The sequence below is a fragment of the Pseudoalteromonas lipolytica genome (assembly GCF_900116435.1).
GTDB lineage: Bacteria > Pseudomonadota > Gammaproteobacteria > Enterobacterales > Alteromonadaceae > Pseudoalteromonas > Pseudoalteromonas lipolytica.
Window position 1 is genome coordinate 1 of sequence record NZ_FPAZ01000011.1, and the last position, 115,343, is coordinate 115,343.

General features: G+C 42.0%; 101 protein-coding genes and 1 tRNA gene. 73 read left to right on the plus strand and 29 right to left on the minus strand.

The window, feature by feature from the left end:
• Positions 1-128: 128 nt before the first annotated feature.
• Complete coding sequence (gene yjgA / locus BM378_RS12530; protein WP_036973236.1) at positions 129-650, minus strand: ribosome biogenesis factor YjgA; 522 nt, start codon at positions 648-650, stop codon at positions 129-131.
• Between the two features lie 137 nt (positions 651-787).
• Between yjgA and pmbA the strand changes: the two genes are divergently transcribed.
• Both pmbA and BM378_RS12540 read left to right on the plus strand, forming a co-directional pair.
• Positions 788-2,125, plus strand: a complete 1,338-nt coding sequence (pmbA, locus tag BM378_RS12535; RefSeq protein WP_036973235.1) for a metalloprotease PmbA — start codon at positions 788-790, stop codon at positions 2,123-2,125.
• Positions 2,126-2,251: 126 nt separating this feature from the next.
• Entirely contained in the window at positions 2,252-2,668 is a 417-nt protein-coding gene (locus BM378_RS12540; RefSeq protein WP_036973234.1) for a VOC family protein, read from the plus strand.
• Between the two features lie 1,167 nt (positions 2,669-3,835).
• Here BM378_RS12540 and BM378_RS12545 read toward each other — a convergent pair.
• Entirely contained in the window at positions 3,836-4,495 is a 660-nt protein-coding gene (locus tag BM378_RS12545) for a LiaF domain-containing protein (protein ID WP_074989329.1), read from the minus strand.
• Positions 4,496-4,815: 320 nt separating this feature from the next.
• Between BM378_RS12545 and BM378_RS12550 the strand changes: the two genes are divergently transcribed.
• From BM378_RS12550 to BM378_RS12560, 3 genes are all read left to right on the plus strand, one after another.
• Entirely contained in the window at positions 4,816-5,382 is a 567-nt protein-coding gene (locus BM378_RS12550; RefSeq protein ID WP_036973231.1) for a BON domain-containing protein, read from the plus strand.
• A gap of 55 nt (positions 5,383-5,437) precedes the next feature.
• Positions 5,438-5,596 (plus strand): YqaE/Pmp3 family membrane protein, encoded by a 159-nt coding sequence (locus tag BM378_RS12555; RefSeq protein ID WP_036973230.1) that lies wholly within the window; start codon positions 5,438-5,440, stop codon positions 5,594-5,596.
• 248 nt (positions 5,597-5,844) lie between these two features.
• Positions 5,845-6,066, plus strand: a complete 222-nt coding sequence (locus BM378_RS12560; RefSeq protein WP_036973229.1) for a hypothetical protein — start codon at positions 5,845-5,847, stop codon at positions 6,064-6,066.
• Positions 6,067-6,179: 113 nt separating this feature from the next.
• Here BM378_RS12560 and BM378_RS12565 read toward each other — a convergent pair whose 3' ends face one another.
• Positions 6,180-8,207 carry a methyl-accepting chemotaxis protein gene (locus BM378_RS12565; RefSeq protein WP_074989330.1) on the minus strand — a complete coding sequence of 676 codons (2,028 nt, stop codon included), beginning with the start codon at positions 8,205-8,207 and terminating at the stop codon, positions 6,180-6,182.
• A 123-nt stretch (positions 8,208-8,330) separates the two neighbouring features.
• On the opposite strand from BM378_RS12565, the gene BM378_RS12570 reads away from it, so the two are divergent.
• A complete protein-coding gene (locus tag BM378_RS12570) occupies positions 8,331-9,101 on the plus strand; it encodes a Rossmann-fold NAD(P)-binding domain-containing protein (RefSeq protein WP_074989331.1) in 771 nt (256 codons plus the stop codon).
• Here BM378_RS12570 and hutC read toward each other — a convergent pair whose 3' ends face one another.
• Positions 9,102-9,809 carry a histidine utilization transcriptional repressor HutC gene (gene hutC, locus BM378_RS12575; protein WP_036973226.1) on the minus strand — a complete coding sequence of 236 codons (708 nt, stop codon included), beginning with the start codon at positions 9,807-9,809 and terminating at the stop codon, positions 9,102-9,104.
• A gap of 143 nt (positions 9,810-9,952) precedes the next feature.
• Here hutC and hutI point away from each other — a divergent pair, with 143 nt between their 5' ends.
• Positions 9,953-11,194: an imidazolonepropionase gene (gene hutI, locus BM378_RS12580; protein WP_036973224.1), complete on the plus strand. Its 1,242-nt coding sequence runs from the start codon at positions 9,953-9,955 to the stop codon at positions 11,192-11,194.
• Positions 11,195-11,314: 120 nt separating this feature from the next.
• Positions 11,315-12,988, plus strand: coding sequence for a GGDEF domain-containing phosphodiesterase (locus BM378_RS12585; protein WP_227006798.1), 1,674 nt, complete (start codon positions 11,315-11,317; stop codon positions 12,986-12,988).
• Positions 12,989-13,795: 807 nt separating this feature from the next.
• On the opposite strand, the gene BM378_RS12590 is transcribed toward BM378_RS12585, so the two are convergent.
• Together BM378_RS12590 and rraA are read right to left on the minus strand one after the other, a co-directional pair.
• On the minus strand, positions 13,796-14,845 hold the full coding sequence (locus tag BM378_RS12590) for a formimidoylglutamase (protein WP_074989333.1): 1,050 nt from the start codon (positions 14,843-14,845) through the stop codon (positions 13,796-13,798).
• 5 nt (positions 14,846-14,850) lie between these two features.
• Positions 14,851-15,351, minus strand: a complete 501-nt coding sequence (gene rraA, locus BM378_RS12595) for a ribonuclease E activity regulator RraA (protein WP_036973221.1) — start codon at positions 15,349-15,351, stop codon at positions 14,851-14,853.
• A gap of 241 nt (positions 15,352-15,592) precedes the next feature.
• On the opposite strand from rraA, the gene BM378_RS12600 reads away from it, so the two are divergent.
• The 3 genes from BM378_RS12600 (at position 15,593) to BM378_RS12610 (ending at position 19,161) form a co-directional block, all read left to right on the plus strand.
• On the plus strand, positions 15,593-16,129 hold the full coding sequence (locus tag BM378_RS12600) for a phosphatase PAP2 family protein (RefSeq protein ID WP_065978289.1): 537 nt from the start codon (positions 15,593-15,595) through the stop codon (positions 16,127-16,129).
• The gene (locus BM378_RS12605) at positions 16,126-17,175 is read left to right on the plus strand and encodes an MJ1255/VC2487 family glycosyltransferase (RefSeq protein ID WP_036973219.1); all 1,050 of its coding nucleotides are present in this window, start codon (positions 16,126-16,128) and stop codon (positions 17,173-17,175) included. Before BM378_RS12600 ends, BM378_RS12605 begins: the two co-directional genes overlap by 4 nt.
• A 105-nt stretch (positions 17,176-17,280) precedes the next feature.
• On the plus strand, positions 17,281-19,161 hold the full coding sequence (locus BM378_RS12610; protein ID WP_074989334.1) for a methyl-accepting chemotaxis protein: 1,881 nt from the start codon (positions 17,281-17,283) through the stop codon (positions 19,159-19,161).
• Positions 19,162-19,234: 73 nt separating this feature from the next.
• Here BM378_RS12610 and BM378_RS12615 read toward each other — a convergent pair whose 3' ends face one another.
• The 5 genes from BM378_RS12615 to priA all read right to left on the minus strand — a co-directional run bounded on the left by BM378_RS12615 (position 19,235) and on the right by priA (position 24,356).
• Positions 19,235-19,609 (minus strand): gamma-butyrobetaine hydroxylase family protein, encoded by a 375-nt coding sequence (locus BM378_RS12615; RefSeq protein WP_074989335.1) that lies wholly within the window; start codon positions 19,607-19,609, stop codon positions 19,235-19,237.
• A gap of 79 nt (positions 19,610-19,688) precedes the next feature.
• Entirely contained in the window at positions 19,689-21,017 is a 1,329-nt protein-coding gene (gene hslU / locus BM378_RS12620) for an ATP-dependent protease ATPase subunit HslU (RefSeq protein WP_036973213.1), read from the minus strand.
• Between the two features lie 11 nt (positions 21,018-21,028).
• Positions 21,029-21,547 carry an ATP-dependent protease subunit HslV gene (gene hslV, locus BM378_RS12625; RefSeq protein WP_008115012.1) on the minus strand — a complete coding sequence of 173 codons (519 nt, stop codon included), beginning with the start codon at positions 21,545-21,547 and terminating at the stop codon, positions 21,029-21,031.
• Positions 21,548-21,627: 80 nt separating this feature from the next.
• Positions 21,628-22,158 (minus strand): SPOR domain-containing protein, encoded by a 531-nt coding sequence (locus BM378_RS12630; RefSeq protein WP_065978292.1) that lies wholly within the window; start codon positions 22,156-22,158, stop codon positions 21,628-21,630.
• 17 nt (positions 22,159-22,175) lie between these two features.
• Positions 22,176-24,356 (minus strand): primosomal protein N', encoded by a 2,181-nt coding sequence (gene priA, locus BM378_RS12635; protein ID WP_074989336.1) that lies wholly within the window; start codon positions 24,354-24,356, stop codon positions 22,176-22,178.
• A gap of 246 nt (positions 24,357-24,602) precedes the next feature.
• Between priA and rpmE the strand changes: the two genes are divergently transcribed.
• Together rpmE and BM378_RS12645 are read left to right on the plus strand one after the other, a co-directional pair.
• The gene (rpmE, locus tag BM378_RS12640) at positions 24,603-24,818 is read left to right on the plus strand and encodes a 50S ribosomal protein L31 (protein ID WP_036973208.1); all 216 of its coding nucleotides are present in this window, start codon (positions 24,603-24,605) and stop codon (positions 24,816-24,818) included.
• Between the two features lie 524 nt (positions 24,819-25,342).
• Complete coding sequence (locus tag BM378_RS12645) at positions 25,343-26,584, plus strand: malic enzyme-like NAD(P)-binding protein (RefSeq protein WP_065978294.1); 1,242 nt, start codon at positions 25,343-25,345, stop codon at positions 26,582-26,584.
• Between the two features lie 122 nt (positions 26,585-26,706).
• On the opposite strand, the gene metJ is transcribed toward BM378_RS12645, so the two are convergent.
• Positions 26,707-27,027: a met regulon transcriptional regulator MetJ gene (metJ, locus tag BM378_RS12650; RefSeq protein WP_036973203.1), complete on the minus strand. Its 321-nt coding sequence runs from the start codon at positions 27,025-27,027 to the stop codon at positions 26,707-26,709.
• Between the two features lie 223 nt (positions 27,028-27,250).
• On the opposite strand from metJ, the gene metB reads away from it, so the two are divergent.
• Positions 27,251-28,516, plus strand: a complete 1,266-nt coding sequence (gene metB, locus BM378_RS12655; RefSeq protein ID WP_074989337.1) for a cystathionine gamma-synthase — start codon at positions 27,251-27,253, stop codon at positions 28,514-28,516.
• 4 nt (positions 28,517-28,520) lie between these two features.
• Entirely contained in the window at positions 28,521-30,866 is a 2,346-nt protein-coding gene (gene metL / locus BM378_RS12660; RefSeq protein WP_074989338.1) for a bifunctional aspartate kinase/homoserine dehydrogenase II, read from the plus strand.
• 85 nt (positions 30,867-30,951) lie between these two features.
• Here metL and BM378_RS12665 read toward each other — a convergent pair whose 3' ends face one another.
• Positions 30,952-33,462, minus strand: a complete 2,511-nt coding sequence (locus BM378_RS12665; RefSeq protein ID WP_074989339.1) for a penicillin-binding protein 1A — start codon at positions 33,460-33,462, stop codon at positions 30,952-30,954.
• Positions 33,463-33,594: 132 nt separating this feature from the next.
• On the opposite strand from BM378_RS12665, the gene BM378_RS12670 reads away from it, so the two are divergent.
• The 9 genes from BM378_RS12670 (at position 33,595) to BM378_RS12710 (ending at position 42,516) form a co-directional block, all read left to right on the plus strand.
• Positions 33,595-34,674: a pilus assembly protein PilM gene (locus tag BM378_RS12670; RefSeq protein ID WP_074989340.1), complete on the plus strand. Its 1,080-nt coding sequence runs from the start codon at positions 33,595-33,597 to the stop codon at positions 34,672-34,674.
• Positions 34,662-35,234, plus strand: coding sequence for a PilN domain-containing protein (locus tag BM378_RS12675; protein ID WP_074989341.1), 573 nt, complete (start codon positions 34,662-34,664; stop codon positions 35,232-35,234). The genes BM378_RS12670 and BM378_RS12675 overlap by 13 nt, the downstream gene beginning before the upstream one ends.
• Positions 35,224-35,829, plus strand: a complete 606-nt coding sequence (locus BM378_RS12680; RefSeq protein ID WP_036973195.1) for a type IV pilus inner membrane component PilO — start codon at positions 35,224-35,226, stop codon at positions 35,827-35,829. Before BM378_RS12675 ends, BM378_RS12680 begins: the two co-directional genes overlap by 11 nt.
• Positions 35,826-36,362 carry a pilus assembly protein PilP gene (locus BM378_RS12685; protein WP_036973194.1) on the plus strand — a complete coding sequence of 179 codons (537 nt, stop codon included), beginning with the start codon at positions 35,826-35,828 and terminating at the stop codon, positions 36,360-36,362. Before BM378_RS12680 ends, BM378_RS12685 begins: the two co-directional genes overlap by 4 nt.
• Complete coding sequence (locus tag BM378_RS12690) at positions 36,349-38,430, plus strand: type IV pilus secretin PilQ (protein ID WP_065978298.1); 2,082 nt, start codon at positions 36,349-36,351, stop codon at positions 38,428-38,430. The genes BM378_RS12685 and BM378_RS12690 overlap by 14 nt, the downstream gene beginning before the upstream one ends.
• Before the next feature lie 179 nt (positions 38,431-38,609).
• Complete coding sequence (aroK, locus tag BM378_RS12695) at positions 38,610-39,128, plus strand: shikimate kinase AroK (RefSeq protein ID WP_036973192.1); 519 nt, start codon at positions 38,610-38,612, stop codon at positions 39,126-39,128.
• A gap of 27 nt (positions 39,129-39,155) precedes the next feature.
• Positions 39,156-40,226 carry a 3-dehydroquinate synthase gene (gene aroB, locus BM378_RS12700; protein ID WP_036973191.1) on the plus strand — a complete coding sequence of 357 codons (1,071 nt, stop codon included), beginning with the start codon at positions 39,156-39,158 and terminating at the stop codon, positions 40,224-40,226.
• On the plus strand, positions 40,226-41,620 hold the full coding sequence (locus BM378_RS12705; RefSeq protein WP_074989342.1) for an AAA family ATPase: 1,395 nt from the start codon (positions 40,226-40,228) through the stop codon (positions 41,618-41,620). The genes aroB and BM378_RS12705 overlap by 1 nt, the downstream gene beginning before the upstream one ends.
• A gap of 53 nt (positions 41,621-41,673) precedes the next feature.
• The gene (locus BM378_RS12710) at positions 41,674-42,516 is read left to right on the plus strand and encodes a Dam family site-specific DNA-(adenine-N6)-methyltransferase (RefSeq protein WP_065978301.1); all 843 of its coding nucleotides are present in this window, start codon (positions 41,674-41,676) and stop codon (positions 42,514-42,516) included.
• Here the strand turns inward: BM378_RS12710 and BM378_RS12715 are convergent.
• Together BM378_RS12715 and BM378_RS12720 are read right to left on the minus strand one after the other, a co-directional pair.
• Complete coding sequence (locus tag BM378_RS12715) at positions 42,488-42,673, minus strand: DUF2970 domain-containing protein (RefSeq protein WP_074989343.1); 186 nt, start codon at positions 42,671-42,673, stop codon at positions 42,488-42,490. The genes BM378_RS12710 and BM378_RS12715 overlap by 29 nt on opposite strands.
• A gap of 5 nt (positions 42,674-42,678) precedes the next feature.
• On the minus strand, positions 42,679-42,975 hold the full coding sequence (locus BM378_RS12720; RefSeq protein ID WP_074989344.1) for a hypothetical protein: 297 nt from the start codon (positions 42,973-42,975) through the stop codon (positions 42,679-42,681).
• A 327-nt stretch (positions 42,976-43,302) separates the two neighbouring features.
• On the opposite strand from BM378_RS12720, the gene rpe reads away from it, so the two are divergent.
• Genes rpe through trpS form a run of 3 tightly spaced genes read left to right on the plus strand, consistent with a single transcriptional unit; the run spans position 43,303 to position 45,704 of the window.
• Positions 43,303-43,989 (plus strand): ribulose-phosphate 3-epimerase, encoded by a 687-nt coding sequence (gene rpe, locus BM378_RS12725; protein ID WP_036973185.1) that lies wholly within the window; start codon positions 43,303-43,305, stop codon positions 43,987-43,989.
• A complete protein-coding gene (locus tag BM378_RS12730; protein WP_036973184.1) occupies positions 43,986-44,651 on the plus strand; it encodes an HAD-IA family hydrolase in 666 nt (221 codons plus the stop codon). Before rpe ends, BM378_RS12730 begins: the two co-directional genes overlap by 4 nt.
• Before the next feature lie 48 nt (positions 44,652-44,699).
• The gene (gene trpS, locus BM378_RS12735) at positions 44,700-45,704 is read left to right on the plus strand and encodes a tryptophan--tRNA ligase (RefSeq protein ID WP_036973183.1); all 1,005 of its coding nucleotides are present in this window, start codon (positions 44,700-44,702) and stop codon (positions 45,702-45,704) included.
• A gap of 482 nt (positions 45,705-46,186) precedes the next feature.
• Here the strand turns inward: trpS and BM378_RS12740 are convergent, their stop codons facing one another.
• Both BM378_RS12740 and uvrA read right to left on the minus strand, forming a co-directional pair.
• Positions 46,187-47,263 carry a hypothetical protein gene (locus BM378_RS12740; RefSeq protein ID WP_074989345.1) on the minus strand — a complete coding sequence of 359 codons (1,077 nt, stop codon included), beginning with the start codon at positions 47,261-47,263 and terminating at the stop codon, positions 46,187-46,189.
• Positions 47,264-47,276: 13 nt separating this feature from the next.
• The gene (gene uvrA / locus BM378_RS12745) at positions 47,277-50,096 is read right to left on the minus strand and encodes an excinuclease ABC subunit UvrA (RefSeq protein ID WP_074989346.1); all 2,820 of its coding nucleotides are present in this window, start codon (positions 50,094-50,096) and stop codon (positions 47,277-47,279) included.
• 163 nt (positions 50,097-50,259) lie between these two features.
• Between uvrA and BM378_RS12750 the strand changes: the two genes are divergently transcribed.
• The 3 genes from BM378_RS12750 (at position 50,260) to BM378_RS12760 (ending at position 54,361) form a co-directional block, all read left to right on the plus strand.
• A complete protein-coding gene (locus tag BM378_RS12750) occupies positions 50,260-51,627 on the plus strand; it encodes an MFS transporter (RefSeq protein WP_036973178.1) in 1,368 nt (455 codons plus the stop codon).
• 19 nt (positions 51,628-51,646) lie between these two features.
• Positions 51,647-52,339 carry a single-stranded DNA-binding protein gene (ssb, locus tag BM378_RS12755; RefSeq protein WP_065978307.1) on the plus strand — a complete coding sequence of 231 codons (693 nt, stop codon included), beginning with the start codon at positions 51,647-51,649 and terminating at the stop codon, positions 52,337-52,339.
• A 324-nt stretch (positions 52,340-52,663) separates the two neighbouring features.
• A complete protein-coding gene (locus BM378_RS12760) occupies positions 52,664-54,361 on the plus strand; it encodes an EAL domain-containing protein (protein ID WP_051501929.1) in 1,698 nt (565 codons plus the stop codon).
• Here the strand turns inward: BM378_RS12760 and BM378_RS12765 are convergent.
• Positions 54,358-55,254, minus strand: coding sequence for a 1-aminocyclopropane-1-carboxylate deaminase/D-cysteine desulfhydrase (locus BM378_RS12765; RefSeq protein ID WP_036973175.1), 897 nt, complete (start codon positions 55,252-55,254; stop codon positions 54,358-54,360). The two genes, BM378_RS12760 and BM378_RS12765, sit on opposite strands and share 4 nt — an antisense overlap.
• A 236-nt stretch (positions 55,255-55,490) precedes the next feature.
• Between BM378_RS12765 and BM378_RS12770 the strand changes: the two genes are divergently transcribed.
• The 10 genes from BM378_RS12770 to BM378_RS12815 all read left to right on the plus strand — a co-directional run bounded on the left by BM378_RS12770 (position 55,491) and on the right by BM378_RS12815 (position 68,572).
• Positions 55,491-57,515 (plus strand): SUMF1/EgtB/PvdO family nonheme iron enzyme, encoded by a 2,025-nt coding sequence (locus BM378_RS12770; RefSeq protein ID WP_036973173.1) that lies wholly within the window; start codon positions 55,491-55,493, stop codon positions 57,513-57,515.
• A gap of 132 nt (positions 57,516-57,647) precedes the next feature.
• Entirely contained in the window at positions 57,648-58,691 is a 1,044-nt protein-coding gene (locus tag BM378_RS12775) for a rod shape-determining protein (RefSeq protein ID WP_036973172.1), read from the plus strand.
• The gene (gene mreC, locus BM378_RS12780; protein WP_174403892.1) at positions 58,691-59,533 is read left to right on the plus strand and encodes a rod shape-determining protein MreC; all 843 of its coding nucleotides are present in this window, start codon (positions 58,691-58,693) and stop codon (positions 59,531-59,533) included. The genes BM378_RS12775 and mreC overlap by 1 nt, the downstream gene beginning before the upstream one ends.
• Positions 59,526-60,005: a rod shape-determining protein MreD gene (gene mreD, locus BM378_RS12785; protein ID WP_036973169.1), complete on the plus strand. Its 480-nt coding sequence runs from the start codon at positions 59,526-59,528 to the stop codon at positions 60,003-60,005. The genes mreC and mreD overlap by 8 nt, the downstream gene beginning before the upstream one ends.
• Complete coding sequence (locus BM378_RS12790; RefSeq protein ID WP_036973166.1) at positions 60,005-60,574, plus strand: Maf family protein; 570 nt, start codon at positions 60,005-60,007, stop codon at positions 60,572-60,574. Before mreD ends, BM378_RS12790 begins: the two co-directional genes overlap by 1 nt.
• Before the next feature lies 1 nt (position 60,575).
• Complete coding sequence (gene rng / locus BM378_RS12795; RefSeq protein WP_036973165.1) at positions 60,576-62,048, plus strand: ribonuclease G; 1,473 nt, start codon at positions 60,576-60,578, stop codon at positions 62,046-62,048.
• On the plus strand, positions 62,048-65,908 hold the full coding sequence (locus tag BM378_RS12800; RefSeq protein WP_074989347.1) for a YhdP family protein: 3,861 nt from the start codon (positions 62,048-62,050) through the stop codon (positions 65,906-65,908). Before rng ends, BM378_RS12800 begins: the two co-directional genes overlap by 1 nt.
• Entirely contained in the window at positions 65,898-66,728 is an 831-nt protein-coding gene (locus tag BM378_RS12805) for a carbon-nitrogen hydrolase family protein (RefSeq protein WP_074989348.1), read from the plus strand. The genes BM378_RS12800 and BM378_RS12805 overlap by 11 nt, the downstream gene beginning before the upstream one ends.
• Positions 66,725-68,164 (plus strand): metalloprotease TldD, encoded by a 1,440-nt coding sequence (tldD, locus tag BM378_RS12810; RefSeq protein ID WP_036973157.1) that lies wholly within the window; start codon positions 66,725-66,727, stop codon positions 68,162-68,164. Before BM378_RS12805 ends, tldD begins: the two co-directional genes overlap by 4 nt.
• A 159-nt stretch (positions 68,165-68,323) precedes the next feature.
• Entirely contained in the window at positions 68,324-68,572 is a 249-nt protein-coding gene (locus tag BM378_RS12815) for a hypothetical protein (RefSeq protein ID WP_051501928.1), read from the plus strand.
• 72 nt (positions 68,573-68,644) lie between these two features.
• Here the strand turns inward: BM378_RS12815 and BM378_RS12820 are convergent, their stop codons facing one another.
• Together BM378_RS12820 and gorA are read right to left on the minus strand one after the other, a co-directional pair.
• Positions 68,645-69,379, minus strand: coding sequence for a glutaredoxin family protein (locus BM378_RS12820; protein WP_036973154.1), 735 nt, complete (start codon positions 69,377-69,379; stop codon positions 68,645-68,647).
• A gap of 178 nt (positions 69,380-69,557) precedes the next feature.
• Positions 69,558-70,919: a glutathione-disulfide reductase gene (gene gorA, locus BM378_RS12825; protein ID WP_036973152.1), complete on the minus strand. Its 1,362-nt coding sequence runs from the start codon at positions 70,917-70,919 to the stop codon at positions 69,558-69,560.
• 151 nt (positions 70,920-71,070) lie between these two features.
• Here gorA and prlC point away from each other — a divergent pair, with 151 nt between their 5' ends.
• From prlC to BM378_RS12850, 5 genes are all read left to right on the plus strand, one after another.
• Positions 71,071-73,122, plus strand: a complete 2,052-nt coding sequence (gene prlC / locus BM378_RS12830) for an oligopeptidase A (RefSeq protein ID WP_036973149.1) — start codon at positions 71,071-71,073, stop codon at positions 73,120-73,122.
• A 107-nt stretch (positions 73,123-73,229) separates the two neighbouring features.
• Positions 73,230-74,408 carry a response regulator gene (locus tag BM378_RS12835; protein ID WP_036973146.1) on the plus strand — a complete coding sequence of 393 codons (1,179 nt, stop codon included), beginning with the start codon at positions 73,230-73,232 and terminating at the stop codon, positions 74,406-74,408.
• 104 nt (positions 74,409-74,512) lie between these two features.
• Entirely contained in the window at positions 74,513-75,268 is a 756-nt protein-coding gene (locus BM378_RS12840) for a class I SAM-dependent methyltransferase (RefSeq protein ID WP_036973144.1), read from the plus strand.
• Between the two features lie 116 nt (positions 75,269-75,384).
• Positions 75,385-77,310 (plus strand): methyl-accepting chemotaxis protein, encoded by a 1,926-nt coding sequence (locus BM378_RS12845; protein WP_036973142.1) that lies wholly within the window; start codon positions 75,385-75,387, stop codon positions 77,308-77,310.
• 120 nt (positions 77,311-77,430) lie between these two features.
• Positions 77,431-77,904, plus strand: coding sequence for a peroxiredoxin (locus tag BM378_RS12850; RefSeq protein WP_036973141.1), 474 nt, complete (start codon positions 77,431-77,433; stop codon positions 77,902-77,904).
• Between the two features lie 61 nt (positions 77,905-77,965).
• Here BM378_RS12850 and BM378_RS12855 read toward each other — a convergent pair whose 3' ends face one another.
• Positions 77,966-80,092, minus strand: coding sequence for a S8 family peptidase (locus BM378_RS12855; protein WP_065978316.1), 2,127 nt, complete (start codon positions 80,090-80,092; stop codon positions 77,966-77,968).
• Positions 80,093-80,414: 322 nt separating this feature from the next.
• On the opposite strand from BM378_RS12855, the gene BM378_RS12860 reads away from it, so the two are divergent.
• From BM378_RS12860 to BM378_RS20425, 5 genes are all read left to right on the plus strand, one after another.
• A complete protein-coding gene (locus BM378_RS12860; protein WP_036973136.1) occupies positions 80,415-81,599 on the plus strand; it encodes a BaiN/RdsA family NAD(P)/FAD-dependent oxidoreductase in 1,185 nt (394 codons plus the stop codon).
• Between the two features lie 632 nt (positions 81,600-82,231).
• On the plus strand, positions 82,232-83,326 hold the full coding sequence (locus tag BM378_RS12865) for a nucleoid-associated protein (RefSeq protein WP_227006799.1): 1,095 nt from the start codon (positions 82,232-82,234) through the stop codon (positions 83,324-83,326).
• Positions 83,327-83,328: 2 nt separating this feature from the next.
• A complete protein-coding gene (locus BM378_RS12870) occupies positions 83,329-84,657 on the plus strand; it encodes a hypothetical protein (protein WP_036973133.1) in 1,329 nt (442 codons plus the stop codon).
• Between the two features lie 8 nt (positions 84,658-84,665).
• Positions 84,666-85,682: a ComEC/Rec2 family competence protein gene (locus BM378_RS12875; protein ID WP_036973131.1), complete on the plus strand. Its 1,017-nt coding sequence runs from the start codon at positions 84,666-84,668 to the stop codon at positions 85,680-85,682.
• Positions 85,679-89,761 (plus strand): hypothetical protein, encoded by a 4,083-nt coding sequence (locus tag BM378_RS20425; RefSeq protein WP_074989349.1) that lies wholly within the window; start codon positions 85,679-85,681, stop codon positions 89,759-89,761. Before BM378_RS12875 ends, BM378_RS20425 begins: the two co-directional genes overlap by 4 nt.
• Before the next feature lie 248 nt (positions 89,762-90,009).
• On the opposite strand, the gene BM378_RS12885 is transcribed toward BM378_RS20425, so the two are convergent.
• The 5 genes from BM378_RS12885 to coaBC form a co-directional block, all read right to left on the minus strand.
• Positions 90,010-91,710 carry a sensor domain-containing diguanylate cyclase gene (locus BM378_RS12885; protein WP_074989350.1) on the minus strand — a complete coding sequence of 567 codons (1,701 nt, stop codon included), beginning with the start codon at positions 91,708-91,710 and terminating at the stop codon, positions 90,010-90,012.
• A gap of 177 nt (positions 91,711-91,887) precedes the next feature.
• Complete coding sequence (gene katG / locus BM378_RS12890) at positions 91,888-94,101, minus strand: catalase/peroxidase HPI (RefSeq protein WP_036973125.1); 2,214 nt, start codon at positions 94,099-94,101, stop codon at positions 91,888-91,890.
• 188 nt (positions 94,102-94,289) lie between these two features.
• Positions 94,290-97,052, minus strand: a complete 2,763-nt coding sequence (locus tag BM378_RS12895) for an alpha/beta hydrolase family protein (RefSeq protein ID WP_074989351.1) — start codon at positions 97,050-97,052, stop codon at positions 94,290-94,292.
• 216 nt (positions 97,053-97,268) lie between these two features.
• Positions 97,269-97,856, minus strand: coding sequence for a nucleoid occlusion factor SlmA (gene slmA, locus BM378_RS12900; protein WP_036973120.1), 588 nt, complete (start codon positions 97,854-97,856; stop codon positions 97,269-97,271).
• Between the two features lie 112 nt (positions 97,857-97,968).
• Positions 97,969-99,162 (minus strand): bifunctional phosphopantothenoylcysteine decarboxylase/phosphopantothenate--cysteine ligase CoaBC, encoded by a 1,194-nt coding sequence (gene coaBC, locus BM378_RS12905; RefSeq protein WP_036973118.1) that lies wholly within the window; start codon positions 99,160-99,162, stop codon positions 97,969-97,971.
• A gap of 143 nt (positions 99,163-99,305) precedes the next feature.
• Here coaBC and radC point away from each other — a divergent pair, with 143 nt between their 5' ends.
• From radC to alr, 17 genes are all read left to right on the plus strand, one after another.
• A complete protein-coding gene (gene radC, locus BM378_RS12910) occupies positions 99,306-99,980 on the plus strand; it encodes a RadC family protein (RefSeq protein WP_036973117.1) in 675 nt (224 codons plus the stop codon).
• 274 nt (positions 99,981-100,254) lie between these two features.
• Positions 100,255-100,491: a 50S ribosomal protein L28 gene (gene rpmB, locus BM378_RS12915; protein ID WP_036973115.1), complete on the plus strand. Its 237-nt coding sequence runs from the start codon at positions 100,255-100,257 to the stop codon at positions 100,489-100,491.
• A gap of 11 nt (positions 100,492-100,502) precedes the next feature.
• Positions 100,503-100,658 (plus strand): 50S ribosomal protein L33, encoded by a 156-nt coding sequence (gene rpmG, locus BM378_RS12920; protein WP_022946036.1) that lies wholly within the window; start codon positions 100,503-100,505, stop codon positions 100,656-100,658.
• A gap of 244 nt (positions 100,659-100,902) precedes the next feature.
• Positions 100,903-101,244 carry a 30S ribosomal protein S6 gene (gene rpsF, locus BM378_RS12925; RefSeq protein WP_036973113.1) on the plus strand — a complete coding sequence of 114 codons (342 nt, stop codon included), beginning with the start codon at positions 100,903-100,905 and terminating at the stop codon, positions 101,242-101,244.
• A 67-nt stretch (positions 101,245-101,311) separates the two neighbouring features.
• Positions 101,312-101,614 (plus strand): primosomal replication protein N, encoded by a 303-nt coding sequence (gene priB / locus BM378_RS12930; RefSeq protein WP_036973732.1) that lies wholly within the window; start codon positions 101,312-101,314, stop codon positions 101,612-101,614.
• A gap of 12 nt (positions 101,615-101,626) precedes the next feature.
• Positions 101,627-101,854 carry a 30S ribosomal protein S18 gene (rpsR, locus tag BM378_RS12935; protein ID WP_002962753.1) on the plus strand — a complete coding sequence of 76 codons (228 nt, stop codon included), beginning with the start codon at positions 101,627-101,629 and terminating at the stop codon, positions 101,852-101,854.
• A 35-nt stretch (positions 101,855-101,889) separates the two neighbouring features.
• Positions 101,890-102,342 carry a 50S ribosomal protein L9 gene (gene rplI / locus BM378_RS12940; RefSeq protein ID WP_036973111.1) on the plus strand — a complete coding sequence of 151 codons (453 nt, stop codon included), beginning with the start codon at positions 101,890-101,892 and terminating at the stop codon, positions 102,340-102,342.
• 357 nt (positions 102,343-102,699) lie between these two features.
• The gene (locus BM378_RS12945) at positions 102,700-103,122 is read left to right on the plus strand and encodes a type IV pilin protein (RefSeq protein WP_036973110.1); all 423 of its coding nucleotides are present in this window, start codon (positions 102,700-102,702) and stop codon (positions 103,120-103,122) included.
• A 5-nt stretch (positions 103,123-103,127) separates the two neighbouring features.
• Complete coding sequence (locus BM378_RS12950) at positions 103,128-103,580, plus strand: GspH/FimT family pseudopilin (RefSeq protein ID WP_074989368.1); 453 nt, start codon at positions 103,128-103,130, stop codon at positions 103,578-103,580.
• Entirely contained in the window at positions 103,577-103,975 is a 399-nt protein-coding gene (locus BM378_RS12955; protein ID WP_036973106.1) for a type IV pilus modification PilV family protein, read from the plus strand. The genes BM378_RS12950 and BM378_RS12955 overlap by 4 nt, the downstream gene beginning before the upstream one ends.
• Positions 103,975-104,499 carry a prepilin-type N-terminal cleavage/methylation domain-containing protein gene (locus BM378_RS12960; RefSeq protein ID WP_118844648.1) on the plus strand — a complete coding sequence of 175 codons (525 nt, stop codon included), beginning with the start codon at positions 103,975-103,977 and terminating at the stop codon, positions 104,497-104,499. Before BM378_RS12955 ends, BM378_RS12960 begins: the two co-directional genes overlap by 1 nt.
• Positions 104,492-106,228 carry a DUF7305 domain-containing protein gene (locus BM378_RS12965; RefSeq protein WP_227006796.1) on the plus strand — a complete coding sequence of 579 codons (1,737 nt, stop codon included), beginning with the start codon at positions 104,492-104,494 and terminating at the stop codon, positions 106,226-106,228. Before BM378_RS12960 ends, BM378_RS12965 begins: the two co-directional genes overlap by 8 nt.
• A 125-nt stretch (positions 106,229-106,353) precedes the next feature.
• Positions 106,354-106,905: an RNA polymerase sigma factor gene (locus BM378_RS12970; RefSeq protein ID WP_036973104.1), complete on the plus strand. Its 552-nt coding sequence runs from the start codon at positions 106,354-106,356 to the stop codon at positions 106,903-106,905.
• On the plus strand, positions 106,892-107,380 hold the full coding sequence (locus tag BM378_RS12975) for a hypothetical protein (protein WP_083202712.1): 489 nt from the start codon (positions 106,892-106,894) through the stop codon (positions 107,378-107,380). Before BM378_RS12970 ends, BM378_RS12975 begins: the two co-directional genes overlap by 14 nt.
• An 11-nt stretch (positions 107,381-107,391) precedes the next feature.
• Positions 107,392-108,333, plus strand: coding sequence for a DUF4097 family beta strand repeat-containing protein (locus tag BM378_RS12980; RefSeq protein ID WP_074989352.1), 942 nt, complete (start codon positions 107,392-107,394; stop codon positions 108,331-108,333).
• A 159-nt stretch (positions 108,334-108,492) separates the two neighbouring features.
• Positions 108,493-109,872, plus strand: coding sequence for a replicative DNA helicase (dnaB, locus tag BM378_RS12985; protein WP_036973100.1), 1,380 nt, complete (start codon positions 108,493-108,495; stop codon positions 109,870-109,872).
• Positions 109,872-110,951, plus strand: a complete 1,080-nt coding sequence (gene alr, locus BM378_RS12990; protein ID WP_074989353.1) for an alanine racemase — start codon at positions 109,872-109,874, stop codon at positions 110,949-110,951. Before dnaB ends, alr begins: the two co-directional genes overlap by 1 nt.
• Positions 110,952-110,960: 9 nt before the next feature.
• Here the strand turns inward: alr and BM378_RS12995 are convergent, their stop codons facing one another.
• Positions 110,961-111,200, minus strand: coding sequence for a DUF2960 domain-containing protein (locus tag BM378_RS12995; RefSeq protein WP_036973096.1), 240 nt, complete (start codon positions 111,198-111,200; stop codon positions 110,961-110,963).
• A gap of 114 nt (positions 111,201-111,314) precedes the next feature.
• On the opposite strand from BM378_RS12995, the gene BM378_RS13000 reads away from it, so the two are divergent.
• Genes BM378_RS13000 through BM378_RS13010 form a run of 3 tightly spaced genes read left to right on the plus strand, consistent with a single transcriptional unit; the run spans position 111,315 to position 113,026 of the window.
• The gene (locus BM378_RS13000) at positions 111,315-111,572 is read left to right on the plus strand and encodes a YkoF family thiamine/hydroxymethylpyrimidine-binding protein (protein WP_036973093.1); all 258 of its coding nucleotides are present in this window, start codon (positions 111,315-111,317) and stop codon (positions 111,570-111,572) included.
• Between the two features lie 23 nt (positions 111,573-111,595).
• Positions 111,596-112,219: a nicotinamide riboside transporter PnuC gene (gene pnuC, locus BM378_RS13005; RefSeq protein WP_036973092.1), complete on the plus strand. Its 624-nt coding sequence runs from the start codon at positions 111,596-111,598 to the stop codon at positions 112,217-112,219.
• The gene (locus tag BM378_RS13010) at positions 112,220-113,026 is read left to right on the plus strand and encodes a phosphotransferase family protein (protein WP_036973090.1); all 807 of its coding nucleotides are present in this window, start codon (positions 112,220-112,222) and stop codon (positions 113,024-113,026) included.
• Here BM378_RS13010 and BM378_RS13015 read toward each other — a convergent pair.
• The gene (locus BM378_RS13015; protein WP_036973088.1) at positions 113,023-113,205 is read right to left on the minus strand and encodes a hypothetical protein; all 183 of its coding nucleotides are present in this window, start codon (positions 113,203-113,205) and stop codon (positions 113,023-113,025) included. The two genes, BM378_RS13010 and BM378_RS13015, sit on opposite strands and share 4 nt — an antisense overlap.
• A 199-nt stretch (positions 113,206-113,404) precedes the next feature.
• Between BM378_RS13015 and BM378_RS13020 the strand changes: the two genes are divergently transcribed.
• Together BM378_RS13020 and BM378_RS13025 are read left to right on the plus strand one after the other, a co-directional pair.
• Positions 113,405-113,479 (plus strand) — tRNA-Arg (locus BM378_RS13020).
• Between the two features lie 64 nt (positions 113,480-113,543).
• Positions 113,544-113,765 carry a Rho-binding antiterminator gene (locus BM378_RS13025; protein WP_036973086.1) on the plus strand — a complete coding sequence of 74 codons (222 nt, stop codon included), beginning with the start codon at positions 113,544-113,546 and terminating at the stop codon, positions 113,763-113,765.
• A 7-nt stretch (positions 113,766-113,772) separates the two neighbouring features.
• Here BM378_RS13025 and BM378_RS13030 read toward each other — a convergent pair whose 3' ends face one another.
• The gene (locus tag BM378_RS13030) at positions 113,773-114,744 is read right to left on the minus strand and encodes a zinc transporter ZntB (protein WP_074989354.1); all 972 of its coding nucleotides are present in this window, start codon (positions 114,742-114,744) and stop codon (positions 113,773-113,775) included.
• A gap of 160 nt (positions 114,745-114,904) precedes the next feature.
• On the opposite strand from BM378_RS13030, the gene BM378_RS13035 reads away from it, so the two are divergent.
• On the plus strand, positions 114,905-115,327 hold the full coding sequence (locus BM378_RS13035) for an ATP-dependent zinc protease family protein (RefSeq protein ID WP_036973081.1): 423 nt from the start codon (positions 114,905-114,907) through the stop codon (positions 115,325-115,327).
• The last annotated feature ends 16 nt before the right edge of the window (positions 115,328-115,343 follow it).

Genomic DNA, 115,343 nt, shown 5'->3' on the forward strand with positions numbered 1-115,343 from the left:
ATGGTTATTGTGTTTTGTTCACGGCTAAAGCCGTTCCTACAGGAATTGTAGGAGGCGTTTTAACGCCGAAATGGCTATAAAAAAAGCCGCATAATTTACATTAAGCGGCTTTTTATATTAAAAGTGACTTAAACCATAATCGCATCTTTTAGATACTGGAATAACTCTTTGTAACTCTTTGCCGGTTTTTCGGCTTTAACTTCCTTGGTTGCATTACGCACTAGTTGACGCATTTTTTGACGCTCAAGCGATGGATACTGCTCAATAGTCGGGTTGATTAAGTCATCACCTTGCTTGATCAAGTCATCACGAAGCTTTTCTATTTTATTCATTAATACGTCAGCTTGGTTATTCTTGTTCAGCATGATGTCAATCATGGCTTGAATTTCATCAACGTTTTCAGTGGTACGTAGTACTTTTGCAATATAGTTTAAGTTACGGCGGTAAGCATCGCTTTTATCGCTAACTTTATCTGCAACGACGAGGGCTTCTTTAAGCTCGTCGTTTAATGGTAAGCGGTCGCGTTGCTTTTTAGCCATCCCTGCGATTTCAGCGCCAAGATCGTGATATTGCATTGCCTCACGCTTTAATTCGCTTTTTGATACGTAAATAATTTCTTCTTCAATTGCAGGCTTTTTCTTCTTCGCCATAAGGATGCTCATCCGGTAAACTTAACTATTCACTATTATACGCCATTTAGTTAATGATTAATATTAGCTGATGCACGTCTCGCAGTGTGTTAGCATTCGCTACACTATAAAAAATATCATAGCCTAGGACACCGAAGATGAAAGATCCTATTTATCAACATATTTCACAAGTGAAAGATGCCGTAAGCGAAGTTCTTGAGCATGCTAAAAAGCTCGGAGCAACCGCTGCAGAAGCTGCAATGTCGAGCACGTCAGGTTTGTCTGTTAGCACGCGAATGGGAGAAGTTGAAACAATAGAGTTTAACCAAGATGGTGGCTTAGGTATCAGTGTGTATGTGGGTAATAATAAAGGCTCGGCATCAACCGCCGACTTAAACCCAAAAACGTTACGTACTGTGGTCGAAAAAGCGATTGATATTGCTAAGTTTACATCTGACGATCCATTCAACGGTATTGCCGACAAAGAACTACTTGAATTTGCACCACAAGATTTAGATTTATATCACCCGTGGGATGTCAGCCCAGAGCAAGGTATTGAGTTGTGTCATCAAGCAGAGCAGGCCGCATTAAATGCTGATGAGCGTATTGTAAATTCTGATGGTGCGAGCTTTTCGTCTCACCAAGGGCTTCGCGTATATGGTAACAGCCATGGCATGATTGCTGGTTACCCGCGTACTCGCCACAGTATAAGCACCATGGTGATTGGCAAAGAAGGTGAGCAAATGCAGCGTGATTCTGCATACACTGTTGCTCGCCATAAAGACGATTTAAACGATGCTGCAAAAGTGGGTCTTGAAGCGGCTACAGAAACACTCGCTAAACTCAATAGTCAAAAACTCGGTACCATGAAAGTGCCTGTTATTTTTAGAGCAGATATTGCCAACTCGTTATTTGGCCATTTAGTGTCGGCGATTGGCGGTGGTGCACTTTATCGTAAATCGAGCTTTTTACTCGATAGTTTAGGCACCAAAGTGTTCAGCGATTGTGTGAATATTTCTGAGCGTCCGCATTTATTAAAAGGCCTTGCTTCATCACCGTTTGATGCGGAAGGCTTAAAAACAGTCGACCGTGAAATTATTCAAGGCGGTGAGCTGCAAACTTACCTATTAGCAAGCTATGCGGCTCGTAAATTATCAATGGCACCAACCGGTCATGCGGGCGGGATCCACAACTGGTTAGTTGAGCAAACGCACGCTGATTTAAAAGCGCTGTTAAACACCATGGGCACCGGCTTATTAGTCACAGAACTCATGGGACAGGGGGTCAACACGGTAACAGGTGATTACTCGCGTGGCGCAGCGGGCTTTTGGGTAGAAAACGGCGAGATTCAATACCCTGTCAGCGAGATAACAATCGCAGGCAACCTTAAAGATATGTTTAAAGCGGTTGTCGGGCTGGGTGGCGATATTGAGCGTCGTGGCGGGATTCAAACGGGCTCAGTGCTAATTGAACAAATGCAGATAGCAGGAAGCTAACACGCAACGAAGCATCATAAAGCCTCACTTAATAAAGTGGGGCTTTTTTATTAAAAAATGCTTTACCTCAACTAAACTTTAGGTTTTATCGTACTGGCAGTTTCATAATTTAAAAGGAAATTCGCTATGCATTTAGAACACATAAACCTAGTCGTAAGTAATGTTGACACCATGCTGCATTTTTATAAAGCCGCGTTCCCTCATTGGCGAGTAAGAAGCCAAGGCGACAGCACCTGGTCTGGAAAGCCGCGTAAATGGCTGCACTTTGGTGATGATTACCAGTACATTGCATTCAGCGATAATGGTGAAGATGAAAATCGCGATTTATCGGGCCATCAAGTGGGCCTTGCTCACTTTGCTTATGTGACACACGATATTAATGCCGTGATTGAACGCCTTGTAGATGCAGGCTACGAAGTGGATAAATTAGGCCCTGAAAACCCTTACCGAAAAAACGTGTATTTTATTGACCCCGCAGGCTTTGAAGTCGAGTTTGTCGAATATTTCAGTGACATCCCAAGTGAAAGAAATAATGATCTTTAGTGATGAAAAAACGAGCAGCGAAGTACGAGCGAAATAAGTAACGAGAAGCGAGTGACGAATTACGAGATGCGAGCTAAACCGTGAAGGGTGTTTAATGTCGCTGAAAAGGTTCGCTTTTTCGGCGTTAAAACGCCTCCCACGAGTGTAGTGTGTATCTTTTGTAGGAGGGGCTTTAGCCGTGAAAGGGTGTAAGCAACGAGTTACGAAAAGCGAGATGCGAGCTAGTACAGCTAAATCGAGATGGTTGTTAATACCGCTGAAAAGGTTTGCTTTTTCGGCATTAAAACACCTCCCTCGTGTGTGATGTGTGTCACTTGTAGGAGGGGCTTTAGCCGTGAAAAGGTTATAAGCAACGAGTTACGAAAAGCGAGATGCGAGCTAGTACAGCTATACCGAGCTGGTTATTTAATATCGCTGAATGGGTTTGCTTTTTCGGCGTTAAAACGCCTCCCACGAGTGTAGTGTGTATCTTTTGTAGGAGGCTTTAGCCGTGAAAGGGTGTAAGCAACGAGTGACGAAAAGCGAGATGCGAGCTAGTACAGCTAAATCGAGATGGTTGTTAATGTCGCTGAAAAGGTTCGCTTTTTCGGCGTTAAAACGCCTCCCACGTGTGAAATGTGTATCACTTGTAGGAGGGGCTTTAGCCGTGAAAGGGTTGTAAGCAACGAAGTACGAAAAGCGAGATGCGAGCTTGTACAGCTAAATCGAGATGGTTGTTAATACCGCTTAAAAGGTTTGCTTTTTCGACATTAAAACGCCTCCCTCGTGTGTGATGTGTGTCACTTGTAGGAGGGGCTTTAGCCGTGAAAGGGTGTAAGCAACGAGTTACGAAAGGCGAGATACGAGCTAAACCGTGAAGGTTGTTAAATGTCGCTGAACAGGTCTGCTTTTTCGGCGTTAAAACGCCTCCCACGAGTGTAGTGTGTATCTTTTGTAGGAGGCTTTAGCCGTGAAAGGTTATAGGCAACGAGTTACGAAAAGCGAGATGCGAGCTTGTATAGTTAAAACGCCTCCCACATGTAGTGTATATCACTTGTAGGAGGGGCTTTAGCCGTGAATTTTATAAAAGACGTTGCTGTGCAAACGTGCCATGTAAACATAACGCCTACGGTTTAATGTAGGCGTGAAATTTATTGTGCGCGAAGGGGTTTCGCAACTCGCATTTCGTTATTGCACTCTATTCATTTCTTTCCAGCTGGCTTTTAGGCTGTTGGCAAAGCTGATGAACTTTTCTTTCATGGTGCGTTTGACTTTAATCTCTACTGAGCCTAGCCAAACATTACCTTCAATCGTAATTGTGGGGCCTTGCCCTTTATTGAGTGCAACCGATTTATTTTCAACGCTACCTACCACACTAAACAACTTTGACACTACATTTACATGTTCTGGCACGTAGATTTCGTCGCTGCCTAAAATACAGTTTACGTAGATGGTGACATGCTGGTGCTGAAAAACGGCTTCACTAAAGTCTAATTCAATTGAGCCTAAACAGTTCGTTAGGTGAATTTCTTTCGGGACTAGCCATTGGCCGCTGCGCTCGTTGGAACCTAAAATACTGCGTAGTTGCAGGCTTTCTGCATCGCTACCATGTGCATAGTGAGGTTTAAACTGCGCGTGTTTATGTGACTTGTAGTCAATATCTGCTGTTAACTCTAAGTCAGAAACCAGCTCAATTAACACTTCATTGCTGGTGGCTTCCATTGCTTGGTCTAGTCTTCGTTCAAATGCTTCTGCTGAAATAACTGCATGACTGTAGTTATAGATAAGTTGATCGATTACTTCTTCTCTTACTTGCTCGATGGGGCGATCTTCGAGTTTGACGGCCATGATAATTCCCTGTTGAGTTTTAAAGTTATGTTAATCACAAAGCAAAGTGTAGGCCAAAAATTATTTTATTAATATTCATTGGTTTATGTTTTTTGGTGTGGGCTTTCATTCGTTAAATTAACCATAGATTAATAAGATTGACAATTAATTAGTCATTTTTATAACAGAGTGAACTTCTTACCGAATTGTCTGTAAATAATTACCGAAACGAATATAAATCATGGCTGAATATCGATTTAACTTATTGAATAATATAAAAATAAAAAGTTGGCATCGTAGTCGCATTAGTTATCTCGTCTTTAATCAAAAGGAGAAAGATTATGAATACATTCAACAAGACTATGATTGCTGCGTTAGTAATTGGTGCAACAAGTATGAGTGCTCAGGCAAGCAACTGGGAAAATGAAAGTAAAGATGCTTGGATTGATGGTAAGGCAGAAACTGTGCTTCTTATGAACACTAACCTAAATAATTTTGATATCAACACAGACGTAAAAAACGGCAAAGTTGTATTAACCGGTAAAGTTGATAGTGAATTAGACAAAGAGTTAGCCGAAGAGCTTGTACTTAGTCTAGACGGTGTAACTGCTGTTGATAACAAATTAACGGTTGTGAAAAACATGAAGTCTAAGGCAGCGAGTGCAGATAAAGGTGACTCAGTAGAAAGTGACTTAACTGATGCGAAGATCAGTACAGTGATCACCACACGTTATTTATTTAACTCTGAAGTAGGCGGCACTGATATTGATGTCGATACAGATAAAGGCGTTGTTACATTAAAAGGTACGGTTAAGTCAGATGCAGAAAAGCAATTAGCAGTGAGCATTGCTGAAAATGCTGAAGATGTGCGTAAAGTCATCGATGAACTTAAGATTGTTGCTGAATAATAGCACGCCCTATAGCCCAGCTTTGGCTGGGCTTATCTTTTTCAAGGAGTGAGTTATGGATTTAATACGCATTATTTTCTCGGTTTTAATTCCGCCTCTTGGCGTATTTTTACAGGTAGGTTTAGGGGCACAATTCTGGATTAATATTATTTTAACCTTATTAGGGTACATTCCAGGTTTGATTCATGCTGTGTATATTATCGGTAAGCGATAATAATCACGGTTCAAAGGAATGAGTGTACGGCAAGGAAATGCACACGTAATAATGGATGACAACACTGCAAGGAGATTTACAGTATGGAAAATGTAACACAGCACAAAGGACAGCAAGGAAGTAACAAGGCGTTATGGACAACCGCACAATGGCAACGCTTTATGGATAAAGTGAAAGGATAAACACCAAGGATTTTGGTTTAGGCTAGGAGCCAAATATGGATGAAGCTAGCGTAAGGAGGTGACAAAATGGAACAAGTACAAGCGCAATTATTACACGGACTGAACAACAAGGGAGTTGCTACATGGAATGAGCAACAGTGGCAACTATTTATGGAACTTACTAAAGCGGTTACGCCACAGGTAACAAGGAAGGCTGACGATAAAAACCCGATGTCATCTTCAGGTGACATCGGGTTTTTAATTACATCTGCAATCTATCTCAATACCAATTCAAATCAGTGTGAATGATTTAGACCTGTCGTTTGCAGCGTTAAAAATTTCTTATTAACGACTGCATGGTGCCTGATTTGTTACTTATAATAAGTAGCAAGAACACACACCTAGAACAATTCAATGACTAATCACAACTTAAATTGATTAACTGTTTTATTAAGTGAAATAGCTAGCTCATTGAGATCGCGTGCTTCGTCTGCTAACTCATGTGCATGATCTGCTGTACTATTAACTAAATGGTTAATTGCCGCGAGGCTATTGTTAATGTCCTCAGCAACCACCGTTTGTTGCTCAGTTGAGGTCGCAATTTGATGACTCTGGTCTTGTACATTCGTCACTGAGCCTGCAATATCTTGCAGAGCTTGCAGTACAATTTGAGTTTGCTCTACAGAGCCTTCTGCACGCTCTTGACCCTGCTGCATCATGGTGGATGCTTTTTGAGCTATTTGCTGTAAACGCGTGATCATATTACGAATATCATCGGTCGACTCTTGTGTACGACTTGCCAGTGAGCGTACCTCATCAGCAACCACCGCAAAGCCTCGCCCTTGCTCACCTGCACGCGCCGCTTCAATGGCTGCATTGAGTGCCAGTAAATTGGTTTGTTCTGCAATTGAGTTGATTACATCGACAACAGCGCCAATATTGCCGCTTTCTTGCTCAAGCCCAGCAACAACTTTAGATGCCTCACCGATGTGGCTGGCAAGTGCGGTCATCACCGATTGCGCCTGCGTTGAACGCTTGGTGCCATCGGCTGTAATGCTTTGCACTTCTTCGGCTGCATTGTTGGTGTGTTGCGCATTTCGCGAAATTTCGAGTACCGTAGAGGCCATTTCTGTTACTGCGGCGCTAACACTGTCAACTTGTTGTTTTTCTTGCTGAATTTCGTCGTTGGTTTTTTTGGAGACGATTTTAAGCTGTGAAGCCGCTTGGCTTAACTGCTCAGCTTGGGCTGCTGTATTAAGCATCATGGCGCGTAATTTATCGATAAAGGTATTCATGTGGTGAGCGAGCTGACCAACTTCATCTTGACTCTTTATTTCGATTTTTTGGGTTAAATCACCATCACCTGAAGCAATATCACGCATGATATAAGTAAGTTTTGTCAGTGGTTTAGTGATCATTTGCGTAGCCCAGAAGATCATCGCAATAATAATCGCTAAAATGATGATCACAGAGGTCGTTGTTGTCATGACTGCATCATCTACTGGCTCTTCGATCATGCTGGTTGGTATTAAAATACCCACATACCAATCAAGGTATGGGCTTTCTAATTCAAGGCGGTTGTATACAACGTAATATTGCTCGCCTTTTAGGGTGACAAAACCACTGCCGTCTTTGTTGCTTTTCATGGTGCGGTTTAATTCGCTGAAGCCTGATGTGTCACTAAATTGTTTTTCGAGGGCATCAAGACCTTCTTTGCCGTTTGGACCTTCGTCTGTCACAGACAGTTTATGGCCGGTGCGCTTAGATAAGTGAACCACCTTTTGGTTGCCATCAAGTAAAAAGCCAAACCCTTGTCCGTTAAAGCGAATATCTTCAACCATGTCGTTGATATTGTTAAGTTGTAAATCAACCCCCCCAAAACCAACCAGTTTGTTTTGTTTATTATAAACAGGTTGCTGTACTACAGCTGAGGCGTTGCCTGTGGTTAAATCAACAGAAATAGGACCAACATACAATTTGTTGATCTTTAAGGCATCTTGCCACCAGCCACGTTTATAAGCGTAATAAGGCTGGCCATTGTAGTGGGTGGTGCGTTCGTTTTCTTTAAAGTACTCACCAGTTGTCGCCGATGCGAAGAAGGCAGATAAAATATTGTCGTCGTTGCCACTAATACGCACAAAGTCTTGGTTAACGCTGTCGTATCCGGGTTGGTTCTCAAGGCTTTGATCGCGCTTGTTCCAATTATCAAACCAATTTACTAAGTGCGGGTTGGTCACAAAGGTTTCAACTACTTTACCGTATTTGGCAAAGTAACTTTGCATTGAAAGCCGCTCACTTTGTAAGTAGCTATCCGCTTCGCGTTGGATAGCCTGACGTGATAGGTCAGCAATATGGCTCACAAAAAAACTAGACGCGATGATAAGTAATACACTTATCGTTCCGCCGATGAGTAATAATATTTTTTTACGTAAAGAAAGGTTATTTAACATAGGTGCACGTGTTTTTATTATCGGGTAGAGTTAGTTATCTAATCATATTTGCACCTAAATCGCTACATTGCATAGTGAAGCTTATTAATAAAATATTACATATAGATAAGGCGATATTATTAAATGGTTAATTTTGATAATAAAATAGTTGTACTTGGTGCTGGGTGGCTTGGTCAGGCACTTTGCTTTGAAGCCAAAAAATTACAGTGGGATGTGCAAGGCACACATCGAAGTAGTGAACATCAATTTGATTTTCATAGACAATTCTTACTTGAACAGGGAAAAGTTAAGCATGATGTTAGCCTTGAAAATGCATGGTGGGTATGTGCTATTCCTCCACGTAGTAGGCAACAGCAAAGTAATTATTTAGAGACCTTAAATGCAGGACTGGCTCTTGCCGATTCATTGCATTGCAAAGGCTTTATTTTGTGCTCGTCAACAGGGGTTTATGCTAATGATAATGGGCTTTACAACGAAGCAAGTATTATTGAGTGTCAAACAGACCGTCAGCAACAGCTATACGATGCAGAGCAAGCCGTATTAAAAGCAGGTGGAAAAGTATTACGTTTGGCTGGTTTAGTTGGTCCACAACGGGAGCCGGGACAATTTGTGGCAGGTAAAGAGTTGTCTAGCTCAAGTGAGCAAATCGTTAATATGGTTCATCAGCAAGATGTAATTAACGCAATATTTAGTGTTATTACGCATTGGCCTGTGGCACAAAGTGTTTATAACGTCGTTAATCCTGATCACCCAACTAAAGCTGATTACTATCGAGAAAAGTGCCGTGAGAAGGGTAATCCAGCGCCTACTTTTACCAGCAATGAGGTGGGGGAGCGAATTATTAATGGTGAAGCCATTAAAGCGCTCAACTTTAGTTACCAACACGCTATTTAGCTATTTTTTAAAGGTTAAATGCCCGCCTAATCGGTATTTACTGCCGGGTGAAACAAGACGTGCAAAGCTCACAATACCTTGTGATGACCATGTTCGGCGGATTACTTGCAAACAAGGCTCTTCGTTATATAAGTTGAGCCATTCACACATTTCAGGGTTGGGCATAACGGCTTCAACCGTGTGGCGTGCCTCGGTGAGTGGGGCGACGCGCGATAAATATTCATGCGGTGTTTGGTTGTGAAAATCTTGCTGTAAGTAGTCTTTGGCAAGTAAAGGGTTCACGAAACGCTCTTCAACTTGCAGTGGTTGCTCGTTTTCATTGTGCACAATAACACTGCGATACACATGGCTGTCTACTTCAACACTCAGTGCAATGGCAATAGGGGCGATAGCACGTATCGATTCCATAACCAAAATAGTGCAACTGTAGTGACTATTTCGTGCTTTTACCTCGTCGGCAATGTTTTTTATTTCTAGCAATGAAGATTGCGATTTGAAGCTTGCTACAAATGTGCCTAACCCTTGATTGCGCGTTAAAATACCGGCTTCGGTGAGTTCTGATAAAGCGCGTCTTGCTGTCATTCTACTCACTTGAAATTGATTAGTGAGCTCATTTTCTGACGGTACACGGTCATTTTCTTGCCAGTGACCAGCGCGGATATTTTCAAGAATAAATTGTTTTATTTGCGCAAACTTAGGAACACTCATGCTGAGAACGTTATTGGTAACTTTTTAGTGTGTTTCAAGGTGGCATAATTTTCTTGTATATACAAGGTGAGTTGTTAAACTTTAAACAATTTCAAGTTACAGGGTTCAAACGACCAAACCCGACGCATCAGTATAGGTGAAAAATGCACACAACGAATAATGATCACGCACACTGGGATTTATTGATCACAGATGCCAATATCGCGACGATGGACCCTGCAATTGATGCACCATATGGTGCGCTTGAACACGCTGCAATTGCTGTAAAAGACGGCAAAATAGCATGGCTAGGATCACAGGCTGACTTGCCACAATTTGATGTGTTAGCAACCCCAACAGTATCTGCAAAAGGGCAATGGTTAACACCAGGGTTAATTGATTGTCACACTCACCTTGTATTTGCTGGTAGCCGTGCAGAGGAGTTTGAACAACGTTTGCAAGGTGTGAGCTATGAGCAAATTGCAGCAAACGGTGGCGGCATTGCCAGTACGGTTCGCGCCACACGCGAAGCCGACCATGAAACACTATTTGTTGCAGCGAAAGAGCGCTTAAATGCGTTGTATGGCGAAGGGGTGACTACCGTAGAAATTAAGTCTGGTTATGGTTTAGATTGTGAAAACGAAATTAAATTACTTGAAGTTGCTCGCTTATTAGGTGAAAACCACCCTGTCGATGTGAAGACAACATTCTTAGGTGCTCATGCGTTACCGCCAGAATACAAAGGCCGAAGCGATGAGTACATTGAGCTTGTCTGCGGCGAGATGTTAGAACAAGTGGTTGCAGGAAACCTTGCTGACGCCGTTGATGCTTTTTGTGAAAATGTAGGTTTCAGTAACGAGCAAACTCGACGCGTTTTTGAAGCGGCTAAAAAGCATAACCTGCCAGTGAAGCTTCATGCTGAGCAGTTATCTAATCAACATGGTGCTGCGTTAGTCGCCGAGTTTAATGGCTTATCCGCTGATCATATTGAACACCTTGATGAAGCGGGTATTAAAGCAATGGCTAGCGCTGGCACGACGGCAGTGCTCTTGCCGGGTGCCTTTTACTTTTTACGTGAAACAAAATACCCGCCGATTGAATTACTACAGCAATACCACGTGCCTATCGCAATTTCTACTGACTTTAACCCAGGTACTTCACCTTTGTGTTCATTGCACTTAATGATGAATATGGCATGTACTATTTTCCGTATGACACCAGAGCAAGCATTAGCTGGGGTAACACGTAATGCAGCGGGGGCATTAGGTCTCAGTGATCGTGGTGTGCTTAAAGTCGGTGCGCGTGCCGATATTGCCCATTGGCAAATATCCCATCCTGCGCAATTAAGTTACCAATTTGGCGTAAATAAACTGTTAAATCTGTGGATTTTGGGTAGACTAAGTTAGAGAGAGTTTTTACGCATTTTGGATTACATGTCATTAATTGCCAGTTTAGCGAGCAGTACTGCGAGCCTCGTAAATTTAAGTAGTGATGTTGTACCAGTTTTTTTAGCTGGTGCCGTTTTTATGGCAATGATATGTGCCTTGTGTGTAACCCATCATCCCGTATTAAGGTTAAGCCTAGTCGTTAATGGCGTATTAGGCTTAGCAATCCTGAGTGTAGGGTCACCTTGGCTTATTTTATTACTGGCCATAAGTCTGTGCTTTCATCTGTGGCAAGCATTTAGAACGACAAACTGGTTAGCAATCACACTCAGTGTGTCGGCAGCACTCTGTTTTGCCGTGTTATTTTCTGCGCATTTTTTACTTGATATTGCCTTTTATTGGTTAGTATTGTCGGTGGTTATACTCAGTGTGTCAGGCTTTTTTAATTACGAAGAGCCCGCAGAAGACGAAGAGGTTCCCGTTGAGCCTAGCCGCCACGACGATTTAGATAAAACCCCGCTAAAAGAGCTTCCCGATCGCAAAGGATTAGAAAAAAGCTTCGCAGTATACAGTGAAGCGCATTCAAAAAACTGTGTGCTGGTTGTGATTCGCCTCGAAGGATTCGAAACCGTTAACCAGCACATAGGCCGTGACTTTGGTGATTTATTACTGGCTCAATCGGCCAATCGTATCAAACAGCAGCTCACCTCAGATGCAGTTCTGAATATGAAAGGGCGCTCAGGGGGCGTCGATAAGCTGGCTCATTTAGGAGGCTTAAACTTTGCGTTTATTTGCGCGGTTGAAGAGCAAAAGCACCTTCATGAACAATTAATTAGCCAAATAAGGCAAGTGACATTAAAGCCGTTCAATGTGGCCAATTGCACCATTGAAGTTAAAGTGCGTGCCAGTTATGTAAATTGTAACGACCCTGATCACAGTTTTGATAATTTAATCTCTTTTGCTTACCTTGCACTTGATTCAAACCCAGATAAAGCGATAGTGCCGTATCAATCACAAATGATGATCGAACAGTTAGAGCAACAAGCCCGATTACGTGAACTTGCTCATCTTGATTTTGCCAGTGAGCTTGAACTGTATTTTCAACCCGTGATTCGTAACAGTGATGAACATATTGAGTTTTTAGAACTCTTACTGCGTTGGCAACACCCCAAACAAGGCATATTAGCGGCCAATAAGTTTATTGATGATATTCGCGTTGCGGGGCTTGGGTATCCGGTTGCTGCGTTTGTCATTGAGCGTGCCGCAGAGCTTGCAATGGCCTTACGTATGGAAGGCATTCAATTACCATTGAGTATCAATGTGTTTGGCCCTGAAATGCTTCATGAAGAGTTTATAGAGTTTGTAGACCGCATCGCAACTGAGCATCGCTTAGAGCCCGGAGATTTAATTATAGAGTGTCCGTTAGACTTATTCATGGGGTTAGATGACCAAGGTAAAGCCATGGTCGCGCGGCTTAATAGTATTGGTATAAAAGTGTGTGTTGATGGCTTGGGAGACAGCCCCGTTTGGTTGGCTAAGTTACCTAACCTTAATGTTGAATACATTAAAGTTGCACCGTCATTAACCGCAGACTTTGCGCATCAAGCCCAAGTGCGCAGCTTAGTATCGGGTATGGTCGATATGCACACGCAAAATAATGCTAAAGTAATTTGTGAAGGTGTTGAAACACTCGAGCAACTGAAGTTTGTTAAATCACTTAATACATATGCCGCACAAGGTTATTATTTTAGCTACCCGCTGAGCAGTGTGGGAATGATGTCTTGGCTAAAACAATGGCGGCTAGAACGTGAATAGTGCAAACGCACCATGTAAACATGCCGTCTACAGTTTAATGTAGGCGTGAAATTTATTTCGCGCGAAAAGTGTTATAAGCAACGAGTTACGAAAAGCGAGATACGAGCTATACCGTGAAGGTTGTTTAATGTCGTTGAATAGCTTTACTTTTTCGGCGTTAAAACACCTCCTACGTGTGTGATGTGTATCACTTGTAGGAAGGGCTTTAGCCGTGAATCTTATAAAAGATGTTGCTGCGCAAACGCGCCATGCAAGCATAACGCCTACGGTTTAATGTAGGCGTGAAATTTATTTCGCGCGAAAGGGTTATAAGCAACGAGTTACGAAAGGCGAGATAGGAGCTAGTACAGCTAAATCGAGATGGTTGTTTAATGCCAGTTAAAAGGTTTGCTTTTCGGCGTTAAAACGCCTCCTACGTGTGAAGTGTGCATCACTTGTAGCCGCGAATTATATAAAAGATGTTGCTGCGCAAACGCGCCATGCAAGCATAACGCCTACGGTTTAATGTAGGCGTGAAAGGGTTACAAGCAACGAGTTACGAAAAGCGAGATGCGAGCTAGTACAGCTAAATCGAGATGGTTGTTTAATGCCGCTGAACAGGTTTGCTTTTTCGGTGTTAAAACACCTCCCACGTGTGAAGTGTGTATCACTTGTAGGAGGGGCTTTAGCCGTGAAAGGGTTATAAGCAACGAGTTACGAAAAGCGAGATGCGAGCTAATGTATGCGTGAAATTCATTTCGCGCAAACGCGCCATGCAAGCATGGCGCCTAAAAACGAGGTTACTCACCCGGCTCTTGGCGCGTTTTATTACAGGCTTTCTCTTGCTTGCAAATAAGCATTAACTAATGCGGTAATGATTTGCCCAGCATCGTTTATTCCTGCCTCTAACCCTACGGGGTGTTGCGATGGTGCACCTTCACATAAATGCAGATAGCTGGCATGAACATGTCTAGCAGCTAAATGCACAAAATGCTCAGCATCACTGACACTAAAACCACAGTTTGTGTAGGCACTTACCGGCATGAGTGAAATACTATCAAGGTCTACTTCCACGCCAAGGGGGGCGCTGTCAAAGCGAGCAAGCGCCTGTTTGCAGGCCGTTGAAAGGTCGATAGTGCGACGCACTTGAATATCTTGGTAGCTATCAAACAAGAAGTTCGCGTCTTTGAGAGCATTCAGAATTGCTTGGTTATTTTTAAACTCGTGCAAACCGATTACATGATATTGCGCAAGGTGACTTTCGGAATAGGCGTACCTGAAGCCGTTACCACTGTGGCGACCTTCACACTCTCTAAAATCTGCATGTGGGTCTAAGTTAATGGCATTAACAGGCTTAGCGTGCTGTTTACTTAACGCACGTAAAATTCCTAAGCAGTTATTATGGCCCCCACCAATGACAATAGGTTCTAAACCTGCAGCAAAGATCATCGCCAGTACGCGCTCAACGCGGGTGTCGATATCTGCGCAAAGTTGGCGCAGCTGAGCTAAGTCAGCGTCGTTTTTGTTATCGAGGTGAGCGGCTTGCTGGTTTAAATCATCAAGTTCCACTTCGCCGAGTAATAACACGCGTTCATGATTTAGAAATTGATTATGAGTTTGATTAAGAAAGCGCTTTAAAAAAGCTTGCCATGCTTGATGCGAACCGCCATTGCCTAAATTAGCACGGGGACCAATATCTTCACACACGCCAACGAGTACATAGCGAATGCCGAATTGTTTTGCATCGATAAGGGCTTGAGGTGCGTTTGTGTGTGTATCGAGGAGGGCGAGGGCTTGCCACGCTTTCTGTTCGTTGGCGCGGCGGACACATAAATGTTTAACCGCCGCTTCATCATAAATTTTAAGGTAGTCAGTCACCGAGTTTAGTCTTCTTCTATTACGTCGAACTCTAATTCATCAGCAGATAATATAATGCCGGTGCTATCAGCGTAAACAAAGTCACCATCAAAGAATGAGACACCCGCAAAATTAACGCCAATGCCGTCTTCACCGGCTCCTTCACTGTCGGCAGCAACAGGAATAGACGCAATTGCTTGAATGCCTAAATCTAATTCTTCAAGGTCATCAACATGGCGAATAGCACCATATACAATAATACCTTGCCAGTTATTTTCTAATGCGATTTCAGCCAGCTCAATATCAATTAGTGCGCGGCGGGTTGAACCACCACCATCAATTAACAGTACACTGTCGGTACCATCTGTTGATAATATTTCGCGGATCAGCTCATTGTTCTCAAAACATTTTACGGTTCTAACTCGACCACTGAAACTTGGGCGTCCACCAAAATTGATAAACATAGGTTCGAGCACATCAACCACATCGGCAAAGTGGTCGCATAAATCAGAAGTGCTGTAATCCATTTTTTCATCCTCTAAAGAGACTGTCTGTTTAGTACTCAGTATACCCTGATACAACTCAATAACAACGACTTAATACGTGTTTATTACTTTAAATCAAAGGAATCAACTCACCGCAACATTAGTGTCTCAAAAGCGTCACCTAATTGTTATTTTTAACACCTAAGCTGAGATGAGTAGCCCTCTTATAAAGAGGTCATGTTTGTATTAAAAACAGACACAAAGTATGACAAGGAGCTTGGCCATGGCAAATAACATACTGACGAAGTTAGCAAAAGTGGATGAACAGTTGTTTTTAAGCGTATTTAACGATGCATCGCCTAATTGGCTTAGACGCTCAGCAATCGGTCTATCAAAAACCGGCGATGGTGGGCTATACCTGATGTTATTTGTGGGGTTTTGGTGGTTCAGCGAACAATTACATTTCCAGCAGTTTGCCTTGAGCCTGTTGGTTGGCTTTGCTATAGAGCGACCCATTTATTTTTTGGCTAAAAAACGCATTGCTCGAGTCAGGCCTTGTGATTGTTTAGTGCAAGGGGCTTACCTGGTGCCCAGTGATAAGTTTAGTTTGCCCTCGGGGCACAGTGCTGGTGCGTTTGTTGTTGCGACTATTTTAACGATGTACTTCCCTGCTTTTATGGCTGTGTGGTTTATCTGGGCGGCAGGCGTTGCGGCTTCACGGGTTGTCGTGGGCGTGCATTATCCAGCCGATGTGATTGTTGGTGCGGTGATAGGGTCGAGTTGCGCTGTGCTTGCTGTGATGGTGGTGGAATATATATGAGAATTTTGTACGGTATTCAAGGTACAGGGAATGGTCACATAACACGAGCTCGGGTTATGGCAACAACATTCAATGCATTAGGTGTCGATGTTGATTATGTGTTTTCGGGCCGCCGTGAGCACGATTACTTCGATATGGATGAATTTGCTAACTACCGAGCGTTTCGTGGTTTATCGTTTACCAGTAAATCGGGGCAAGTTGATAGCTTAAAAACACTCAAAAATGCTCGGCCATTGCAGTTAATCAAAGATATAAAAAGCCTTGATTTACGTCACTATGATTTGGTGTTTAATGATTTTGAGCCGATCACAGCATGGGCGGCTAAACAGCAGGGGGTGCCGGTTATTGGTATGAGTCATCAGGCGGCATTTTTGTCAGATAAAGTGCCGATGTTTGGTCGCTCATTTTTCAGAAGAGCGTTAATTCGTCATTATGCGCCCGCTAATGTTTATTTAGGTGTGCATTGGCAACCTTATGCAAAAAATATTATTCCTCCGTTTATTGCGGCTCATCAGCATAATAATCCTGTCATGGTTGAAAATAAGGTGTTAGTTTATTTACCATTCGAAAACTTAGACAGTGTAGTCGACTACCTAAAAGACTTTCCCGAGCGCGAATTCTATTGCTACCACCCTGATGCAGAAAACTCATCAATTGGAAATATTCACTTAAGATCACCATCACGCGTCGGTTTTTTAAATGATCTTGCCAATGCGGGGGGAGTGATAGGAAATGCTGGATTTGAACTGGCCAGTGAGGCCTTGCAATTGGGTAAAAAGCTGCTGTTAAAGCCGCTTGGTAAGCAATTTGAGCAAGGCATAAATGCACAGACTTTATTGTCAATGGGGGCGGCGCATGTCATGAGCTATTTAAATCCCTATGCCATGGATGACTGGCTGCAATCAGCACAAAACAGAAAACTGAATTTTCCTAGCGATCCGGCTCCTTTGGTTGACTGGTTACAAAAAAGACAATGGCAACAACTAGATAAATTGCACTACCACTTGTGGCAACAGGTTGATATTGAAAAAAAAGTTATTGTTTAAACCATTCGTATCAACGACAATGCCCGGCAACATTAGCTACTTTTATTAGCTGCTTTAAATAGTTTAGCTATACTCTTATATGCATGTATCTATAGGGCGCTCTGAATGAATGTATTACAAAACTTAACTATAAAACGTCGTTTACAATTAAACGCGTTAGTTGTTGGTCTTGCAATGATTGTGATGCTATGTGTCATTATCTTTGAGTCTCGCACGATGCTAAAACTCAATGAGACAATTCAAAATGCGGAGGAGCTTGATATTCATGAGCTTTCTATGCGTAAGCATGAGAAAAACTTTCTGTTTTACAAAGATGTAAACAGCCTTAGCTTATTTGAAAATGAGTACACACAACTTAAAACAAAAATGGCGCGATTAGATGAATTGCTAAACGATTTATCGATGAACACAGATAAGTTAGGCGAGTTTAGACGTCTAGCTAAAGTGTACTACGATGATTTTAACAGCGTTGTAGAGTTACAAAAACAAATAGGTTTACACCCAAAAGATGCGCTTTATGGTGATTTGCGTAACGCTGTGCATCAAGTCGAAACACTATTAAGTGAGCGCGAAGATTACCGTTTACTCACTTACATGTTGCAGTTACGCCGCGCCGAAAAAGATTTTATGCTGCGATTTGACACAAAATATCTGACCAAGTTTGATGAATTAGTCGCTGATTTTGAGTCCGCCATTAAAGTAGCTGAGCTTGATGGTAACTACGAAAGTCAATTACTGGCTCTTTTGTCGACCTATCAAACTAAATTTAAAGCACTCGTCGATGCACAAGTCTTACTCGGTCTAGACTTAGATTCGGGTGCCTTGGGTAAAATGAAGCAAAGCGTTGAGATGAGTGATGCCATTGTTTCTGAACTGACCGATGAGACAAAAACATTTGTTGAATCAAGCGCATCGCAAGCACAGTTAATTGCTTTAATGGTGTTTATTATTGCAAGTGCTGTTGTGATGATTTTGGTTTACTTTACCAGCCGTTCAATTATTCAGCCTATTGAGCGTGTATACCATACAATTAATGAGATTCGTCGTAGTAACGATTTAAGTATTTCGATTGAGCAGTCGGGCAAAGACGAAGTGACGATTATGACGGTTGATTTTAACAGCTTAATTGGTGATTTTAAAAAGCTGATTTACGAAGTTAACACGGCACTGAGTACGCTTAATATCGCGACTGAACATTTATCAGAAACCACATCAGCAACCAGTTCGGGTATGCAAGAGCAGCTGCATGAAGCCGATATGGTTGCAACTGCTGCAACTGAAATGCAGGCAACCATTCAAGATATTTCGCATAATACCGAAGCAGCGGCTAAAAAAGCAGAGTCAACCAATTTAAGTGCCCAACAAGGTCGCTCAGAAGTTGAGTCAACGGTCGTACAGATTAATCATTTATCTGAGTCGCTTGGAAATGCTTCGAGTGTTGTGTCGCAATTAGAAAAAGATGCCGAAACGATTGGCTCGGTGCTTGATGTGATCCGTGGCATTGCTGAACAAACGAATTTACTCGCACTGAATGCTGCAATCGAAGCGGCGAGGGCCGGTGAACAGGGACGCGGTTTTGCTGTGGTTGCTGACGAAGTTCGCTCGCTTGCACAACGTACACAAGACTCAACTCAAGAAATTGAAAGCATTATTACGACCTTGCAAGGGCGTACCCGAGAAGTTGTCAGTATTATGCAGCAGTGCCGTAATCAAGGTGGCGAAAGTGCCGCTCAGGCAACGAAAGCAGGTGAGTTACTACGCTCTATCACTGAAGACGTGCAAACGATTATGGATATGAGTACGCACATTGCGACGGCGATTGACGAGCAAAGTCAGGTGGCTTCTGAGGTTAACAAAAACGTGGTGCGTATTCGAGATATTGCTCAACAAGCCTCTGGACATGCAGTCACTAATGCACAAACCAGCGAGGAAGTCTCTGAGCAGGCTCGCGTGCTGTACCAAGCAATTGATAAGTTTAAAGTGTAGGGATTCAGTAACAGATAAATTTAAAAGCGCGCAATTTTGTCGCGCTTTTTTGTTTTAGGTGGCGCTAATAAAACTAAGGTACAAACTTTATTGGTACGCTGTCTTTATTCGCTTCGTGCTCATGGACACGGGTTTGGTATTGTTGCCAAAGTGAGTCTTTATTAGCCTGTAAATCGGCTAAATAATGCCAGCTGTATAAGCCGCTGTTGTGATTATCGCTAAATACTAAACGAAGCGCATAATGACCAACTGGCTCAATTTTGCTAATGCTTACTTGGTGCTTATTTAGTACCAGCTTCATGGGCTCATTACCATGGCCTTGTACTTCGGCTGAGGGTGAGTGAACACGTAAGAACTCTGCACTAAAGCAAGCACTCGACTCATCGTCAAAGTAAACGTCTAGTACTTTGCTTACGCTGTGATAATGCACTTTCGTCACTTCTTTCATAGTAAACCCTATCATTGATTTTTAAGCTAACAAAAAAGCCTCCAACAGGAGGCTTTTAATTATAACGATAATTTAGTGATTAAAGAATAAAGCGACTTAAATCTTCGTCTTCAACCAATGCGCCTAGGTGCTGCTCGACGTAATTAGCATCAATTGTGAGCGTTGAACCCGCTTTTTCAGAAGCATCGAATGAAATTTCTTCCATTAGCTTTTCCATCACAGTGTGTAAGCGACGTGCACCGATGTTTTCGGTTTTTTCGTTTACTTGCCATGCGGCTTTAGCAATACGCTCAATTGCGTCTTCAGTGAAATCAACGTTAACCTGCTCTGTTTTCAACAGTTCGCGTTGCTGCTCTGTAAGCGATGCATGTGGCTCTGTAAGGATACGTTTAAAGTCATCGGCGGTTAACGCTTCTAGCTCTACGCGAATCGGTAAACGACCTTGTAGCTCTGGGATCATGTCTGACGGTTTTGCCATTTGGAATGCACCAGATGCAATAAATAACATGTGGTCAGTCTTAACCATACCGTGTTTAGTGCTCACTGTTGAGCCTTCGATTAATGGCAGTAAATCGCGTTGAACACCTTCGCGGCTTACATCTGGGCCTGACGCTTCGCCACGCTTACAGATTTTATCGATTTCGTCGATAAATACGATGCCGTTTTGCTCTACAGCAAAGATAGCTTGCTCTTTTAACTCTTCAGGGTTAACAAGTTTAGCGGCTTCTTCTTCAACTAATAGCTTGAAAGCTTCTTTGATTTTCAGCTTGCGCTTACTGCGCTTATCACCGCCCATGTTTTGGAACATGCTTTGTAACTGGTTGGTCATTTCTTCCATACCAGGCGGAGCCATGATCTCAACGTTAGGCTGTGCTTGTGCAACATCAATATCGATTTCTTTATCGTCTAATTGGCCTTCACGTAACTTTTTACGGAACGACTGACGTGTCGAAGAGTTTTCATCAGAACGTGATTCACCAAACGTATCACGTGCTGGTGGTAGTAGGGCGTCGAGAATACGCTCTTCTGCCGCTTCTTCAGCTCGGTGCTTGAATTTTTTGGTTTGTTGTTCACGGGTCATTTTGATTGAGATATCAACTAGATCACGAATGATCGTCTCAACTTCTTTACCAACATAACCCACTTCAGTGAATTTTGTTGCTTCGACTTTAATGAAAGGCGCATTAGCTAGTTTAGCAAGGCGACGTGCAATTTCGGTTTTACCGACACCGGTAGGGCCAATCATTAAGATATTTTTTGGCGTAACCTCAGCGCGTAATTCGTCGCTAAGCTGCATGCGACGCCAGCGATTACGCAGTGCGATTGAAACTGCTTTTTTAGCTTTTGCTTGGCCAATAATGTGTTGATCAAGCTCGTGAACGATTTCTCTTGGAGTCATCTCAGACATGGCAGTTCCTATTACAATTCTTCAATAGTTTGGAAATTATTCGTGAATACACAGATGTTGCCTGCAATTGTTAGGCTTTTCTCTACAATTTCACGGGCACTTAGGTCGGTATTTTCAAGCAGGGCTGTCGCAGCAGATTGTGCGAAGTTACCACCACTGCCAATGGCGATAAGGTCGTTCTCTGGTTGTACTACGTCACCATTACCGGTGATGATCAACGAGGCGGTTTCGTCAGCAACGGCCAGTAGCGCTTCAAGCTTTCTGAGTGCGCGGTCACTTCGCCAATCTTTGGCCATTTCTACTGCGGCCTTGGTGAGGTTACCTTGGTGCATTTCTAGTTTGCTTTCAAAGCGTTCGAAAAGGGTGAAGGCATCAGCAGTACCGCCAGCAAAACCAGCGATTACTTTGCCATTATAAAGACGTCGAACTTTGCGGGCGTTGCCCTTCATTACGGTGTTACCAAGTGAAACCTGGCCATCGCCACCAATAACGACCTTGTCGTCGCGGCGAACACTTACAATAGTAGTCATGATTATTCCTCATCATCGAGCGGCGAAGCCGCTCGTAAAAAGCGATTGATGAGGTGTTTATATGGGTGAATGAGCTAAAATCAAGTCCAAAGCCAAATTCCACAGCCCATTATTTTAATGCGCTTGAGTTTGTTTTTGTCGCTTTCTGCCAGACGTTTGGTTTCGTAAGGGCCTAAACGCACTTTATACCAAATGCCATTACTGCCTTCTACGCGTTTAACTTCAGACACTAAGCCTGCAAATGCAATCTTCGCTTTTAAGGTTTGAGCTTGTTCCAGCGTTCTAAAAGAGCCGCATTGCATTACATAAGGGCCTTTTTGCTCAATCTCTTTTACTTCAACCTGAATTTCGTGTTCTTTTATTTCTTTAATAAACTCGGGTGGTTTCGGTTTTGGAATAACCTTTTCTTCTTCTGATTTTGTTGGATTAGCTTGCTGCTCAACAAGTTCAGGATCGGCATTATGTTTGATATACCATAAACCATACCCAAACCCACCCAGCAAAATAAGGGCGACAAAGACAAGAACAATAGGGAACGGCTTTTTTGCCGGGGCTTGTTTTTTATTATTTCGATTTGATGGTTTTTTATTTATGTAATCGTGTTGTGCCATGACTTTTTTATTGGCCTTTAAATCATATCTATTGGATCAACGTCTAAGCTCCAACGCACCTTTTGCGCTAATTTACTGGTGCTTATATAGTCAACCATTTGCGCTAAATATTGGTGTAAGTGGGAGCGCTCCAGCGCTTGAATATGTAACTGAAACCGATATTTACCTGCTACACGCTCCAATGGCGCAGGGATCGGTCCGAGCAATTGTATACCAGATATGTTCTGGACAGGAACCAAATCAGTTAAAAAATCCATGACTTGATTTATGTTATGTCCTTCGGCACGCACAATTGCCATGTTTGTTATGGGGGGGAGCTGAGCATCTTCTCGTTCTGCAAGGGCATAGCGCGCAAAATCTTGATAGCCATTATTCACTAAATCTTGCAATAGTGGGTGCTCAGGAAAGTGAGTTTGTAACAGTACTTGTCCCGGTTCACCACTGCGTCCTGCACGGCCTGCAACCTGAGTGACAAGCTGTGCTAAATGTTCTGTAGCGCGAAAATCACACGAGTACAAACCACTATCAACATCTAAAATAAGCACTAAACTGACATCGGCAAAATGATGGCCTTTCGCAAGCATTTGCGTGCCCACCAAAATACGCGCCCCCCCTTGATTTATGTCGTCGAGGGCTTTTTCTAAGCTGCCTTTACGACGAGTTGAATCTCGGTCAATGCGGCTAATGGGTATATCAGGGAAAGTTTCTGCTAAAAACTCTTCAATTTGTTCCGTGCCTTTACCATTAGGAAAAATCTGTGTGCTGCCACAATCGGGGCATTGATGGGGCACTGCATGCTGCTCGGAGCAATGATGGCAGATCATTTGTCCAATTGCTTTGTGGAATGTGGCACTGGTACTGCAACGTGAGCACTCACTTAACCAGCCACACTCATGACATATGAGTGTGGGAGAAAAGCCGCGTCGATTTAAAAACACCATGACTTGCTTGCCGCGCTCAAGATGTTGACGCATATAGGCCAAACTTGCATGGGCAATACCGGCTTGTTCGGGTTGGCCTTTCATATCCATTAAGTGAAATTGGTTATCAGTGCTGGTTTGCGCACGCTCCGTTAAGCTCAATAGTTGGTACTTGTTATTTATTGCTTTATGTAACGTTTCGAGAGCGGGAGTTGCGCTACCTAGTATCAAGGGTATTTGCTGTTGATAAGCTCTGTAGGCTGCTAAATCGCGAGCATGATAACGCAGCGTATCTTGTTGCTTAAACGAGCTGTCGTGCTCTTCATCAACAATGATCATACCAAGTGATAAAAAAGGTAAGAAAATACTCGAACGGGTGCCGATAACAATGGCGCAGCTGCCTTTTTCGCAGAAACGCCATGTTTGCAAGCGCTCGTTGTCGGTTAATGCTGAATGCCAAAGCATAATAGGGGTATCGGGAAAGCGACGGCGAAAACGATTAACGGTTTGTGGTGTTAGCCCAATTTCGGGCACTAACACCAGTGCTTGCTGGCCTTTTTTTAGAACCTCTTCAAGGCACTGTAAATACACTTCTGTTTTACCACTGCCGGTAACGCCTTCAAGTAAAAAACAGGTGAACCCACTTGCTTGATTAATCGTTGTGCATGCAACGGCTTGTTCTTTGTTTAGGGTTGGTTTACTGCCAATTGTTGGGGCGCGTTGCTGCCATTGGTTATCATGTTCGATAAACTGTTTAATGAGTTCTTTTTCGAGCAAGCTATCAATGGTTTTTTTATTAAAGCCGAGTGCTTTTAATTCGGTTAAAGATGACTTGCCTGACTGCGCTAGCTGCTTCAGCAAATTAAGTTGTGTTTTTGCTTTGAGTGAAGGTAATTTTGCACCTTTGTCGGTGAGTTCAACCATATTTATACTGGTTTTGTCTGGGCATTCACCTTGGCGTAGTGCCGCTGGAAGCGCTGTATGAATTGTTTCACCAAGTGGGTAGCAGTAATAGCGAGCAGTAAATTTTAGCAGTGCTAAGTGTTGCTCAGATAAAATAGGGGCATCGTCTATAACATCAATAATGGCTTTAATTTTATCTTCGGGTACATAGGTACTGGTTTTGATTGCCAGTACGACTGCTATCTTTTTTTGAGAGCCAAAAGGCACACGCACACGCATGCCTACTCGCAGCTCAGGGCTATGTAGCAGCTGCTCAACTTTATAATCGAAGGTACGCTGTAAAGGGACTTTTATGGCAACTTCTACAAAGTGCATAACAACTCAACTGAATTAAGAATAGAAAAAATAGCGTGTGTTGCTAATGTACTAAAATTAGTGCTAAAAACCTACCAACAAATACTGAACGTTTGATGACTTGTTTATTTTTTTAGCTAAAGATGAATTTAAAGCTTGTCGAGAGGCTGCTTGAGCTATAAAATACGCGACCTATTAATTGTATTAACGACGTATGGTGCCAGACTTCGGGTTTGGAGAGCGATGCGGCCTTAACTAGAGGTTCCTATGAAAGAAGGTATTCACCCTAAGTACGAAGCTATCACTGCAACTTGTTCATGTGGTAACAAATTCGAAACTAGCTCTACTTTATGTAAAGACATCCACTTAGACGTATGTTCTGAGTGTCACCCGTTTTACACTGGTAAGCAAAAGATTTTAGACACTGGCGGCCGTGTTGATCGTTTCAACAAGCGCTTCGGTGCACTTAGCAGCAAGAAGTAATATCTGCTGTTTAGTTGAAAGAAGCACCCTTTGGGTGCTTTTTTTATGCCTGAAATTCAGAACCATTCTTTTTTATATCCCATGCCTACACGCTTTATGTGCATAACTATTTCTGCTTGTTATGCCCAATATATCGCTAATAATGCAGACAAATAGTGATCCCTTCGCTATATTTTGAATGATATAAATGATTCCAAAAGTTGTAAAAAGTAACAATTTATATGAACTTCACCTATAAATGCTGTTAAGTTCGTTAAAGTTGCTTACTTTGCTAAGTTTCGGTTATTTGCTGTGTTCGTGCCTATAAAATACAAAAACAGGTGCTTAAATGGCCACAAATAGATGAATTTTTATCTGTTGTGAATTAAAACTATGTGCAGAAATTGTTGGGAAATCCTTTAAAATTAAGCGATATAGCATATAACAGGATAGACCTGATAATACTTGGAATTTTTATATATTACAGGTATCGTACAGATGCAAGCCCTCTCACTTTTTAACTTATTGCAGGATACTATCGCGTTATGTCAGATTTTCGTGAACAAGCATTACATTACCACGCTCACCCCGTTCCAGGTAAAATTAGTGTAGAACTAACTAAACCAGCAGAAACGGTTAATGATCTCGCTCTAGCATATAGTCCAGGTGTCGCAGAGCCCGTCCGTGAGATAGCAGCCGATCCAGCAAATGCCTATAAATACACCGGCAAAGGTAATATGGTTGCGGTTATTTCAAACGGTACCGCAATTTTAGGCTTAGGCAATTTAGGTCCGCTTGCATCAAAACCTGTGATGGAAGGTAAAGCACTTTTATTTAAACGCTTTGCAGGTTTAGACTCGATAGATATCGAAGTAAAACACCGCACGACAGAAGACTTCATTAATACTGTTGCAAATATTGCCGATACGTTTGGTGGTATCAACCTAGAAGATATTAAAGCGCCAGAGTGTTTCGAAATTGAAAAAGCGCTTATTGAGCGTTGTAGCATCCCTGTTTTCCACGATGACCAACATGGTACTGCAATCGTAACAGCAGCAGGCATGCTAAATGCGCTTGAAGTACAGGGTAAAGATATCGAAGACGCGATTATCGTGTGTTTAGGTGCCGGTGCAGCAGCGGTTGCATGTATGGAACTACTTATTAAATGTGGTGCATTGCGTGAGCACATTTATATGCTTGACCGCAAAGGCGTGATCCATACACGTCGAGATGACTTAAACGAGTATAAATTGCTATTTGCTAACAATACCGATAAGCGCACTTTGCAAGATGTGATAGCCGATGCTGATGTATTTGTTGGTGTATCTGGCCCTAACTTATTAACCGCTGAAGATTTAAAACTGATGGCAGATAAGCCGGTGGTTTTTGCATGTTCAAACCCTGATCCAGAAATCGCGCCAGCTGTTGCACACGGTGCACGTAATGATTTAATTATGGCAACAGGGCGTTCTGATTACCCTAATCAGGTTAATAATGTATTGTGTTTCCCATTCATTTTCCGCGGTGCGCTTGATGTGCGTGCGACATCAATCAATGATGAAATGAAAATTGCAGCGGTGCATGCTATTCGTAGTATTGCGAAAGAGCCTGTGCCTAACGAAGTGCTTAAGGCGTCGGGTGTTGATTCACTTGAGTTTGGTGCTGAGTACATTATTCCAAAACCAATGGACCCACGCTTATTACCACGTATTGCACGTGCTGTTGCAGAAGCAGCCGTTGAGTCTGGTGTGGCGCAAATTGACATGCCAGAAAACTACATGCGTTAAATAATTAGGTACCTATTCGTTTGATTAAGCGGGTAGGTATAACTAACTGCAAATAAAAAACTCAGCCAAGGCTGAGTTTTTTTATGTCTGAGAAATCGGCTACGATCCGGTGGCCGAAATATTTACTCTGAATCAAGTACGGGGATATCTAACCCCATTTCTTGCATAATTCTTTTTACTTCTTCAGGTACTTTTTCAGGGTTATCTTTACGAAGGTCGTCATCATTCGGTAATGGTTGACCTGTAAAAGCGTGTAAAAAGGCTTCGCACAGTAGCTCACTGTTAGTGGCATGACGAAGATTATTAATCTGACGACGCGTGCGCTCATCAGTTAATACTTTTAATACGTTCAGCGGAATTGATACGGTAATTTTTTTTACTTGCTCTGATTTTTTACCGTGTTCTGCATATGGGTGAATGTATTCACCGTTCCATTTAGCCATAAGTTGTTTCGTTGCCTCGGTTGTCAGTTGTTTACGCCTTATCCACAGCGCAAGATGCGGAAATTCTATCGCTTTAAAAAAGATAGTCAAATACTAGTTATTTAGCCATCTAGTCGTGTAAATGTATAAACTTCTATGTAATGGCGATAAATGCTTTGACTTCTCATATTTGATCATCTAACCTTTTAGACGTCTAAACATCCAATTCTAAGTAGGTGATGAAATGAGTGAAAAAAATAAAGCGACGATTGCTGTTCGTCATGGCATTGAAGCCGATAAACACCACGGTGCAGTCGTTCCACCAATTTACTTATCAACCACTTATTCGTTCGCTGATTTTGATACTAAGCGCCAATATGACTATGGCCGCAGTGGTAACCCTAACCGTGATATTTTAGCCGAAACACTCGCTGAACTAGAGGGCGGAGCTAAAGGCATTATTACTGCGACAGGCATGGCGGCTGTTCACTTAACGACACAGCTTTTGAATAGCGATGATACCTTGGTTATTCCACATGACTGTTACGGCGGTAGCTATCGTTTATTTACCTCATTAGAGAAGCGCGGTTTACTGAAACTAAAAGTGCTTGATTTAACAAAAGCTGAAAATCACCAAGAAATCTTAGCGATAAAACCTAAACTGATCTGGATTGAAACACCCAGTAACCCCATTTTACGCCTAACAGATATTAAAGCGATTACCGCCATTGCTAAACAATCCGGTGCACTTGTTGCGGCTGATAACACGTTTTTATCGCCGGCCTTGCAAAACCCGATTGAGTTTGGTGTTGATATAGTCGTGCATTCAACGACTAAATACATTAACGGTCACTCTGATGTGGTTGGCGGTGCTGTTATTGCAGCAACGCAAGAGTTGGGTGATGAACTGGCTTGGTGGGCAAATAATATTGGTATTACGGGTGCACCGTTTGATAGTTATCTTACTCTGCGTGGTTTACGCACTTTAAATGTGCGTTTAAAACAGCACCAAGAGAATGCGTTTGCAATTGCAGAATATTTAGAAGATTCACCGTTTGTGAGCCAAGTATATTATCCCGGTCTCGCTTCTCATCCTCAGCATGCGCTCGCTAAAGCACAGCAACGCGGTTTTGGTGGCATGGTGAGTTTTGATATTAAAGGCGACATTAATGATGCTGCGGCTTTTCTAACAGGCCTTAAAGAGTTTAGCTTAGCCGAATCATTGGGGGGCGTTGAGAGTTTAATTTGTCACCCTGCGACCATGACTCATGCTGGAATGGAGGCAAAAGCTCGCTTAGAAGCAGGGGTGGGTGATACGTTAATTCGTATCTCTGTTGGCATTGAGGATGTAAAAGATTTAATTGCCGATTTAGACCGTGTTTTCAATTTAGTTAAACCAGGTCAGGGGCAGCAAGCCACTCAGAGCAACGCGAAGCAAACGCACACGCAAGCCAATACGCAACAAAGCAGCACTTTTAAGTTAACGCCAGCACATACGGCATTGTGGTAGAAAAATGGTAAATATTGTTCATAAATTTGGTGGCTCAAGCTTAAGCTCTGCAGAGCGTTATCATGCTGTGGCAAATATTGTTTTAGCAAATACGCAGCAAGGTGATTGTGTGGTGGTGTCTGCATCGGGCAAAACAACCGACACCTTGGTAAAACTTTGGCAAAGTTATCAACAGCAAGATAACCAAGCGGTTAGTGATATTTTATTGCTGATTGATAATAATCAGCGCGCCTTAATAGAGCAGCTGTTAGTAGCAAAAAACAAGCAGCAGGCATTGGCACAATTAAAAGATGAGCTGGCGCTATTAAATATACTTATTGCTAAACAGCAACTACAAGAAGCCGTGTTGCTAGCACATGGAGAAGTATGGTCTGCGCGTTTATTAGCGGGCTATCTAAATCAGCTGGGTGTGGCAGCACAGGATGTGGATGCACGGCAGTTATTTACATTAAATGATGGCCAACTATTGCATCAAAAGAATCAACAGCAATGCACCGATGCGATCAGTAAAGTAAAGATCAATGTGGTGACAGGCTTTATCGCTGCAGATTGTCAGGGTAAGACGGTAACACTGGGTCGTAATGGCAGTGACTACAGTGCGACCTTGTTAGCAAGCTATACCTTTGCCAAGCAAGTGTCTATTTGGACTGATACCCAAGGTGTATTCAGTACAGACCCTCGTAAGGTGAAAAACGCCGTTAAATACGCAAAAGTGTGCCGAGAGCAAGCTAATTTATTGGCTCGCTTAGGTAACCCTGTTTTACATGCAAAAACCTTATCACCGCTTAAAGACAGCGACATTAAACTTGTTGTAAGAAGTAGCTTTGATTGTGATGCCAGCCCAACTGAGGTTGTAAAAGAAGGGTATAGCAAGGCGAAGCGTTTTATTACGACCTTAGATAATATCGATTTACTGCGTGTTGATACGCTAAGCACAGGTGAAGTGGGGGAGCTGAGTCAGCTAATTCAGCACAGTTTGCATCATTTTGTGAAAGAAGGTGATACCTATTTGCTGGTACCAGGGCACAGTACTCATCAAGTGGTGAGTCACCTTGCTGGGCGGGCTAATATTGTTGAATCTAATTTAAGCGGCTGCGCGGTTGTGGCACCAAGTAGCGATGTGAGCCAGTTAGCTGAACAAGCAATTTCGCTCCTTAAAGAGCAAAGTATTCATCCACGCTTTGTACAACAAGATCAGCAGTATGTGTTGCTACTAAACGATCAAGCTATAGACAGCGATGTACTGACCCTGTTGCATGATAAATTGGTCAACAAGGGTCAAGAACTGGCTATTATCGTGGCTGGGCTGGGTAATGTTGGTGAAGTCTTTCTATCACAGTTACAGGCTCAGTTTGTTAGGTTATCAGCTCATTACCAGATTAAAGTCGTGGCATTATTACGCTCAAAGCAAATGCTATTTAGTGCCAGTGGCTTGAACACAGAAACGTGGCAAGCGCAGTGGCAAAGTGAAGCCCAACACTACGATAAAGAAACACTGCTAACACGTATTAGCGAACTTGATTACGAACACAAAGTGGTGATTGATATCACCGCCAGTGAAGCGTTTAGCCAATTATACCCAGCACTCGTTGAGCTTAATTGTCATTTAATTAGTGCCAATAAATATGCAGGCACAGCGGCAAATGATTGGTATCAAACATTGCGCTCTAATTTAGCTGAGCGTAATTTGTTGTGGCGTTATAACACCAGTGTAGGGGCCGGCTTACCAATTAACTTTGCATTGGCAGACTTACAAAATAGTGGTGATAGTATTCATCGTATAGAAGGGGTTTTTTCGGGGACGCTGTCGTGGTTGTGCAGTTGCTATGATGGTAACGTTCCGTTTACTGAACTTGTGCTACAAGCGCAGCAAATGGGCTACACCGAACCTGACCCGCGTGAAGATTTATCTGGCCGAGATATGCAGCGCAAGTTACTTATTTTAGCCCGCGATTTAGGGTTAGATTTAGAGCTTGATGACATTGCATTAACGCCATTGATGCCTGAAGAACTGGCAACAGGAAGTTGGCAAGACTTCCTTGCGAACAGGCATTTGCTTGATGCATTCATCGAAGAAAAGGCTGCCATTGCACAGGCCGAAAATAAAGTTGTTCGCTACACCGGTGCAATTACGCTCGTTGATGGTAAAGCGAAAGCAGCCGTTGGCTTAGTGAATGTTGCACACGATGATGTATTAGCTAGCTTAAAGCCGGGTGATAATATTTTTGTGATTAATTCGCAGTGGTACACAGACAACGCGCTCGTCATTCAAGGCCCTGGTGCAGGAAAAGAAGTGACTGCTGCGGGAGTTCATTCAGACCTTTACTGGTTAGTGAATAACTTAAAATAATTTTGCTGATCTTAGTTTAAATAGCTAAGCAAAAAGCGCCCAATGGGCGCTTTTTTATTAGTCTAATAAAGGTGTTAAAGACTGTTTAGAACAGCTCTTCCTCTGTAGAAAGTGACTCTTCAAACACATTAGTCGGTTGCTCAAGGACATACTTCGTCGGAGCGGTGCCTTTAATAAAGTACTCAAAGCGACTGGTGTAATCATTTTTATGGCTCAGTAACCCTGTTGCTAAATCAATGCGCACAGACACTAAGCCTTCTGGAAACTCAATCGGTGCCTCAGGCATACCATCTAAAGCAACTCGCATAAAATCAACCCAAGCTGGTTGAGCCGTTTTTGCGCCTGATTCAGCCCCTGATATTTGTGACTTATCAAGGTTACTGTTGTAGGTTGAACGACCCAGTGGGTTGCCTGGGTTATCAAAGCCAACCCACACAGAGGTCAGTACATTGCGATTAAAACCACTAAACCATGTATCAACAGAGTCATTCGTGGTTCCGGTTTTACCTGCTAGATCACGGCGATCAAGCGCTTGTGCACGCCAGCCAGTACCACTCCAACCTGTTTTATGTGCCCAGCTTCCGCCACCCCAAATTGCGCTGTGCATTGCTTGCGAAATTAAGAAAGCATTTTGTTTTGAGATGATACGAGGCGCGCAGCGAGGCTGAGCATTGTGTTCTAATTCTGTGGCCACCAGTTGGCTATCATCAAGTGTTGCAAAATCGGGCGTGACCTTTTGCTCTGGGGTATCACAGGCAAGCTCTGGTGTGGCTTTATATAAAGTTGTTCCAGCAGAATCTTGAATTTCAGAGATGTAATAAGGCGTAATTAAGTGCCCTCCATTTGCAAAGGCACTCATGCCGCGTGCAAGCTCAAGAGGCGTAATAGAGGCACTCCCTAATGCCAGCGACTCACTGCGGTTAATGTCGCTATTCAAAAAGCCAAACTTTAATAAATGATCTGCTGTGCGCTCTAAACCAACACCGCGTAATAACCGAACTGAAATAACGTTTTTAGATTGTGCTAAAGCACGACGAATACGAATAGGGCCATTGTAAACTGCTGGGCTATTTTTAGGACGCCATGCAACACCTTGGCTTTTGTCCCATTGGTTAATGGGGGCATCATTTAAGATTGAGGCTAAGGTATAGCCATTTTCTAACGCCGCTGAGTAAATAAATGGTTTAATATTCGAACCTACTTGGCGCTTAGCTTGTACTGCACGATTATATTGGCTTTGCTCAAAACTATACCCTCCCACAATGGCTTTTATGCGACCATCTTGAGGGTCAAGTGATACTAAGGCGCTTGATGCTTCGGGTACTTGGCTTAAAATATAACTGTCATCTGGATTCTTACGTAGCCAAATTTGTTCGCCAGCATTGAGAATTTCGGTGGCCGTTTTCGGTGCAAAACCTTGGCGATAACGGGTAATGTATTTACGTGCCCATTTTAGGCCATCCCACTCAAGGGTTATATGCTCGCCATTTTTTAGTAATACCTGCGCAGATTGCTCAGCAACATTAGTGACTACGCCCGCACGTAAAGGGCCAAACTCTTTCACGTCTTTTAGTTTATCTAAAATAGCGTCTTCGCTAAGCGGACTATCCGTATTGCTATCCCAAAGCTGCGCGGTGGCGCCTCGGTATCCATGGCGCATATCGTAGGCATGTAGATTGTCGACGAGCGCATCTTGGGCTGCTTGTTGAATATTAGACTCAACACTGGTGTATACTTTAAAACCGGTGTTGTATGCACGTTCGTGGCCGTAACGGGCCACCATTTCTGCACGCACCATTTCAGATATATACGGTGCATAGACTTCAATTTCTGCCCCATGAAATTTAGCGGTAATTGGTGCGTTAATGGCTTCTTCGTATTCACTCTGGGTAATATATTTTTCGGTTAACATACGGCCAAGAACAACATTTCGTCGACTTTTTGCGCGTGCAGGGTTACGAATGGGGTTTAAAGCCGAAGGCGCTTTGGGGAGACCTGCAATCATTGCCATTTGAGGCAGTGTAAGCTCATTCAGTTCTTTACCGTAATACACTTGTGCAGCAGCACCTATACCGAATGCGCGGTTACCTAATTCAATTTTATTTAAATATAATTCGAGAATTTCATCTTTGCTTAATATGCTTTCTATGTGCAAAGCAATGAAGATCTCTTTCACTTTACGGATGTATGCTTTTTCACGAGTTAAGAAGAAGTTACGGGCAAGTTGCATTGTTATAGTACTTGCGCCTTGTTTCTTTTCTCCTGTAGATATGAGTACAATGGCTGAGCGGATGATACCGATAGGGTCGATACCAATATGTTCATAAAATCGATTATCTTCAGTTGCTAAAATAGCATCGATTAAAGGCTGGGGAATTTCATCGATTGTGACCGGAATGCGGCGTTTTTCACCGAATTGGTTAATCAATAAACCATCTCTAGAAAATACTTGCATAGGTGTCTGTAATTGAACGTCTTTCAGTACCTGAACGCTAGGAATATCAGGTTTAACGTAATAGTATAGACCGACTAAAGTGATTAGTCCTAAAAATGAGCAGATGATAATAAATTGTAAAGTTCGTTTTAATAAAATCACTTATATTTTCCCTAAATGGACTCCCAATTAGAATCGGAGACTGCTAGTATATATTGATTAAAAAATGAATAATATTTTTTCAGATAAAAATTATAACTTGTTTATTATTAAAACAAAGGCCAAGTTGCAAACATGCTAAGTCAGCTATTTAAAAAGCCTTCATCTATGATGGTAGGGATCGACATTGGATCGCACTGCATTAAAGCAGTGTTGTTGCAGGAGACAGACACAGGTTTGCGACTTGAGGCGTTAGCTATAGAGCCAATGCCAAAGGGAGCAATGTCTGAGCGTACAATTCAAGACATTGAAGCGATTGGCAATGTTATCGCTAAATTAAAAAGGAAAATACCTAAATCTGTTCAGGCTGCGGCAGTAGCCGTGTCTGGTCAAACCGTGATCACCAAAGTGATTTTCATGGATGTATCATTAACTGATGCTGAATTAGAGTCGCAAATTGCAATTGAGGCAGATAGCCTCATACCGTACCCACTTGATGAAGTAAATATAGACTTTGAAAAACTCGCCATTAATGAGGCCGATCCGAGCAAGGTTAATGTATTGCTCTCAGCTGCCCGTACAGAAAGTGTTGAGGCACGCGTTGGTGCTTTAGAAACGGCTAATTTAAAAGCTAAAGTGGTCGATGTAGAAAGTTATGCACTTAGTCGAACGATGGATGTGTACTACCAGCAGTTGCCAAGCGATGCGTACAATAAGTGTGTTGCTGTGGTTGATATTGGTGCCGTGCTGATGTTAGTGAGCGTGGTACAAGCGGGTGAAACTATTTATACCCGTGACCAAGTGTTCGGTGGTGATCAATATACAAATAGCATTGTTGCTTACTACAACAAAAGTTTTGATGAAGCTGAAATCGGCAAAACAACCGGTGATTTGCCGCCTAATTACACCTTTGAAGTATTGGCACCTTTCCAAACATCGTTGCTACAGCAAGTAAGACGTGCGGTGCAAATGTTCTTAACCACAAGTGGCAAAGATCATGTTGACTATATCGTTTTAACCGGTGGCACGGCGATGATTGAAGGGTTAGATCGCTTACTCATTGAAGAATTAGGAATTCATACTGTGGTTGCTGATCCTTTCGCAAACATTGAGGTTTCTCCAAGAGTTGATCGCAATGTGCTGCAGCGTCACCGAACGCAGTTTGCGATAGCTACTGGGTTGGCGTTAAGGAGCTTTTCATCATGCCACATATAAACCTACTGCCTTGGCGCGAACAACAACGTAAAGAATCACAGAATAAATTTGTGACAGTACTTTTTGCAGTTGTGGTTATCAGTTTCTTAAGTATGTATATATTAAGCTCTTTTTATAGTGGTTTACGCGAAGGGCAAAATATAAAAAATGATTTCTTAAATACAGAAATTGCCTTGCTTAATCAGCGTATCCGCGAGATTAATGATCTTGATAAGAAAAAAGAAAGCCTTCAACAACGCATGCGACTCATTGAAGAGCTACAAAGTAGTCGTAACCTTGGTACGCAGATTATGGATGAAGTGGCAAAAATAGTGCCAGCGGGTGTCTATCTTACCAAGCTTGAGCGCCAAAATGACCGTATTCATGTGATTGGTCGCAGTGAATCTAACAATCGCTTATCGACGATGTTACGACAAGTGCAAAGCTCTTATTTGTTAGAGCGACCCGTAATGCAAGGCATTGTTGCAGGTGAACAAACATCTAGGCTATTGAGTGATTTTAATATGGATTTTTACGTTAAACCGTTTGATAAAATAGGAGAAGCACCTAATGAGCCTTGATATCAAATCGTTAACTGAAATAGATTGGAATGAAATAGAACTCGAAAACATGGGCGATTGGCCCATTGCTGTAAAAGCACTGTGTTGTGCGTTTGTTGCGGCAATCGTGTTGTATTTCAGCTATAGCTTGTTAGTGTCAGACGAAATAACCAGCTATCACGCCGCGGTTGCAAAAGAAACCGAACTGCGCAATACGTACAAACAAAAATACGCTTTAGCCAGTAAATTAGAGTTATATCGTCAACAAATGGTCGACATGGAAGAAAAGTTTTCACAGCTTTTAAAACGCTTACCAACGTCGAATGAAACACCGGGGCTCCTTGACGACTTATCGTATGTGGGGACAACGAGCGGCTTAACCTTTTTGAAGATTGGCTGGTTGCCGGAAATTAAAAAAGAGTTTTACACCGAATTACCCATTAAAATTGAGGTAATAGGAACCTATCATGAGTTTGGTGACTTTGTTGGCAAAGTGGCACAGTTACCACGTATTGTGAGTTTGCATGATTTTACCATTCAAACGTCTAACGAGAATGAATTAACCTTTAGCGTTGTGGCAAAAACCTACCGTTATGAAGGGGGGCCTAAGAAATGAGAAAGCTCCCGTTAATTATTGTTATGAGCTTGCTTCTCAGCGCCTGTAATGATGATACTTCAGAACAAAAAGAGTTTATTGATCAGGTAAAAGCGAGCACGACCCCTGAGGTTGAGCCTATTCCTCAAATGGCAAAGTTTGAATATTTTGAATACAGTGCAGGTGAGTTACGTAGTCCGTTTGTCGCTCCAAAACCAGAAATAATTCAAAATAACTTGGTTCAAGTTAAAAACTGTTTACACCCAGACCCTGACCGTGTTCGTCAACCACTTGAAAAATACCCGCTCGATAACTTGTCAATGAAAGGCACTATCGGTAGTAAAGGGAGAACCTGGGCATTGATCAAAGCCGCTGACGACACGCTATATCGTGTCACAGAGGGTAATTATCTAGGTTTGTATCATGGTGAAATAAAAGAAGTGCACGACAATTATATACAATTATTAGAATTAATTCCTGATGGGTCTGGTTGTTGGAAAGAGCGTCTGACAAAACTAGAAATGTTAGAGGCAGATACAAATGGTGCAAGTTAATCGTATGAAAGGTAAAAATAAGATGCATAAAGGAATGGCTTGGTTAGTACACATGCACAAATTTATGTTGGCGGCATTGGCACTCTTAATGACGCAGACAGCGATTGCTGCTCCTCTTCTCTATGATGTGCGTTATAACCCCTTGATGAAAGGCGAAACGCAATTACAGTTAGTGTTTGATGAGGCCCTTACCTTTGAGCCAAAAGTGCAAGTGTACAATTCGCCTGCACGCATTGAGATGTTATTTAGCGATGTCGGTGTAGATAACAATGTCCGCGATGTTGAAATAAATCAGGCGGGTATTAAACATGTCAGCAGCACAATGACATCACAAGGCTTGAAAGTAACCGTTTCTTTAGAGCGTTTAAAAATTTATAAAACGACTGCGAAAGATAACATCGTCACTTTACACGTATCAGACAACCCAATCACCACCGATGAGTCGGCTGATCCGCTATCAGCAAAAAATAATTACATTAATACGGTGCAATCAATTGATTTTCGTCGCGGTGATAAAGGCGAAGCGCGCTTACTTGTGTTTTTACAAGATACGCAAGCGGCAATCGATGTACATGAAAGCGGTGGTAAAATTGTTGCAGAATTTCACCATACAGACATTTTAGACGATTTATTATATCAATTAGATGTTCTTGATTTTGGCACTGTTGTTAGCACGATAGAAACGTTTAAAGAAGATAATTTGACGCGCATTGTAATTGAACCTAATGCCGCATTTAAATTTACGCATCAGCAGATCGAAAATATCTTTACTTTGACCGTCGAAAAAGATGACTCACAACGCGCATACCTTGATGGCGGTATTGAATACCAAGGTCGCCCAATGACCTTAAACTTTCAAGATATTCCGGTCCGTGCTGTGCTGCAAATTATCGCAGGCTATAACGAGTTTAACCTTGTCACCAGCGACTCAGTGTCAGGTAACATCACATTACGCCTAGAAGGTGTGCCATGGGATCAAGCACTCGACGTGGTGTTAAAAGTGAAAGGCTTAGACAAACGCATGGATGGCACCATTTTAATGGTGGCACCGTCTGAAGAATTGGCTGCTCGCGAAGCGAAAGAGTTAAAAGCAAAACAGCAAGTTGAAGACCTAGAGCCTTTATACAGTGAATATATTCGTCTTAACTACGCGAAAGCGGAAGAGTTCGCCGATTTATTAAAAACCGACACTAACAGCATCATTTCTGCACGTGGCAGCGTGTCGGTTGATAAGCGCACCAATACACTATTAATTAAAGACACCGCTAAGAGCATAGAGAGTGTTCGCCGTATGGTTGATACGCTTGATATTGCGGTGCGACAAGTTGTTATTGAGTCTCGTATGGTGACGGTTCGTGATAACGTACAAGAAGACTTAGGTGTGCGTTGGGGCTTTAGTGACCAGCAAGGCACTGATGGCTTAGCGGGAACACTTGAAGGCGCTGAAACGATTTCAAATGGTTTGATCCCGAACGTCGCTGATCGTCTAAATGTTAACTTACCAATCTCAAACCCAGCAGGGAGCATTGGTATGCATGTTGCGAAACTTGCCAATGGCACTTTAATTGATCTCGAGCTGACTGCGCTTGAAGAAGAAAATAAAGGTGAAATCATTGCCAGCCCTCGTATTACCACAGCAAACCAGCAAAAAGCCCGTATTGAGCAAGGTACTGAAATTCCCTATGTAGAGGCTGCTTCAAGTGGTGCAACAACGGTGAGTTTCAAAAAGGCGGTATTAAGCCTTGAAGTGACACCGCATATCACGCCAGACAACAAGGTGATTCTTGACCTTATTATCACTCAAGATACACGAGGCGATACGGTACAGACTCCAACAGGCCCTGCAGTCGCTATTGATACGCAACAGATCCAAACACAAGTGTTGGTTGAAAATGGCCAAACCGTCGTACTCGGTGGTATTTTTCAACAACAAATTGTGAACTCAACAAAGAAAGTACCTCTACTAGGTGACATTCCATATTTAGGTGTGCTGTTTAGAAGTACGAGTGAATTTAATGAAAAAAGAGAGTTGCTAATCTTCGTAACACCAAAAATTCAGATAGATTAAGTGTTTTTTTCTTAAGCAACGAGCAATTCGCAGGTTTAATTGCTCGTTATGAGGCTTTTTACGCTAATTGACTTGAAATGACCAATCAATTACTGAGATAATCCCCTCCTTAATTTTGGGGCCAGGTCGTTAGGCGGGGTTTTATTTCAAATTTTAGAGTTCGTTTGTACTAAAAAGATATGGCTGAGAAACGTAATATATTTCTAGTGGGCCCTATGGGGGCTGGCAAAAGCACAATTGGTCGTCACATTGCTGACCAATTACACCTTGAATTTTTCGATTCAGATCAAGAGATCGAGCGTCGTACAGGAGCAGATATTGCTTGGGTATTCGATCTTGAGGGTGAAGAGGGCTTCCGACTTCGTGAAGAGACTGTTATTTCAGACTTAACTGAGATGCAAGGCATTGTTCTTGCTACTGGTGGTGGTTCTGTGATCAGTAAAGAAGTTCGTAATAAGCTTTCTGCTCGAGGTATTGTTGTATACCTAGAGACACCGATCGAAAAGCAGGTTGCACGCACACAGCGCGACAAGCGTCGCCCATTATTGCAAACAGAAGAAGCACCGCGCGATGTATTAGAGCGCTTAGCTGAAGAACGCGAACCGTTATACAAAGAAGTGGCTGATTTTGTTGTCCGCACTGATGAGCAAAGCGCTAAAGTTGTTGCTAATCAAATCATTGAGAAATTAGATTTTTAAAAACCAATAATAAAAAGGAAATTAGCGATGCTTGAATTAACTGTTAATTTGGACGAGCGAAGTTATCCTATTTATATTGGTCAATCTGCACTTCAACAGACAGGTCGACTCCGCGAGCACATTGGCGATTGTCGACCTATCATTATCACCAACGACACCATTGCACCTTTGTATTTAGATGATGTAATGACGTCGTTGGCTGATCTTAATCCGTTATCTTTTGTTATTCCTGATGGTGAGCAATTTAAATCACTGGATTGGTTTGAAAAGATTTCAGCGTTTTTACTTGAGCATAACTGTGGTCGTGACACCTGCTTAATTGCATTAGGCGGGGGTGTTGTAGGTGATTTAACGGGCTTTGTAGCTGCGTGTTATCAGCGTGGTGTGCCGTTTATTCAAATACCGACGACATTGTTGTCGCAAGTAGATTCATCTGTGGGCGGTAAAACAGCGGTTAACCATCCGCTGGGTAAAAACATGATTGGTGCTTTTTACCAACCGCAAGCTGTGTTTATTGATACCAAATCATTGCATACTCTGCCAGAGCGCGAGTTTGCAGCCGGTATGGCAGAAGTAATCAAGTACGGCTTAATCTACGATACAGAGCTATTTGCTTATCTTGAGCAAAATATCGCAAAGTTAAAGTCACTTGACGAGCAAACGCTTCAGCATGTGATTTATCGTTGCTGCGAAATCAAAGCACTTATTGTTGCAGAAGATGAAAAAGAAGCTGGTTTACGTGCACTCCTAAACCTGGGCCATACTTTTGGTCATGCTATTGAAGCACAAATGGGTTACGGTAATTGGTTGCATGGAGAAGCCGTGGCGGCAGGTATGGTGCTTGCAGCCCGACTGGCACACACGCGAGGCGACTTATCAGCATCTGAGGTTGAGCGTATTGTACAGTTAATATCACAGTATGATTTACCTGTGGATATTCCAAGCGAGATGACCAGTGAGCAGTTTCTGATTCATATGCGCAAAGATAAGAAAAATAAAAAAGGCACCATTCGCTTTATTCTTCCTACACAATTTGGTCAATGTGCGCTGGTCAGTGATGTAACCGATCAGCAGGTCTGTGATTTAATAGCGCGCTAATGCAATCACAAATATTGCCTAGCCGTGCAGCGCTAGTTGATCGTATTGCCCTCCAATTCGAATATGGGCAGAACCTAATATGCTTATTAGGCGCATCAGGATTAGGAAAAAGTTATTTGTTGGAAACGTTTATTACCGACAAATATCTTGAGTTCAACAAAGCATTTGTACAACTTTCTGGCAAGATGACTGATCAACAGTTCATCACTGAGCTACTCGAACAAAACTTTCGTAACCCACTGATTGATCACACCCTCAGTTTATCTGAAAACTTTTATCAGCTTTATAAACAACAACCCTGCGGTAATTGTTTGTGGGTGATTGATGGCGGCCGTCATTTATCAGATGAAATGATCCAACAGTTAGAAACGTTAGCAAAACAAAGCCCAACAACTTTATATATTTTGCTTGCCTCACAATCATCGGGGCAGTTTACGCAAGCGGTTGAAATTCATCTTGAAGCATTGAACATAAGTGAAAGTAAGCAGCTAATGCGCTGGTTTTTTGATAACTTACCTGTTGAGGAAGACCCTGTATTTCGTACTTTTTTACAAGAAGCACAGGGCAATCCTGCGTTGCTACTTGCATGGCAACCTGAGCTACAAACCGCTGATATTCGTGCGCCAGAAAAAAGTTATAAGCTGCTGTATATCATTTTATTGTTGTTAACGACCATGCTGTTGATTATTGGCTTTTTATACAAAGCTGATATGACGCAGTGGTGGAAAGCGCATTATCAACAAGATACCGCCTTACCGGTGGAAACGGCACTTTCTACTGACGCTGTTGTTAACTCGCAAAGAGACACCGAGCTTAAAGCCGTTGAGCAGCTAGAACCAGAACGAGCACCTGAGCTGCCATCGCCAACAGTTGAAACCGCAGAGATTATTAAGCAACCCGATGAAAAGCATGAAAATAATGTTGCTGCAATTGTTGATAGCCTCGCGCCAGATAAAACGATTGAGCAACCATCACAGCCAGTAGAAAAGCCAAGCAGTGATGAAATTGCCGCTGCGCTGACCTCTGATGCGAAAAATACTGATAACATTGATTCACTCATAGAAGAGCCTGTGAATGACAAACCGCCACTACTTAGCGGTAATGCTTGGTATTTAGCACAGCCAGACAATAATTTTGTTATTCAGCTATTGGCTGTCACGAACCCACAGATCAGCGAGAAATTTATCGCTGAAAATACCTTACAAGGGCAAGTGAATACTTATAAAAGTATGCGCAGTGGCAAGCCATGGTGGATTGTCACTTATGGCAGTTTTTCGACCTTAAGTGATGCTAAGAAAGCAGCCTTATCACTTTCTGAAAATGTGCGTAAAAATCAGCCTTTTTATAAAAAAATAAGTAAAATTAAACAAGAAATCGCTTCACTAGATCAGTAAATTAAAACTGATTAGTGTAAAATCGCGCAACACTGAATTGAAGTTAAGAGCAGATGCAGCAAAAGACCAGGGCCTTCCTTAAATGGGCAGGCGGAAAATACAGCCTAGTTGAGGACATTCACGCCCGTTTAAAACAAGCGAGTATGAATGCAGACACCTTAGTTGAGCCTTTTGTTGGTGCGGGTTCAGTGTTTTTAAATACTGATTTTAAGCATTATATTTTGAATGATATCAATGCAGATCTCATCAATTTATACACAGAGTTAAAGCGCTCGCCAGATGAGTTTATTAGCGACGCTAAAAAATTGTTTGTTGAATTAAACAACCAGCCAGAAGCTTACTATGAATATCGTGTGCAGTTTAATCAAAGTAGCGATGTGTATGAACGTGCTATTTTATTCTTATACATGAATCGTCATGGTTATAATGGTCTATGCCGTTATAACTTGAAGGGGATTTTTAACGTCCCCTTTGGAAAATATAAACGTCCCTATTTCCCTGAAAAAGAAATGAGCTTTTTTGCTGAGAAAGCACAGCAAGCTACGTTTACCTGCCTAGGCTATGACGAAGTCTTTAAGCTTATTCCTGAAAACGCTGTTGTGTACTGTGACCCACCGTATGTACCGCTTAGTAAAACCGCGTCTTTTACGTCATATGCTAAAGGGGGGTTTAACTTAGATGATCAAGCAAACCTAGCAAATTTAGCCGAGCAAGCTGCTTTTGAAAACAATACCCCAGTGCTTATCTCGAATCATGATACGGTCTGGACGCGTAAAATATACAGCCAAGCATCATTAGACGAGATTCAAGTTAAGCGAACAATCAGCCCTAAAGGCGGTTCACGCAATAAAGTCAATGAGTTAATGGCTATGTATTTAGCACCAAAGACACGGTGAAATAGATAGCAGCGACGAAAAGAATAAATAAGATGAGGGCAATCACAGCGAGGGAGCTGAGTGAATGCTCTTTGAAATCAGCTTGACGTTTGTCTTCTGATTGAACACCAAAAAATGCCGCAACGACACTTTGTAATGCACTAAAGAATTTTTTCATGCGATTTAGAACGTCGAGCCTAAACCGCTAACTTTATTTGATTCTTCGCTGCTAGTTAACAGTTCAAGTAAATCTAAGTAATGAAATTGAGCACTACGGCTATCGCCCGTTATCCACGAAAACCAACCCGTTTCTTTATTAGTTTGAATACATTGATTAGTCGAAGACGATACAGTAATCGTATTGCATTGACAGTCTGATGTGGCTGCTAGAAATGTATCTTCATCATTTGAAGAAAGTGATACAAAAGCAGTAACTGAAAGTGCGGACGCGATTAAGATCCCAGTTTTAAAAGCACGCATTGTAATAACCTTTGTTTGTGTTATTTAGATAAGCATACATAAAAGTTGTTCAAATAACAAACTTAATTAATGCTGAATTAGATGATTTTTTAGTAAAATTAGCAGCTTGAAGTAAATGAAATGTTTGATTTTTGTTTGTTTTTAGTTGTTATTAAAAAAGAGGTTATACGCAATGGGGTCGTTCTTTTTACCTAGATTCAATAGTCTAAAAGGCTGACTCTATTATTTTGTCGGGCGCTGCGCTTTCGTGCCGGTGTTTAAATCAGCTAACGATTGGGTTACATTAAGCGCACTTTCATTGCTGTAGCAAATTTTAAGGGATCTCTCATGCTGGAAACATTACAAAAGTATTTAATTGCCCCGTCTATTTTATCGGCCGACTTTGCGCGTTTAGGCGAAGATGTCGATCGCGTCTTAACCAGTGGTGCTGATGTTGTACATTTTGATGTAATGGATAACCACTATGTGCCAAACCTGACCTTTGGCCCCATGATTTGCAAAGCATTACGTGACTACGGTGTTACCGCACCGATAGATGTGCATTTAATGGTGAAGCCGGTTGACCGCTTAATTCCTGATTTTGCTGAAGCTGGGGCATCAATTATTAGTTTTCACCCAGAAGCCAGTGAACATATTGACCGCACCTTACAGCTAATTAAAGATTGTGGTTGCCAAGCGGGATTGGTGTTTAATCCTGCAACCAGCCTGAGCTACCTTGAGCATGTACTCGACAAAGTTGATGTGATCTTATTGATGTCGGTAAACCCCGGTTTTGGCGGTCAAAGCTTTATTCCACATACCTTAGACAAGTTACGTCAAGCGCGTAAAATTATTGAACAATCAGGTCGAAATATTCGCCTTGAAGTGGATGGCGGTGTTAATGTGGATAACATTGCAGAAATCGCTGAGGCAGGAGCCGATATGTTTGTTGCCGGTTCTGCTATTTTCAACCAACCTGATTACAAAGAGGTGATCGATAAAATGCGTGCAGAGCTAGGAAACGTTAATTCATGAGATACGATGCTGCCTTTTTTGACCTCGACGGCACATTAGTCGACAGTGTTTATGATTTGTATATTGCCATGAATTTAACGCTAACAGATTTAGCGTTCCCAGTGGTCACACAAAAATTAGTGGAAGGTTGGGTTGGTAATGGCATAGAAACGCTTGTTAAGCGAGGCTTGAGCGGTGATATGCAAATAAGCGAGCATTTAGATGATGCGTTGGCACAGCAAGCTATCACTCTTTTTTATCAGCATTATGATGAGGTTGTTGGTGATTATAGCGCGCTTTATCAGCACGTTGAGACAGGTCTTGCAGCGCTGGCAAGCATACCCAAAGTCATCATAACCAACAAAGCACGCCGCTTTACTGAAAAACTACTTGATAAGTTGGCACTTACTCATCATTTTCAGTTTATTGTTTGCGGCGATGATATGACAAAAAAACCATCAGCTGAACCGTTACAATTTGCTTGCACACAACTTAATGTAAGCCCAGAAAAAGCCATTATGATCGGTGACTCTAAAAGCGATGTATTAGCAGCTAAAGCCGCTAATGTTGATGTTATCGCGCTCGGTTATGGTTATAACCAAGGTGAAAACCTTGCTGATTTCAATCCAGAGTACCTCTGTGATAATTTCTTAGATATAATACCTGTTCTTACGCAAAGGTAAGTGCATTTTAAATTTAGTCTTATTAGTTTAGTAAAATAAAGGAACATCATGAGTAAACCAGTAGTGTTAAGTGGCATTCAGCCAACCGGTGGTATGACAATAGGCAACTATGTTGGCGCTATTAACCAGTGGCTTAAGCTACAGGAAGACCACGAAAGTTTCTTTATGCTGGTTGATTTACATGCCATTACTGTACGTCAAGATCCTGAGCAGCTGCGCTCACGTGTTTTAGATGGTATTGCATTGTATGCGGCGTGTGGTATCGACCCTGAAAAATCTGCGTTATTTGTTCAATCTCAAGTGCCAGAGCATGCTCAGCTTAGTTGGGTGTTAAACTGTTATGCGCAAATGGGTGAGCTTAACCGTATGACGCAGTTTAAAGACAAGTCATCAAAGCATGCTAATAACGTAAACGTGGGCTTATTTTCATACCCTGTATTACAAGCCGCTGATATTTTGTTGTATCAAGCTGATCAAGTGCCAGTAGGCGAAGACCAAAAGCAGCATTTAGAGCTTACTCGTGATATTGCGACGCGTTTTAATAACCTGTACGGAGATGTATTTAAGCTTCCTGAGCCATACATTCCTGAATTTGGTGCACGTGTAATGAGCTTACAAGACCCATTAAAGAAAATGTCTAAGTCAGATGAAAATCCAAACGGCTACATCATGTTGTTAGATGAACCGAAGAAGATTGAAAAGAAACTGAAAAAAGCCGTTACTGATTCAGATGAGCAAGCACGTATTTACTTCGACCGTGAAGAAAAGCCAGGCGTATCTAATTTACTTACCTTGTTATCAGTTGCCACTAAACGCTCAATCGAAGACTTAGTGCCTGAGTACGAAGATAAAATGTATGGTCACCTGAAAAAGGATACAGCAGCAGCCGTGGTTAGCATGATTGAGCCTATCCAAGCGCGTTTTCATGAAATTCGTGATGATCAAGCGTTACTTAATAGCATCATGAAGTCTGGCGCTGAGAAAGCGAGTATTCGTGCTGAAAAAACATTAAAAGCAGTGTACGACGCGGTGGGTTTTATTCCTCGCCCGTAGTCATATAGCAACGGCTTTTAAAGATATAAAAATACCGCTTATAAGCGGTATTTTTATATCTAAGCGTCTAACAGAAACTCAATGCCATTAAGACGCTAAATAGGCAAATGAGTGACACAGCATATTTATCTGTTTTTTCCATTCTACGTTCCTCATCACATTTAAAATATGACTCAATTTTCATCAAAGCTGGTTGGGTATATCTTCAGGTATAAAGGTTGGTGACCTGTTGATAGCGCTACAATAACGGCCTTAGAGGGGGGATGTCGCTTATCAAGATATGAGCAATTTGTTTGATAAGGTTTTTTAATTTATACCTTTTATTTATCAGTGAGTTATATTTAAACCTTATGAAAGAAAATAAGCTTTTAATCAGTACTTTTTAGTGTTTTTTATTGCTTTAGTAGGCTTTGCTTTTACTGCGCTTTCTTCCATTGGTTTCAAAAAACGCAGTAAGCTAAGTGAGTAGCGTGTTTGAGCCGCTATTTTTTAACGGGCGTAACGCCAGGCGAATCACAAGCGATCACCGAAAAGCGATAGCCATACGGCGCATTGTGATCGGGGGTAATTTGAACAATCTCATAATCATTCAATTCCACAGCTTTACTCGTCTCATCTTTTAAGCAACGAGAGTAACTATCAGCCTCAAAGCTAAAAGCAAACATGGCAATGAGACGTTTGCTGCGCTCAAAGTAGCCCTTGGTATTTAAAAATTGACGTAAGTTTTCAACGGTTTCACTCTCACCATCACTCTCACCCTCACTGTCTATCTCAACATTGCGCTTAGATGGGGGCGTTTCTGCGCTGCTCTTTGGAAGGTGTTGTTCTATTTTTTCACTGATTTCTTCAACGGCTTTTTGTTGCTCAGAGGGTGACTCTTTTGCTATCGCTTGGCCATCAACAAAGCTTGTAAGAATATTATCAAGCACCTCTTCAGGTGGTTTGTCATTAATGAACGAAGTCAGATTAATAAAGACCACTGACGCTAATATAAAGCGCACTATAGCCGTTAATAATGGTGAATAACTTTGACTAATAAATTTTATTCGCTCTGAGCCAAACGGTTTTATTAATAATAAAATGAAGATATAGAAGGGTAAAAAAAGTTGAAACAACAGCAGGGTACCTAATGTGATCCCCATTGCCCAAGGGGGCAAATACAGTAAGGTGGCAAAGTTATGGGTATAGTTAAAGTGGTTGGCCGACACATGGGTAACGTCATTAACAATGCCACTGGCCCCAGCTAATACAAAGTTTGCGATACTGGCATAGAAAATTAAGATGAGTGCTTTGCCCGCTAAAGAGTGCCACAGCTGATTAAACTTAGGCCAAAATTCAATAACGAGGGCAATGATAGTGATGGTGGCACTTAGCCAGCCTGATTGCAGAACAATCAGGCTGCTTAATGCTAAAAGGTAGAGCTTTTGTGCGGTACTTAAGTTAAACCAAATGGCTTGTATACGTTCAACCAACCTTGTTTTATGAGGTTGCCAGCTACGCTGCTGTTGTTGAAACTGTTTATTAGCGCGCCACTTCGCTATTTTTAAATACCTACGCACCCAACGTCCTTTTTTATAGTAGTGGTTTTAAGTATCTGCCTGTGTGTGAACGTTCGCAATCGGCCACTTCTTCAGGGGTACCCGAAATTAAAATTTCACCGCCGCCAGAGCCCCCTTCAGGGCCTAAATCGACAATCCAGTCAGCAGTTTTGATCACATCAAGATTGTGTTCAATCACTACAATGGTATTGCCATGGTCGCGTAAACGGTGAAGCACCACTAATAATTGCTGAATATCAGCAAAGTGTAAACCTGTTGTAGGTTCATCAAGTATATAGAGTGTTTTACCCGTGTCGCGTTTTGATAGCTCACGTGCCAGTTTTACACGCTGCGCTTCACCACCTGATAAGGTTGTTGCTGCTTGCCCTAAACGGATATAAGACAAGCCAACATCCATTAGGGTTTGTAGCTTGCGGGCAATCGCGGGAATTTTATCAAAATACTCGCGCGCGTCTTCCACGGTCATTTCTAATACTTGGTGAATATTTTTACCTTTGTACTGTACTTCAAGTGTTTCACGGTTGTAGCGCTGACCTTTACATACATCACACGGCACATACACGTCTGGTAAAAAGTGCATTTCTACTTTGATTACGCCATCACCTTGACACGCTTCACAACGACCGCCTTTCACGTTAAAGCTAAAGCGACCGACTTTATAACCTCGTGAGCGGGCTTCTTGGGTGCCAGCAAACAGTTCACGAATACCAGTAAAAATACCGGTGTATGTGGCAGGGTTTGAACGTGGCGTACGGCCAATCGGGCTTTGGTCAATATCAATTACTTTATCAAAGTGTTCAAGACCACTAATCGATTTATACGGTGCGGCCTCTGCGGTCGTTGCACCATTAAGTTCAGTGTGAGCGAGTTTAAATAAGGTGTCGTTGATAAGCGTTGACTTACCAGAGCCTGAAACACCAGTGATACAGGTCATCAAACCGAATGGAATTTTTAAATCAACATTCTTTAGGTTATTACCCGTTGCGCCGAATAGCTCAAGCCATTTGTCGTTCGTTGGATGACGAGTGGTTGGTACTTCAATTTTTTTCACACCCGATAAGTATTGCCCGGTGATAGAGTCTTTGCTCGCTAAAATATCGTCATGCGTACCTTGTGCGATAACATGACCACCATGAACACCGGCACCTGGACCAATATCGATAATGTGATCTGCAGCGCGAATTGCATCTTCATCGTGTTCAACCACTATCACGGTATTCCCTAAATCGCGAAGGTGAATAAGGGTTTTTAGCAAGCGGTCGTTGTCGCGTTGGTGTAAACCAATTGACGGTTCATCCAGTACATACATAACACCAACAAGCCCAGCACCAATTTGGCTTGCCAAGCGAATACGCTGCGCTTCACCACCCGATAGTGTGTCTGCACTGCGCTCAAGTGATAAGTAGTTTAAGCCAACATTTATTAAAAACGATAAGCGATCACGGATCTCTTTTAAGATTTTATCGGCAATCTGAGCACGCTGACCTGTAAGCGCTAGGCCTTCAAAAAATGCCATACTTTCACCAATACTCATGGTGGTGATAGCTGGCAAATTAGTTTGACCTATGAATACGTGACGAGCCTCTTGGCGTAAACGAGAACCATGACAGCTTGGACATGCTTGGCTGGTTTGATATTTTGCCAGCTCTTCGCGAACTGAGTTTGACTCGGTTTCGCGGTAGCGGCGGTTCATATTATTTAATACACCTTCAAACTCGTGATTACGAGTAATAAGGTCGCCGCGGTCATTTCGATAATTAAAGGCGATTTTGGTTTTACCCGATCCTTCAAGAATGACTTTTTGGGCATCTTTACTTAATTCTTGAAACGGGGCTTCTAGGTCAAAGCCATAGTGTTCAGCCACTGCTTGCAGCATCTGAAAATAATAAAAGCTGCGTTTGTCCCAGCCCTTAATCGCACCGCCCGATAAACTTAGCTCTGGGTTTTGCACCACACGATTGGGATCAAAGTACTGGCGAACCCCTAAACCATCACAGCTTTGACATGCACCAGCAGGATTATTAAACGAGAAAAGGCGAGGCTCAAGCTCGCTCATAGCGTAGCCACATGTTGGACAGGCAAAGTTTGCTGAAAAAAGCATGTCTTCGCTAAGTGAGTCATCCATTGCAGCGACGTGCGCAACACCACTTGAAAGATCAAGGGCTGTTTCGAATGACTCGGCTAAGCGCTGCTGCTGACCATCTTTCACTTTAAAACGATCGACAACCACTTCTATCGTGTGCTTTTTATGCAGCTCTAGCGTGGGAGGATCTGATAAGTCACATACCTCACCATCTATACGGGCACGAATAAAACCTTGACTTGCTAGTTGCTCAAGTAGCTTTACATGCTCACCTTTACGGTCTTTAACCACGGGGGCGAGTAGCATAAGTTTGCTGCCCTCTGGCAGAGCTAAAACCGTGTCGACCATTTGGCTAATTGTTTGTGCTGCCAGTGGTAGGTCGTGGGTAGGGCAGCGAGGTTCACCAACACGGGCAAAGAGTAAACGCAGGTAATCGTATATCTCGGTGATTGTGCCAACCGTCGAACGTGGATTGTGCGAGGTTGATTTTTGTTCAATAGAGATAGCCGGTGAAAGACCTTCGATATGATCAACATCAGGCTTTTCCATTAACGATAAAAATTGTCTTGCATAGGCTGAGAGTGATTCTACATAACGACGTTGCCCTTCTGCATACAATGTATCAAACGCTAAAGACGATTTCCCTGAACCAGATAGGCCAGTGATAACTATCAGCTTATCACGGGGAATGGTTAGGCTGATGTCTTTTAAATTGTGCGTACGGGCGCCTCGGACTTCAATGTTTTCCATGCTATCTCGTTTTATTACCAAGTGATTATTTCAGTATCTCACAATACGCGACAAGATTAATCCTTGATCAAAGAAAAAATCCTCACTTACAGGTGATTATTTATTTTTCGCTTGTGGTAGAATCCACGCTTACATTTTAATAGACAGCAAGATTCAGTAATTCATGACAGCATCTTCACTCAACTCCCGAGAAAAACGCGCTGCCGTTTCGTTAGCGAGCGTGTTTGCGTTCCGTATGCTTGGCCTATTTATGTTGATGCCAGTTCTGGCTATTTATGGTCAGCAATTGGAAGGTTTTTCGCCGCTATGGATTGGTTTTGCAATCGGTGCGTATGGTTTAACGCAAGCCGTGTTACAAATTCCAATGGGGTGGTTGTCGGATAAAATAGGCCGTAAAAAAGTGATTATTGGAGGCCTGTGCGTGTTTGCGCTTGGTTCCGTTATTGCTGCCACCGCCGAGTCGGTACAAATGGTGACGTTTGGCCGTGCATTACAAGGTATGGGCGCGATTGCCAGTGCGTTACTTGCTTTGGCTTCAGATTTAAGCCGAGATGAGCAGCGTCCAAAGGTGATGGCTGTTATTGGTATGTGTATTGGTATGAGCTTTGCTGTTGCGATGCTACTAGGGCCAATAGTTGCGGCATCTTGGGGTGTTGCTGGCGTTTTTTGGCTAACAGCTGGGTTGGCCATTTTAGGTATTTTTATTGTCTTGTTTTTGGTTCCGAATGCTGTAAACAAGGCACCCAAAGGCGACACGCTTGCCACCTTAGATGACATAAAACAATTAATTAAACACCCGCAATTAGCGCGTTTAGATTTTGGGGTTATGTTACTTCATCTTACGTTAACCACGGTGTTTGTAGCCTTACCGGGGCAATTAATTAAAGATGGATTAATTGCTGATCATCATTGGTATTTATATATTCCAGTCTTATTTTTAGCGTTTTTCTTAATGGCGCCAATGATGATAGTGGCTATCCGCAAAGAAAAAGAAAAACAGGCGTTTATTGGTTCAATCGCTTTATTAGTATTGAGCATGCTGGCGATGTCATTCTGGGTTGATTCTGTGATTGGCATCGGTGTGTGTATGTTAGTTTACTTTGTCGCATTTAATTTTTTAGAAGCCACTATGCCTGCATTAGTGTCTCGTATTGCCCCTGCAAACCAGAAGGGCTCTGCCATGGGCGTGTTTTCGTCTACGCAGTTTTTTGGTGCCTTTTTAGGTGGTTTATTGGGGGGCTATGTTGCACAAGCGCTAAGTGCGCAAGCAGTGTTTGCGGCGGCGGCACTTGTTGGGGTAATATGGCTTATCCTTGCTTGGAATATGCAAGTCCCACCAAGAAGTAAAATTATTAGCTTAATGACAGAATTAAGTTCCGAGCAGCAGGCACAAGCGCTTGCTTCTCGTCTAGTTGCTTTACCGGGCGTAATAGAAGCAACGGTTGTTTGCGATGAAAATCGCAGCTATTTAAAGATTAATGATAAAGAATTTGACCTAGACCAAGCACGAAAAGCGGCTGGTTTAATCTAACGTTTAAAGGAGAAGTTCCATGGCACGCGGTGTGAACAAAGTCATTTTGGTTGGTAATTTAGGCCAAGATCCAGAAGTACGTTATATGCCTAATGGCAATGGTGTAGCGAATATCAGCATTGCTACGACTGACAGCTGGAAAGATAAAAACACAGGGCAAATGCAAGAGCGTACAGAATGGCACCGTGTTGTTTTATTTGGCAAGCTAGCTGAAGTAGCGGGTGAGTACCTTCGTAAAGGTTCACAAGTTTATATTGAGGGTCGTTTACAAACACGTAAGTGGACTGATCAATCTGGCCAAGAAAAATTTACCACTGAAATCGTGGTAGACATGGGCGGTCAAATGCAAATGTTAGGTGGCCGTGGTGGCGACCAACAGGGTGGTGGTTATCAAGGTGGCCAATCACAAGGCGGTTACCAAGGTGGTCAACAACAAGGTGGCGGCTATGGTGGCGGTTCGCAGCAAGCGCAAAGCAACAGCTATGCACCTCAGCAGCAGTCAGCACCGGCGCCAGCACAACAACAGCGCCCACAACAACAGCCTGCACCTGCACCGCAGCAAAATAACAACCAATACGGTGGTTATGGCCAACAGCAAAGCAGCGCACCACAGCAAGGTGGTTTTGCTCCTAAGCCACAAAATGCACCACAAGGTGGCGCATCAAACCCAATGGAACCACCAATCGATTTTGACGACGATATCCCGTTCTGAGGACCGGGGAAAAGTTAAAGTATTAAGCAAGATACTTTATATAAAGATTGTATTAAGAACCCAGCCTTGGTGCTGGGTTTTTTATTGCTCAAAATAGACCACTTAATTAAGCACAATGGTATAAACGAATAGGGATGGCTTCGAATATGTTTCGGTTACAAAATAATTCTCATTAAGGCATTTTGCTAGGTGTTTAAATTTACGTAACTTTTGACAGCGTTGGTCAGGGGATGAATCAGAAATTTCTTTAAATCGCGCTGCAGCCTTGTATTTATAGGGTTCTTGAACAACACTTTGTGTATATTTGGGCAACTAACTTGTGAAATGAAAAAAGACCTAACATCACAAATAAAGCAACCGGAAGTCATTTATGTGACGGCCGCTTTTTTGTTATTAGTTGTTTTTAATATTTTTTTAAGTGACGTATTACACGAGAAAGTGCATCGCACAGGTACTGAGCTTGCAAGGCAAGTATACGACTTAAACTTAGACCCCATTGCGTCAAAAGATATCATTGCAACCTTAGTTGAAAGTAAAGGTTTTGCTATGAACGTGACAGATGTGCCACATAATTTTGCCAACTTTATTGATTTAGAGCAGGAGGTATTTAGTTATCACACTGTGAGTTTGCGCCTTTTTCACTGGCCTTCATGGGTCGTTGAAAGTCATTTATTTATCTTTTTGAACTTAATTCTAATTGGGGCTGTGTATTGGGGATTCCGCTGGTGGCGAGTACTGTCTAAAAAAGTATTGGTAGCCGCAGCACCGCCAGTGAAGCCTATTGAAAAACAGGTCAAGCCGGTACTTAAAAAAGGAGAGCTGCCAAAGCCACTGCCTCATCAAGATTTAAATATTTTGTATGGGGTACCAACAAACTACAATCATTTATTTGCTCTGTTTTTTTGGAAAACCCCGTTTCCGGCGAATCTTGATGTCGATAATTACTTTAAAGTAGTGATTGCCAAAGGGTTTGGGGAACTTGTTAATCGCTCGGTAAAACTACTTCCCTCGGGCGGTATAGCTGTAACACTAAACAGTGTGCCTGCCACCGAAGTTGATAAGTACACCAAGCGTTTGCATCACGTTGTATATCAAGCGTGCCTTAATTATCGCAGCGATTTATCGCGTGGTGATATAAAAATAGGTGTATGTAATTACCGTACTGGTGCTGATCAGGCTGTGGTGTATCAGCTTACTAAATCGGCACTAACTTTAGCTAAGCAAAGTGCATGGCAACACATTCACCGCTTACCGTTTGGGCATACGCAATCTAGCATGCTCAGTGATAGTAATGAGCACCTGTTTGAGTACATTAAGAAAAAGCATTTTATGCTGTTCTTTCAACCGTTGTTTGACTTAGAAACAGGGGAAATTTTACAGCATGAAGCGCTTATTAGAATTCGTCATAAAAGCTTAGGATTACTTGCTGCTCGTCATTTCATTCCACAGATGACCAGCAAGAAAGATGTTTTATTGTTAGATCAAACCGTAGTGACACAAGTACAAAAAATGCTTGATAACGAATCAGGTGCGATGATGGTAAGTATAAACTTACATGCGATGAACTGGTTTAATGATGAGTTTTGGCATTGGTTTAAAGCGCAAATGCAAGGCTTTGATGCAGCTAATAAATTACAATTTGAGCTCAGTGAAGACGATTATTTAAAACAGCATAAACAATTGAGCTCGCAGTTTGCTTGTTTAGAAAAATTATCCGCAGGTATTGTGATTGACAATGTTCGCAGTGCCGAAAACCTTGTTGAATACAAGCAACTTAATAATGTGTGTAGTATTAAATTGGCATACGAGCTTATTCATAATATTGATACTAATACGCAGCAACAAAAAGTGGTTAGACAGATTATAGCGAAAGGCAATGAGCTTAATTTTCCTGTTTATGCTGTAGGCGTTGAAACACGCAACGAGCTTGCAACATTAAAAAACTTAGGCGTCATCGCAGCGCAAGGTTTTTACTTTGCTGAACCCCTACAAAAGCTTGCCGATATTACGCCTTTTAGTTAGATTAAACGACGGTACTTTAAGCCGTCTAACCCTTGCAAGCCACCAGTATGGATAGCCATGATCCGCGTGCCTTCTGCGAAGAAACCTTGTTCTATCAATTGCCACAGCGCATACATCATTTTACCGCTATAAATAGGCTCAAGTGGGATGGCGTGTTGTTGCGTAAATGTCTGACAAAACTCCCACAGTTCATGACTGAATTTGCCATAACCGCCATCATGATGTTCAAGTAATAGCTGCCAATTTTGTTGTTGTCTTGCTTTACGGCTCAGTTGCTTAATGTCATCAATTAAATATTCGGCCTGTTTTAATACTGCAATACCGAGCACGGTTGTGGAGTGTGGGCTGCCTTCAATTAAGCCTGCCAGCGTGCCACCACTGCCTGTTGGGCACATAATGACATCGCTCGTCGGTAAGCTTTGCGCTAATTCTTGGCACCCCAGCAGCGCCGCAGGGTTAGTGCCTCCCTCTGGTAGAATATAAGCATGCGGGAACTGCTTTTGTAATTCTGCCAAATAGCGGCTTTCGCCTCTTAAACGGTAAGTAATACGGTTAACGGGGTGCAATGTCATCCCACAGCGTTTGGCGTTCTGCAATGTGGGGTTGTGTTCATCAAGCTCAGGTCCGCGAATAATACCGTGCGTTTTAAACCCAAATAACTGACCCGCAGCTGCTGTGGCATGAATATGGTTTGAAAATGCGCCGCCAAAAGTGAGTAGCTCAGTTTTTCCCTGTTGTTGCATAGCCTGTAAATTAAATTTTAATTTACGCCATTTGTTACCACTAATTTGTGGGTGAATAAGATCATCACGTTTAATCTGTAATGTCAGCTTTTGTGCTGATAACAGTTCGTGGTTGATGGTTTGAACAGGCGATTCAGAAATAATAGTCACGGTTTAATTTACGCTAAAAAAGACGCTTAATTGTAGCAAAGTCGTCATAGAGATAGAAATTAGTCAATTAAACTAAAATGATTTTGTTATTTACTGGCATCAACTAAGGTAATAGTTGTAAACTCAGATAATAATTGAACAAAGCTTGTGTTTTGCCTTGCAAGTACATAGCATAAGAGTTTAATTATAAAAAATAATAATGACCAAATAATTGCCGCTTTTTGGGAATGGAATATATGCGAATTGCTCCTTTATCTCTGTTAATTTCAGTTAGTTTGCTAGCATCGAGTGCATTTGCACAAGATACTGCTACGGTAACTGGCATTGAATCAGAGATCAGTAAAAAACAAGCCGAATACGATAACTCGACCTTAATACTCGAAAAACACCTAAAAGAAGAAAGTCAGTTACAAAAACAACTCGAATTATTGCGCGCCCGCTCAGCTGAGCTAGACAAAGAAAAAAACCAAGCGCTTGATGCAATGAACGAGATGTATCGTCGATTAATTGATGACCCCACTTTAGATATTAGCAATGCACAAACGCGCTATCAAAAAGCAGTGGTGGATCACAAACAGAACAAAGATGACATTTCGATGCAATTGGCGGCAATTGCATCGCATAGAAAAGATATTGAGCAAATTCGTGTTGCTAAGCATACCCAACTAAACACCTTAGAGAGCTTAAAAGAGCAACTCGCAACAGCTCGTGTTGAACGTTTGCGCAATGAGTTTACGCGTGAAGGCACACTTGAAGTTAATCATACGATTAATTGTAAGCGCACTGAAACATTAGCAGCGTGTGAGCAACGTGGTCAGCAAATGGGATTACAAAAAGCCACCAAGCGCTTTGTAGATCAAATTTTTGCTAACTTAACAGAAGAACGTTTAGTTGAGCCGAAACGCAATTTAGCGGGTGCACAAGTTAAAATTTTAAGTAGTCATGTTGTAAATAGTGCCTTTAGCGGACAAGGTAACTATAACGTGAACTTAAGCGTAACGATGCGCGGTGATGTGAATAGCAGCCGTTTATGTAGTCTGCTTAACTTAGACAACCGTTTTTGCGCAGATTATGGTTCACCGCTTGCTGGAAACTATCAACCCAATTACACCACCACTTACTCTGATAGTCAGTTAACATTCAGTGACTCTCAGGATAATAATCAGGTGGTATCGGTTTCGCGTATGAGCGAACAACCTGTAAGTGATTACTCAGTAAAAAAGCCAGTAAGGGTTGAACCATTACCTGATCTAAAAAAATCTAAAATGGTTGAATTAACGCTTCGTTCAAATGTTTATGATGATGAAGTGTTTATTGATGGTGTGAGCTTTGGGTCAACCAAGCTAACGACATCATTACCAAGAGGTTTTCATGATATTGAAATACGCAAGCGTGGTTATAAAAGCTATAAAGCGCGTTTAGACTTGCGTAAAGCTCAAACTATTAATGCAAAATTAGTGAAAGAGCCTGAACCAATTGTCGCTGCCGTTGTCGCAACAGAGCAACCTACAGCAGCGCCAGTGGCAAGTATTGTTAATAAAACCAATACAGCGAGTATTGTGGTTATCCCAGCGGGTACATTTAAGATGGGTGACATTAACGGTAATGGCTTAGCTAATGAGCGCCCTGTTGTTGAAAAAACCATTGCTAACTCATTTGCCATGCAAAGCAAAGAAGTCAGTGTGGGTGAATATGAGCAATTCGTTGCTAATACAGGTTATAAAACAGAAGCCGAAAAGAATCGTGGCTGTGCTTATTACTTAAATGGTGAGCCAGTATGGGAAGCGACCTTAAACTGGCGCAACCCAGGTTTTGAGCAAGACAGTGATTTTCCGGCTGTTTGCTTAACGTATAATGATGCCAAAGCATATGCAGATTGGTTATCAGGGCAAACAGGGCAGTTGTTTCGTTTACCGAATGAGGTTGAGTGGGAGTACGCTGCACGCGCAGGTAAAGAAACTGAATACCCTTGGGGTAACGAGATAGGTAAAAATTTAGCGAACTGTGGCTGGTGTGGTAGTGAATGGTCAAACAAAAGCGCTGCACCAACCGGGTCGTTTTCTCCTAATGCATTTGGTCTGTATGACACAGTAGGTAATGTATGGGAATGGACAAACAAAAAACCGGGGCAGTCTGATGTGACTGTTCGTGGTGGGGCATGGAATTTCGCTCCGAGCCTAGCACGTGTATCAACACGCTTAATTTTAGCGCCAGATTTTCGTGCAAACTATATCGGGTTTCGTTTAGTACGCGAGCGATAAAAATTTTTAAAGGAAGCAAAGCAGGCTTCCTTTTTTAGCAATTTAATAAAGGCAGTTGCGCTTTATTGTGCTTAGCATGGTAGAGTGAGAGCAGCTAGTATAAGAACGTATTATCAAAGGTCATCCAGCCTCATGTTTAAAAAACTTCGTGGTATTTTTTCAAACGATCTATCGATCGACTTGGGTACAGCCAATACCCTTATTTATGTAAAAGAAGAAGGTATCGTATTAAATGAACCTTCAGTAGTTGCTATTCGTCAAGAGCGAGCTGGTGGTCCTAAAAGTGTTGCGTCTGTAGGTACGGAAGCAAAACAAATGTTAGGCCGTACACCGGGTAACATTAAAGCGATTCGTCCAATGAAAGACGGTGTTATTGCCGACTTTTATGTCACCGAAAAAATGCTCCAGCACTTTATCAAGCAAGTACATAACAACAATTTTATGCGTCCTAGCCCACGTGTCTTAATTTGTGTGCCGTGTGGGGCAACACAAGTTGAAAAACGCGCTATTCGCGAATCAGCAATGGGTGCAGGTGCACGTGAAGTGTATTTGATTGAAGAGCCAATGGCTGCGGCAATCGGTGCAGGCTTACCAGTATCAGAAGCAACCGGTTCAATGGTTGTAGATATCGGTGGTGGTACGACAGAAGTGGCCATTATCTCGCTTAATGGCGTGGTTTACTCATCATCTGTGCGTATTGGTGGTGATAAATTTGATGAAGCTATTATCAACTACGTCCGTCGTAACTTTGGTAGCCTAATTGGTGAAGCAACCGCTGAAAATATCAAGCATCAGATCGGTTCGGCATTCAAAACCGATGAGCCTGTTGAGATTGAAGTACGTGGTCGTAACCTCGCTGAAGGCGTGCCGCGCTCATTTACACTTAACTCTCATGAAATCCTAGAAGCATTACAAGAGCCTCTAATGGGGATTGTAAGTGCGGTTATGGTTGCACTTGAGCAATCACCTCCTGAGCTTGCCTCTGATATCTCTGCACACGGCATGGTATTAACAGGCGGTGGTGCACTGTTAAAAGATTTAGATCGTTTATTAATGGAAGAAACAGGTATTCCTGTTGTTGTTGCTGACGACCCACTTACTTGTGTTGCTCGTGGTGGCGGTAAAGCATTAGAAATGATTGATATGCACGGTGGTGACGTATTTAGTTACGACTAATGAAGTTAATGTTTGGTCGTACCATCTCTTTGCAACTGCGACTCTTTGTCGCAGTGCTTTTGAGTGTCGTATTGATTGTGGGCGATCGATATACACAAGGTGGTACAACAATCCGCACCAGTTTAAATACACTGGTTAGCCCACTCATCTATCTTGCCAATTTGCCGTATGAGCTATTTAGTATTGGTGCGAAGAATCTTCATACTCGCGATCAGCTTCTTACTGAAAACGAAGCACTGAAGAAAAAACAGCTTTTACAAAGCGAACAACTACAACAGCTGCAATTTTTATCGCGTGAAAACGACAAGTTGCGTGCGTTACTCGGCTCGTCTGCAAAGCAATCAAATCGTAAAATAATTGCCCAAGTGCTCTCTGTTCATTCAAATCCATACAGCCATCAGGTTGTGATCAATCGTGGCACTACAGATGGCTTAAGCGAAGGCCAAGCTGTGATTGATGAAATGGGGGTTGTCGGGCAAATTACACAAGTGGGTTCAACCACTTCTCGCGTTTTGCTTATGACCGACACAACCCATGCAACACCGGTACGTATTTTACGCAATGATGTTCGCACTGTGGTTGAAGGGATTGGCAAAATAAATGTAGTGAAGCTGTCGCATGTGCCGCATAGTCTAGATGTACGTATTGGTGATATTTTAGTGACTTCAGGTCTAGGGGGGACTTTCCCTGAGGGGTATCCTGTGGCCGTGGTAACCGAAATTAATCGTGATGAAGGGCACCCATTCGCACAAGTGTATGCTGAGCCAATTGCCCAACTTGACCGAATTCGTTTATTGGTTGTGCTGTGGCGTAATCAGCAGGAGAGCATAAGCAATGAATAGCCGTCACTCTTTGCTGATTGCAATTAGTATCTTTTTTGCACTGGTCATGGCATTAATGCCGTTACCTATCTCATTTGAGCCATACCGCCCAGACTGGGTGTTACTGGTGCTTATGTACTGGTCGTTAGCGGTGCCGCACCGTTTAAACATTGGCACAGCGTGGGTTGTGGGTTTATTAATGGACTTAGCATCGGGCTCACCACTGGGCGTGAACTCGCTGACCTATTCGGTGTGTATTTTTATTACCGCCAGTAACTTTCAAAAAATTAGAAACTTTTCTTTATGGCAGCAAAGTATATTAATTGCTTTGTTTTTAACGCTTTACCACCTAATGCAATTTTGGCTTAATCACTTTTTGATGGGAGTTTATTTCAGCCCTCATTATATGTGGCCCGTGCTGACTGGCATGCTGTGTTGGTGGTGGATTTTCTTAATTTTGCGTAAATACCGCCGTCATTTCAGGATTAGATAATGCAAACCGCAATTTATTTGGCGTCTGCATCACCGCGCCGAAAAGAGTTGCTCAGCCAACTCGGCGTTGAGTTTTCTCAATTTAGCGTTGATGCAGATGAAAGCCAATTCCCGAACGAATCGCCACGTCATTACGTTGAACGTTTAGCCAAGCTCAAAGCACAATCAGGCGTTGCAATGGGCTATACCGACAGGCCCGTGTTAGGCAGTGATACGGTTGTGGTTATTGATGACACAGCCCTTGGCAAACCGCTTGATAAAGCCGACTTTGTTGCAACGATGCAACGTTTGTCGGGCCGAACTCACCAAGTTATGACCGCCGTTGCAATTGCTGATACACAGCACGTAAAAAGCTGCCTTGTTATTACCGATGTCACTTTTAAACAGCTTAGCGATGATGAAATCGACGCTTATTGGCACTCTGGTGAACCGCACGATAAAGCGGGTGGTTATGGCATTCAAGGCCAAGGTGGACGGTTTGTAAGTCATATTTCTGGTAGCTATTTTGCAGTAGTAGGCTTACCTTTATATGAGACTGAGCAGTTATTAAATGAATTTTTAAGAGGGTAACATGAGCACTGAATTACTGATCAACGTTACACCGAGTGAAAGTCGTGTTGCGCTTATTGAAAACGGCGTACTACAAGAAATCCAGCTAGAAAGAATTGGCAACCTAGGCATTGTTGGCAATATTTACTTAGGCAAAATCAGCCGAGTATTACCGGGAATGCAAGCCGCATTTGTTGATATAGGCTTAGAGAAAGCAGCGTTCTTGCACGCATCTGACATTGTAAATAGTGCTTCAATTGTTGAAGGGGTCGATGAGCAGCCCATTAAAAAGGTGCAAGATATCCGTGAACTAGTGCGCCAAGGTCAATACATCATGGTGCAAGTAGTGAAAGATCCTTTGGGCACCAAAGGGGCGCGCTTAACGACTGATATCACAATTCCATCACGCTATTTAGTGTTCATGCCTGACGCGACCCATGTTGGCGTAAGTCAGCGTATTGAAACCGAAGAAGAACGTACCAGACTGAAAAAAATAGTCGCTGAATATGGCGATGAAGATGGCAGCTTTATTGTGCGTACTGCTGCCGAAGGCGCTTCAGAAGCTGAGCTGCGTCACGATGCAGAGTTTTTGAAAAAACTGTGGCAAAAAATTGTCAATAAACGCAAAAAAATCAGTAAAGAGAGCATCTTACACGAAGACTTAACGCTGGCGTTTCGTACCCTGCGTGATTATGTTGGCGAAGACATGGAGCGCATTCGTGTTGACTCAAAGCTGACATACCAAGAGTTAAAAGAATTTACTGAAGAGTTTGTGCCCATCTTATCTGGGGCGCTTGAATACTACCCAGGTGAGCGACCTATTTTCGATTTGTTTGATGTCGAAACCGAAATTCAAAAAGCCCTTCACCGTAAAGTTGAACTTAAATCAGGTGGTTATTTAATTATTGACCAAACCGAAGCAATGACTACCGTTGATGTAAATACCGGTGCATTTGTTGGGCATCGTAATTTAGAAGAAACCATTTTTAACACCAACATCGAGGCAACATCGGCAATCGCACGACAACTGCGATTACGTAATTTAGGTGGCATTATCATTATCGACTTTATCGATATGGTAAGTGACGAGCATAAACGTCGCGTTTTACACTCACTTGAGTCGGCACTGGCAAAAGACCGCGCAAAAGCCAACATCAATGGCTTATCTGCTCTGGGTTTAGTCGAGATGACTCGTAAGCGTACCCGCGAAAGTTTAGAACATATTTTATGTGACGTGTGCCCCGCGTGTTCAGGCCGAGGGTCGCAAAAAACCGTTGAAACGGTATGCTACGAAATTCTGCGTGAAATTGTCAGGGTTAACCGTGCCTACGCAGCCGATAAGTTTATGGTGTATGCAGCGCCTTCGGTAAGCGAAGCGTTGATCAACGATGAGTATCATAACCTCGCCGAGCTTGAACTATTTATAGGTAAACAGGTCAGTATTCAAACAGAGAGTTTATACAATCAAGAACAGTTTGATGTGGTAATGATGTAATGAAGGCAAAAACGGTCTGCTTTTTTTGTTTACGTAAGTTATGGCAAGTTTTTGCTATTACTATCGTACTGCTGGCCGTTATTGTCTCTGTTTTAAAGTATACCCTGCCATATGCCAATGACTATAAAGGCGACATTGAAGCGTTTTTGTATGAACAGTTCGATGTAAATCTTTCAATAGGTGCTATCTCAGCCAGTTGGCAAGGTAAAGGCCCTTCATTAGTCCTTGAAGATATTTCCTTTGAGGACAATCAGACTTCACCGATTGCACTCACCATAGATAAAGCCAGCCTAGAGGTAAATCTGTGGGAGTCGATTAAAACTCGTCAACTTAAATCAAGTTACTTTGTGATCAATGGTTTTCATGCCGATGTTGATTTGCCAACCATGCTTAAGTTTGGCAACAACAAGCAAACAGACAGTTTTGAGCAAAAAGAGTTAATAGAAAGCTTGTTTTTGGGTGAAACGGGCCACTTTGCGATTCAAGACAGTAGCATTAATTTTATGCTTAATGATGGCAAAGAGCGTACGTTAATTCTTGAAAACATTGTGTGGCAAAATACCCCAGAACAGCATCAAGGTTCAGGAAGCCTAGCCTTACCGGGGATTTCTGTCGGCAACTTTGATGCCCGCATGGCACTTAATGGTTCAACGCTTGAGACCATGGCTGGCGATATTTATGTGCAAGCTGCGAATGTCGATGTCTCAAAATGGCTGGCACAATACATCAATACAGACAAACAACAATTGCACTCCGATATGAACTTGCAAACCTGGTTTAGCCTTGAAAAAGGACTGATCAGTGACGTAAAAGTGCAATGGTTACCCAGCTACATAAATTGGCAACAAAACCAAGAAGCGCATCAAATTAGTTTAAATGAAGGGGGCTTTCACTTATTCCCTTGGCAGAATGGTTGGCGTTTAAAAAGTACCGGACTTGCTTTTGAAAGTGATTTAAAACAATGGCCAACATTGCAGTTTGAAGCCCAGCTTGGAGATACAAATAAGATTTGGCTCAAGCAGTTTGACTTTGCATTGTTATCAAAATTATCTCAATTGAGTAACTTTGAAGTATTAGCGCCATTTTTAGAACGACAGCCTAATGGCCAATTAAGCGAAGCGTATGTTGAATTTGGTGCGCAAGATAACTGGCAGTTGTGGTTTAAGGGTGAACAGCTCAACTGGTTATCCTTACAAGGGATCCCTGGTGGGCAAGCCATTCGGGTTGAGGGAAATATTAACCAAGCTGCGGGGCGTATAACGTTATTTGGCGAAAATAACCGTTTGTTAACCAATGGCAGTTTTAGCCAAGACATTCCTTATAATCAGTTAAATGTTGAACTTGATTTACGTCATTACGACGATGGGTGGCGTATTAGCAGTGACAACATTTGGCTTGATAATGACGAAGTAACCGTTGCAGCAGAAATGATGCTTAGCCTAACTGCAGAGCCGCGCCTTGATTTATATGCCGAAGCGTACGCACCTGATGCCAACGTGGCGGGGCATTATTTTCCATTACCGGTAATGAGCGAAAACTTAGTTAACTACCTAAACGGCGCCATTAAAGGCGGCGAAGTTAATAAAGCACAGGTGTTGTTTTCGGGGCCGTTTAGCGGTTTTCCGTTTAAAGAGCAACAAGGGCAGTTCGAAGTATTGGCAAATGTGAACAATGCCAAATACCAGTTCACACCCAGTTGGCCCAGCGTTGAAAATGCCAATGTGATTTTGCATTTTGAAAATGAACGCATGGATATTTACAGCAAGTCAGGCACACTTGTTAACTTATCACTTGGCGACAGTGTACATGTAAGTATTGCTGATTTAATGCATGCCGATACACTAAATGTAGCGATAAATAAACGTGCCCACGGCAATAAATTACAGTCATTTTTTGCAGCCACACCGCTCGCTAAACCGTTAGCAAGTGTTTTTGAAGTAGTACAAGCGCAAGGTGAAGCCACAGCAAATATTAATTTGCTTGTCGATTTACATTCAGGCCATGTTGATACCCTCGGCGAAGTTGAGCTTGCTAATTTACCTGTTTATCTTGCTCAGCCTGGCATCACACTTAATCATATGACGGGCATTGTTAAATTTAATAACGACAAAATTGATTTAAAAAATGCCAAAGCTGATTGGTTAGGTATGCCGTTAACAGCCAGCTTTAATAGCGAAAATGTGGCTGATAACTACCGCGCAGAAATCGCGATTAAATTGGCCTTAGATGCAGAACCATTAATTGAGCAAGGGCAGGGTCTGCTCGAAGGTTATTTAACGGGGCAAAGTGACGTTGCTATTAATGTCTCCCTTAACTTTTTACCCAACGACTTCAACTATCGCGCTGATATCAGCGGTAACTTAGTGGGTATAACCAGTCAATTACCCGCACCTTACACAAAAAGTGCAGACAATGCTTGGCCTATCAAAGCGGTAGTGCAGGGCGATCATATTTCTAATTTGATCACTGCAAATATCAATGAACAGCTATTTTTCAATGCTATTTTAGATAATGGCAAAAAGCAGTTTAATAACGCACACCTTATTTTAGGTTCAAAAGATTTAGGCCTTAACCGAGATGGTTTTGCGGTATCGATTGACCTACCAGAAACTAAGCTTGTGCCATGGTTTGGGTTGATTGAGCAAATTATCGATTTGACCAAGGCTAAATCAGACGGTCCTGGCGTAATGCCTGCATTTAACAATGTAACGGGTCAATTTAATAAGTTAGCGGTTCAAAATATCGATTTTAATGATGTTGAGTTTAGGCTAGCACCAAAGCAAGCCGATTTAGAGCTTAAACTAAATGCCAAAGAGCTCAGAGCTGATGCACTCATTCCGACAGGCGATACACGTAGGCCTATTCAAATATTTACTGATTATTTACGGGTTAACTTTAATAACACCGCGACGGAGCCTGCACACGAAGTTGAACAACCTGAAGACTTAAGCTGGTTAACACGTATTCCAGCCATCGAATTTAACTGTGAAGATTGCAAACTAGCCGAGTACCAACTTGATAAAGTAAAAGCCACGTTTGGTGGTGATAATAATAGCTTGATATTTACTGAGCTCGTGATAGATAAAGGCGACCATATACTGAGAGCAAAAGGGCAATTTGCTGATGGCTCAACGCGTTTTAACGGTCACCTACAAAGTGATGATATTGGCGACTTATTTGATGAGTTTGATATTACTACTACAGTAAAAGACTCCGATGCCGACATAAAATTTGCCCTCGCTTGGCAAGGTGCGCCGTATAATTTTGATGTGCCCACGCTAGCAGGCGAGTTAGATTGGCGTTTAGGTGAAGGGCATTTAGCGGAAGTGAGTGACGGTGGTGCTAGGGTGTTTTCATTGCTTAGTCTCGACTCACTGGTACGTAAGCTCAAACTTGATTTTAGAGATGTATTTTCAAAAGGCTTCTTTTATAACAAGATGCAAGGCACGATGCAGTTAGAGAAAGGGATTGCTTACACTCAAGATACCAAGCTTGATGGTGTGCCTGCCGACTTAACGATTAAAGGCCACACTAACTTAAATACCTTTGAAATAGACTACGATCTAGCTGTTGCTCCGCAGGTTACCTCAAGTATCCCAGTGATCGTGGCATGGATGGTCAACCCGGTAAGTGGCCTTGCGGCGCTTGCAATCGATAAAGTAATTCACTCTGCGAGAGTGATCTCAGAAATCAACTTTAAGGTGACAGGCAGTATGAATGATCCGGTTGTTGAAGAAGTTGATCGTAAGAGCCGTGAAGTAACCTTACCGCAAGCGGCACAAAGCCAGCCGCAGTCATCAACAAGGCTTAAATTAAAAGATGCAGCCACCTCAGCGAGCTTCGACAACAATGACAGTTAATACTCAGCCGCAGGTTGTAGCAGTGCAAATGTGCTCGGGAATGAATGCGGAGCAAAATATGGCTTTTTTAGCAGACACGCTTGCACAATTGCCCACGACACGTCCGCTGCTTGTATGCTTACCCGAGAGCTTTTTAATTTTTAGCAAGCACACTCAAGCAAGTTATCAGCTCGGATTACACATTGAACAGTACACAGCCGCACTGGCTGCGCTATGTAAACAACATAATATTTGGTTGGCTGCTGGGACAGTGCCGGTATCACAACCTAACGGTAAATATTTAGCCGCCTCGTTTTTATTTAATAACCAAGGTGAGGTGGTAGCGCAGTACAATAAGATCCACTTATTTGATGTCGATGTTGCCGATGGCACGCGTAATTATCGGGAGTCTGATGCCACCGAAGCGGGCAAAGATATTGTAGTGGTTGATTCACCCTTTGGTAAAATCGGCTTAGCAGTATGTTATGATCTACGCTTTAGTGGTTTATTCACTGCGATGCAGCGCCAAGGGGCTGAGCTCATCTTAGTACCCAGTGCCTTTACCACTGTAACAGGAGCCGCTCATTGGCATACCTTGTTGGCTGCCAGAGCGATTGAAACGCAATGTTATGTGGTAGCCGCTGCACAGTGGGGTGAGCACGAAAATGGCCGACAAACATATGGCCACAGCATTATTATTTCGCCATGGGGAAACACGCTCAGTGAGCTTGCCTCAGGCACTGGTTTTATCAGCCATGAGCTTGATTTAAACCGACTGAATACAATTCGCCAAGACATGCCTGTGCAGTCTCAGCAACGATTTAGAGAGCATTTATTATGAACACGGTTGAACAGCATTTATTACATGACAGCCAGCTAAATAGAGAAGAATTAGAAAAAACGCTCGCTTTTATTCATCAGCATCAAGTGGATTATGCCGATCTGTATTTTCAATCTAGCCACCATGAATCATGGGTGTTAGAAGATGGTCTCGTAAAAGAAGGCTCATACAACGTTGAGCGTGGTGTGGGTGTGCGCGCTGTAAGCGGTGAAAAGACAGGGTTTTCGTACTCAGATGCAATCAATCTTGAAGCGCTGAATAAAGCCGCAACAGCAGCACGAAGCATTGCTAATGCAGGCGAAAGCAAAACGATTCAAGTATTTAGCGATGTAGCAGCAAAACAGCAGTATGCACCGCATCAGCCAATTCAAAGTATGAGCGATAACGACAAAGTGAGCCTATTGCGCGAACTTGAAAACTACATTCGCGAGTTAGCCCCCGACGCAGAGCAAGTGATTAGCTCTATGTCAGCAGTGTACGAAGAGGTACTCATTGCAGCAAGCGACGGCACCTTTGCCACCGATATTCGCCCGCTTATTCGTTTAAATTGTTCCGTATTACTTGAGAAGAATGGTCGCCGTGAGCGCGGTGGTGCAGGCGGCGGTGCGCGTTTAGATTACGGCTACTTTAAAGAGTTAGTTGATGGTAAGCCGCGCTGGATGGAATACGCAGAAGAAGCTGTACGCCAAGCTAAAGTGAACTTAGAAGCCATTGATGCGCCAGCAGGTAGCATGGAAGTGGTACTGGGGGCAGGTTGGCCGGGTGTGTTACTGCATGAAGCCGTGGGTCATGGTCTTGAAGGTGACTTTAACCGTAAAGGTGCCTCTGCGTTTAGCGGTAAAGTAGGTCAAAAGGTGGCTTCCGAGCTGTGTACTGTAGTGGATGATGGCACCATAGCCGACCGTCGTGGTTCACTGAATGTAGATGACGAAGGCACACCTGCTGCGTATAACGTGCTTATTGAAAACGGTATTCTAAAAGGCTACATGCAAGATAAGCTCAATGCACGCCTAATGGGTGTAAACCCAACAGGTAATGCGCGTCGTGAGTCGTATGCTCATTTACCTATGCCGCGTATGACTAATACCTACATGCTGGGGGGCGAGCACAGCCAAGCTGATATTATTAGCTCTGTGAAAAAAGGCATCTTTGCGCCAAACTTTGGGGGTGGTCAAGTTGATATCACCTCAGGAAAGTTCGTATTTAGCGCCTCTGAAGCGTATTTAATTGAAAACGGTAAAATTACTCAGCCTATCAAAGGCGCAACACTGATTGGTAACGGCCCAGAAGTGATGCAGCAAATTTCGATGGTAGGTAACGACCTTGCGCTTGATAAAGGCGTAGGGGTATGTGGTAAAGACGGTCAAAGCGTGCCAGTAGGGGTTGGTCAACCAAGCCTTAAAATTGACAACTTAACGGTCGGTGGTACGGCTTAGTCGCCCTCTTTTTCCCGCTTCAGTAAGGCAGGTTAAATTTTTAACCTGCCTCATTTCATAACACTTCACTTTGCAGTAAAAATGTATCAATATAGGTACCATCAATACCACTATATTCGTTACTGTTCGCAGTAAATATAATAATTTTAAGGTGAAAATATGAAAGTAACGCCAATTTTATTAATACTACTCATGCTTACCGGCTGTGCATCACAGGAAGTAAGAGAGGGGTCTGCAAATGAAGTGTATGCCGAGCACGAGTGTTTAGGCGGTGAACTAGAAACCGATTACAGCTATACCATTTTTAGTACAGACGAAGATGACAGCAGCAAAGGTTCAGTGACGTCGACTTGTCATCCGGTTAAAACAGAAACTGAGTTTGAGCGTGACTTACGCAATGGCGGGTAGCACGCCCATTACAGTGGCTTAACGTCTTATTAAGCCACTGAAAATTATCACCTAAAGCTTTAGCATAAATGGCTAAAGTGTACTCAGCATCCAGATACCTGCCGCTATCATAAATAAGTTTTCGCTGAGAGAAATAAAGCCCAGCGGCACATTGCTGTCGCCACCCACACAGGCACATTTTAGCTCTCGCTTATCGATATAAACGGCCTTAAACACCGATACCGCACCTATGCCACCAATAAACAACGAAAATGGCGCGACAGCTAAAGCTGGCAGCTTAGCCACCATACCTATGGCAACGTAGGCTTCAATAAACGGGTAAACATAGGCATAAGGCACAACACGCATTGCCAGTAAATCATAAGTAATGAATGAGTTTGAAAAGCTGTACAGATCTTGTAGTTTTTGAATAGCGAGCACCGCCATTGTCAGTGCAACAAACAGCATTAAGTTTTGCATCGACAGTAAAGCTGTGCCGCTGGCGTAGCTAAACCCGCAGCTTAAGAGCAGGGTAACCGCAAAAATCGCTAAAACAGGGGTATAAGTTGTGCCTTGTTGACCCGCTTCGGGCAGATTGAAAAAGTCGCGCAAATCATCATACCCCCCAATACGCTTATTATCGATAAAGGTTTGTGGCGTGGTTTTTACTTGATGCTGCTCTTTAAATGCATCTGTTTCTTCGCGGTTAGTGAGGTGGCGGTCATCAACCTCGTAACCATTGCGCTCTAACAAATCTTTAGATTTTAAACCAAATGGGCATATATGCTCATCGGTTACCATGCGATATAAAATTGCAGACTTAGACACAGTGCCTCCTTGTAAAAATGCCAAGCTTATTGCGTAATCTTTACTCGATAACACAGTAAACAATGGCAAAATGTTGGTATAACGTCGTAGCTACAAGGTTTGTGCCGACTTTCTACAAGGCATAAAAAAACCTTGCGGCAGCACCGCAAGGTTTTTAATATTTTCTCGCAACGCGAGTTTATCTCATCGTCACGAACTCTTCTGAGCCGGTAGGGTGAATCGCCACTACGGCATCAAAATCTGCTTTGGTTGCGCCCATCTTCATTGCGACTGCAAAGCCTTGGATCATTTCATCAACAGTAAAGCCAATGCCGTGTAAGCCAACAACTTTTTCGTTATCACCTGCACACACAAGCATCATGTTACATGCTTGGCGGTGTTGAGTAACTGCTGTGTACATAGCTGCAAAGCTTGATTTATAAACCTTTACGTTTTCAGCACCATATTGCGAAATTGCTTCTTGCTCCGTTAAACCAATCGTGCCGATTGGTGGGTGACTGAATACAACTGTAGGTACTAGCTCGTAGTCCATTTTTAAATCATCAGGCAATTCTTTATTGAATAAACGCTCTGATAAAATACGACCCGCTTTTACAGCCACTGGTGTGAGCTCTATTCCGTGTTCGATGATGTCGCCAACGGCATAAATGTTTTTAGCGGTTGTATTTTGATACTCATCAACTTTTACGTAGCCACTTTCGTTAAGCTCAACGTCGGTTGCTGTGATATTCAGTTTATCGGTTGTTGGTGTACGACCAATAGCCCAAATAACTTCATCGACATTTTGGCTGTGACCATTTTCAAAGTGAATTGTTAAACTGCCATCGCTTTCTTTAATCACTTCTTTTGGTGTGCAGTCAGTGTGAAGTGTCGGGCCTTCTTTCGCCATAATATCGACAAGCGTATCAACAATGTAAGGGTCAAAAGTACGTAATGGTTTATTTTTACGAACAAATAAATGCGTTTCAGTGCCAAGGCTGTGAAGTACACCTGCGATTTCGACAGCAATGTAACCAGCACCCACAACAGCAACACGCTTAGGTTGGGCATCTAGCTCAAAAAAGCCATTTGAATCAATACCTAGTTCAGCACCTGGGATGTTAGGAATCGTTGGACGACCTCCCACGGCAATCAGAATATGGTCAGCGGTGTATAGCTCACCGTTAACTTCAACGGTTTTGTTATCAACAAAGGTCGCGAAACCGTTGATTACCGTTACGCCATTGCTTGATAAGTATTTGTTATACCCTTGGTGGATACGGCCAATGTAAGCTTCGCGGCTTTCTACTAATTTAGCCCAACTAAAACTTTTTAATTCGACATCAAAGCCGTAATCGGGTGCGTATGCATTAATTGCTTCAGCAATTTGTGCGCCATGCCACATTACTTTCTTTGGAACACAACCTACATTCACACAGGTGCCACCCATGTGTTTTGCTTCAATAAGTGCGACTTTTGCGCCACGCATTGCTGCACGGTTTGCAGAGGCAATACCGCCACTGCCACCACCAATTGCAATGTAATCAAAATGCTGAGCCATAGTTTGTCCTCAAAAACAGATAGTTTTTTATTAATTAATCGATTTATTAATAAGTTGATAATAGCATAATAAAGACCGAGGTTAAGCCCCTTGTATTTCATCAATTCGCCCCAACTTCAACACCATATTCGCATAAAAATTGAGAACGAAAATGACAATTGCAGAAAATAACCCACTTATTGGATTAGAAGGGCTTCCGCCGTTTTCTAAGATTAAACCAGCCCATGTTGTGCCGGCATTAAAAGAAGCGATTGCACACTGTCGTGCCAAAATTGATGAGGTATTGGCAAGTAAGTCATACACTTGGAATGACCTAGTTCTTCCACTTGAAGAGGCTGATGACAAGTTATCACGACTATTTTCGCCAGTATCGCACATGAATTCGGTGGTAAATAGCGACGAGCTACGCGAAGCTTATGAGCAATGTTTGCCGTTGTTATCTGAGTACTCAACCTTTGTTGGTCAGCATCAAGGTTTATACGATGCCTATAATGCTTTACATAGCAGCGAAGAATTTAAAACACTCACCACTGCACAGCAAAAAACCATTACTAATGCGTTGCGTGATTTTGAATTATCGGGCATTGCCTTAAAGCCTGAGCAACAAAAACGATACGGTGAAATTAGTGCGCGCTTATCAGAGCTTGCCTCTAAGTTTGGCAATAATGTGATGGATGCGACACTCGCTTGGCAAAAACACATTACAGATGAAAGTGAATTAGCAGGCTTACCTGAGTCAGCACTGGCACTCGGTGCCGATACAGCAAAAAGCAAAGAGCTTGATGGTTGGGTGTTCACCTTAGATTTCCCTTCTTATTTGCCTATTATGACCTATGCCGATAATCGTAAATTACGTGAAGAAACGTACACTGCGTTTGTAACTCGTGCGTCTGACCAAGGCCCTAATGCAGGTGAGTTTGATAACTCAGATATCATGAGCGAAGAGCTTGCACTTCGTCATGAACTGGCCGAGTTACTCGGTTTTAGCAGCTACGCAGAAATGTCATTAGCAACTAAAATGGCCGAATCTGAGTCGCAAGTGTTCTCGTTTTTAGAAGATTTAGCGGCTAAGTCAAAGCCTCAAGCTGAGCAAGAGCTTGCTGAATTAACAGCCTACGCACAAGAAAAACATGGTGTAAGCGAGCTTGCAGCATGGGATTACGCGTATTACGCAGAAAAATTAAAGCAAGAAAAGTACGCAATTTCTGATGAAGTACTGCGTCCATACTTTCCTGCCGATAAGGTCTTAAACGGGTTATTTACCACCGTAAACCGCTTGTTTGATATTAGCGTGAAAGAAGTGCATGAGTTTGATAGCTATCATCCTGATGTGCGCTTCTTCGAGATTTACGATAGCAGTAACACGCTACGCGGCCGTTTTTATCTTGATTTATATGCACGTGACCGTAAACGTGGTGGCGCTTGGATGGACGATTGCATGGGGCGTAAAGTGCGCGCCAATGGCGAATTACAAACGCCTGTCGCTTACTTAGTCTGTAACTTTAATAAAGCTGTGGGTGATAAACCTGCGCTGTTTACTCATAACGAAGTGACAACTTTATTCCATGAGTTTGGACACGGTATTCATCATATGTTGACCCAAGTTGATGCTGCGCCAGTGGCGGGCATTAATGGTGTGGCATGGGATGCTGTAGAGCTGCCAAGCCAGTTCTTAGAAAACTGGTGTTATGAAGAAGAGGCCCTTAACTTTATCTCGGGTCACTATGAAACGGGTGAGCCGCTGCCAAAAGAACTGCTTGATAAACTATTGGCCGCGAAGAACTTTCAATCGGGCATGCAAATGCTACGTCAGTTAGAGTTTTCGCTGTTTGATTTTACCATTCACCATGATTACAAAGCGGGTGAACCTTGTAATATTCAAGCCACGCTTGATGAAGTTCGCAGTAAAACTGCGGTTGTTAAAGCCCCCGCCTTTAACCGTTTTCAGCATGGTTTCAGCCATATTTTTGCCGGTGGTTACAGTGCCGGTTATTACTCATATAAATGGGCTGAAGTTTTGTCGGCAGATGCTTTCTCTAAATTTGAAGAAGAAGGTATTTTTAATAAAGAAACGGGTCACGCTTTCTTAAAGAACATTTTAGAAAAAGGGGGCAGTGAAGAGCCGATGGAATTATTTAAAAAGTTCCGAGGTCGTGAACCTCAAGTCGATGCACTCCTCAGACACAGTGGTATTGCAGCCTAAGTTATTATTGTATGAAAGCGCCGTAAGGCGCTTTTTTTATTAATAAATCTTAGCAAAATCAATCTTGCGTACTATGCTTTTTAGAAAAGCATTTACAGGAATAAAGCATGTCAAAACTGGTGTTAGCCATTGATGATGATAAATACGTACATCATGTCATCGAAGAGTCGCTCTCGGGCTTTTGCACATTGATCCATGCTAAAAATGGCGAAGAAGGATTAAGACAGGCACTTAAATATAATCCAGATATTATTTTGCTGGATATTGAAATGCCCGGCAAAACGGGTTTTGAAGTATGCACTGAACTTAAAGCACACCCACAAACGAAAGATACACCGGTGATGTTTTTATCGGGTAAAACCGAATTGCCCGACCGGGTTAAGGGCTACAATGCCGGTGCAGCCGATTACATTGTTAAGCCGTTCAACGCTGAAGAACTTATGGCGCGTATTCGCGTGTTATACCAATATCGTCAGCACTCTAAAAAGTTAAAAAGTGATGTTGAACGTGCGCAGATCACCGCCGAAATAGCCATGACAGACTCGGGCGATATGGGGCGTATAATGCGTTACGTAGGGCAAAGTTATCATGCGCATGATATTAAAGCGTTGTCTGAACACATGTTTGAGTTTTTTAATCCGATGGATCTCGATGTGGTTCTTGCATTCTGGTATCAAGATATCGGCGTATTTTGCAGTGCAGAAGGTGGAGTATGTCCGCTTGAGCAAGAGCTACTTGAAAAACACCGTGACGCAAACCGCTTTGTTGATTTTGGGCATCGCACCATTGTTAATTACCCAAAAATATCGATGTTAGTAAAAAACATGCCATTAGACGATGCGCAGCTTTATGGGCGTTACAAAGATTTGTTTCCGCATATTCTCGAAGTGACTAACGCCAAAGTACAAGATATGGAAGTGAACGAGCGCGCGTTAGCCCAAGCACAGCAAATTGGTAATGCTTTTAATGAGCTGTCGGAACAGATGTATCAAAATAGTGACTCACGAGAGCGGGCTGTCGAAAAGTTTGCCGCACAATTAGTTGAGCTAACTAAGTCAGTGGAACAAAGTAACGTATCAAGCAGTGATGAAGTGGTCTTTCACCTTCAGCAGTTACAGCAAACCCAGTTGTTATTTGCATCGCTTAATGATGATTTAGCATTTATTAAATATCAGCTTAAACACATTATTGAATCGCGTAATGAGTTACTAGAAAACCTGCAAAAAATTGCAGAGCCACGCCATACTGAAGATGTCACCTCGCAAACAGATATCGAGCTATTTTAGCGATTTAAATAGTGACGTAACTTTTACTTTGCACACCTGTGAACCATGTATCTTAAATACGTTTGGGTATATACTTGCGTTGCATTCGGTTCACGGAGTAAATTGTGGTAATTCATTGTCCTTTTAAAGAAATGCGTCCTTATTTAGACGCCATAGAGCAACGTTTCGGTTTAGCCGAATGGGCTAAAAATAATGATGGCTTTTCATTGCACTATGACGATCAGGGCCTAAGCCTTAAAAAAAAGGATGAGCCGAAGCTGGGCGCTATTCATGTTGATTTTGTGAGTGGTGCGGCGGCGCATCGTCGCAAGTTTGGTGGCGGTAAAGGTCAAGCGATAGCCAAAGCGGTGGGCTTAAATAAAGGAGCCACTCCCGTTGTGCTTGATGCAACAGCAGGCCTTGGCCGAGATGGCTTTGTGCTTGCGTCGTTAGGTTGTCATGTAATTTTGCATGAGCGCCATCCTGTGGTTGCTGCGTTATTATACGATGGCCTAGAGCGAGCCTATAACGATGCTGATATTGGTCCATGGATGAAAGAAAAAATGAGCTTAGTGTTTGGCTCAAGCCACACATTACTGGCTCAGTGTAACAACGTACCAGATGTTGTTTATTTAGATCCTATGTTTCCACATCGAGAAAAGTCGGCACTGGTTAAAAAAGAAATGCGTGTATTCCAAGAGCTGGTGGGTGCGGACAACGATGCAGACGATTTACTCGAATTTGCGTATCCATTAGCTACTAAGCGGGTTGTTGTTAAGCGACCTGATTACGCGCCTTTTTTAAATGACAAAACCCCCAGCATGCAAATCAAAACCAAGAAAAACCGCTTTGATGTGTATGTAAAAGCTGCCATGGTGTAGTGCAGTTATTAAGTATTAATTTGTGATTACATTTGACGTTAATTTGGATAGTTTACATCAAATTGTCATAAAAGGTTAATATTCTACGCGCGTAACGACTTTTGGGAATGTAGTTCATGCGCGTGTCATCATTTACTCGGTTATTAGCCGTTTTACTCACTCTTGCCAGTATCTTACTGGCGGCCACCTTGTTTTGGGCAAGCCAAACCTTACTCGGCTTAGAGCAACAAGATAACGCTTACAACAAGCTAAAAAACACCATTATTATTGATTTAAAAAGCCACCTTGATGATTATTTAGAGCAAGGTGATAGCCAACATTTAAATCAAGCCTCTACCCTGATCAGCGATGTTAAAAAACAGCATTTAGCAAGCTTACCAAACGAGCTCGCAAGCCAACTAACGGCACAACTCAGCGAATTAGATAAAGACATTAACGGTAAATACCGAGCACTGGGGAAACTTTCAGGTAACGAAATGGCGCTGCTTGATAATTCACTCAGGCAAATGGCAGGGTCGGCATCATCGTTAGTGGGTTATGCAACACAAGCCAAGCCACAAACTGCATTAGCGCTTGAGTATTATCAACTTGCAAGTGATTACTACAGCGAAGTAACGACCCTTGCCTTATATACTTACAAACTCATTGTTAGTTTTGATCAAGACACCAAAACCAGCCTTAATCAAAGTGTGGCGAACCTTAACACCCTTGCCAATAAAATAGCGCAACTTGATAATTTAGGGGTCATGAGCGAGGTTGACGAAGACGCCTTATTTTTTGGCGAAGAGGCTGAAGACTTAGCAGGCGACATAAAAGCAGAGCTAAGCAGCTGGCCTAAGCGCTTTCCGCGCGACTTAGCGTCGACCATCGCGCAAGCAGAGCAACGCCAAACAGGCATGCAAGCATTACGTGCGCAAATAAACGCGCTGTCTAGTACGGTACTCGGTGCCGAGCAAAAATTAAAAGAGCAACAAGGGCAACTTAAGCAACAGGTTTTTATTGTGTTTTGCTTTGCTATTGGCATGTTAGTGGTGTTAGCGGCTGGCGTGTACTTTGTACAGCGTAATCAAGTGCTAAATCCACTGCGTCAATTACGTGATGGGTTTGCATTTTTAATTGAAAGCAACGAACTAAAAAATATTCAAAGTAATAACCCCAAGACAGAAGTGGGCGAAATAGCACATTACTTTAACCAGCTAATTGAGCGTCAACGCGGTGAAGCCGAAGAACGGGCGCAAATGCTTAAAGTCATTAATGACTTTATGCTAGAAATGAGCGAACACCTCCACACGATTGGTCAGCAAACTGATGCGAGCCGAACACAGGTCGAGCAAAATCAAGCTTTACTCAATGATATTCAGCATATCGGCGAGCAAGTTAACAGTATAAATAGCCAAGTGGCCGACAATGCCAAGCACACATTTGATGCCATGGAGCAAAGCTTAGGGTTTGCTGACAACATGCTCATAGCCAGCTCACACACTGAGCAACGTGTAGAGCAAGGTTTAACAAGTTTAAAAGCACTATTAAGTGGCGTAAATGATGTTGGCCACGTGATCGAAGTCATTAAAAATATTGCCGAACAAACTAACTTACTGGCACTTAATGCCGCCATTGAATCGGCGCGGGCAAGAGAGCATGGTCGCGGCTTTGCCGTTGTCGCTGACGAAGTGCGTAAATTAGCAAGACAAACCCAAGGCTCACTGGATGATATTAACAGCCAGCTTAATCGCTTAAGTGAAAACTCAACCATGGTATCAACACAAATTAGTGCGCTTGCGAGTGATGCCGAGTTACAAACGCAAAATGCCCAAGAGTTAAAGCGCAACTCAGAAGGGGTTGCCGAAAATGCACAAGACGCCAATAAAGTCGCGTTTGATGCCATGGAGCTTGCAAAGCAGCAAAATGCTTTGCTCGAAAACTTTAGTCAGTCAATGCTCAGCATGAAAGGCCAAGTAAGCGAATCAAATGTTCTTGTGAGCGATATTCAACAGCGCCTACAACAGCAAATGAATACCATTAAACGTAGCTTAGGATTGTAATTAGCCGAAAATGGCTTCGCAGATATCACGCACTTTTGTGTATCGTAAAATGAAGCATGTGCTGCAATGTATCGTTTGGGTATATACTCTGAACTCATACTAAAATTTCAAGGAATTATGATGATTGAACAAGGCCAAACTTTACCAACAGCAAGCCTAACAGAACTAACGAGCGAAGGAATGCAAACGCATTCAACAGAGTCTTTGTTTGCAGGCAAAAAAGTGGTTTTATTTGCAGTGCCAGGTGCTTTCACACCAACGTGCTCAAATGCACACTTACCTGAATTTGTGGCACTTGCCGATAAAATTATGGCGAAAGGTGTTGATGCTATTTACTGCGTATCGGTAAACGACGCGTTTGTAATGAAGGCATGGGGTGAGGCGCACAACGCTGAACACATTCGTATGTTAGCTGATGGTGATGCCAGTTTTACTAAAGCGCTTGGTTTAGATAAAGACACCGCGAGTTTTGGTGGTATTCGTTCGACGCGTTATGCAATGATCGTAGAAAACCAAACGGTAGCAGGCTTATTTGTTGAACAAGATAAAGAGTTTGCAGTAAGTCGTGCTGAGGCTATTTTAGAAAAGCTATAAGTACAAAAAGCCGGACGAGAGTCCGGCTAAAAGTCCCAGGGGAAACGGGAGTATTCAACCATTAAGGCTGATATTGTGCATCAAGTGTTACACCTGAAAAGGTGCGATACGCATTTAAGCTTAAGTGCCACGTACCTGCTTGTGGGTTACTGAATGTACATGTTTCAGCATTGCCATTTTTGTACGGGCGACAGTCATAACTTGATGTTGTAGGCTGGCTGCCAAATTTAACAAACAAGTCAGCATCACCAGTGCCACCAGATGTCGTGACAGTGAAGCTTGCCATGCCTGCTGGTACTTCTAGTGTGTAGTGTTTCCACTGACCCGCACTTGCAGAAATATCAGTAACCGTGCCGCCACCTGCTTGAGGTGCACCTGTACCACCAGATGTTGTTAAATCGCCCACTAGGCTCACACCTGAATAAGCAGAGTAGCCGTTAAGCATAACGTGATAAGTGCCTGCAGTTGGGTTATCAATCGAACATACTTCTTCATTACCCCCTTTGTATGGGCGACAATCGTATGTTGATGTTGTTGGTGCGCTACCTGCACGAACGTAAAGGTCGGCATCACCTGTACCACCACTCATCGTGAATGTTACGTTTGTAGCACCTGCTGGAACTTCCATTGTGTAGAAAGTTTGGCTGCTAGCCGCACCACTAAGACCCGTAAGAGCTTGACCATCTTCTAACACGTTACCTGTTGGCGGTGGAGGTGTAGTACCCGACGCCGCAGCAACCGCTGCTGCCGCATCTACAATACCAGTACCACAGCTAGTACATGTTGCTGGGAAAGCACGAGTTGTTGATTTTAAAATGCTTTCTATTTCATCAGGTGTTGCAGAAGGTTTCGCTTGCTTAATAAGCGCAGCGACACCGGCAACGTGTGGGGCAGCCATCGACGTACCTTGTGAATAGTGATAGCTGTCGCTTGAAGGGCTAGTTGAGCCTGAGTTGTGAGTTGATAACACACCTTCTGAATCGTTAGCAAAGCTTTGCGCGCCGCCCGGTGCAGCAACATCAATATTACTACCGTAGTTAGAGTAATAAGCACGGCCACCGTTACGGCCAACTGACGCAACGTTTACTACGCCATTACAGTTACCAGGATTATAGTTAGCTGAGTTGTCGTTATCGTTACCTGCTGCAATTACAATCACAGTGCCGTTATTACGAGCTTGGTTGATAGCACTTTGTGTTGTAGAGCTACATGAACCGCTGCCACCTAAACTCATATTGATAACATCAGCAGGGTTTGCATTCGCAGGAACGCCAGATACAGAACCACCTGATGCCCAGATGATACCGTCGGCGATGTCTGATGTTAAACCACCACATTTACCAAGTACACGTACAGGCACAACTTTGGCGTCATACGCAACACCCGCAACACCTTCACCGTTGTTAGTCACAGCAGCGACAGTACCCGCAACGTGCGTACCATGCCAGCTTGAGCTTTGTGCGCCGTGTGTATAACCACACTCATTAGCACTAATTGCGTCACCTGGGTCACGTGCATCGCTATCGCGACCGCCACCGTCATTTGCTACCGATAGGTTAGAGATCATGTCGTAACCCGGCAAAATGTTGGCATTTAAATCAATGTGTGGGCGGTAACCCGTATCAAGTACCGCAACCACAACGCCACTCCCTGTTGCTGTATCCCATGCTGTAGGCAGGTTTAAACCACCAGCTTGCTCATAATAATGCCACTGATCTGAATAACGTGGATCGTTAGGCGTTGCAAATGGCTTTAACATTTGGTCAATTTCGATGTATTCAACGTTACCCGTTGCAACCATTTCTTGCATAAACTCTTGAGCTTCTTCAGCTGATAGCTTTTTATCAGCACGCATAACGTGGTGATTGCTCATTGCCATTGCACGCACGTATTGTGCTTTCACTTGGCCTTTTTTACTTGTGAAGTTTTTAACAAAGCCCTGCGCTTTTTTATTCATTAGCATCGGCGTTTGTTCTGCAGCCGACATAGTCATCATTTCATCATTGTTATTTTTGTATTTAATGATGAATTGTGTACCAAAACCGTCTTGGCCTTGTAGCTTAGCGGCTGTTTCCGCCATAGACGGTGACATCATTTGGTTTGGCGTTGCCATCGCTGCCGTCGTCCCAAACAACGCAGTGAGGCTCAGTGCGATTGCGCACTTTTTTAAGTTATTGTTAGTTGTCATAATGATCCCTAGATTGTTATAAGTTTCTTCGCAATGTTTTTCGCGAAGGGGGACAAAGGTAAAATAAATGTAAATTAAGTTAAAATATCGTTTTGTTATGTTTGTCTCTATTTTAGTTATAAACAAGTGTATAGATGGCTAAATCTGACTTTTAACTGGGTTTTAAGGTGGTTTTCTCATTCTAAAGTTTTAATTTTTCTATTTAGAGTTTTTGCTTTATTTCGTTTTTTAGGTTTATCTTTTTTGTAAAAACACCTTTCTGTTAACACCGCGTATAAAATAACTTGTTATAATCAGCTAAATTTTTTAATGAGTATGCGTAATGACCCAAGTAGATGTAATTGTGATTGGCGCCGGTGCCGCAGGTTTAATGTGTGCAGCACAAGCAGGTTACCGAGGCCGAGCGGTTACAGTGCTTGATATGGGTAAAAAGCCGGGCCGTAAAATTTTAATCAGCGGTGGTGGACGGTGTAACTTCACCAATGAAAATGCCAGTCCAGATAATTACTTATGTACAAACCCTCATTTCGTAAAGTCGTGTTTAAGTCGCTATACCCAACACGACTTTATTGAGTTGGTAGACCGCCATGGTTTGGCGTATCACCATAAAACACTGGGTCAATTATTTTGTGACAACAGCGCTCAAGATATTGTTGATATTTTATTGACTGAATGTGAGTGGGCGGGCGTGAACATAGCCTTGCGCAACGAAGTGCTTAGCGTCACAAAAACTGATGCAGGGTACGAGGTAATAACCGAGCAAGATACTTATCAATGTGAATCGCTGGTGGTTGCATCGGGTGGCTTAACAATGCCAAAACTGGGTGCATCGCCCATTGGCTACAAAATTGCTGAGCAATTTGGCTTAACGGTTTTACCCACAATGGCAGCGCTTGTGCCATTCACTTTGCACCAGCACGATAAAGATCGTTTTGATGGACTGTCGGGGATCAGTATTCCGTGTGTGGTAACAAGTGAAGACGGTACACAATTTAAAGAAAACATACTCTTTACTCACCGTGGTTTGTCGGGACCTGCTATTTTACAAATTAGCTCATTTTGGCGCGCAGGGCAGAGTGTGTATATTAATTTATTACCAGCGATCGATTTAAAACAGCAGCTTGAAGAGTGGCGTCAAAGCCAAGGCCAAAAGTCGCTAAAAAATACCCTCGCGACGATATTGCCAAAGCGTTTTGTAGAGATGCTGCACGACACCAAAGCTATTCCTGATTGTAATGTTAATCAGCTAACCCACACGCAAATAGATGCGCTGCACGACTACATCCACAACTGGCAAATAAAACCTAACGGCACCGAAGGGTATCGCACTGCAGAGGTCACGCTAGGCGGTGTAGACACCGATGAGTTAAGCTCAAAAACCTTCGAAGCCAAAAAAGCACCCGGCCTTTACTTTATCGGCGAAGTTACCGACGTGACAGGCTGGTTAGGCGGCTACAACTTCCAATACGCTTGGAGCTGTGGCTTTGCAGCAGGGCAGTATTGTTGATAAACAATCGCTAGTTTTTAGGGGAAAGTAGTTAGATGTTAGGGGGGAGTACAGAGTTTTTGTTTACAGGAACTAGACTCTAGGAGTTAGGCTCTAGACTGGCACTTGCTTGTAGGTCGTGCTTTAGCGCGTTATCAATATGACGGCATAAATGACGACCTACATAATTTTACTTAAACTAGAAACTCGATATCTATTCCCGTCATTCTCTCCTCAACAAGCCGCAAACTTGAATACGTAAACCCAGCACTAAAAAACGATTAGGTTTCGAACATGGTATTGTTATAACTCATGCATATGGCAGGTAGTTAAATAAAACTATTCGCGCCAAGCTTAATCATTTTACTGTTCCCATGGCAGAGGTAAAGAAGCAAGACCTGACCCCATGTGATGTACTTGTGATCTGTGCGAATAACTTTAACGAATGAAATAGAAGTTTAATAGCAGCACATAATTTATGACTTGTACGGTTTTCCAAGGTAATAATGGGATAGTAAAAAAGGCTTATATCACTACATGTACATGTTTCACTAATCTAATGTATTAGTTTGAGAATAATTAGCTTGTGTTTTTTCAAAGAGAAATGTTATTAATAAATGGTAAAAATAAATTAAAGGGATGTAATTTTGTCTGTGAACCTTATCTTTGCTGTAATTCATCAGCTTGTTAAAGAACCTCGAGAGCGATTAATGCCGTCAGTTATTGTTGATGATGTTTTAGATTGCACTTTAGATACTGTCGATACTTTAGTTAGAGATGTAATTAGGCTTTATGGTACTAAAGATAACAATGCGGTATTTGGCACCTTTGGTAGTGAAGATGAGGTAGGGACCTTTCCAAGGCATTTCGATACTTTTCTTAATGAAAACTGTACAGCTGAAAGCTTTTTGGCTCTGACACATCGAGCAATGAGATCCCTTGAAGTTAAATCAAGAGATGTTAACTTTGCTTCTGGCGGTTACCTTCTGTTTTCGTTATATGAAAACGGAGGGCAGCAGTTCTTAATAGTTGCGATGATCAAGCAAAAAGAAGGGTTACAGTTAGATGAAAACTTAGTCCCTGTAGGTATCATCGAACTAGATCTAAATAAACTACACCAAGCTGCAAAGATCAACTTCTCTAGATATGCTCAATATCAAAATGCTGAAGAAGAAGAGCAGCAAGAGCTGAGCTATTTGAGCTTTGTTAGCCCTAAGTCCAACCAAAGTGCATCAGGATATTTTATTAAGGCTTTGGGTTGTAGTAAGGGGATAGCGGCTTCTACGGCTACAAGCGGTTGTATTAGCGGTATAACTAGCTTTTTCCAATCTAAAAGTGAATTAAGAGAAAGTAAAACTGAAGCAAGAAAAGATGTCATTACTTACCTTAGAGAATGTATCAGTCTGAATAGGCAGGCAACAATCGGTGACGTCGTTGGTTCAGTTAGATCGTGTTATCCCTCGAACTATGAAGAAGAAGATAAGGTAGTTCTTGATAATGAATTAAATGCTCTTTTGAATAGTGATGAATATCAAGTCCCCTCTACTTTTGTAGTACATGAATCTACTGTAAATAAAAAAGCTAGAATTAAGGTAAAGTCTGATAACTGGCAAGCCCAATTAGAAAAAAGCGCTCTCGGAGTGACAAGTGACGCAGAAATTCATTTTGATAGGGAAAATCGAAAGCTAACATTTAACCGTTTAAGTAATGAAGCTATAAATACCATCACAGACAGATTAAGAGATTAATTGTGAGTACGCAAATTACTGCTTTAGAGAAAGTAGTGTCTTTGTACCGCTTGATCGGCTGTCCGCGAGTTGATAATGGAATATTTACTGCCGAAATAGAAGTTACTTCAGAGTTGAAGTGTGCAATGAACAATTGCGAGGAACTATCAACGTCATATGGTGAGTTCGACGAACTATTAAAGAATAATAGTGTTGATATATCTTCCCCTTCTGAAATTTCAGAAGGAGATACCATAAAACTAAAATGGAAAATCGCTACAAACGGTTCTGTTTTATTTTTTAATTCTTATGCTGATCTACTTGAGAATCATAAATCTGTATTCCGAGGAGAAAGCTTAGATCAATTCTACATAGCGCAGGACAACGTTTTATCAACTGAAAACGGTGAAAATTCGCGCCTAGCAACTTTAACAAGTGTTGTTAACTTAATTTCATTACTTTCAAAAATAGCTCATTACCATGATGAGAAAACAAAAGAAGATGTCTTTAGATTGGTGTTTATACTCACTGAAAAAGATACTCATAAACCATATGTATTGAAAACATTATTTCACGAAGAAGATCTATCTTTAAATGCAATTGACTTATCGACCCTCAATGAGTTGATTGAAGCTCAAGAGTGTAACCATGCCCATGCATCTGAAAAGCTCGGAATTTTTCGTTTTGCACTTGCGAATATCATTTCGCAATGTCCTCCAAACGAGAATGTATTTAGCTATTTATTAAAACATTGGAGCATATTACTTAAAGAGTACAAAGCCAGTTTTGATATGTATATCAGTGGTTTCTCTTTTAATAAGGTTCGAACGGAATTAGCAAAAGCCGAGATTGACTTGGCAAGTTCATTGTCAAAAGTAATGAATGATATAACAGGAAAGCTATTTGGTATCCCAATATCCTTAGTTGCTCTGATTTCGATGCTTAAGATTGACTCTATAGCTGAAAATGTCGTGCTTGTAGTTGGTAATTTGCTATTTAGTCTCATCGTTAGTGGGCTTGTTAGAAATCAACTATTGTTGAGACAGAGTATAAACATTGGTGCTAACTTAACTTTTAGCACTTATAAGGTTGAAAATGGAAGTTACCCTTACGATTTGAAAAAATGTTTAACACGATCTGAGGCTACTTTTAAATCACAATCGCGTTTCCTATTATTAGGATTATGGTCTGCGAGGATTATAGCTTGGCTAGTAACTTTCATTGCTGTTTATATATTCATTGAAAAATTTGGTAATGGCAGCCACTTTTGGGTGGATTTTAAAAATTTGTTTAGTAACTTTATTGATTATATTTCAAACTGTTATGTATTAACTTATCCTATTATTTTCTGAGAACTATTTTGGCTCTAGTTATTACAATCTTTAAAGCAAACTACGGGGATGCTTTTTTAATTAAAGAGCTTTCTTCTGGTAAGCAATTCATAGTTGACTGTGGTTTTAAGTTGACTTATAGACAACATATAAAAAAGAAAACAAATTCAGTTGATTTTATTATTTTGACTCACTCTGATGAAGATCATATTAATGGGGCTTTCCCATTATTAGAAGATTATCCAGAATACTTTTCATTAAATAAAGTTTACGTTAACTCACCTGAATCTATTGCTGTACCTAGAGTCGCCGGTGGTATATCAATAAAACAGGCCAATTCATTGTTTAAATTGTTAAATGAAAAGGCAGTACAATTTGAAGGCCTAACGCAAGGAGAAGTATTAGAGATTTCGGATGACTTCTCATTAGAAATTATTTCTCCAACTAGTGATGACTTAGAGTGTTTTCATAAAAAATTTATTGAGGAAATAACTAGCGATTTATCTGATAAAAAAGAGACTGATATATCATCGAATGTTGCCACAAAAACTATTACAGAATGGGCTGAGTTACCAGACTCGTTTCTGAAAAAGTCCGACGATATTGCTAATACAAGTTCTATTGCTTTCATCCTTAACTATAAAGATAAAAAAGTACTATTTTTAGCTGATTCACACCCAGAAGTAATTTCAGACTATTTTCAGCAGCAAGGCTTTAGTTCCGAAAAAAAGGCTGTATTTGATTATATTAAGTTATCTCACCATGGCAGCGCAAAGAGTATTTCAAAACGTTTAATCAGTATGGTTAGCTGTAATAATTATATTATAAGCACTAATGGTGGGAAGGCTAGGAGCAAACATCCAAGTGTTGAGACAATTGCGAAGCTAGCAATTTTAGTCGATAGGAATAAGAATGATGAAATTAACTTTTATTTTAATCATTCAGTTTCAGCTATTGAAACAAGAAATGGTTCATTATTAAGTGAAAATGAACGCCTTTTATATAAAATAAATTACATAGAACAAAATGAGATTACATTGACATGAATCACTTAACATTACTGCCCTATACGACAGTTCAAATCTCTAAAGGACCTATCTATCTGGGAAGTGCTGTACTCGTAAAGGTCAGGAATGCATTTTATGTCTTAAGTTCTGCCCACGTTACTTTTGGAGAAGGATGTGAGCAATATAATGATGAACTTTGCTCTACATTAACTTATAAAGCAGAATCTGAAAAAATAGAAAACTTAACTTTTATTAAAATGTTAGGCAATCTCGAAATATTTAAGACTTATGACATTATTGCTATTGAGGTTGACGTTGCTCTAAATAACGAAGGTTTCCCAGAGATATTTTTTACTATTGATACAGATAAGCCTGAGCTGGAGTTTATTTTTAAAGGTAGGGTGAAGTCTGAAAGTGGAAAAACTTATTCAATAAGCCCCTGTACCAAGAATAGTACTGGGGGTACTGATATACACTTAGAAATACCAGCAAAATTCTACACTGATTTTAAAGGCGAAACAGGGGCTGAAGTGCTGCAAGGACTTTCTGGTAGTGGCGTATTTATTCACGATAATAATTCAGACAAGGCTTTTCTTACTTCAATAGTAAAGTCTGTTAGTGACGATAATTTTGTGGGTGTTAATTGTACTTGTATATCTTTATACAAGGAGCATTTAATTCCTGAAATTGAGCTGATAGATTATGAGAAATATGCAATTGAAGATAATGCCAATTATCATATTAAAGAAAAATGTACATCAACAAATGTTGAAGTAGAAGAACTAACTCGCTCGATTTTACAAAGTTTGCAATCTCAATTAATGCCATCTTCTCTATCTGGTAATACAGATATTGCTTTATCACATATGTCACCTCTAAGCTTAATAGAAAGTGTTCCACTTCCTACAGCAATAGCGACGAGACAAAAACTAATTGATGGTACTGTTTATTCGCTTGAAAACAATAACACTGCTTGGTTGTTTGGAGCAGCTGGCGTTGGAAAAACGGTTGCGGCTAAGGTGGCTGCAAAAAAAATAGGAGGTAGTTGGGTAAGTGTTAATCTAAGAGGATTGAACTCTAAAGAAGTTAGTCAAATTCTAGTAAGTTCTTTAGCTGACCTGCAACACCGAGAAATTACAGGAATCCTTATTGATGACTTTGATTGTGATCATACGCCTATGATTCATGAGAGGCTGTTAAACCTCCATGGTTTTTGCATTAAAAGTAACGTTTTTATACTTTTTACATCTTCAAAATCAATAGATGTAGATTTCCTTTCTTCAGCTAATCTACTTCATGAAGTTGAGCAGAAAGTTGATGATTTCTCTGAGGAAGATATTAAAGAAATTTTATTAGCGTTGGATGTTACAGAGGATTACTGGGCTCGATATATTTATTTATCAACAGGTGGAGGTCATCCACAATTAGTTACTGCAATGATCCACAGTATGAAAACAAGTAATTGGAGCATTGAAGAGTTTTGGACCCTAAATTCTTTGCTACAAAAAAATGATTCTGTAGAAAAAGTTAAAAAGAAAACAAGGGAGCGATTACTTCATGAGCTTTCACCAAGTGCGAGAGGGCTTGTCGAGCGAATATCACTAATTACAGGAAAGTTTGATAGGAATTTGGTACTTGATCTAGCTTTAGTCTCTCCTAAAGTTACGGATGCAGGAATTACTTTTGATCAACTTATAGGTGCTTGGGTCGATCAACATGAGGGGAACCGTTTTTCCTTATCTCCTTTGTTGTCTAATTTTGCAGCTGCAACTTTGACTAAACAACAACAGAAAAAATTTCAATGTGAAATAGCAGACTCAATTCTCCGAGCAAGAGTAATAGACCCTATCACCATGAATAGTGCTTTTTTTGCTGCATTTGCAGGTGAAAATGCTAGAGCACTTACGTTATTGAGCTGTTTAATCATTACATCTGAGCTAAGTGACCTACAAATTATTGCACCACACTTAATAATGTTCACTTTTTTTAATTCAGAACAATTGATATTTGAGCAAGACTTAAACGTAAATATTATGCTACGAGGCTCTCAACTTTTACTTTTAGCATGCCTTGAAGACAAAAAAGAGAGTTACTTAGAAGCCTTTGAAAGATTTGAAATAGAAGCTGATATGGCTGATGTTCAAAAGTCTGGTAGTGCGGTTTTGGTTCGTATATTAATTTATTCAAAACTCTTAATGTCTCGGCCGAAGTTTGGAAACTTACCAAACTGGGAATTAACAGTAACCAAGTTAGATTCTCTATTTAAAAATAAAGCTGATTTACTTCCTTCTTCAATACCCCATAAAGAAATACCGATAGAAGTAGATGGAAATCCATCGATAAGTATTTTTATTATGAATCAGATTAGTCAGATAAAAAAAATAGAAGAATTAGTCACACTATTTAAATTTATTGATTCATGTGACGTTGAAACCAGAGATGATTTATTTAGAACTATAACAAAAATCGATTCTGATATTGATGCACTCGTTAGAGGGGCATGGTTAAGCGAGTATGATAACTGTACTATCGATTGCGAAAAACATTCAGCTATTTTTGCTGAACTTGAGTGTTTTGCGAATAGCTGGGGAAATGATGATTTAGCTACTACTTGTGTGAAATTCTCAGCTGTTATTTGGGATGAAACAGGCAATAATTATGATAAAGCTCTTGAGTTAATTGAAGCTGGCCTCAGGAAATATGGGAGTTTAAATAATTGCTTACTTAGAGCAAAAGCATTAGTTCTTTATCATAAAAAGGATTACGGAGTAAGTCTGGAAATTTCCAAGAAATTACTAGATGGTAAACAATCTAACCTTCAAAAAGGCGATGAGGTTTTTTTCTTGAGAAGAGCGGCAATTTGTGCAGAGTATGAAGGCGATTATACTTTGGCTTATCAATACTTTCAGCAGGGAGTTGATTTTTTAGATAAAGTTAATCAGTCAGAAAGCTTACCTATGAAAATAGGACTTCAAGCCGATTCTGCGATAGTATTTTGGCATGCTGGAAAGCGAAAGGAAAGCCTCCAGAAACTAGCTGCATTATTTGAATTACTGGAAAGTATTGATCCAAAAAGTTCATTAAATGCCGCTCATTGTCATGCAGTGTCTCGACATATTTTATTATGGCTACTACAGGAGGCTAAAGAGCAAAAGCAGTTTTTAAATGATGGTGGAGATGTAGTTATATTCCCCGGAATTGTTAGTAATCCAGATCCTAGCAAAGATATAACTAAACACGTGTTAGCACCAATTGAATTAGCTTGGTATATGTTAGCCTCTATAGAGAATTATTGTTTAATAGATGCAGGTATATCTTTAAAACTGGATGAACACTTACCTAATGGAACAATCGTTGACGGCGATTGGATTTTGAGCTCCTCTAAATTAGATAAGTCAATTATAGAGCCTAGCGGAAAATCATTAGTAAATGCACTTAAACACTTCGTCCCTCACTTAAGTCTTGTTATTGATGAAGGAAATAGAGAAAAATCCGTAGACATCAACTTCACATATCAAACGTTACCAGAAGCAACAAATGATGACTTCATAAAACATAGCGGTATTATAGAAAACTACATACTTGCATTTGTTACAAGCTGTGCATTACAAACCAAATGGGATGAAGTTGATAGGTTTGTTAAGTACCTTTCTATGGAGTCTGTAATGTATATTCGAGATGAATTAATAAGCATACTTAAAGGTCGCAATATAGAAGCAACTGATCCCCTTATAAATAATACTAAATTGATAATGTCTTTTAAGTATCAGCATCAAAGAACACCTATTGATTTTATCCGTGGAACTTTTTATTGCACACTAATATCTGTACAAGTAGGTATGGAGTTGAAACAATCCGATTTGATATCGAAATTAGCATTTGAATCACTAAAGAACAAATGGTTAGCTTTTGTGAGAGTCGGTGGGGGGTCGCTAGAAAAGTTAGCACTACATTTTTCAAATATAGATAAGGCTTTGTCAGTAAACGACTACTTCTGGACTAAGAATGTATTGTATTTATTGAAAGCAATATTACCTACACTATCCTTTGCTAATGAGGATGAATTTAAATCCAAATTGGACTTATTGATTTGGAAGCAAGTGAATAGGAATAATTAGTTCTACTTTTGGATATTCCTAGACCTGAGTTGTTAGTGTGTTACTACGGGTAAACTTTATTGTAAAAAATGTTCCTGCGGGCAAACTTTATTGTCACTACACAGATACTAGGCTCTAGTCGCTCGGCTTTGCGCCAATTCCGCTTTTGCTTATTAGTTGGGCTTAGTATGTGCGAAGTGCTTTAAACGTGCAGTTGTATAAAATGACCGACGGTGAATAACTTGTTCATTACCGTTATGTGAACTCGCTTACACCGCTACTTCAACACAGTTTCGGCCATTGTTTTTTGCTTTATAAAGGGCTTTGTCGGCAATTGATAGGGTTTCTTTTATTGTGGTTGAGGCATGGGCAACGCTGTGAACGCCTAGGCTTACGGTAAACTTTACGGCTTGAGCATCATTGCTTTTGATGCGGGTGTTTGCTGCTTTTTCGCGGATGCGCTCGGCCACGGCTTTGGCGTCGTGTAGGCTGCAATGCAGTAAAAGTACAAATTCTTCACCGCCGTAGCGGCAGGCTATATCGTCTTTTCGTTGTTGTGTAGTGAGTATGTTTGCAAACTCAATAATGACTTTATCGCCAATATCATGGCCATAAGTGTCGTTAATGGCTTTAAAATGGTCGAGATCGGCGATGATCAGCGTTAACTCTTGATGATTGCTTGCCATTGCAGCAATGAGCTCTTCACTTTTTCTATCAAAGTAGCGTCGATTATACAGGCCTGTCATTGGGTCGGTATCGACAAGGCGCGTTAATTCTTTTTGCTGTGCTTTGATTTTTTCGAGCGTTTTTATACGGTAAGACAATATAAACGCCATCATTAATGCTTCGAGTAAAATACCTATGCCGACGCCATGACTGTTTATCACGTTCGCGTCGGTGATACCTTTGTAATAAAGCACGGCCAGCATATTGAATATAACGAACAGTGAATGGCCAAGTAAAAAATATTTGGCCAGTGGATCCCCTTTTCGCCACAGTGAAATAGAGACACCAAAGGTGACGGTCATCATCATTGCGGCAAGGGTGCTGGCTGGTTTTAGTGCGCCAACGACATCGAATAAACTGTAGATAAAGTCGCCAACCAGTAATACGAGAATGAGCGACAGGGCTATATGCTCTTTTGGGTAATGCTTTTTAGTTTCGAAAATTAGCATCACAAAAATTACTAAAAAGCTGGGCATACTGAGCAAACTAGAATTAAGTTGCAGTACTTCAGCACTAAAAATGCCAAAAAAGTTAGCAGCTACGCCATACGAAAGCGCCACCCATACCGTGCCCGATATTAAATACAGGGCGTAAACAATATTTTCTATTTTACGTGCCGATAAGTACAAGAAAAAGTTATAGATCATCAGCGCTAGCATCATGCCAACAAGTAATGCAATGTAGTTGCCGTTGCCAACTAGGGCGCGTTTTGAATGCTCTTCATTATAAATATTTAGAGCAAACCATTGATGCGAAAAAGTAACGCTTTTTACATAAATGGTTTTTTGCTGCTGTGGGGCAATATAGAACGAAAACACAGCACTGCCGCCGAACATATTGGCTTTTGGACCCGATGTATCTAGTTGAATTTCAGATTGATTAATGAGTTGCCCATTGTGGGTTTCGTAAAATCCTACCTCTTCTAGATGGTAAGCATCGGGGTTGTGAATAAATAAACGTAAGGTATCGCTGTCGTTGTTTTTAACGGTTATTTTTGACCACGTTGTTTTGGCATTGGTGCCCAGAGTGAGCTCATTTTCACTGGCTGTGAATGTTTGATTTTGTATTTGCGATAGTGTCATTTTTCCTGTTTTATCAATAAAATAACTCATATCGAAACGTGTTAAGTTAACTTGTTCATTGTTGAGCGATATAACGGAGTCAATGGATGTGGTAGGGCTATTTTGTGCAAAGGCAAAGAAGGAGTGACTGATAAAAAATAGTAATAATAAACGTGCGATCATCCTTGGTGCCTATGGCTAAATTGTTTAGTAATAAAGTGTTATTTTTAACGTAATCAGCTGCATTGTCGAGCGAATTTTATCCAAAATAAAAAAAGCCGCTGTAAAAGCGGCTTAATGGGTTGCGAAAAATGAATACCAACGCGCAATAATACTGAATTAAGCGAGTTGGTATTGGTATTAACGTAGGTCGAATCTGTCTAGCGTCATTACTTTAGTCCATGCTGCAACGAAGTCGTCAACAAACTTTTGTTTAGCATCGTCAGATGCATACACTTCAGCAATAGAGCGTAGCTCTGAGTTAGACCCAAAGATTAAGTCTACCGGTGTTGCTGTCCACTTAAGCTTGCCTGACTGACGGTCACGGCCTTCGTAAACACCTTCTTCAGATGACTTAGACCACTTCGTTGACATATCGAGTAGGTTAACGAAGAAATCGTTGCTTAATGTGCCAGGTTTTTTCGTGAATACACCGTGTTGTGTTTGGTTAGTATTAGCGTTAAGGGCACGCATACCACCTAGTAGTGCTGTCATTTCTGGCACCGATAAGCTTAGTAAATCAGCACGCTCAACTAACATTTCAGCAGGTGATTTCCATGCTGAGCTGTAGTAGTTACGGAACGCGTCTGCCGTTGGCTCAAGTACTTCAAACGATTCAACGTCAGTCATTTCGAGTGATGCGTCCATACGACCTGGCTTGAATGGTACTGCAATAGAAAAACCTGCATCACTTGCTGCTTTTTCGATAGCAGCCGCGCCACCCAGAACAATCATATCTGCCAGTGAAATTTCTTTTCCACCTGCTGCATTTTTATTGAACTTAGTTTGGATTTTCTCAAGCTTGCTCAGCACATTTGCCACTTCTTTCGGGTTATTTACAGGCCAATCTTTTTGTGGAGCAAAACGAATACGTGCCCCATTTGCACCACCGCGCATGTCAGTATCGCGGTAGCTTGCTGCTGATGCCCACGCCACACGTACCAGTTCAGATACAGATAAACCCGAATCTAAAATGCTTGCTTTAAGTGACGCGATGTCTTTGCTATCAACTAGCTTGTGGTCAACTTCAGGAATGTAATCTTGCCAAATTAGCACTTCTTCTGGCACTAAGTCACCTAAGTAACGAGCGCGTGGGCCCATGTCACGGTGGTTTAGCTTGAACCATGCTTTAGCAAACGCTAGTTCGAACTCTTTCGGGTCGTTTAAGAAACGCTCTGAAATTTTACGAAACGCAGGATCTGCCTTTAACGCGATATCAGTTGTGAACATGATAGGCGCATGACGCTTACCTTTAATGTGCGCATCTGGCACTAGGTTAGACGCTTGACCATTTTCTGGGATCCATTGTGTTGCGCCTGCTGGGCTTTTTGTTTTAACCCACTCAAATGCAAATAAGTTTTGTAAGTAGTTGATTGACCATTGCGTTGGCGTCACGGTCCATGCACCTTCAAGACCTGAAGTAACAGTATCTTCTGAGTGACCTTTACCGCACTTGTTTTTCCAACCTAAACCTTGCTCTTCGATAGCGGCTGCGGCGGGTTCTTTGTCTAAACAAGTCGCTTTTTTCGCACCGTGTGCTTTACCAAAACTGTGACCACCTGCGATAAGTGCAACGATTTCTTCATCGTTCATTGCCATACGACCAAACGATAAGCGAATATCATCAGCCGCAAGAAGTGGGTCTGGGTTGCCATGTGGACCTTCTGGATTCACATAGATTAAACCCATTTCAACCGCTGCTAATGGGCCTTTTAGTTTGCCTTTTTTGTCGCGGCGCTCGTCAGTTAACATTTTGCCTTCAGGGCCCCAGTAAACGTAATCTGGCTCCCAATCGTCTTCGCGACCACCGGCATAGCCGAATGTTTTGAAACCCATTGATTCAAGTGCCACGTTACCTGTTAGCGCCATTAAATCTGCCCATGAGATGCTGCGACCGTATTTTTGTTTAATAGGCCAAAGTAAGCGACGCGCTTTGTCTAAGTTGGCGTTATCTGGCCAGCTGTTTAGTGGGTCGAAACGTTGTTGACCACCGCCAGCGCCACCACGGCCATCGAATGTACGGTAAGTACCTGATGCGTGCCACGCCATACGAATGAAGAATGGACCATAGTGACCGTAGTCGGCAGGCCACCAGTCTTGAGAGTCAGTCAGCACTTTTTCAATATCGGCTTTCACTGCATTAAGGTCTAACTTTAAAAATTCTTTTTTGTAGTCAAAGTAAGGACCCATTGGGTTTGATTCAGCGCCGTGTGCGCGCAGTTGACTTAAGTCGAGTTGCTCTGGCCACCAAAATTGGTTTGATTTGATGTCGTTAGTGGCGTGTACATTTGTTGCGATGAGTAATGAAACAGCAACAGCGACTTTTGAAAATGCTGAGGTTGATTTTTTTAACATTGTGTTGTCTCCAGTTGGAAGTTGCGTGAAATATAGAGCTGTTCTGGTTAACTTTCCACTTACAAACTGGGGTTTAAATCGATTGATAAAATCGAAAAAATAGATGGAATGATTGATTTTATAGAACAAAGCCAGCAACAATGCTGGCTCTGGAAGGGGGGCAGATAAGCTGATATTCAGCTTATTGTTTATTCTTCAATAAAGGGTACGCCGTTTTTGATCCACTCAGCGGCGGGTTTACCTTTTAGATAATGGTCAAAGTACTCCATCATGCGAATTGAAAAATCCACCTGGTTAGGGAATTTCTTCAAGTGATGTGGCTCGCCTTCATACTGTAAGAACGTAGCATCTTTACCTGCACGACGCAGTGCCAAATAGTACTGTACTCCTTCGTGCCAGGGCACGGCGTCATCTTTGTCACCAAACATAATTAAAATAGGTGTGTTTACTTTATCTGCAAAGAATACCGGTGAGTTCTCGATGTAAAGTTCAGGTGCTTCAAATAATGTTTTACCAATGCGGCTTTGCCCCGTTTCGTATTGGAACTGACGCGCAAGACCTGATTTTAAGCGAATACCGCTGTAAGCACTGGTCATGTTAGATACAGGTGCACCCGATACAACCGCCTTAAACATATCTGTTTGGGTGATCATAAAGGCGCTTTGGTAGCCTGCCCATGAGTGACCTTGTAAACCAATTTTATTAGGATCGGCAATGCCTAAATCAATCAGTTTTTGAGTCGCGTTAATCATGGTTTGGGTCGATGATTTACCTGGGTGACCAATTTCAAAGCGGATATCCGGTAAGAAAATGGCGTAACCATTCGAGGTAAACATAGGGAAGTTAGGGCGATGATTTAACTCCATTTTCGGGAAGTCATACATGCGCTGGCTCATATAGCGATAGAAGTACACAACGACGGGCACTTTGTCGCCTTTTTTGTAGCCTGCCGGCTTGATTAGAACACCTTGTAAGTCTTCACCATCAAAGCCTTTATAGCTAATAAGTTCAGGTTTTTCGCCCCAAGCAAAGTTGCTAATTTGCGGGTTTAGGTTCGTCACACGCTGTGGGTTTTTGAAGCTAAAATCTGCTTGGTAGTAATCAGGGAATTGTTGGTACGTTTGCGCAGTAAAGAGGTATTTGTCGGCATTTTTAGCTTTTTTCACCACATCATAGCGCTTTTTACCCGACAGTACTTTGCTTACTTTATTGCTTGTTAAGTCAAGCTTGGCAATTTCGGTTTGCTTATCTTGTAAGTTAGTTGCGCTTAGTAATAATGTGTCGTCTTTAGCAAAGCCAACGTGGTCTTTATCAAGTTTAATAACACGATATTGGGTATTTGTTTCTTTACCTTGTGTTAAGCGCGTTGCCTTTTGTGTTGCGACATCAAAAGCCCAAATATCAAATTTGCTGTAAACCAGTACTTGGCTGCTGTCGTTTAACCAGCCTGCAAAACCATAACCCGGTTGAGGTGATGGGTAGTCATGCTTATCATCGGCAAAAATAGCGTTAATTGCCTTAGATAACGTCGAAACTTTGTTGTTACCTAGGTCTTTTAGCTGAACGTGGCTGTCTTTAAAAAATGCCGCGTATTGACCATTTGGCGCAAGGCTGGGTCTAAAGGGATAGTCACTGACGATAGGTGTTTGTTTACCTGTTTTAACGTCAACACTGAAGTAATCAGCAAAGAAACCACCATACATAACACGCTCTAAATACGGCAGGTCTGAGTAGCCTAAAAGCGCGTCACGATTAGTGTTAAGTGATACCTCGGGCATATTGGGTGTACTTAATTGTACAACCTGTTTGCCGTTTACGTGGTAAACCGCTTGGTAGTGACGAAGTTTGTTAGCCTCATTCCACTGTTGTTCTTCACGAGGTTTAATTTCAACGTCTTTATTGTGCCAAACATTTAAGCCTTTATGGTCGCGAATTGTATCGAAATCATATAAAGAGGCTTCGTCTGTATACTCTTTGGCTTTTACTTTATCAGCCAGTTTTGGGTGATTCTCGAAATATAGACGCTTACCGTCTTCAGACCATGTGAGTGAGGCTGTTTTACCGATAGTCCAGCTGCTATCTGCAGAGTTAATGGTTGATAGAGCCCCGTTTTCTAAAAGCTGTAAGCTGTGGTCGCGACGTCTTGTATCATCGTTTACATAATTACCCACTAAAAGCGCTGCGGTATTGCTGTTAGGTTGCCATGCAATTTTGTTTGCAACCACACCTGGCTCATCAATTAATACACTGGTATTAAAACTATTTGTTAAGTCGACTAATACGATTTGGTTGTCGGCACCATCACTAAAGCTTTGGCTTGCTAATAATTGCTCGCCAGTGCTGCTAATCGCATAGCTAAATACATTATTTATAGTGTGAGTGGTTTTGTCTTGAAGGTTAACAAGCACTAAATCAAAGCGTTTATCTTTTTTGTCTGGCTTGATTTCGCTGCTGTTTTCGTCTTTTTCTTGGTCGTCTTTGGTCTCAGTTTTATCTGCTTTTTGATCAAGACGGTAAGCAAGCCATACGCCATCATCTGATAACGCATAATCTTTTACATCGTTAAACGTTTGTTGTTCACCGTCTTTAGTATTTACTAAAACTAGGTTGTTTTTTAGCTCATCTTTTTTCTTGGTGGTTTCTTTTTCAAGTAGGGTTGGTACTTGTGTAAACGCGACCCAATTTGCCGCTTTATTAATAGTAGGGCGCGTACCGCGTTCAACGGTGCTTAGTAAGGCATTGTTATTGAGCGTGTATACTTGGCCTTGTGCATTGCCGCGATAAGGGTCTGCACTAAAGGTTAAGATACGGCCATCTTCAGACAGTTGTGTGCCTTTTGCGTATTTAAAATCAAATACGTCTTTAAATTGCAGGGCTTCTTTAGCACTGACTTGTGTGCTGCCTAGGCTAGTCACCAAGGCTAAGCTCAAAAGTGATAATTGCGCTTTCATTTACCTTTCTCATTGTTTTTAAGTTTATGCCCCAGTGTAGCGTTTTTAATAAACAATTCGAGTAGATACGATAAGTTGCCAGTTTCCTAAGGTGGGTTAAAGTTATTAGTTACGTGAAACGCGCTACGAGAAATAAGCTACGAGGACTCGCTTATGGGGGACAATCAAAAGGTGGGGGATTAAGCGCGATATGACATCGCGCTTATAAAGCTTGTTTTACAACCAGATTTTTTGTAATTCTGGCCATTGCTTTTCAAATTGTGAGCTTGGCTTTGCTTTAAAGTCGCTACGGACGAATTGATTCATCTTACCTTCGACATAGGCAAGTAAGAAATTGGCTAACGTGGTTTCGTCTGATTGAAATGCTTTGCCTTCACGTAGTTTTCGCTCACGCAATACTTGCTTAAATTGTGTTTCAAGCTTTTCGAATAAGCCTTGCACTCGTTCGCGTAAACGCTCTTGCTCACCTTGCAGGGCATCGCCGGTTAATATGCGAGTAATTCCTGGGTTTTTCTCAGCAAAGGCTAATAATAACAGCAAGATATTATAAACACGGGTTTGGCTTTCTTTCTCATTTTCTAATATGAGGTTAATGCGTGATAACAGCGTATCTTCAATAAATTCTATTAGGCCTTCAAACATCCGTGCTTTACTCGGAAAATGACGATATAACGCAGCTTCAGACACGCCCACTTCAGCCGCTAATTTTGCGGTGGTGATACGTTGACCTGGGCTGGTTTCTAACATTTGTGCGAGTGCTTGCAGAATCTGCTCTTTGCGATTACTTCTTTTTGTCGCAGGCATGACCATTCCTTTCTTATAATTTATTACTTGTGCTCAGTAGAGTCAGACAAGCCATTTTTTGTGCAAATGAGGCGCTTATGTTAATGTTTTATTCAGCTTCTTTCCAGCATTTTTACAAACGCTTGGCAAGCTCAGTCATTACGCTCATCGCGAGATCCTTTTTACTCCCCATGGCTAAATCTAGCTGCTCATTATGCCAGAACAGTGTTAAAGCATTATGATCAGAATTAAAGCCAAGACCTTCTTTTGACACATCATTCGCGCAGATCATGTCGAGGTTTTTGTTTTTTAATTTACCTTGGGCGTAGCTAGCCACATCTTGCGTTTCTGCTGCAAAGCCAACAGTGTAAGGGCGGTTTTTACTAAGCCCAGCTACGTTTGCGATCACATCAGGGTTTTTGACTAAAGTGAGCGTGAGTTCGTCACCTTGTTTTTTCATTTTTTGATCTTGAATTGCGGCTGCGCGGTAATCGGCGACAGCAGCACACCCAATAAAAGCATCAGACTGCACCGCAAGTTCCATCGACGCAGTTAAAAGTTGCTCAGCGCTTTCAATATTGGTGAGCTTTGCATTCGCGGGTGCTGTAATTGCGACGGGCCCTGAAATAAGGTTGACCTTAGCACCTAAAGCAAGCGCTGCTTCTGCAAGGGCATAACCCATTTTGCCTGAACTATGATTCGAAATATAACGCACAGGGTCGAGGGCTTCACGCGTGGGGCCAGCGGTAATTGTGATTGTTTTACCTGCCAATAATGGCTCAATGTCTGGTTGCGTACACAGCGCCACTAGTTCATGAGGTTCTAACATTCTTCCGGCACCTACATCACCACAGGCTTGTTCACCTTTACCGGGTCCCCAAATTGCGACGCCGCGATCTTTGAGAGTTCTAAGGTTTGCTTGGGTCGCTGGGTGAGCATACATTTGTTGGTTCATTGCAGGAGCAACCGCTACTTTAGCAGGCGTGGCTAACAATAACGTAGTCAGTAAATCATCAGCAATGCCCATCGCCATTTTCGCTAAGATATTGCTGGTTGCGGGGGCGACTAAAATCAGGTCAGCCCATTTGGCAAATTCAATGTGTCCCATTGCTGCTTCGGCTGCAGGGTCAAGTAATGAATCAGAGACAATTTCTCCACTCACAGCTTGCATTGTCAGTGGTGTTATAAAATGTTTGGCTGAGTCGGTCATGACCACTTTAACGTCGCAGCCCGCGTCTTTTAAACGACGAACAAGTTCTGCACATTTATAGGCTGCAATGCCACCACTCATACCTAACAGGATTTTTTTATTAACTGATTTTGTCATTACGTGAAATTTTACCTTTGTCGATATGGGCTAACGATAGCAAATCTTTGCCGATTGCATGAAGTTTTCTTTTTTAAAGACAGGAAAAAACTGGATTTTATATTACAGTTTAATGACCAAAGTAATGTTTTTAGGGACAAATGATGCCATTAACGGATTTACCATTGGCAGAGAGACCACGTGAGAAGCTGCTTTTACAGGGAGCTAAAGCGCTTTCAGATGCTGAGTTATTAGCGATATTTTTACGTACTGGCGTGCCAGGCATGAACGCGGTTGAGTTGGCTGAGCATCTATTGCGTATAAATAGTACATTGCACAACTTGTTTAATGCCACAGAGCATGAGTTTTGTGCACAAAGGGGCCTAGGTGCTGCAAAGTACGTACAATTACAAGCCGTATTAGAGCTTAGCCGGCGATACATGCTCGAGCAATGTCATAGAGAGGCTGTATTTAATTCACCTCAGTCGGTGTACGACTACCTAACAATTAAACTACGGGGGTTACAGCAAGAAGTGTTTATGGTGCTGTACTTAGACAGCCAAAACCAGTTGATTAAAGATGAAGTGCTATTTTATGGCACAATTAATGCCGCATCTGTTTATCCTCGCGAAGTGGTTAAAGCCGCATTAAGAAATAATGCAGCGGCACTTATTTTGGCTCATAACCACCCAAGTGGTGTGGCAGAACCCAGTCAAGCCGATAAGTTCATAACGCAAAAATTACAGCAAGCGCTGTCGTTGGTTGACATAAATGTGCTGGATCACATCATTGTGGGCGGTAAAAATTGTGTTTCTTTTGCTGAGCGAGGGCTTATATAAGGCTGTATGCCCGAGAGAGTGTGTTAAAAATGAGCAGTTTAGGCTGTTTTTAGAAATTAGTTTAATTTAAATGCAGTTTTTACTTTCCCTAAGGGCTTTCGATCATTATAATTAGCCGCTATCAAATTTACACATGAGCTGATTGGATAAGATCTGTTACTTGATCTTTGCCTGTATAAGCTGTATAAAGAGCGCCCTTCGATTTATCCCGGGGCACAAATACATGGCCTAAGGGAAAATTAAGCTCGAGCGAAGTTATTGGAGATATATAGACATGTCTAAAGTATGTCAAGTTACAGGTAAGCGTCCAGCGGTTGGTAACCACCGTTCACACGCGAGAAACGCGACTAAACGTCGTTTCCTACCTAACCTACAAACTCACCGTTTTTGGGTTGAAAGTGAAAAACGTTTTGTAACATTACGCACTACGACTAAAGGTATGCGTATTATCGATAAAAAAGGCATCGACGCGGTTCTTACAGAAATCCGTGCTCGTGGCGAAAAAGTTTAAGGAACTGAATCATGCGCGATAAGATCCGTTTAGTTTCAACTGCTGGTACTGGTTTTTTCTACACTACCGACAAGAACAAGCGTAACATGCCTGAAAAAATGGAAATCAAAAAATACGATCCTAAAGCTCGTAAACACGTGATTTTCAAAGAAGCTAAAATCAAGTAATTTTAGTTTTTCAGAATCTCAAAAACCCAGCCTCGGCTGGGTTTTTTGTTTTATGCTTAACTACCTTAGAAAATTAAGCTATTGCAAATATTTATAAGATTGCAACTTGGCTTGCTGTTTTATCTTGCTTAATTATCAATCTAAGCGTAAAATGCGCGCTCATTTCGGCTTATTAAATTTAATTCCTTGCCTTAAACCGACTGGCCGAAACGGTAGAAGGCTCTATTAACCGTAAGGAATATCCATGCGTCATTACGAAATCGTATTCATGGTTCACCCTGATCAGAGTGAGCAAGTACCTGGTATGATCGAACGTTATACTGGTTCTATCACTGAAGCTGGTGGTACTATCCACCGTCTTGAAGACTGGGGCCGTCGTCAATTGGCTTACCCAATCGACAAGCTTCACAAAGCTCATTATGTTCTTATGAACGTTGAAGCACCTACTGAAGTAATCAGCGAGCTAGAAACTACTTTCCGCTACAACGATGCAGTGCTTCGTAACTTAGTTATGCGTACTAAAGACGCTGTAACTGAAGCATCTCCTCTTGCGAAAGAAGAGAAGAAAGAAGCACCAGCTGCTTAATCGTTTTGAGTCCAAGCATGGCGCTTGCAGTTGAGACACTAAGATGAGCCAACCGGTTAATCCTTTTATGAATCAGCTGACGTTATCTGGGGTTGTATGTAAAACCCCAAAATATAGTCAAAGCCCTGCTGGTATACCGCATTGTATTTTTGTTCTTGAACACAAATCGATGCAAGTTGAAGCAGACCTTAACCGTAATAGTTATGTCAGGCTTCAAGTTGTTGCCAGTGGCACGCCAATGCAACAACAGACTCAACAATTGCACGTTGGGCAACAAGTGCAAGTGACGGGTTTTTTAAACCGACACGAAGGCCGAAATGGTTTAAGCCAATTGGTCTTGCATGCTCAGCATATAGAAAGAATTTTTTGAGGAATTAAACTCATGGCACGTTATTTCAGACGTCGTAAGTTCTGCCGCTTTAAAGCGGAAGGCGTACAACAAATCGATTATAAAGATCTAGCTACTCTTAGAAACTATGTTACAGAAAGTGGCAAAATCGTACCTAGCCGTATCACAGGTACTAGCGCTAAATATCAGCGTCAGCTAGCAACTGCTATCAAGCGTGCTCGCTACTTAGCCCTTCTTCCATACACTGACTTACATAAGTAAGCAGCGGATTAACAGTTTTTAAAAGGTGTAGAGACATGCAAGTTATTCTACTAGACAAGATCGCAAACCTAGGTGGCCTAGGTGACCAGGTTGTAGTTAAATCTGGCTTCGCACGTAACTTCCTTTTCCCACAAGGTAAGGCAGTTCCTGCAACTAAAGCTAACATCGAAACTTTCGAAGCACGTCGTGCTGAGTTAGAAGCTAAGATCGCTGAAGATCTAGCTGCTGCTCAAGCTCGCGCTGACAAGTTAGAAGCATTAGCTGAAGTTACACTAGTTTCTAAAGCTGGTGACGAAGGCAAGTTATTCGGTTCTATCGGTACTCGCGACATCGCTGAAGCTATTTCAGCTGTTGGCGTTGAAGTTGCAAAATCAGAAGTTCGTTTACCTCTAGGTACTATCCGTGAGACTGGCGAATTTGACGTTGCAATCGCAGTACACTCAGACGTTACGGCTACTATCAAAGTAATCGTTATCGCTGAAGCTTAATAGCAATATTAAGTAGAAAAAAAGCCGTGCTTTATTAAGCGCGGCTTTTTTGTATCTAAATTTTACTTACTTACTTACTTACTTACTTACTTACTTACTTACTTACTTACTTACTTACTTACTTACTTACTTACTTACTACTCTTTTTGCTTTGCTTCCCTGTCAATAGTTGTGCTATTTGCATTAATGTTTAATGGAATGGGGTTTTGTTTACCTATTTTAAACACAAACAGCCTTTTGTCTTAATTTTTTATTTTTAGTTAGTATAATCAGGCTAGTTAGTTAGAATTGGTTAAATTGACAGCGACAGCGCTGTCATTTATAGTGGTTTCATAAAAAAGTTGTAAGGAATGAAAGTTGAAGGAGACATCATCATCGGGAAAACACCGTGGTTTTACACTTGTTGAAATACTGATCGTTATCGCTATTTTAGGTATTTTATATAGCGTAGCGTTACCTGTTTATACCGAACAAATGCAACGCAGTCGCCGTGCCGACATACAACAAGAGTTATTGCAATATAGCGCGAGTCTTGAGCGTATTTATTCAAGAAATGGTGGTTACCCTAACGCATTTACGGCACAAAATACTGATTTTTATACTTTCACTTACACCCCTACAGATAAAGTCGCCGGTGCAATCAGTGACTTTAAAAACCGTGGTTATAGTTTAAAAGCATCACCAAAGTCTGGTTCGGCGCAAGCAAGTGATCGTTGTGGTGATCTCACTGTGAAACATGATGGCAGTTACACCGCCTCAGAGAATGATTGTTGGGAGTAGTTGAAGTGCGACGAAAGGCCGGATTTACACTGATAGAATTAATGGTCGTACTGGTTATTATTGGTATTATGGCTAGTCTTGCTTTCCCGTCATTTAGCCAGCAAATCTTGCAAGATCGCGTTGTAACGACCGCAAATCAACTAAATAGTGTCTATAAATATGCGCGCAGTGAAGCAGTAAAGCGTGAGCGACAAATTAACTTAGTCGTTAATAACAACCGCTGGCAGGTAACGCTAAATGAAGCGGGCGTGGCTTCGGTTCTTAAAGAATTTAGTGTAACCAAATCTGGCATAACGGTTGATTTAGCGGCCTTGACCGTGAGTGCCAGTGGCGAGGTTAACCAGCAAGCGCAAATAGATATTAAAGACAATCACAGCAACACCACTGACTATGTAATGTGTGTACTAAAAAGTGGCCAAAACTGGTTAGTTGAAAGTTCAGAGCGAGGATGTGCATGATTAAGCAGCAAGGTTTTTCATTACTAGAAGTCATGATATCTGTGGTAATCGCCGGAATCGCTTTATTAGGGTTGGCTGCTGCCCAACTTAAATCGCTTCAGTATGCTACTAACAGTTTTCATTACACGGTGTCGCTTATTCAAGGTCAAAACAGCATAGAGCGACTTTGGCCGCATATTTGTGATATTCAAAAAACCAACCCCGGCTTATTTCAAGATGCGACCTTTAGAGCGAGTCTTTCTCCACAGGTTAGTGACTACGAACTAACTCTGCCTGCTGTATACAATAATGACATGCAAATTAATGTTAGTTGGGTCGATAAACGCATGACTGATAATGCTGAGAACCAGATCAGTTTGAATGCGAGTTTCCCTGATTTGTCGGCGGTGTGTTAATGATAAAACATACAAAAGGGTTTAGCTTAGTCGAGTTAATGGTGGCGCTGGCTGCGGGAGCATTTTTACTTGCTGGGATTAGTTTGTCTTACTCGGCGATTAAAGGCACGATTCAGGTGAGCAAAGAGCTCGAAAATGCACAAGAGGTGCTTCGTTACACGAGTAAAGTGTTTAATCGCAGCATTAAGCAAACTCAAATAACCCCGGTTATTAGTGCTGATAAAAGCATGATAACCATCACTCAGCCTGCTGGTGTCATTGCCTGTGATGGTCAAGTTACCGCAGTGCAAGTTACTGAAGTTTATAGCTTAAACGATAATAACTTAATGTGCTCACTGAATGGCGCAGCTGCGGAGCGTTTGTTAACAGGGGTCGAGAGCTTATCGTTTGATATCGCGGGTGAATTAGTGACGGTGAGTGTGAAACCAGAGCAATTACCTGGGCAATTCGGCAATGGTATAAATATCGATATTGCGCTCACAAACACAATCTTACTGAAGGCATATGGTGGTGGCAGTGTTTAATAAGCAACATGGTTTTACCTTAATTACAGTGCTGATTTTAACGAGCATGGCCAGTCTTGTGGTGCTGAGCTCACTGCGTGAAAATATTGTGCAAGAACGTTTGAGCGGTAATTTTCAGAAAAAGTTAAACAGCCGTTTGCTAGCCGAAAAAGGGGTGTTTGAGCAAGCTAAACTATTACAACAAACACTGAATCGTGAAGGCGTATTAGCGGTTGATGATTTAATTAATAAAACGAATTTAGCGTCTGGTACCGGCATTATTGCGAGTGATGCTACCTTTAGTGCAACCCTTGCTAAAAACCCTGATGGCGAGCTTGAAATTGCCAGCCTAGGGCAGCGCTTTGAAGGCGATGCACAGAGTAATTTAGTCGCACGCTTTGGCATTCAAGGTGCCAAAGGCAGCTCGGTATTTACCAATGCGATGGTTGGCTGTAAAGGGGTTAATTTGTCGGGCAGTGGAAGTATCGACAGCTATGATTCAAGCCAAGGTACTTACGAAGAAACTAAATCGAACGACGGTGATGTATCAACTATTGCCGGTGACTCTGATGTAGTGCTTTCAGGACACTCGCCAATTAGAGGTGATGTAAAAGCCAGTGGTGTAATTTACTTAAACGGGTCATCGCCCATTATAGGTAATATTCACTCTAATACGGGGGTGTATATTTCTCCAGGTAGTGGTCTGCGAGTCGATGGAAATGTGTATACCCGGGGCTACTATAAACACCGAGGAGGCCGCATTTCAGGTGTAGTAAGAGCAAATGGTGATGCCACAATGCAATGGTCTACTTACATTGATAATACTCAAGGTGAGACCCTCGATATCATGTATGGCGGTACAGGTGACTTTAAAGACACCTACAATAACCAGCAAGACGGCGTACATTACAGTAATAGTAAATTTAATATAAACCCGAATGTTGAACCCGTCACTGTAGCCGACCCTACGGCACCTGATTACGATCCGAGTAACCCTGATACCAACTGTGACCCTTTAATTTTGCCCGAAAAAATGACTGACATAATGGCTGGTATCACTGGGTATGATTCTATTTCGGTTGGGCCAACTCAACTATTTAAGTTTAATACTGAACAAGGGTTTCACAGCAATGGTGGCAGCCAAATTATTGTGCCGACCTTAGCTGATGTATTTTTGTTTGATAAGAAGATTCAAAATCAATCTCATGGGAGCCATTCTAAAGAGTATGTATTTGCTTTAGATGGTTTGAAAATGACCAGTGATGGCAAAATGGAGGTCTCAGGGGGCGATGTCATCTTATTGATAGATGGTGATTTTTCAATGGGGGGTGATACCACCCTGACGATCAAAAAAGACAGCAGTCTTACCGTATTAATAACGGGAAAAGTTAATATTGGTGCCGGTGCTAAAGTGATCACTGAACAAGAAGGATTAACGACCAGTGGGCATCCATCGCTGTCGTTTTACTCGTCATTTAACGGTGTGAATGGTGTGCAATTTAGTGGCGCTGCAAACTTGTATGCCGCAATTTATGCGCCGCTTACCACGGTAAAATTGTCGGGAAGTGGCGAGCTATTTGGCAGTGTTCGTGGTGCGGTGATCACTTCAACAGGCGGCAGTGGGGCGCACTATGATGCGGGTCTACTTAAAGTACAAAATGGGGGGAAACCGTCAACCCCTGCACGGATTGTGTTTTTAGGCTGGAGCTACAAAACACCGCCACAGAGTGAACCGAGCCCCGCACAATAATGACCTAATTCGAGCAAGGTGATACTTGCTCAAAAAAATATTTAGTTTCATTTAAACCTTTTGAATCCCTCCTTACGTCTAATACACTAAATTCACAACAATAATCATAAAGGACAACATCCAGGATGTTGATAGATGCAGAGCAAGCGTTTGCACAGCAAAGTGAGCACACCTTGATTGAGCGCGTAAAAAGCGGCGATCAAGTTGCCTATGCAGCACTTTATGAGTTGCATGTGAAACGTGTTTACAGCCTTTGTTTACGACTTATTGCAGATAAAGAGCACGCCGAAGATGCAACACAAGAAGTGTTTGTACAGTTGTGGCACAAAATCGCCAATTTTGATGGGCGCTCACAGTTTACGACCTGGTTACACAGCGTGACGAGTAATATTGCGATTAGCTATATTCGTAAACATAAAAACTGGTTACAGAAAGTCGTGAGCTTTGAGCAAAGTGGCATGGATGAACAAAGTGCAGCGGACTGTCAGGGTTTAAATGGCCTTGATAAATTAGTACTCAGATTGCCCGAACGAGCGCGTATGGTGTTTGTACTCCATGCAATTGAAGGCTATCGCCATGAAGAAATAGCCAGCATGCTTGATATGGCCGTTGGTTCAAGTAAATCGCAGTTTCACCGTGCAAGGCAGTTATTAAAAGAGTGGTATGAAAATGAGTAAGCCAGATTTTGAACAGTTTTTAAATGACTCGCTTAATCAACCTAAGCAAGATATCGGCCCAGATAAAAACTTATGGCCGGGTATTGAGCGTGCAATTGCTCACCCTACAGAGCAACAAGCTGAACAGTCACGTTTTACGTGGAATAAGCTTGCAGCCGTTGCTGCATGCTGTGTTGCGGCACTGCTTAGCGTGCAATTGTTTGTTGCTCAGACCGAGCCGAATACGATGATAGCCATGAGTGATTATTTTACGAAGCAAAAACAGGGCTTGTTGGTGCAATATCAGAATCAACCTGCACTTACCGACAATTGGCAGCAGCAGCTTAAAGAATTAGAAGAAGCAGAGAGTGCCATTAAGCAAGCACTGGAAAATGAACCTGAAAATCCTGCGTTATTACAAATGCTGTCGCAGGTTTATCAGCAACAACTTGATTTAATTAATAAGGTGCATGCACCTAAGTGGCAAACGATTTAGGAGTGATAACCATGAAACTACTCGCATTAACATTAGGATTACTGCCACTGATGGCAATGGCAGGACAAACAATCAATGAACAGGTTGATATACCTGCGAATAAGCGCATTTTTATTGAAAACCAACGTGGTGATGTGCGTATTGAAGGGTGGGATAAACCGGTGTTAAAAATCGAAGGTGAATTAGATAATAAAGCCGAAGGTTATCGTTTAGATGTGGAAGGAAGCCGCGTCGAGTTTATTGTCAAAATGCCACGTAACATAAGTGGCTGGAACAAAGGCGACGGTTCACGTTTAACGATTTATATGCCAAAAAGCAGTGAGCTCGAATTTGCTGGGGTGAATGTGACCGTCAGTGCCAAAGAGCTGGCAGCAGGCGCCGACATTGATACTGTGAACGGTGATATAACGGTGCAGGATATTAGCGGTAACATGAGTTTTGAAACGGTAAATGGTGATGTCAATGCGATTGACCTAAACGGTGATATTCGTTTTGAAACGGTGAATGGTGAAATTAATGATAAAAAATCACAAGGTACGCTGCGTTTTACAGCAGTAAATGGCGATATCAAGTCAAAAACCAAAGCCGAAGATGTGCGTCTTGAAAATGTAAACGGTAATATCGACTTTGCATTTGATGCAATTAAAAAACTACGTATCAATACGGTAAACGGCGAAGCCGAAGTACATATTAATAAATTACTCACCGGTGCAAATGTGCGCTTTGAATCTGTCAGTGGAGATGCGGAGTTTTACTTCCCGGCTGATGTATCAGCCCAGTTTGAAATAGAAGCACATACAAACGGCAAAATTGTTAATGAGTTAAGTGATGATAAAGCAATAAAAGCGAAGTATGGACCATCGAGTGATCTTGAGTTTAGTGTTAATGGCGGGAACGCTGATATTGAAATGGATACCATTAGTGGTCGCATAGAACTGCGCAAACAAAAATAATCACTAAGGTGAGCGTCATTAATCTAAGCACTGAGTAATATGTCTAGTTACCAAGGTTTAGCTTAATTACAATAAAGCGGGAAGATTTCCCGCTTTTCTATTTGCACAGCCTTTGCAAGTCGATAGAATAGAGCCATTCAATTTAAGTTTTGTGAAGATATGGCTAAACCAGATAAGCAAGTCGATACGTTAAAAGTTCCTCCCCATTCAATTGAAGCTGAGCAATCTGTTTTAGGTGGTTTAATGCTTGATAATCAAGCGTTTGACCGTGTTGCTGAGTTGGTTGTCTCGCAGGATTTTTATACCCGCACACATAAGTTGATTTTTGAAGCGATGGTGAGTCTTGCAGAAGCAGGCGACCCGATTGATTTGATCACCATTTCTGAAAGCTTAGAAAAAAATAATCAGCTGAGCAATGTGGGTGGCTTTGCTTACCTTGCTGAAATCGCAAAAAATACTCCCAGTGCTGCCAACATCGACGCATACGCAAATATCGTTCGTGAACGTGCTGTTATTCGTGAAATGATTGGTGTTGCAAACGAAATCGCCGAAGCGGGCTTTAGTCCAGAAGGACGCACAAGCCATGATTTGCTCGATTTTGCAGAAAGTAAAGTATTCAAAATTGCCGAGCAACGTACTAAAAGTACCGAAGGTCCACAAAGCTTACACAGCATTCTAGAAAAAACGGTTGATAAGATTGAAGAGTTATATCAATCGCCACAAGATGGTGTAACGGGTGTAAGTACAGGGTATGCCGATCTAGATAAAATGACCGCGGGTATGCAGCCTTCAGATCTGATTATTGTTGCTGCACGTCCATCAATGGGTAAAACCACGTTTGCGATGAACTTAGCTGAACATGCGGCAATGACGCAAGACAAACCCGTGCTGATCTACTCACTAGAGATGCCGTCAGAACAAATTATGATGAGGATGCTTGCCTCACTCGGTCGTATTAACCAAACGAAAGTACGTACAGGCCAATTAGATGATGATGATTGGGCTCGCCTCTCTTCAACCATGGGCTTATTGATGGAAAAAGGGAAGATGTATGTTGACGATGCATCGGGCCTTACACCGACCGATGTACGTTCGCGTGCACGTCGTATCGCACGCGATCATGGCGGTATTAGTATGATCATGGTCGACTACTTGCAGCTAATGCGCGTTCCGAGCTTATCTGATAACCGTACCTTAGAGATTGCCGAAATCTCGCGTTCATTAAAAGCCCTTGCCAAAGAGCTACAATGCCCTGTAATTGCCCTGTCGCAGCTTAACCGTACGCTAGAGCAACGTGCTGATAAACGCCCAATCAACTCTGACTTACGTGAATCAGGCTCAATCGAGCAGGATGCCGACTTAATCATGTTTATTTATCGTGATGAAGTGTATAACGAAGACAGTGCCGAGAAAGGGGTCGCTGAAATCATAATCGGTAAGCAACGTAATGGTCCTATCGGTAAAGTGCGTCTTACGTTCCAAGGTCAATTCTCACGTTTTGATAACTACGCGGGCCCAGCTATGGATGACGAATATTAATGCGCTTAGCCATCGCCGAAATTAATCTAAAAGCACTGGCTAATAACTTAGCGCAAGTGAAGCACTTTGCGCCCAATTGCAAGGTGATGGCGGTGTTAAAGGCCAATGCATATGGCCACGGTTTGGTTAAAATTGCCCAGCACCTAAGTGCCGCTGATGCATTTGCAGTGGCACGTATTGATGAAGCATTAGCGCTGCGGGCGGGAGGTTTAACAAAACCAATCGTTTTACTTGAAGGCTTTTTTCATCAAGACGATTTACCTATTTTGCTCGCGAATAACTTTCAGACCATTATTCATGATGAAAATCAGTTGGCTGCACTTGAAAGTGCCACGTTGGATGCACCGATAGCATGTTGGTTAAAAATTAATACAGGGATGCACCGTTTAGGGATTGCACCATCACAATTTGAATCGTTTTATCATCGTTTAAAAGCAAGTGACAATGCACGTGATGATATTAAATTAATGACGCATTTTTCGTGTGCTGATGATGTAAACGATGAGAAAACCACCCAGCAAATAGCGTTATTTGATTCATTAACGGATGGCAAAGCTCAGCAGCACTGTTTAGCAAACTCAGCGGGTATTTTAGCATGGCCGCATGGGCATGGTGATTGGGTTCGCCCAGGGTTAATGCTTTATGGTGTCTCGCCGATGCTAAATGGCGTGGGTAAAGAACACGGTTTAGCGCCAGTGATGCGTTTAACAACACGCGTCATTGCGATTCGCGATGTTGATGCGCATCAGTGTGTTGGTTACGGAGGCCGTTGGTGCAGTGATAAGCCAACCAAGCTTGCGGTTGTCGCGATGGGATATGGTGATGGCTATCCTCGCCATGCACGACAAGGCACACCGGTGATCATTAAATCACAACGCTATGGTATTGTCGGCACCGTCGCGATGGATATGATAACAGTTGATATTGGCGATAATGGCGACAATATTCAAGTGGGTGACGAAGTAATCATGTGGGGCCCAGAGCTGCCTGTCGAAGAAATAGCGCAGTGTGCTAGTACCATACCTTACGAGCTACTGTGTAATATTACTCCGCGAGTCAGCTATGAGTATCAAGAGTAACGAAGCACGTTACTCTTTAATAAAATAGATGTCGCTAAAGCCCATTTTTGCAAACTCTTGATCACGAAAATTACGCACTGCCGCAGAGCCTTTTGAGGTCATTTCTATTTGTTGTTCCATCTTTAAATAATTGCTTAAGTCAATTCCCTCAGCTGCCGCAATGGCGTGGTACATGTCGCGGTACTTGTCTTTAGAAAAGTTGATTTCGCGAGGTTGGTTTTTAAATGTGTATGTAATGCGGCGTGCCATAATGACTCCTCTTAATTTATAGGGCTGATTTTACACTAAATACGAGCCTTAGCCATGACTTGTCGCTATAAGCGGGTTACAATGCGACACTGTTAAAAAACTCGGTAGCTTAAAATGAAACTTTCTGTAGAGATTAGTAAATACCCACTTCATCAAGATTACATTCCATTTATTAAAGGCTTTATTGACCGCGTAAACAGCTATGATGGCCTTAAAGTGATTACTAATACGCTATCTACACAGATTTTTGGTGATTACGACTTAGTCATGTCTGTACTTAACACTGAAATTAAGCGCTCTTATGAAGAGTTTGGTAAAGCAATTTTTGTTTGTAAATTTTTACACGGTGATTTGTCGCCAAGCGATGATTAAGTAATCGATAACGACGGCGTGATATGGAATTTTTAACCGAAACTTTCTCTGGCTTTACGGCAATGTCGCACTGGGAATATATTGCAGTGGCGTTGTCGATGGCGTACTTGTTGCTCGCGATTAAAGAGAGCTTATGGTGTTGGCCTGCCGCGTTTGCAAGCACCTTTATTTACACCGTAATGTACTGGAATGGCGCACTATTGATGGAGTCGCTGCTTAACTTATACTACATGTACATGGCTGTGTATGGGTGGGTAATTTGGCGACGAGGTTTAAACCATAAAGACCGGTTGCCGATTGTTTCGTGGTCATTAAAAAAGCATGTCGTGATCTTATTTACTACCTCATTAGCCTCGGTGGTGATTGGTTTCATCATGACCAATTACACGCATGCAGATTTTGCATATTTAGACAGCTTTACCACCTGTTTTGCTGTGGTTACAACCTACCTTGTCGCCAAAAAAGTTCTTGAAAATTGGCTATACTGGATTGTTATAGATGCGGCTTCCATGTATTTGTACTTTGAAAAAGGGTATTACCCGACCTTGGTGCTGTTTGTGTTTTATACCATTATGGCAGCGTGGGGGTTTAAAACCTGGTATGAAGAGTATGAGCAACATCAAGCTAAGCCATTAGCTCAACTTTAAATGAAAACAGAACAACAAATAAACGCGCTATTTTCGCGTTTTGATCCCGCGTTAACGATTACGTCAATCAGTCCATTGGTTGAAGGGTTAAGTAACGATAATTACTTAGTAAAAACAGCGACCAATAGCTATTTGGTAAAACATTATCGCGACCATTGGCCTGCACTAGGCTTGGCTGCTCAAACACATTTTGCTAAACAAAGTTGCTGCCCAGCGCCTCTTTGGCTAGAACAAGCCACAGACACGGCTATTTTCGATTATGTTGAAGGTCGTATTGCCAGCGGCGACTTTTGTGACAGTTTACTGCCAGATTTAGTCAATCTGCACCTGTATCCCTTGCTCACAGAGCCAATGGACATCGCTTATGAAATTAATTGTTATCAACACACCACTCGCTACCAACAGCATCTTACATTAATAGAAGAGTCACTCGCTTATATTGCTAATGCACCAAAAGATATGGGCTTTTGCCATAATGATTTGGTTAAAGAAAATATCATTGTGAATAATAGCGGTATGTTTTTAATCGACTTCGAATATGCCAAAAGTAATGATGTTTATTTTGACTTGGCAGCCTTAGTGGTCAGTTTTCAGCTGAATACTGAACAACAGCAAGCTTTGCTTGAACAATACCGAACACTTATATCAGCCCACCACGAATTTACCCTTTCGCTCAACAAGCTGGCGGCATTTCAGGGGCTATTTTTATTATTGTGTATTTGTTGGTACGAGCAACGAGGGGCAATGGATAAAGTGGCGCCACTGCTTGTGCAGCTTCACCACTTCATTAAACAGCAAAAACGCTAAAGGCCACCAATTCGCTCGGCAAGCTCTTTGTATTTTTTTACATCATCGTGTTCGAACAAAGGCTCACCTTTGTCATCTTGTGATTTCGAGATCAGTAAATGTTCGCGAGCAAGTCGTTTCACGCGTTCTACTTTTACACCTAAAAATTCTGCAACTTGCTCTGTTGACATTAAACTCATGATCAAATTCCCACCTTGTTATTAATTTTATAAGTATACGTTAATACCGTGGTTCTGCCTTAATGTGAAGTGTTTTAATGAAAATTGCTGAATTTATAAGCATGTAAAGTGTTCAATGCTAGCATTTATAGCAAGATGCCATTATCATTGCCGGGTTGTCATGCTGATATCGCGAGTTGGTACTGACAACGACAAATGTGCTCTCGTGGTGAAATGGATATCACGTGGCCCTCCGGAGGCTGAGTTGCAGGTTCGATCCCTGCCGAGAGCGCCATTTGCTCCTTCTTTTGTTATTTTCTACACTGTTTATATCCTTTTTATTTTCATGATTTTAAAACATGACTTATCAACCCATTGCATGTGGTGATTACGACCAATTCGAATTGTGGTGTATGCACTCAACAGAATTACAGATTACATTGCACTCAGGCGAGCAAGTAAATGGCAAAGCGATTAACTTACAGATTATAAGTCCTGAAGGTGAACACTTAATTTTGAGCACAAAAAAAGGCGAACACGCCGTTCGCCTTGATTTAATCAAATCTGTTGAGCCACGCTAAGGTAGGCTTATAACCACTTTTTATTCTTAAAGTAGATACCAATACCAACGGTAAGGACCACTAAGAAGATTAAAAATAGGCTAAATGCATACGGACTTTCCGTGCCCGGAATGCCGCCCACATTGACACCAAGTAAGCCCGTTAAGAAGCCCAATGGTAAAAACAATGCTGCAACGACCGACATCACATACATACGCTGATTAAGTTGTTCAGACACTTGGTTAGCAATAGTCTGTTGAATAATTTGTGCACGTTCAATTGAGCTGTCTAGCTCTTCTAAAAAGCGAATCAACATATTGGTTGTTTCGTTTAAACGGGCTTTGTCGTCTTCATCTAACCACTTGTATTTGTTGTTTAACAACGTAATAAGGGCCTCTTTTTGTGGCCTTAAATAGCGTTTTAGGGCGATGGTCTGACGGCGCATTTGTGCTAAAGCTTGGTTATCAAAACCTTTGCTTGGCTCATCAATTTCGTCTTCAAATATATCCAACGTGTCATCAAGGCTATCAATGACCCCTTGCATACGCGATGTAAGATTTTGTGCTAATTGACACACGAGCTCTGAAATTGAACATGGACCGTTACTGTCATCAAATGTTGCAACAACATCTTGCACTGAGAGTAAACGGCGTTTGCGGGTTGTGATAATAACGTTTTCGTTTATAAATAAGCGCAAAGACACCATGTCTTCAGGGCTTTGTGCGGGATTTAAATTAACGCCACGTAAAAAGAGCATCGAACCGTTGGTTACTTTTGTTAGGCGTGGACGCGTCTCATCCGCAATCAGGGATGCTAATTCATAGTCAGTCAGTAAATTACTGTCAGCAAGCCACTTTACAGCGTCAGCTTGGCTGTAATCCATATGAACCCAAAGTTTTCCATGTTCGGGTTGCCAATTCTCCAGCTCGGTACTATTGTCAATAGCACGTGCACCGCCTTGCTCGTCTAAAATTAAGACATGAAGTAACCCATTGATCATATTGAACTCTCATTTTACAAATAGTGCGATATAGTTGAGTATATACATTATTATAGTCAAGACTATATTAATGAAATCGATTTATCGATGAGATGAATATATTTTGTTGGTGTTTCTAGCTCTGTAGCGTATAAGACACTTTTTTATAGAGGGCACATTAATGAGTGCAAAAATTATCGTTGGCTGGCGCGAATGGCTAAGCCTTCCTGATTTAGGAATTGATAAAATCAAAGCAAAAGTGGACACGGGGGCGCGTACATCGTGTATTCATGCTTTTGATATTGAAGAGTTTTCAGAAAATGGCGAAAACTGGGTGAAATTCACAACCCAGCCTCTGCAGGATGATGTGGATACTGTGGTCCACTGTCGTGCAAAAGTGATGGAGCGTAAGTATGTGACCAGTTCAAGTGGTCAAAGAGAGCTTCGTTACTTTATAGAAACAACGTTAGTCGCAGGAAGCCAAAGCTGGCCCGTTAGAGTGACTTTAAGTAACCGTTCAACAATGAAGTTTAGAATGTTGTTAGGGCGTACAGCAATGGAAAATCGCATAGTCGTCGATCCGGCTTTATCTCATTTATTATAAAAGGCGCTCATAGCAC

Bases quoted from the DNA above. Each gene is read 5' to 3' on its own strand.
- BM378_RS12845 (WP_036973142.1), top strand. From the start codon at position 75,385: ATGCGCGTGTCATCATTTACTCGGTTATTAGCCGTTTTACTCACTCTT.
- BM378_RS12960 (WP_118844648.1), top strand. From the start codon at position 103,975: ATGATAAAACATACAAAAGGGTTTAGCTTAGTCGAGTTAATGGTGGCG.
- trpS (WP_036973183.1), top strand. From the start codon at position 44,700: ATGAGTAAACCAGTAGTGTTAAGTGGCATTCAGCCAACCGGTGGTATG.
- BM378_RS12675 (WP_074989341.1), top strand. From the start codon at position 34,662: ATGCCACATATAAACCTACTGCCTTGGCGCGAACAACAACGTAAAGAA.
- rng (WP_036973165.1), top strand. From the start codon at position 60,576: ATGAGCACTGAATTACTGATCAACGTTACACCGAGTGAAAGTCGTGTT.
- BM378_RS12555 (WP_036973230.1), top strand. From the start codon at position 5,438: ATGGATTTAATACGCATTATTTTCTCGGTTTTAATTCCGCCTCTTGGC.
- BM378_RS12545 (WP_074989329.1), bottom strand. From the start codon at position 4,495: ATGGCCGTCAAACTCGAAGATCGCCCCATCGAGCAAGTAAGAGAAGAA.
- hslU (WP_036973213.1), bottom strand. From the start codon at position 21,017: ATGTCTGAGATGACTCCAAGAGAAATCGTTCACGAGCTTGATCAACAC.
- BM378_RS12815 (WP_051501928.1), top strand. From the start codon at position 68,324: ATGAAAGTAACGCCAATTTTATTAATACTACTCATGCTTACCGGCTGT.
- BM378_RS13010 (WP_036973090.1), top strand. From the start codon at position 112,220: ATGAAAACAGAACAACAAATAAACGCGCTATTTTCGCGTTTTGATCCC.
- BM378_RS13035 (WP_036973081.1), top strand. From the start codon at position 114,905: ATGAGTGCAAAAATTATCGTTGGCTGGCGCGAATGGCTAAGCCTTCCT.
- BM378_RS12645 (WP_065978294.1), top strand. From the start codon at position 25,343: ATGTCAGATTTTCGTGAACAAGCATTACATTACCACGCTCACCCCGTT.
- BM378_RS12630 (WP_065978292.1), bottom strand. From the start codon at position 22,158: ATGGCACAACACGATTACATAAATAAAAAACCATCAAATCGAAATAAT.
- BM378_RS12975 (WP_083202712.1), top strand. From the start codon at position 106,892: ATGAAAATGAGTAAGCCAGATTTTGAACAGTTTTTAAATGACTCGCTT.
- BM378_RS12885 (WP_074989350.1), bottom strand. From the start codon at position 91,710: ATGATCGCACGTTTATTATTACTATTTTTTATCAGTCACTCCTTCTTT.
- uvrA (WP_074989346.1), bottom strand. From the start codon at position 50,096: ATGGAAAACATTGAAGTCCGAGGCGCCCGTACGCACAATTTAAAAGAC.
- BM378_RS12775 (WP_036973172.1), top strand. From the start codon at position 57,648: ATGTTTAAAAAACTTCGTGGTATTTTTTCAAACGATCTATCGATCGAC.
- BM378_RS12790 (WP_036973166.1), top strand. From the start codon at position 60,005: ATGCAAACCGCAATTTATTTGGCGTCTGCATCACCGCGCCGAAAAGAG.
- BM378_RS12720 (WP_074989344.1), bottom strand. From the start codon at position 42,975: ATGCGTGCTTTTAAAACTGGGATCTTAATCGCGTCCGCACTTTCAGTT.
- BM378_RS12565 (WP_074989330.1), bottom strand. From the start codon at position 8,207: ATGTTAAATAACCTTTCTTTACGTAAAAAAATATTATTACTCATCGGC.
- BM378_RS12850 (WP_036973141.1), top strand. From the start codon at position 77,431: ATGATTGAACAAGGCCAAACTTTACCAACAGCAAGCCTAACAGAACTA.
- tldD (WP_036973157.1), top strand. From the start codon at position 66,725: ATGAACACGGTTGAACAGCATTTATTACATGACAGCCAGCTAAATAGA.
- dnaB (WP_036973100.1), top strand. From the start codon at position 108,493: ATGGCTAAACCAGATAAGCAAGTCGATACGTTAAAAGTTCCTCCCCAT.
- BM378_RS12685 (WP_036973194.1), top strand. From the start codon at position 35,826: ATGAGAAAGCTCCCGTTAATTATTGTTATGAGCTTGCTTCTCAGCGCC.
- BM378_RS12670 (WP_074989340.1), top strand. From the start codon at position 33,595: ATGCTAAGTCAGCTATTTAAAAAGCCTTCATCTATGATGGTAGGGATC.
- katG (WP_036973125.1), bottom strand. From the start codon at position 94,101: ATGTTAAAAAAATCAACCTCAGCATTTTCAAAAGTCGCTGTTGCTGTT.
- prlC (WP_036973149.1), top strand. From the start codon at position 71,071: ATGACAATTGCAGAAAATAACCCACTTATTGGATTAGAAGGGCTTCCG.
- BM378_RS20425 (WP_074989349.1), top strand. From the start codon at position 85,679: ATGAATCACTTAACATTACTGCCCTATACGACAGTTCAAATCTCTAAA.
- rraA (WP_036973221.1), bottom strand. From the start codon at position 15,351: ATGGATTACAGCACTTCTGATTTATGCGACCACTTTGCCGATGTGGTT.
- BM378_RS12690 (WP_065978298.1), top strand. From the start codon at position 36,349: ATGGTGCAAGTTAATCGTATGAAAGGTAAAAATAAGATGCATAAAGGA.
- rpmB (WP_036973115.1), top strand. From the start codon at position 100,255: ATGTCTAAAGTATGTCAAGTTACAGGTAAGCGTCCAGCGGTTGGTAAC.
- radC (WP_036973117.1), top strand. From the start codon at position 99,306: ATGCCATTAACGGATTTACCATTGGCAGAGAGACCACGTGAGAAGCTG.
- rpsF (WP_036973113.1), top strand. From the start codon at position 100,903: ATGCGTCATTACGAAATCGTATTCATGGTTCACCCTGATCAGAGTGAG.
- hutI (WP_036973224.1), top strand. From the start codon at position 9,953: ATGCACACAACGAATAATGATCACGCACACTGGGATTTATTGATCACA.
- BM378_RS12540 (WP_036973234.1), top strand. From the start codon at position 2,252: ATGCATTTAGAACACATAAACCTAGTCGTAAGTAATGTTGACACCATG.
- aroB (WP_036973191.1), top strand. From the start codon at position 39,156: ATGCTTGAATTAACTGTTAATTTGGACGAGCGAAGTTATCCTATTTAT.
- BM378_RS13030 (WP_074989354.1), bottom strand. From the start codon at position 114,744: ATGATCAATGGGTTACTTCATGTCTTAATTTTAGACGAGCAAGGCGGT.
- rpe (WP_036973185.1), top strand. From the start codon at position 43,303: ATGCTGGAAACATTACAAAAGTATTTAATTGCCCCGTCTATTTTATCG.
- BM378_RS13000 (WP_036973093.1), top strand. From the start codon at position 111,315: ATGAAACTTTCTGTAGAGATTAGTAAATACCCACTTCATCAAGATTAC.
- BM378_RS12835 (WP_036973146.1), top strand. From the start codon at position 73,230: ATGTCAAAACTGGTGTTAGCCATTGATGATGATAAATACGTACATCAT.
- BM378_RS12615 (WP_074989335.1), bottom strand. From the start codon at position 19,609: ATGAAAGAAGTGACGAAAGTGCATTATCACAGCGTAAGCAAAGTACTA.
- aroK (WP_036973192.1), top strand. From the start codon at position 38,610: ATGGCTGAGAAACGTAATATATTTCTAGTGGGCCCTATGGGGGCTGGC.
- priA (WP_074989336.1), bottom strand. From the start codon at position 24,356: ATGCACTTTGTAGAAGTTGCCATAAAAGTCCCTTTACAGCGTACCTTC.
- BM378_RS12705 (WP_074989342.1), top strand. From the start codon at position 40,226: ATGCAATCACAAATATTGCCTAGCCGTGCAGCGCTAGTTGATCGTATT.
- BM378_RS12605 (WP_036973219.1), top strand. From the start codon at position 16,126: ATGAGAATTTTGTACGGTATTCAAGGTACAGGGAATGGTCACATAACA.
- hutC (WP_036973226.1), bottom strand. From the start codon at position 9,809: ATGAGTGTTCCTAAGTTTGCGCAAATAAAACAATTTATTCTTGAAAAT.
- slmA (WP_036973120.1), bottom strand. From the start codon at position 97,856: ATGCCTGCGACAAAAAGAAGTAATCGCAAAGAGCAGATTCTGCAAGCA.
- pnuC (WP_036973092.1), top strand. From the start codon at position 111,596: ATGGAATTTTTAACCGAAACTTTCTCTGGCTTTACGGCAATGTCGCAC.
- BM378_RS12995 (WP_036973096.1), bottom strand. From the start codon at position 111,200: ATGGCACGCCGCATTACATACACATTTAAAAACCAACCTCGCGAAATC.
- BM378_RS12855 (WP_065978316.1), bottom strand. From the start codon at position 80,092: ATGACAACTAACAATAACTTAAAAAAGTGCGCAATCGCACTGAGCCTC.
- BM378_RS13025 (WP_036973086.1), top strand. From the start codon at position 113,544: ATGACTTATCAACCCATTGCATGTGGTGATTACGACCAATTCGAATTG.
- metB (WP_074989337.1), top strand. From the start codon at position 27,251: ATGAGTGAAAAAAATAAAGCGACGATTGCTGTTCGTCATGGCATTGAA.
- BM378_RS12730 (WP_036973184.1), top strand. From the start codon at position 43,986: ATGAGATACGATGCTGCCTTTTTTGACCTCGACGGCACATTAGTCGAC.
- BM378_RS12895 (WP_074989351.1), bottom strand. From the start codon at position 97,052: ATGAAAGCGCAATTATCACTTTTGAGCTTAGCCTTGGTGACTAGCCTA.
- BM378_RS12585 (WP_227006798.1), top strand. From the start codon at position 11,315: ATGGCAATGATATGTGCCTTGTGTGTAACCCATCATCCCGTATTAAGG.
- BM378_RS12560 (WP_036973229.1), top strand. From the start codon at position 5,845: ATGGAACAAGTACAAGCGCAATTATTACACGGACTGAACAACAAGGGA.
- rpsR (WP_002962753.1), top strand. From the start codon at position 101,627: ATGGCACGTTATTTCAGACGTCGTAAGTTCTGCCGCTTTAAAGCGGAA.
- priB (WP_036973732.1), top strand. From the start codon at position 101,312: ATGAATCAGCTGACGTTATCTGGGGTTGTATGTAAAACCCCAAAATAT.
- BM378_RS12955 (WP_036973106.1), top strand. From the start codon at position 103,577: ATGATTAAGCAGCAAGGTTTTTCATTACTAGAAGTCATGATATCTGTG.
- BM378_RS12550 (WP_036973231.1), top strand. From the start codon at position 4,816: ATGAATACATTCAACAAGACTATGATTGCTGCGTTAGTAATTGGTGCA.
- alr (WP_074989353.1), top strand. From the start codon at position 109,872: ATGCGCTTAGCCATCGCCGAAATTAATCTAAAAGCACTGGCTAATAAC.
- metL (WP_074989338.1), top strand. From the start codon at position 28,521: ATGGTAAATATTGTTCATAAATTTGGTGGCTCAAGCTTAAGCTCTGCA.
- BM378_RS12800 (WP_074989347.1), top strand. From the start codon at position 62,048: ATGAAGGCAAAAACGGTCTGCTTTTTTTGTTTACGTAAGTTATGGCAA.
- gorA (WP_036973152.1), bottom strand. From the start codon at position 70,919: ATGGCTCAGCATTTTGATTACATTGCAATTGGTGGTGGCAGTGGCGGT.
- mreC (WP_174403892.1), top strand. From the start codon at position 58,691: ATGAAGTTAATGTTTGGTCGTACCATCTCTTTGCAACTGCGACTCTTT.
- metJ (WP_036973203.1), bottom strand. From the start codon at position 27,027: ATGGCTAAATGGAACGGTGAATACATTCACCCATATGCAGAACACGGT.
- BM378_RS12750 (WP_036973178.1), top strand. From the start codon at position 50,260: ATGACAGCATCTTCACTCAACTCCCGAGAAAAACGCGCTGCCGTTTCG.
- hslV (WP_008115012.1), bottom strand. From the start codon at position 21,547: ATGACTACTATTGTAAGTGTTCGCCGCGACGACAAGGTCGTTATTGGT.
- BM378_RS12860 (WP_036973136.1), top strand. From the start codon at position 80,415: ATGACCCAAGTAGATGTAATTGTGATTGGCGCCGGTGCCGCAGGTTTA.
- BM378_RS12980 (WP_074989352.1), top strand. From the start codon at position 107,392: ATGAAACTACTCGCATTAACATTAGGATTACTGCCACTGATGGCAATG.
- rpmG (WP_022946036.1), top strand. From the start codon at position 100,503: ATGCGCGATAAGATCCGTTTAGTTTCAACTGCTGGTACTGGTTTTTTC.
- ssb (WP_065978307.1), top strand. From the start codon at position 51,647: ATGGCACGCGGTGTGAACAAAGTCATTTTGGTTGGTAATTTAGGCCAA.
- rpmE (WP_036973208.1), top strand. From the start codon at position 24,603: ATGAAAGAAGGTATTCACCCTAAGTACGAAGCTATCACTGCAACTTGT.
- BM378_RS12770 (WP_036973173.1), top strand. From the start codon at position 55,491: ATGCGAATTGCTCCTTTATCTCTGTTAATTTCAGTTAGTTTGCTAGCA.
- BM378_RS12970 (WP_036973104.1), top strand. From the start codon at position 106,354: ATGTTGATAGATGCAGAGCAAGCGTTTGCACAGCAAAGTGAGCACACC.
- BM378_RS12805 (WP_074989348.1), top strand. From the start codon at position 65,898: ATGACAGTTAATACTCAGCCGCAGGTTGTAGCAGTGCAAATGTGCTCG.
- BM378_RS12610 (WP_074989334.1), top strand. From the start codon at position 17,281: ATGAATGTATTACAAAACTTAACTATAAAACGTCGTTTACAATTAAAC.
- BM378_RS12680 (WP_036973195.1), top strand. From the start codon at position 35,224: ATGAGCCTTGATATCAAATCGTTAACTGAAATAGATTGGAATGAAATA.
- mreD (WP_036973169.1), top strand. From the start codon at position 59,526: ATGAATAGCCGTCACTCTTTGCTGATTGCAATTAGTATCTTTTTTGCA.
- BM378_RS12715 (WP_074989343.1), bottom strand. From the start codon at position 42,673: ATGAAAAAATTCTTTAGTGCATTACAAAGTGTCGTTGCGGCATTTTTT.
- BM378_RS13015 (WP_036973088.1), bottom strand. From the start codon at position 113,205: ATGAGTTTAATGTCAACAGAGCAAGTTGCAGAATTTTTAGGTGTAAAA.
- BM378_RS12570 (WP_074989331.1), top strand. From the start codon at position 8,331: ATGGTTAATTTTGATAATAAAATAGTTGTACTTGGTGCTGGGTGGCTT.
- rplI (WP_036973111.1), top strand. From the start codon at position 101,890: ATGCAAGTTATTCTACTAGACAAGATCGCAAACCTAGGTGGCCTAGGT.
- BM378_RS12760 (WP_051501929.1), top strand. From the start codon at position 52,664: ATGAAAAAAGACCTAACATCACAAATAAAGCAACCGGAAGTCATTTAT.
- BM378_RS12600 (WP_065978289.1), top strand. From the start codon at position 15,593: ATGGCAAATAACATACTGACGAAGTTAGCAAAAGTGGATGAACAGTTG.
- yjgA (WP_036973236.1), bottom strand. From the start codon at position 650: ATGGCGAAGAAGAAAAAGCCTGCAATTGAAGAAGAAATTATTTACGTA.
- coaBC (WP_036973118.1), bottom strand. From the start codon at position 99,162: ATGACAAAATCAGTTAATAAAAAAATCCTGTTAGGTATGAGTGGTGGC.
- BM378_RS12710 (WP_065978301.1), top strand. From the start codon at position 41,674: ATGCAGCAAAAGACCAGGGCCTTCCTTAAATGGGCAGGCGGAAAATAC.
- pmbA (WP_036973235.1), top strand. From the start codon at position 788: ATGAAAGATCCTATTTATCAACATATTTCACAAGTGAAAGATGCCGTA.